71 protein-coding genes, 2 tRNA genes and 1 other RNA gene (1 of these 74 running past the window's edge) are annotated in these 88,057 nt (G+C 64.2%); 37 read left to right on the forward strand and 37 right to left on the reverse strand.

What is annotated here, in order from left to right:
• The 3 genes in view from BMW87_RS05955 to BMW87_RS05965 are tightly spaced (at most 9 nt apart) and all read right to left on the reverse strand, a layout consistent with a single transcriptional unit that may run on beyond the window.
• Positions 1-924, reverse strand: the 5' portion of a protein-coding gene (locus BMW87_RS05955; protein WP_093074933.1) for a fatty acid desaturase. The gene continues 18 nt to the left of window position 1, outside the view; only the first 924 of its 942 coding nucleotides appear in the window; its start codon is at positions 922-924; the stop codon falls past the left edge of the window.
• Complete coding sequence (locus BMW87_RS05960; protein ID WP_093074936.1) at positions 905-1,678, reverse strand: sterol desaturase family protein; 774 nt, start codon at positions 1,676-1,678, stop codon at positions 905-907. The genes BMW87_RS05955 and BMW87_RS05960 overlap by 20 nt, the downstream gene beginning before the upstream one ends.
• Before the next feature lie 9 nt (positions 1,679-1,687).
• Positions 1,688-3,262, reverse strand: coding sequence for a phospholipase D family protein (locus BMW87_RS05965; protein WP_093074939.1), 1,575 nt, complete (start codon positions 3,260-3,262; stop codon positions 1,688-1,690).
• Between the two features lie 141 nt (positions 3,263-3,403).
• Here BMW87_RS05965 and BMW87_RS05970 point away from each other — a divergent pair, with 141 nt between their 5' ends.
• Positions 3,404-3,949 carry a peroxiredoxin gene (locus BMW87_RS05970; protein ID WP_093074942.1) on the forward strand — a complete coding sequence of 182 codons (546 nt, stop codon included), beginning with the start codon at positions 3,404-3,406 and terminating at the stop codon, positions 3,947-3,949.
• A 40-nt stretch (positions 3,950-3,989) separates the two neighbouring features.
• Here BMW87_RS05970 and BMW87_RS05975 read toward each other — a convergent pair whose 3' ends face one another.
• The 3 genes from BMW87_RS05975 to BMW87_RS05985 form a co-directional block, all read right to left on the reverse strand.
• Positions 3,990-5,420 (reverse strand): HlyD family type I secretion periplasmic adaptor subunit, encoded by a 1,431-nt coding sequence (locus tag BMW87_RS05975; RefSeq protein WP_093074945.1) that lies wholly within the window; start codon positions 5,418-5,420, stop codon positions 3,990-3,992.
• On the reverse strand, positions 5,417-7,312 hold the full coding sequence (locus tag BMW87_RS05980; protein ID WP_218149739.1) for a peptidase domain-containing ABC transporter: 1,896 nt from the start codon (positions 7,310-7,312) through the stop codon (positions 5,417-5,419). The genes BMW87_RS05975 and BMW87_RS05980 overlap by 4 nt, the downstream gene beginning before the upstream one ends.
• 593 nt (positions 7,313-7,905) lie before the next feature.
• Complete coding sequence (locus tag BMW87_RS05985) at positions 7,906-9,417, reverse strand: DUF4214 domain-containing protein (RefSeq protein WP_093074951.1); 1,512 nt, start codon at positions 9,415-9,417, stop codon at positions 7,906-7,908.
• Positions 9,418-9,742: 325 nt separating this feature from the next.
• Between BMW87_RS05985 and BMW87_RS05990 the strand changes: the two genes are divergently transcribed.
• Entirely contained in the window at positions 9,743-11,176 is a 1,434-nt protein-coding gene (locus tag BMW87_RS05990) for an aldehyde dehydrogenase family protein (RefSeq protein WP_093074954.1), read from the forward strand.
• Between the two features lie 14 nt (positions 11,177-11,190).
• Here the strand turns inward: BMW87_RS05990 and BMW87_RS05995 are convergent, their stop codons facing one another.
• Both BMW87_RS05995 and BMW87_RS06000 read right to left on the reverse strand, forming a co-directional pair.
• Positions 11,191-12,111 carry a ZIP family metal transporter gene (locus BMW87_RS05995; RefSeq protein WP_177192726.1) on the reverse strand — a complete coding sequence of 307 codons (921 nt, stop codon included), beginning with the start codon at positions 12,109-12,111 and terminating at the stop codon, positions 11,191-11,193.
• An 11-nt stretch (positions 12,112-12,122) separates the two neighbouring features.
• Complete coding sequence (locus tag BMW87_RS06000) at positions 12,123-12,758, reverse strand: superoxide dismutase (protein ID WP_093074957.1); 636 nt, start codon at positions 12,756-12,758, stop codon at positions 12,123-12,125.
• Between the two features lie 194 nt (positions 12,759-12,952).
• Between BMW87_RS06000 and BMW87_RS35700 the strand changes: the two genes are divergently transcribed.
• From BMW87_RS35700 to glp, 5 genes are all read left to right on the forward strand, one after another.
• On the forward strand, positions 12,953-13,645 hold the full coding sequence (locus BMW87_RS35700; protein WP_305727922.1) for a hypothetical protein: 693 nt from the start codon (positions 12,953-12,955) through the stop codon (positions 13,643-13,645).
• Positions 13,646-13,707: 62 nt separating this feature from the next.
• Positions 13,708-14,985 carry a serine hydrolase domain-containing protein gene (locus BMW87_RS06010; RefSeq protein WP_093074961.1) on the forward strand — a complete coding sequence of 426 codons (1,278 nt, stop codon included), beginning with the start codon at positions 13,708-13,710 and terminating at the stop codon, positions 14,983-14,985.
• A gap of 59 nt (positions 14,986-15,044) precedes the next feature.
• Positions 15,045-16,196 (forward strand): GTP 3',8-cyclase MoaA, encoded by a 1,152-nt coding sequence (gene moaA, locus BMW87_RS06015; RefSeq protein WP_093074964.1) that lies wholly within the window; start codon positions 15,045-15,047, stop codon positions 16,194-16,196.
• A gap of 14 nt (positions 16,197-16,210) precedes the next feature.
• Positions 16,211-16,846, forward strand: coding sequence for a molybdenum cofactor guanylyltransferase MobA (mobA, locus tag BMW87_RS06020; protein ID WP_256216671.1), 636 nt, complete (start codon positions 16,211-16,213; stop codon positions 16,844-16,846).
• Positions 16,843-18,156, forward strand: a complete 1,314-nt coding sequence (gene glp, locus BMW87_RS06025; protein WP_093074970.1) for a molybdopterin molybdotransferase MoeA — start codon at positions 16,843-16,845, stop codon at positions 18,154-18,156. The genes mobA and glp overlap by 4 nt, the downstream gene beginning before the upstream one ends.
• A gap of 38 nt (positions 18,157-18,194) precedes the next feature.
• On the opposite strand, the gene rnhA is transcribed toward glp, so the two are convergent.
• Both rnhA and BMW87_RS06035 read right to left on the reverse strand, forming a co-directional pair.
• On the reverse strand, positions 18,195-18,644 hold the full coding sequence (rnhA, locus tag BMW87_RS06030; RefSeq protein WP_093054353.1) for a ribonuclease HI: 450 nt from the start codon (positions 18,642-18,644) through the stop codon (positions 18,195-18,197).
• A gap of 52 nt (positions 18,645-18,696) precedes the next feature.
• Positions 18,697-19,467 (reverse strand): class I SAM-dependent methyltransferase, encoded by a 771-nt coding sequence (locus tag BMW87_RS06035; RefSeq protein WP_256216672.1) that lies wholly within the window; start codon positions 19,465-19,467, stop codon positions 18,697-18,699.
• Here BMW87_RS06035 and gloB point away from each other — a divergent pair.
• Positions 19,466-20,254 carry a hydroxyacylglutathione hydrolase gene (gene gloB, locus BMW87_RS06040; protein WP_093074973.1) on the forward strand — a complete coding sequence of 263 codons (789 nt, stop codon included), beginning with the start codon at positions 19,466-19,468 and terminating at the stop codon, positions 20,252-20,254. The genes BMW87_RS06035 and gloB overlap by 2 nt on opposite strands.
• Positions 20,251-21,870, forward strand: coding sequence for a transglycosylase SLT domain-containing protein (locus tag BMW87_RS06045; RefSeq protein WP_093074976.1), 1,620 nt, complete (start codon positions 20,251-20,253; stop codon positions 21,868-21,870). Before gloB ends, BMW87_RS06045 begins: the two co-directional genes overlap by 4 nt.
• A 13-nt stretch (positions 21,871-21,883) precedes the next feature.
• Here BMW87_RS06045 and BMW87_RS06050 read toward each other — a convergent pair whose 3' ends face one another.
• The 7 genes from BMW87_RS06050 to dnaX form a co-directional block, all read right to left on the reverse strand.
• Complete coding sequence (locus BMW87_RS06050; RefSeq protein WP_093074979.1) at positions 21,884-23,065, reverse strand: low temperature requirement protein A; 1,182 nt, start codon at positions 23,063-23,065, stop codon at positions 21,884-21,886.
• 67 nt (positions 23,066-23,132) lie between these two features.
• On the reverse strand, positions 23,133-23,969 hold the full coding sequence (locus BMW87_RS06055; RefSeq protein WP_093054343.1) for an ABC transporter permease: 837 nt from the start codon (positions 23,967-23,969) through the stop codon (positions 23,133-23,135).
• On the reverse strand, positions 23,969-24,784 hold the full coding sequence (locus tag BMW87_RS06060; RefSeq protein WP_093054341.1) for an ABC transporter ATP-binding protein: 816 nt from the start codon (positions 24,782-24,784) through the stop codon (positions 23,969-23,971). The genes BMW87_RS06055 and BMW87_RS06060 overlap by 1 nt, the downstream gene beginning before the upstream one ends.
• Positions 24,785-24,829: 45 nt before the next feature.
• Entirely contained in the window at positions 24,830-25,870 is a 1,041-nt protein-coding gene (locus BMW87_RS06065) for an ABC transporter substrate-binding protein (RefSeq protein WP_093054339.1), read from the reverse strand.
• 205 nt (positions 25,871-26,075) lie between these two features.
• A complete protein-coding gene (recR, locus tag BMW87_RS06070) occupies positions 26,076-26,666 on the reverse strand; it encodes a recombination mediator RecR (RefSeq protein WP_093054337.1) in 591 nt (196 codons plus the stop codon).
• 17 nt (positions 26,667-26,683) lie between these two features.
• On the reverse strand, positions 26,684-27,016 hold the full coding sequence (locus BMW87_RS06075) for a YbaB/EbfC family nucleoid-associated protein (RefSeq protein ID WP_007836669.1): 333 nt from the start codon (positions 27,014-27,016) through the stop codon (positions 26,684-26,686).
• Between the two features lie 53 nt (positions 27,017-27,069).
• Positions 27,070-28,920, reverse strand: a complete 1,851-nt coding sequence (dnaX, locus tag BMW87_RS06080) for a DNA polymerase III subunit gamma/tau (protein ID WP_093074982.1) — start codon at positions 28,918-28,920, stop codon at positions 27,070-27,072.
• A gap of 176 nt (positions 28,921-29,096) precedes the next feature.
• On the opposite strand from dnaX, the gene ffs reads away from it, so the two are divergent.
• The 4 genes from ffs (at position 29,097) to BMW87_RS06100 (ending at position 32,765) form a co-directional block, all read left to right on the forward strand.
• Positions 29,097-29,193, forward strand: an RNA gene (ffs, locus tag BMW87_RS06085) — signal recognition particle sRNA small type.
• Between the two features lie 124 nt (positions 29,194-29,317).
• The gene (locus BMW87_RS06090; RefSeq protein WP_093074985.1) at positions 29,318-30,979 is read left to right on the forward strand and encodes a site-specific integrase; all 1,662 of its coding nucleotides are present in this window, start codon (positions 29,318-29,320) and stop codon (positions 30,977-30,979) included.
• Positions 30,980-31,292: 313 nt separating this feature from the next.
• A complete protein-coding gene (locus tag BMW87_RS06095; protein WP_093074988.1) occupies positions 31,293-31,640 on the forward strand; it encodes a hypothetical protein in 348 nt (115 codons plus the stop codon).
• Positions 31,641-31,862: 222 nt separating this feature from the next.
• Positions 31,863-32,765 carry a hypothetical protein gene (locus BMW87_RS06100; protein WP_093074991.1) on the forward strand — a complete coding sequence of 301 codons (903 nt, stop codon included), beginning with the start codon at positions 31,863-31,865 and terminating at the stop codon, positions 32,763-32,765.
• A gap of 26 nt (positions 32,766-32,791) precedes the next feature.
• Here the strand turns inward: BMW87_RS06100 and BMW87_RS35050 are convergent, their stop codons facing one another.
• Together BMW87_RS35050 and BMW87_RS06105 are read right to left on the reverse strand one after the other, a co-directional pair.
• Positions 32,792-33,010, reverse strand: coding sequence for a hypothetical protein (locus BMW87_RS35050; protein ID WP_177192727.1), 219 nt, complete (start codon positions 33,008-33,010; stop codon positions 32,792-32,794).
• Positions 33,007-33,255, reverse strand: coding sequence for a hypothetical protein (locus BMW87_RS06105; RefSeq protein WP_218149740.1), 249 nt, complete (start codon positions 33,253-33,255; stop codon positions 33,007-33,009). Before BMW87_RS06105 ends, BMW87_RS35050 begins: the two co-directional genes overlap by 4 nt.
• A 725-nt stretch (positions 33,256-33,980) precedes the next feature.
• Between BMW87_RS06105 and BMW87_RS06110 the strand changes: the two genes are divergently transcribed.
• The 5 genes from BMW87_RS06110 to BMW87_RS06130 all read left to right on the forward strand — a co-directional run bounded on the left by BMW87_RS06110 (position 33,981) and on the right by BMW87_RS06130 (position 44,352).
• Entirely contained in the window at positions 33,981-36,578 is a 2,598-nt protein-coding gene (locus BMW87_RS06110; RefSeq protein WP_093074994.1) for a hypothetical protein, read from the forward strand.
• The gene (locus BMW87_RS06115) at positions 36,575-36,859 is read left to right on the forward strand and encodes a hypothetical protein (RefSeq protein WP_093074997.1); all 285 of its coding nucleotides are present in this window, start codon (positions 36,575-36,577) and stop codon (positions 36,857-36,859) included. The genes BMW87_RS06110 and BMW87_RS06115 overlap by 4 nt, the downstream gene beginning before the upstream one ends.
• Before the next feature lie 13 nt (positions 36,860-36,872).
• The gene (locus tag BMW87_RS06120) at positions 36,873-38,795 is read left to right on the forward strand and encodes a hypothetical protein (protein ID WP_093075000.1); all 1,923 of its coding nucleotides are present in this window, start codon (positions 36,873-36,875) and stop codon (positions 38,793-38,795) included.
• A 775-nt stretch (positions 38,796-39,570) separates the two neighbouring features.
• Positions 39,571-44,052 carry an RHS repeat-associated core domain-containing protein gene (locus tag BMW87_RS06125; RefSeq protein ID WP_177192728.1) on the forward strand — a complete coding sequence of 1,494 codons (4,482 nt, stop codon included), beginning with the start codon at positions 39,571-39,573 and terminating at the stop codon, positions 44,050-44,052.
• A 6-nt stretch (positions 44,053-44,058) separates the two neighbouring features.
• Complete coding sequence (locus BMW87_RS06130) at positions 44,059-44,352, forward strand: YwqG family protein (RefSeq protein ID WP_093075006.1); 294 nt, start codon at positions 44,059-44,061, stop codon at positions 44,350-44,352.
• A gap of 809 nt (positions 44,353-45,161) precedes the next feature.
• Here BMW87_RS06130 and BMW87_RS06140 read toward each other — a convergent pair.
• The gene (locus BMW87_RS06140) at positions 45,162-45,344 is read right to left on the reverse strand and encodes a hypothetical protein (protein ID WP_143062563.1); all 183 of its coding nucleotides are present in this window, start codon (positions 45,342-45,344) and stop codon (positions 45,162-45,164) included.
• 161 nt (positions 45,345-45,505) lie between these two features.
• Between BMW87_RS06140 and BMW87_RS06145 the strand changes: the two genes are divergently transcribed.
• The 4 genes from BMW87_RS06145 (at position 45,506) to BMW87_RS34680 (ending at position 49,156) form a co-directional block, all read left to right on the forward strand.
• Positions 45,506-46,090: a recombinase family protein gene (locus tag BMW87_RS06145; RefSeq protein WP_093075015.1), complete on the forward strand. Its 585-nt coding sequence runs from the start codon at positions 45,506-45,508 to the stop codon at positions 46,088-46,090.
• A gap of 494 nt (positions 46,091-46,584) precedes the next feature.
• Positions 46,585-46,920, forward strand: coding sequence for a hypothetical protein (locus BMW87_RS06150; protein ID WP_093075018.1), 336 nt, complete (start codon positions 46,585-46,587; stop codon positions 46,918-46,920).
• 25 nt (positions 46,921-46,945) lie between these two features.
• The gene (locus tag BMW87_RS06155) at positions 46,946-47,782 is read left to right on the forward strand and encodes a hypothetical protein (RefSeq protein WP_093075021.1); all 837 of its coding nucleotides are present in this window, start codon (positions 46,946-46,948) and stop codon (positions 47,780-47,782) included.
• Positions 47,783-48,727: 945 nt separating this feature from the next.
• Positions 48,728-49,156, forward strand: a complete 429-nt coding sequence (locus tag BMW87_RS34680; RefSeq protein WP_143062564.1) for a hypothetical protein — start codon at positions 48,728-48,730, stop codon at positions 49,154-49,156.
• A 246-nt stretch (positions 49,157-49,402) separates the two neighbouring features.
• Here BMW87_RS34680 and BMW87_RS06160 read toward each other — a convergent pair whose 3' ends face one another.
• The gene (locus tag BMW87_RS06160) at positions 49,403-49,828 is read right to left on the reverse strand and encodes a hypothetical protein (protein ID WP_093075024.1); all 426 of its coding nucleotides are present in this window, start codon (positions 49,826-49,828) and stop codon (positions 49,403-49,405) included.
• A 123-nt stretch (positions 49,829-49,951) separates the two neighbouring features.
• Here BMW87_RS06160 and BMW87_RS06165 point away from each other — a divergent pair, with 123 nt between their 5' ends.
• Together BMW87_RS06165 and BMW87_RS06170 are read left to right on the forward strand one after the other, a co-directional pair.
• Positions 49,952-50,539: a DUF6988 family protein gene (locus BMW87_RS06165; RefSeq protein WP_143062565.1), complete on the forward strand. Its 588-nt coding sequence runs from the start codon at positions 49,952-49,954 to the stop codon at positions 50,537-50,539.
• A 104-nt stretch (positions 50,540-50,643) separates the two neighbouring features.
• The gene (locus BMW87_RS06170) at positions 50,644-50,892 is read left to right on the forward strand and encodes a hypothetical protein (RefSeq protein ID WP_143062566.1); all 249 of its coding nucleotides are present in this window, start codon (positions 50,644-50,646) and stop codon (positions 50,890-50,892) included.
• 321 nt (positions 50,893-51,213) lie between these two features.
• Here the strand turns inward: BMW87_RS06170 and BMW87_RS06175 are convergent, their stop codons facing one another.
• From BMW87_RS06175 to BMW87_RS06185, 3 genes are read right to left on the reverse strand one after another with little or no spacing between them, the layout of a single operon-like run.
• On the reverse strand, positions 51,214-52,452 hold the full coding sequence (locus tag BMW87_RS06175; RefSeq protein ID WP_093075034.1) for a TIGR03862 family flavoprotein: 1,239 nt from the start codon (positions 52,450-52,452) through the stop codon (positions 51,214-51,216).
• Positions 52,449-55,709, reverse strand: coding sequence for a UvrD-helicase domain-containing protein (locus BMW87_RS06180; RefSeq protein WP_093075037.1), 3,261 nt, complete (start codon positions 55,707-55,709; stop codon positions 52,449-52,451). Before BMW87_RS06180 ends, BMW87_RS06175 begins: the two co-directional genes overlap by 4 nt.
• Complete coding sequence (locus BMW87_RS06185; RefSeq protein ID WP_093075040.1) at positions 55,706-58,261, reverse strand: PD-(D/E)XK nuclease family protein; 2,556 nt, start codon at positions 58,259-58,261, stop codon at positions 55,706-55,708. The genes BMW87_RS06180 and BMW87_RS06185 overlap by 4 nt, the downstream gene beginning before the upstream one ends.
• A 157-nt stretch (positions 58,262-58,418) precedes the next feature.
• Between BMW87_RS06185 and trxA the strand changes: the two genes are divergently transcribed.
• Entirely contained in the window at positions 58,419-58,751 is a 333-nt protein-coding gene (gene trxA, locus BMW87_RS06190; RefSeq protein ID WP_042578306.1) for a thioredoxin TrxA, read from the forward strand.
• 185 nt (positions 58,752-58,936) lie between these two features.
• Positions 58,937-60,202, forward strand: a complete 1,266-nt coding sequence (gene rho, locus BMW87_RS06195) for a transcription termination factor Rho (RefSeq protein ID WP_013540932.1) — start codon at positions 58,937-58,939, stop codon at positions 60,200-60,202.
• A 54-nt stretch (positions 60,203-60,256) separates the two neighbouring features.
• Here the strand turns inward: rho and BMW87_RS06200 are convergent, their stop codons facing one another.
• Positions 60,257-61,324, reverse strand: coding sequence for an oxidoreductase (locus BMW87_RS06200; protein WP_093075043.1), 1,068 nt, complete (start codon positions 61,322-61,324; stop codon positions 60,257-60,259).
• A gap of 140 nt (positions 61,325-61,464) precedes the next feature.
• Here BMW87_RS06200 and BMW87_RS06205 point away from each other — a divergent pair, with 140 nt between their 5' ends.
• The 3 genes from BMW87_RS06205 to BMW87_RS06215 all read left to right on the forward strand — a co-directional run bounded on the left by BMW87_RS06205 (position 61,465) and on the right by BMW87_RS06215 (position 64,893).
• The gene (locus BMW87_RS06205) at positions 61,465-61,734 is read left to right on the forward strand and encodes a type B 50S ribosomal protein L31 (RefSeq protein ID WP_019653042.1); all 270 of its coding nucleotides are present in this window, start codon (positions 61,465-61,467) and stop codon (positions 61,732-61,734) included.
• 79 nt (positions 61,735-61,813) lie between these two features.
• Entirely contained in the window at positions 61,814-63,553 is a 1,740-nt protein-coding gene (locus BMW87_RS06210; RefSeq protein ID WP_093075046.1) for a hypothetical protein, read from the forward strand.
• Positions 63,550-64,893, forward strand: coding sequence for an MATE family efflux transporter (locus tag BMW87_RS06215; protein WP_093075050.1), 1,344 nt, complete (start codon positions 63,550-63,552; stop codon positions 64,891-64,893). The genes BMW87_RS06210 and BMW87_RS06215 overlap by 4 nt, the downstream gene beginning before the upstream one ends.
• A 7-nt stretch (positions 64,894-64,900) precedes the next feature.
• Here the strand turns inward: BMW87_RS06215 and phoR are convergent, their stop codons facing one another.
• The 7 genes from phoR to pstS are packed head-to-tail and all read right to left on the reverse strand — an operon-like array spanning position 64,901 to position 71,549.
• Positions 64,901-66,238 carry a phosphate regulon sensor histidine kinase PhoR gene (gene phoR / locus BMW87_RS06220; protein WP_177192729.1) on the reverse strand — a complete coding sequence of 446 codons (1,338 nt, stop codon included), beginning with the start codon at positions 66,236-66,238 and terminating at the stop codon, positions 64,901-64,903.
• A gap of 44 nt (positions 66,239-66,282) precedes the next feature.
• Positions 66,283-66,975, reverse strand: a complete 693-nt coding sequence (gene phoB / locus BMW87_RS06225; protein ID WP_007836652.1) for a phosphate regulon transcriptional regulator PhoB — start codon at positions 66,973-66,975, stop codon at positions 66,283-66,285.
• A 27-nt stretch (positions 66,976-67,002) separates the two neighbouring features.
• Positions 67,003-67,704 (reverse strand): phosphate signaling complex protein PhoU, encoded by a 702-nt coding sequence (gene phoU, locus BMW87_RS06230; protein ID WP_093054321.1) that lies wholly within the window; start codon positions 67,702-67,704, stop codon positions 67,003-67,005.
• Positions 67,705-67,720: 16 nt separating this feature from the next.
• Positions 67,721-68,500 (reverse strand): phosphate ABC transporter ATP-binding protein PstB, encoded by a 780-nt coding sequence (gene pstB / locus BMW87_RS06235; RefSeq protein WP_021007056.1) that lies wholly within the window; start codon positions 68,498-68,500, stop codon positions 67,721-67,723.
• A gap of 20 nt (positions 68,501-68,520) precedes the next feature.
• Positions 68,521-69,405 (reverse strand): phosphate ABC transporter permease PstA, encoded by an 885-nt coding sequence (gene pstA, locus BMW87_RS06240; protein ID WP_093075052.1) that lies wholly within the window; start codon positions 69,403-69,405, stop codon positions 68,521-68,523.
• Positions 69,402-70,484 (reverse strand): phosphate ABC transporter permease subunit PstC, encoded by a 1,083-nt coding sequence (gene pstC / locus BMW87_RS06245; protein ID WP_093075055.1) that lies wholly within the window; start codon positions 70,482-70,484, stop codon positions 69,402-69,404. The genes pstA and pstC overlap by 4 nt, the downstream gene beginning before the upstream one ends.
• Before the next feature lie 30 nt (positions 70,485-70,514).
• Positions 70,515-71,549 carry a phosphate ABC transporter substrate-binding protein PstS gene (gene pstS / locus BMW87_RS06250; protein ID WP_093054315.1) on the reverse strand — a complete coding sequence of 345 codons (1,035 nt, stop codon included), beginning with the start codon at positions 71,547-71,549 and terminating at the stop codon, positions 70,515-70,517.
• A gap of 260 nt (positions 71,550-71,809) precedes the next feature.
• Between pstS and BMW87_RS06255 the strand changes: the two genes are divergently transcribed.
• On the forward strand, positions 71,810-73,330 hold the full coding sequence (locus tag BMW87_RS06255; RefSeq protein WP_093075058.1) for a Ppx/GppA phosphatase family protein: 1,521 nt from the start codon (positions 71,810-71,812) through the stop codon (positions 73,328-73,330).
• Between the two features lie 21 nt (positions 73,331-73,351).
• On the opposite strand, the gene BMW87_RS06260 is transcribed toward BMW87_RS06255, so the two are convergent.
• Genes BMW87_RS06260 through BMW87_RS06270 form a run of 3 tightly spaced genes read right to left on the reverse strand, consistent with a single transcriptional unit; the run spans position 73,352 to position 77,038 of the window.
• The gene (locus tag BMW87_RS06260) at positions 73,352-73,813 is read right to left on the reverse strand and encodes a SixA phosphatase family protein (RefSeq protein WP_176928784.1); all 462 of its coding nucleotides are present in this window, start codon (positions 73,811-73,813) and stop codon (positions 73,352-73,354) included.
• Positions 73,814-73,832: 19 nt separating this feature from the next.
• Positions 73,833-76,154 carry a polyphosphate kinase 1 gene (gene ppk1 / locus BMW87_RS06265; RefSeq protein WP_093075061.1) on the reverse strand — a complete coding sequence of 774 codons (2,322 nt, stop codon included), beginning with the start codon at positions 76,152-76,154 and terminating at the stop codon, positions 73,833-73,835.
• Positions 76,151-77,038 carry a GNAT family N-acetyltransferase gene (locus BMW87_RS06270; protein WP_093075064.1) on the reverse strand — a complete coding sequence of 296 codons (888 nt, stop codon included), beginning with the start codon at positions 77,036-77,038 and terminating at the stop codon, positions 76,151-76,153. The genes ppk1 and BMW87_RS06270 overlap by 4 nt, the downstream gene beginning before the upstream one ends.
• A gap of 172 nt (positions 77,039-77,210) precedes the next feature.
• On the opposite strand from BMW87_RS06270, the gene BMW87_RS06275 reads away from it, so the two are divergent.
• The 6 genes from BMW87_RS06275 to BMW87_RS06300 all read left to right on the forward strand — a co-directional run bounded on the left by BMW87_RS06275 (position 77,211) and on the right by BMW87_RS06300 (position 81,810).
• Complete coding sequence (locus BMW87_RS06275; protein WP_093054306.1) at positions 77,211-78,893, forward strand: FAD-dependent oxidoreductase; 1,683 nt, start codon at positions 77,211-77,213, stop codon at positions 78,891-78,893.
• A gap of 45 nt (positions 78,894-78,938) precedes the next feature.
• Positions 78,939-79,211: a UBP-type zinc finger domain-containing protein gene (locus BMW87_RS06280; RefSeq protein ID WP_256216674.1), complete on the forward strand. Its 273-nt coding sequence runs from the start codon at positions 78,939-78,941 to the stop codon at positions 79,209-79,211.
• Positions 79,212-79,316: 105 nt separating this feature from the next.
• A complete protein-coding gene (locus BMW87_RS06285) occupies positions 79,317-80,021 on the forward strand; it encodes a glutathione binding-like protein (RefSeq protein WP_093054305.1) in 705 nt (234 codons plus the stop codon).
• A 51-nt stretch (positions 80,022-80,072) separates the two neighbouring features.
• Positions 80,073-80,149 (forward strand) — tRNA-Pro (locus BMW87_RS06290).
• A gap of 164 nt (positions 80,150-80,313) precedes the next feature.
• A tRNA-Arg gene (locus BMW87_RS06295) sits at positions 80,314-80,390 on the forward strand.
• A 181-nt stretch (positions 80,391-80,571) separates the two neighbouring features.
• Positions 80,572-81,810, forward strand: coding sequence for a tyrosine-type recombinase/integrase (locus BMW87_RS06300; RefSeq protein WP_093075067.1), 1,239 nt, complete (start codon positions 80,572-80,574; stop codon positions 81,808-81,810).
• A gap of 137 nt (positions 81,811-81,947) precedes the next feature.
• Here BMW87_RS06300 and BMW87_RS06305 read toward each other — a convergent pair whose 3' ends face one another.
• Positions 81,948-82,214 carry a helix-turn-helix transcriptional regulator gene (locus BMW87_RS06305; protein ID WP_093075070.1) on the reverse strand — a complete coding sequence of 89 codons (267 nt, stop codon included), beginning with the start codon at positions 82,212-82,214 and terminating at the stop codon, positions 81,948-81,950.
• Between the two features lie 543 nt (positions 82,215-82,757).
• Positions 82,758-84,278, reverse strand: a complete 1,521-nt coding sequence (locus BMW87_RS06310) for an IS3 family transposase (RefSeq protein ID WP_093075073.1) — start codon at positions 84,276-84,278, stop codon at positions 82,758-82,760.
• 470 nt (positions 84,279-84,748) lie between these two features.
• On the opposite strand from BMW87_RS06310, the gene BMW87_RS06315 reads away from it, so the two are divergent.
• The coding region (locus BMW87_RS06315) for a two-partner secretion domain-containing protein (protein ID WP_143062567.1) at positions 84,749-88,057 on the forward strand (3,309 nt) is incomplete at its 3' end.

An 88,057-nucleotide genomic window follows, 5' to 3' on the forward strand; every position in this document is an offset into this window, starting at 1 on the left:
GGGAGGCATCAGCGGGCGGCTGCGAAAACGCGGCCACACGGTCCCCAGCACGAACACGCGCACCATGTACGGCACCAGCCCGCCCTCGTTGAGCACAGGATCCACCCGCGCGCGGTAACGCGTGCGATGCAGATGCGTGAGCTCGGACCAATGGGCATGCGGGTTCTCGTGGTGTGCGGTGTGCAGGCCGATGTTGAACAGCAAGGGGTTCACCAGCCCCTCGAAATTGCGGGCGTAGTTCAGCTGGCTACCCGAGGTATCGCTCGGCGCCTCCTTGCGCACGGGTTTTCGGCCGTCGGCATGCGCGTGCTGCAGGTAGTTGGTCGCCAGCAGCCAGTGCAGGCCATGCAGCTGCGGCACGATCACAAACAGCAGGGCCTTGCGCCAATCGAGCGCCAGCAGCACCGTCCAGCTGACCAGCCACAGCACGTACTGCGCCATGCAGTAGCGCCATGCGCCGCGCCGATGCTTCCGCAGCCGCGCCAGCCACGCGAAGAACACCGGAATCAGCACCCACACGGCCTGGAACGGATGCAGCAGATAGCCCCGCAGATGATTGGTGTCGCCACCGAAGCGGTAGGTGCGCGCCACGTCCCTCGGCCCGTGCCGGTGGCGATGATGGTTGGCCACGTGCGCGGGCCAGAACACGAAGGTCGGGTGGCCCTGCAGCAGCGTGATCCAGAAATCCGTCAGCCGGTTCATGCGCCGCCCGCGCCACATGCGCAGGTGCACGTGGTTGTGATGGATCACGCCAACGCCGAGCGTCAGGAACAGCATCAGCCCATACAGCAGCGCGTTGAAACCGTGGAGCCATTGCCACGCTGCCAGCGCAGGCAAGGCGGCGAGGTAGGCAAGGCTCTGCCAGTCGCGCCAGTGGCGCAGCCCCGGCAGGCGACGGCTCGCGTCAGGCCGCGGTCGCGCCATGCTTCTTTCGGAAAGCCTGAAGTACCGGCTCGGCTGCATCGGCCGCAATGCGCGTCCTGAAGAGCCGATCCATGAACGTGAACTGGAAGCCGTAGTTGCCGTTGTGCACGGCATGGTGCAGATGGTGCCGGCGGCTTGCCGCGAACCAGTGGCTGTACGACACGCCCGTGAAGAAGTCGTAGTTCGAATGCCCGATGCAGTTGAAGAACAGGCTGAACACCGGCACCGCCGCCAGCGACCAGAAGCTGAAGTCGTGCACCACCATCGGCAGCAGGATCACGTTGCCGAGCATCAGCGCCTCGACGGGATGGAAGCTGTAGGTCGCCCAGGGCGTAGTCACGAACGAGCGGTGATGTGGCCCGTGAAAGCGCCGCAGCCAGCGCGTGTGCAGCAATCGGTGGTTGATCCAGAAATGCACGTCGTTCCAGAACGCGAGCACGAGGATCTCGACCGCGATCTGCCGCCACCCCGCATCGCCGTCGAGCCGCGCCCAGCCAAGCTGAAGCAGCCCCCACGGAAACACCATGCCCAGCCCGAAGATCAGCACCGACACGCCCGACTGCCCCAGCTCGCGCCGCAGTTGCCCCGGCTGCAGCGGCCGCGGATCGAGTTCGCGCCCGATGCCCAGCGCCGGCAACACGCGCTTCGTCAGCAGCCACGTGATGCCGCCGAAGCCGAGATAGATACCGCCGAAAAAAAGCACGCCCCACAGCATGACCTGCGGGGCGGACAACGAAGTGAAGGTCTGCGCCATCCCCCGAGGCTACAACAGCATCTCGGGAACGATCGGCGCTATGAGCATGTTGTAGAAGCGCTGGAAGAAGCTCGACTCCGGCTCCGAGGTCAGGATCACTTCTTTCTCGCCGTCGTTCGTCAGCCATTGCAGCGTGCCGGTGTCCTTGGCCAGCCGCAGCCGGTAGGAGTTCTGCAGCTTGCTGATGTTGATGACGCGCATCATCTCGCGCGCCAGCTGCGGGCTGTCGACCACCAGCCCCATCTCGGTGTTCTGGCTGGCCGAGCGCGGGTCGAGGTTCATCGAGCCGATGAAGATGCGTGTCTTGTCGATGGCCGCGGTCTTGGCATGCAACCGCCCGAGCGACTTGCCGAACATACCGAAGCGCTCGCCTGCGCTGGTGCGCTGCGGGCTCAGTTCGTACAGGTCGGCCCCGCCTTGCAGCAGCCGCTCGCGATAGCGCGCGTAGCCGGTGTGCACCAGCGGCTCGTCGTTGGCAGCCAGCGAATTGGTCAGCAGCGTGAGCTTGACCTTGCGCCGGGTCAGGTCCTCGAAGGCCTCCATGCCGCGCTCGCCCGGCACCAGGTACGGCGAGGTCATGTCGACCTCGGTCTTGGCGTCGAGCAGCAGCGCCCAGACCTTCATCGTCACGCTGGTGGAGATCGCCTCGTCGGCTGTCATGGTCGCGGGCTTGGTGGGCGGGTCGGCGATGGCACGGGCCTCGCCCCACAGCAGGCCCATGCGGCCGCCGTCGAGCTCTTCGGCGATGGGGCCGTAGCCGAGGATGTCGGACGGCGGCAGCACGATCTTCGGCGGTGGCGCGGCCATGCCCACCCAGCCGTCGAAGTCGGTGCCGGTCGGCTTGCGGCCGCCCTCGCCCGTCACGATGTCGGCAATGGGCCAGACCTGTTCGCTGTTCCAGTAGGCGTCGAAGATCGACTCGAGCTGCGGCACCACCTTGCCGACCACCAGCGCGTCCATGTCGATGAAGTTCTGCGCCTCGCTCAGCACGAAATACTCGTCGGCAATGTTGCGCCCGCCCACTACAGCCATCACGCCGTCCGCAATGAAGAGCTTGTTGTGCATGCGGTGGTTGAGCCGCGGAATCTCCCACGGCGACGCCGCAAAGCGCGAGAGGAAACCGTTGCGCCCGCAGCAGAACGGGTTGAACAGGCGCACGTCGACATTGGGCGTCTCGGACAGCGCCAGCAGCAGTTGCTGGCTCTTCACTGTGTACAGGTCGTCCACCAGCACCCTCACCTTCACGCCCCGGCCCGCGGCCTCGCGCAGCGTGCGCAACAGCAGGCGGCCAACGGCATCGTTCTCGAGCTGGTAGTACTGCACCACCAGCGAGCGCTGGGCCCGCTGGGCCAGCTGGATGCGCGCATCGAGCGAGTACACGCCCAGTGGCATCAGCCGGAAGCCCGAGTGCTCGTCGGGCGGCGTGGAGGCGGCGACGATCTTCGCCAGCGTGGTCGATGGGTCGGCCGAGGCGGCGAACTCGGCGGGCCGCTCCCGCGCCGGCGGCAGCGAGCCGCAGGCGCCGAGTGCCGCTATCAGGACGCCCGCGAGCGCGATGCGCAGAAACGAGAGCCAGGTGTTCATGATGGTTCGCCCATTGCTTGGTGCTTCCCGCCGTTTTTCGGTTGTTGTGTTCAATACGCCGGCCAGCCCGCGCCGGTTTCAAAGGCCCATTCAGGGGATGCTCAAGCCTAGAATTCGCTCCACATCGCTCGGAGTTACATCATGGCTCGTTCGCACCTCCATCGCATCGCATGGATGACGATTTTTGCAGCCCTTGCCCACCCTGCCTGGGCCGCCCTGGACATCGGCGACCCCGTGCCCAAGTTCACCGCCAACGCCGCCCTGGGCGGCAAGACCTTCCGCTACTCGCTGGCCGACGCGCTCGCCAAGGGACCGGTGGTGTTGTACTTCTTTCCTGCTGCCGATTCCAACGACTGCTCGATCGAGGCCCACGCCTTCGCCGAAGCCGTCGACCAGTTCGCCGCGCTGGGCGCCACCGTGATCGGCGTCTCGGCGGACGACATAGGTACCCTGTCGAAGTTCTCGGTCAAGTCGTGCCAGAGCCGATTTCCGGTGGCGTCGGACGAGAACAAGACCGTGATCCAGGGTTTCGACGCGCTGATGCAGACGCGGCCGGACTTCGCCAACCGCCTGTCGTACGTGATTTCGCCGGACGGCAAGGTCGCCTACTACTACCAGAACCTGAATCCGGACAAGCACGTGGAGCGCATGTTGAATGCCGTGAAGGCGCTGCCGAAGGCCAAGTAGCGGCTTGTCGCCCCCGAGAGCAGCCGCTATGGACTTCGCTCTACCGAACTCGAACGCCTTCGTTCCAGCCCTTTTCGAGCGGATTCAATACCAGCTGGATCAAGCGTCGTCTATCGGTCTGAATGTCAGCTTGCAAACTCATGCCCGACTGCAGCGCTTGAGGGCGTCCCTTGATCCAGATGCTCGCGTCGGGGCCAGCGAGCGCAATCTGCACGCGATAGGCAAGACCATTCGTTCGCTGTTCTGAACTACCACCATCGAAGTTGCGATTGCTAGAACCGGATTGACTGGTGCCCACTTGTTTATCAAGCGCCCGGGGATCCTGGAATTCGGCATCGGCGCTGATCCACTTCACCTTCCCCGCGACCGAACCGTATTGCGTGAAGGGAAAGCTGTCGAGCTTGACCTCGACCGTCTGCCCCAACTTCACGTACCCGATATCGTTGTTGCTGAGCAAGACTTCCGCAATCAGCGGAGTGTTTTCGGGAACGATCGTCAGGAGTGGCTGGTTGGCCGCAACCGCACTGCCGAGCGTGGCGATTCCTATGCTCTGGACCACCCCGGAAACCGGCGCACGCAGGGTCTTCAGGCCATTGAGTTGCTGGGCCTTCTCGAACTCGGCCTGAAGGCTCGCGCGCTCCCTGCTGGCTTGCTCCACCTCGCCAAGAATCTGCACCTTTCTTTCCTGCTCGACGGAGGTTTGGCGAAAACGCGCTTCTTGAAGGCCTGCGGCGAGTTGCGACAGCGTCTGAGTCTGTGCGGCCAGATCGTGCTCAAGGCCTACGACCTCCTGCTCCTGCTTGAGCCGCTCACCCTCGCTGAAAAACCCCTCCTTGACCAGCGCAAGGCTCTGTTGGTAGCGCTTCGTCGCCAATCCAAGGTTCAGGCGCAGCTTCGTATGAGTTGATTCCGCCGCCTTGAGCGCTTTCGTCTTCTCATCGACCGACGCCCTTGCTTCTGCGAGCTTCGCTTCGAAGGCAGCCTCGCGGGCCTGAATCGTCGCGAGCTGATCGGGCGTCAATACGGGCGCCGTTCGCACGACATCGGAACCGGGGACGAGCGACGACATGGGCAGGTGCTGCCCTTTCATCTCAACCATGAGCCTAGCCATCTGCTGCTGGTTCTGCTGCAGCCGTTGCTGACTGCTGGAGAGATCTGCCTGAGACAACGTGGGATCCAGCTCGATCAGGAGGTCTCCCTCCTTCACCCGCTGACCTTCCCGCACGTGGATCGCGCGCACGAGCGCCGGTTCGATCGTTTGCAGCACTTTCACTCGTCCATCAGGGATCAGGCGGCCAGGCGCTGTGGCGACAATCTCGATCTCGCCTATGCAAGCCCAGGCGATGGCACCGAACAGCAATACAGCCAACGTCCACATCAGACCACTGGCAAAAGGGGCTGGGGGTGTCTCCTCGATGCTGAGCGTCGGACTGTGAAACGCCTTCTCCCTGGAGGACAATACATCGCTCACAGGGGGGCCTCCGCCGAACTCCCGCGCCGTTCCGGCCGCGCAGAAGATTGACTCCTGCGCGTCACAGGCATCGGCTCCTGCTGTTGCATTGCCCAGAGCCTTGAAAACTCGCCTTTCTGCGCCACTAGGTCTTGCAGCGGGCCCTGCTCCACCACCCGTCCGCTGTCCAGCACGACGATGCGGCCGCAATGCCGCAATGTCGAAAGACGATGAGCGATCATGATCACCGTACGGCCTCTGCAGATCTGCGCCATGTTGGCCTGAATGGCCTGTTCGCTTTCGACGTCCAGCGCACTGGTGGCCTCGTCGAAGATCAGAATTCGCGGATCTCCCGTCAATGCACGCGCAATGGCGATGCGCTGGCGCTGGCCGCCCGAAAGAAGAGCGCCTCGTTCGCCAACCGGCGTTTGGTAGCCCTGCGGCAACGCCGTGATGAATTCGTGCGCTCCCGCTTGCTGCGCTGCGAAAACAATGCGATCGAAGGCCAACCCCGGGTGAGCCATAGCGATGTTCTCGGCAATCGTTCCGCTGAACAGGAAGCTATCCTGAAGAACCACGCCGATCTGGCGACGAAGTTGCTGTGGATCGGCCTGCGCAATGTCATGCCCATCGATCAGTATCCGCCCAGCCTCCAGGCCATACAGCCGCTGAATGAGTTTGGTCAGCGTCGACTTCCCGCATCCCGAGCGCCCCACGATGCCCACCACGTCCCCAGGCTCAAGGACCAGGCTGACATCTTGCAGGACAAGGGAAGCCTCCACCTGGTAGCGAAAGCAGACCGACTGCAGTTCCACGCGCCCCTTGAACAACGGCATTGCCTGCGCACTGGCGCTACTGGGCTCTGCTTGTGCGTTCATAAGGTCACCCATGCGATCAACCGAAAGCTTGACCTGCTGGAAGTTCTGCCAAAGACCGACGAGACGCGAAACGGGCTGCAGCACCTGCCCAGCAAGCATCTGGAATGCGATCAAGCCACCGACAGTGAGCTCGTTGTCCATCACGAGCGTAGTGCCTACCCAAAGCACAGCCAGCGTCAACATGCGCTGCACCGCCTGCGAAATGCTCTGCGCCGCGTTTCCCAGCTTGCTGACATCGAACCCCGCGGCAACCTGCCGGGCGGCAAGCAGATCCCACTTGCGTTGCCACATCGGCGCTAGCGCCAGGCTCTTCACCGTGTGAATGCCGTGGATGCTTTCGACCATGAAACTCCCAGCCTCGGCGCCGCGATCGAACTTGGTCTGCAGCGCTCGCGCAAAGATGGGCTGCGCCACCAACGTGACCAAAGCCAGGATCGGTAAGCCTACGAGCGTCACGACGGTAAGCTTGACGCTATAGAGGAGCATCACTGCGATGAAGATCCCGATGAACAGACCGTCGACGAGCGTCGTCAGCGCACCGCCGGTGAAGAATCCGCGAATGTTCTCCAGTTCCCGCGTACGGGCCAGCGTGTCGCCAGCCTGCCGCTGCTCAAAATAGCGGATAGGCAGGCTTAGCAGATGGCGAAAGAGGTCACTCGACAACCCCGCATCCAGGCGGGCAGATGTGTGAGCGAGCATATAGCCGCGCAGTGTGTTGGTGACCGCCTCGAACACGATCAGTCCCGCCATCCCAATGCCCAGCACATGAAGCGTTGACAGGCTTTTGTGCATCAAGACCTTGTCGATGATGACTTGGCTGAACAGTGGGGTGGTCAGCGCGACCAACTGAAGCAGGAACGCGCCAAGCAGCACCTGCCCGAGCGGCTTGCGATAGCGCCAAAGGATAGGTACGAACCAGCCCAACCCAAAACGCCTGTTCGAGCCCCCTTCGGACAACCCGAGGTGCAGCGGCTGATGGAACCGAAGGATCGAAAGCACGCCATCGCGCCCGTACTGCGACGCCAGCGCGGTCATGGAAACCCATTTGAACGTCGAGCTGTCAGGAACCCACAGGAGCAATTCCTGCGCGGGCTGCGGCGATGTGGTGGCACCAGGCTGCATTTCTGCGACTGAAGACCCAGGACGTACATCGCGGCGCGCCACAACTGTGACCAAGCCTCCGTCGGGAGCAACCACCAGACAAGGAATTGCCAGTGCACCTGCCCTGCTCCGCAATAGCCGAAGCCTCCACTTGTGCGGCTGGCGCAGGCCGACTTTTTGCCTTCTCGAGCGAAGTCCCAGGTGGTGCGCCGCACGCTGGAGGTCTTCAAACCCGACGAGGGAATCAGGTCGCCACCCCATGGCCTGTCCCAATGCCTGAACGCTCATCTCCAAGGAGAAGAATGCGATCACAGGCTGCAAGGCAGACAAGCCGTGACGCGCCGGAAATGACGCCTGCTCAGCGTGAGCCGTCAAATTCGGATCGACCGGCTTCCCCGAGGCCTCCCGTTGGCTCGTTCGCTCCTTTTCATTTGGCTCTTGATGCAAGACCGTCCAAGCTCTTTTCTCAATCAAGGTGAAGTGCGGTTCTTGCGACAAAGATCTCGCAAGAACCAGTCACTACAACGTCAAGCTGTCAGCTGAATGGTGGTCTGGGAAAGCTGCGCCAGCGTGGTGTGATGGAACGTGATGCTCTGGCTGCCATCCGAGAAAATCACGTTCTGGCCGTTCTGAGTCATGTGGCTCAAGACGTCCGCAGCGCTGCCGTAGCTATATCCAGTGAATCGCAGGATGTCGACATTCTCGAGTCCATAGACTTGATCGTTGCCAGGCTTGCCGAAATCGAACGCGAAGGTGTCCGCGCCGCGCCCCCCCATCAGGGTGTTGTTTCCGGTGCCGCCTTGCAACTCGTCGCTCCAACTGCCGAACCTGGTTGCCATGTAGCTGGCCTGGGCAGGTGCAGTGTTCGTGATGAACTCACCCGACCTCGAGAAGCCGACGACCACATCCGCGCGGCTCGCACCACGGTTCAGCGCATCGACCCAGCCTGCGAGGCCGCCCTGATCGGGCTCACGTCCCAACACATTCCGATAGAGAAGCGTTGCGAACTGGGTGTTGTCCAGCGATCCATAGATCTTCTGGAACTCCGAAGACTTCATGAACCCGTCCGCCACTGTCTGGATATTGGTTGCCTCTGTGTCCAGCAGGTTCACCCACCCGACAAAACCGCCGCTGTCCGGCTCACGGTTCAAGATCGCCTTGTAAAGGCGATAGACCTCGCCCTGATGATCAGCACTGAAACGCGATGTCATGAATGCATCGACATCGAGGGACGTGTTGTTCTTGAACTCGCCAGACTCCGAGAACCCGAGCAGAACCTCCGAACGCGACGCCCCCGCGTTGAGCGAACGGAGCCAGGAAGCGAGGCCACCGGCATCTGGTGCGCGCCCCAGAACGTTCTGGTACATGCGCGTGACGAACTGCGTGTTGTCCAGGCCTGCATAAGCTGTCTGAAATTCCGACGACTGCGCAAAAGCCGCCGCGACCGTCTTGAGGGTTGCGCCGCTCCTGATGGAGCCGGCCCATCCCTGCAGGCCGCCGACATCGGGCTCACGGGCAAAGGCTGCTTGATAAAGGCGGTAGACGCTACCGTGGATGTAGTTGCCGAAACCCGAGATGCCATCGCCACCGTCGATCGTGTCGTTGCCGTCACCGCCCAGCAACAGGTCGTTGCCCCAGCCGCCGGTAATCTTGTCGTCGCCGCCCAAGCCGGACAGCAACACCGAACTCGTGGCGCCGGCCGCCGTGAGGGTATCGTTGAAATTCGAACCTGCAACGGCATAGATCCGCGACAGGATGTCCTGATCTCCCCAACCATCAGTCGCAAGGCCCGTACGCAAATTCACGGTGACCCCCGCAGGATCGAGGCCGTAATTGGCAACGACGATCCCGGTGTTGTTACCGGTGATCATGTCCCTGCCAGGCCCACCCCAGATGATGTCGTCGCCTTCATCGCTGAAAAGAAGGTCGTCACCTGCCCCACCATCGATCAGATCGTTTCCGGCACCGCCATGAATGACGTCCCCCCCTTCCGTACCGACCAAGGTGTCGTTTCCGGTCGTGCCATTGAGTATCGCCACAGTGTTTCCTTTCGGTGCGCCGGTCCTAGCTACATCGCCCTCTGCTATTGATGCGACTGGCCGGCAATTTGGTTGTCATCGAAGATTAGATAGGCCAAAGGTTTGGCCGGTGGGTATCGTATCCGGTTGTATCACTTCGTTTGCGGCAGGCCCGACACCTGAACACGTACTTTTTCCACGAGTTTCTGGTTTTTTCGCTGCCCCTCGGCAAAAAATAGTACTTTTTAATTCACATCAATAGATTCTTAGCGTAGGCGACTGCGTATTAAGTCGGTAGTTGTCTCTCAGCCGTGGGTTGCGCGTGCTTCGCGCAAAATCCAGCCCCATGCAGCTCAACTACATCGCCAACGCGGACGTCCCGTCCTCCTCCGGCCGCACCCTGCCGGTCATCGATCCTTCCGACGGCCAGGCCTTCGACGAAATCCAGCGCAGCAATGCCGCCGACATCGACTCCGCCGTGCGCGCCGCGCGCGACTGCTTCGAGGGTGTGTGGCACAAGGTCAGCGCCGCCGACCGCAGCCGCCTGCTCTACAAGCTCTCGCAAAAGATCGCCGAGCACGTCGACGAACTGGCGCTGATCGAGCAGCGCGACTGCGGCAAGCCCGTCAAGCAGGCGCGTGCCGACGCGGTGGCGCTGGTGCGCTATTTCGAGTTCTACGCCGGCGCCTGCGACAAGCTGCACGGCGAGACCATCCCCTACCAGGACGGCTACAGCGTCTTCACCTGGCGCGAGCCGCACGGCGTTACCGGCCACATCATTCCGTGGAACTACCCGATGCAGATCTTCGGGCGCAGCGTGGGCGGCGCCCTGGCGGCGGGCAACGTGTGCGTGGTGAAGCCGGCCGAAGATGCCTGCCTCTCGCTGATCCGCGTGGCGCAGCTGGCAGCCGAGGTCGGCTTTCCGGCCGGCGCGCTCAACATCGTGACGGGCTACGGCCATGAAGTGGGCGACGCGCTCGCGCGGCACGAAGGCATCGACCACATCAGCTTCACCGGCAGCCCGAAGATCGGCACGCTGATCCAGCAGGTGGCAGCCGAGCGGCATTGCCCTGTCACGCTGGAGCTGGGCGGCAAGAGCCCGCAGATCATCTTTGCGGACGCCGACCTCGACGCGGCCATTCCCGTGGTCATCAACGCGATCGTGCAGAACGCCGGCCAGACCTGCTCGGCCGGCTCGCGGGTGCTGATCCAGCGCGGCATCTACGAGCCGCTGCTCGAGCGCCTGGGCCATGCCTTCGAAGCCCTGCGCGTCGGCCCCGCGGCCATGGACCTCGACGTGGGCCCGCTGATCCGCCAGACGCAGCAGCAGCGTGTGTGGGACTTCCTGAGCGACGCGCAGCATGCCGGCATCCCGATGGTGGCGCAGGGCATCGTGGTCGAGGAAGCGCCCGAGACCGGCTTCTACCAGGCGCCCACTCTGCTGCGCGACGTGCCGGTCGGGCATCGACTGGCGCAGGAAGAAGTGTTCGGCCCGGTGCTGGCCGCGATGTCCTTCACCGACGAAGACGAAGCGGTCGCGCTCGCCAATGCCACGCAGTTCGGCCTGGTGGCGGGCGTGTGGACCGCCGACGGTTCGCGCCAGTTCCGCATGGCCAAGCGCGTGCGCAGCGGCCAGGTGTTCATCAACAACTACGGCGCGGGTGGCGGTGTCGAGCTGCCTTTCGGCGGCGTGAAGTCTTCAGGCTACGGGCGCGAGAAGGGCTTCGAGGCCCTGTACGGTTTCACCACGCTGAAAACCGTCGCCGTCAAGCACGGCTGACCGCGCGGGGCTGGTCAACCCAGCGCGGTGTCCAGCAGCATCATCAGCACGAAGCCGATCATCAGCCCGCTCGTGGCAAAGGCTTCGTGCCCCTTGCGGTGCGACTCGGGAATGATCTCGTGGCTGATCACGAACAGCATCGCGCCTGCCGCAAAGCCAAGTCCCCAGGGCAGCAGCATCGCCGAATGGCCGACCACGGCCGCGCCCAGCACCGCACCCAGCGGCTCCACCAGCCCCGAGGCCATGCCGATCAGCACCGCGAACATGCGGCTGTAGCCGGCGGCCAGCAGCGCCACCGCGACCACCAGGCCCTCGGGCACGTCCTGGATTGCGATGCCGGTGGCCAGCGCGTCGGCGCGCAGCCCGTTGTTGGCCGCATAGCCCACGCCGATGGCCAGGCCTTCGGGCACGTTGTGCAGCGCGATCGCAAACACGAAGAGCCAGGTGCGGCGCAGCTGCCTGGCGGCCTGGCCTTCGCGGCCCTTGATGAAGTGTTCGTGCGGCAGCACGCGGTCCATCAGCATCAGCACGATGCCACCGAGCAGGATGGCGGAACCGATCACCCCTCCCGCCGCCCAGTTGCCGCCGCCGAACACACCCACGTTCTTTGCGGCCTCCAGGCCCGGGATGATCAGCGAGAAGGCGCTGGCCGCCAGCATCACGCCGGCGCCGAAGCCGAACAGAGTGTCCTGCAGCCGCTCCGGGAGCTTCTGCGAGAACAGCACCGGCAGCGTGCCGAGCGCGGTCGCCAGCGCGGCCACCGAGCCGCCTAGCAAGGCATTCCATACCAGCGGATCGCCGCGCACGAACTGCCAGAACTGCAACACGCCCACCAGCACCCCGGCCGCGACGATGGCGAAGCCGACCCACTCGCGCATCGGGCGGGCCTGCCTGGGTTGCCGTCCTGCCATCGCGCGCTGCTGCGGCTCGTTCATGGGCCTGCTCCTCAGCCGCCGGTCGCGGCGGCGTGACGCCGGCCCACCTCGGCCCAGTTCACGACGTTGTAGAAGGCCGCGATGTATTCGGGGCGGCGGTTCTGGTACTTGAGGTAGTAGGCGTGCTCCCATACGTCGAGCCCGAGGATCGGCGTGTTGCCAGAGCCGATACCGCGCATCAGCGGGCTGTCCTGGTTGCCGCTGCTCTCCACGGCGAGCTTGCCGCCGGGGCCTGCCGACAGCCACGCCCAGCCGCTGCCGAAGCGCGTGAGGGCGGTCTTGGTGAAGGCCTCCTTGAAGGCGTCGAAACCGCCCAGGTCGGTGTCGATGGCTTTCGCGAGCGCCCCAGTAGGCGTGCCGCCACCGCCCTGCCCGACTGGCGCCATCACGGTCCAGAACAGGCTGTGGTTGGCGTGCCCGCCGCCGTTGTTGCGCACCGGCGCGCGCAGCGCCTCGGGCAGCTGCTCGACGTTGGCGATCAGTTCTTCGACCGGCGTTCCCTCGTGCGGCGTGTCTTTCAGGGCCGCATTGAGGTTGTTCACATAGGTCTGGTGGTGCTTGCCGTGGTGGATTTCCATCGTCTGCGCGTCGATGTGCGGTTCGAGCGCATCGAAGGCATAGGGCAAGGCTGGCAGGGTGTACGGCACGTTCGAAAAGCTCCTTGGTTGGAAGAGCCCTTTGCGTTGTCGACGTGTTGCGTACTCAGACGCCTAAATGATAGGAATTCTCATTGTCCACGTCAAGACATCTGCGGCAGAGATGGCGCAAACCGGCCATTTCAGGAAGCTTTCGGCAACGATAGATACACTGCGCTGCGGCACGTTTCCCCGGGAGATTTCCAATGATGAAGCTCAAGAGCATCCTTCCCTTCGCCCTGCTCGCCTGCGCCGGCCTCGCCGCCGCGCAGACCGCCACGCCGCCGGCCGGCGACTACATCTACGAACGGGGCAGCGGCTCGCTGCGCGTCAAGCCCGACGGGCACTTCGACATCACCACCATCGGCGCCAACGCACACACCTGCGCACTCGACGGCACCATCGTGCGCGGCAAGGCCAAGCTCGACGACTCGGCGTGCGTGGTGAACTTCGCGGTCAACGCCGACAAGGTGCAGGTCACGACCAACGGCGCGGATCAATGCCGCGACAACTGCGGCGCGCGCGCCGGCTTCGAGGGCACCTACACCCGCCCCATCCCCGCCTGCACCGACAAGGCCGTGGCCAACTCGCGCAAGACCTTCAAGCGCCAGTACGACGCGAAGGACTACGCTGCCGCGCAGACCACCCTCGCTCCCGTACTGTCGGACTGCGACAAGACCCTCGACTGGATCACCAAGGCCTGGCTGCGCAACGACCTCGCGCTCACCCAGTTCAAGCTCAACGACCGCGCCGCCTGCCTCAAGACCCTGCAGCCGCTGGCCGAGGACGCCGACCGCACCGACGACGGCATCAAGGACAACTACCCGCCGGCCGACGCCGAGATCTTCCTGCCCGTGGTCCGCGCCACCCGCACGAACCTGAAGCTCTGCCGCGGATAGCCCGCAGCCGCCCACGAGAGGCGGCACAGGTTTTCCATTCACAACAAGACGGAGACAACACCATGAGATTCCTGAAGCGCAGCCTGCGCGCGGCCGTGCTCGGCCTGGCCCTTCCCCTGCTGGCGGCGGCGCAATCGCTGCCGACAGCCAGGCCCGAACAGGTCGGCCTCTCGACCGGGCGCCTGCAGATGCTCACCGACGTGCTCAAGGCCGACGTGGCCGCCGGCAAGATCCCGGGCGCGGTGCTGCTGGTGGCGCGCCAGGGCAAGGTCGCGTGGTTCGAGCCGGTCGGCAAGCTCGACCCTGTGGCCGGCACTCCAATGCCGCGCGACGGCATCTTCCGCATCTATTCGATGAGCAAGCCCATCACCACGGTGGCCGCGATGATGCTGGTGGAAGACGGCCGGCTGAAGCTCGACGACCCGATCTCGACGTACCTGCCCGAGTTCGCCACCATGACGGTGGGCGTCGAGAAGCCCGGCGCCGACGGCAAGCCGGTGCTCGACACCGTGCCCGCGCGCCGCCCGATCACCGTGCAGGACCTGATGCGCCACACATCGGGCCTGACCTACGGCTTCTTCGGCCCGGGCCTCGTGAAGCAAGCCTACAACGCCGCCGACCTGGGCGCCGGCGACCCGACGCTGGCCGAGTTCTCCCAGCGCCTCGCCAAGCTGCCGCTGGCCTACCAGCCCGGCACGACCTGGGAGTACAGCCAGTCGACCGACATCCTCGGCCGCGTGATCGAGGTGGTGTCGGGCCAGTCGCTCTACCAGTTCGAGAAAACCCGGCTGCTCGACCCGCTGGGCATGAAGGACACCAGCTACTACGTGCCAGAACCGGCGCGCCAGCCGCGCATTGCCGAGCCGCTGGCCAGCGACCGCAGCTTCGGCGTGGGCGCCGAGTTCAACGACCCGCGCGTCGTGCGCAAGTACGAATCGGGCGGCGGCGGACTGGTGTCGACAGCGAACGACTACGCGCGCTTCCTGCAGATGCTGCTCAACGGCGGCTCGCTCGACGGCAAGCGCTACCTCGGCCCGCGCACCATCGCGCTGATGACCGCCGACCACTCCAACGCGGGCGCCGGCATCGTGCCCGGCCCGCTCTACCTGCCGGGCCCGGGCTACGGCTTCGGCCTGGGCTTTGCCGTGCGCCGCAACGACGGCGAGGCGCCCTACCCGTCGGCCGACGGTGAATACAACTGGGGCGGCGCGGGCGGCACCTACATGTGGGTCGACCCGAAGAACGAGATGTTCGTCTTGCTCATGCTGCAGTCGCCAAAGTACAGAACACATTACAGAACATTGACCCGGGACATGATTTATGCGGCGGTGATCAAGTAGCCTCCGATTCACAGGCCCTTGGGGCCTGGCGCAAAATCGGAACCCCCTTCCACGAAGCCATGAAGAACAGCAGCAGCACCGTCATCCCGATCTCCACGATCAGCCGCGCACGCCCCGCCGTGGCCGTACCGGAGATTGCCGTGCCCGCCACGGGGTTGCTGCTCGACCGCCTGGGCCGGCCCATGACCGACCTGCGCATCAGCGTGACCGACCGCTGCAACTTCCGCTGCAGCTACTGCATGCCGAAGGATGTGTTCGACAAGGACTACAAGTACCTGCCGCACAGCGCGCTGCTGAGCTTCGAGGAAATGACGCGGCTGGCCCGCCTGTTCGCCGCCCACGGCGTGCGCAAGATCCGCCTGACCGGCGGCGAGCCGCTGCTACGCAAGAACATCGAAGGGCTCATCGAACAACTCGCCGAGATCCGCACACCCGCTGGCGAACCGCTGGCGCTGACGCTCACCACCAACGGCTCGCTGCTCGCGCGCAAGGCCGGCGCACTCAAGGCTGCCGGCCTGCAGCGCGTGACGGTGAGCCTCGACAGCCTCGACGACGCCGTCTTCCGCCGCATGAACGACGTCGACTTTCCGGTGGCCGACGTGCTCGCCGGCATCGACGCGGCAATCGCCGCTGGCCTCGGCCCCATCAAGGTCAACATGGTGGTCAAGCGCGGCGCCAACGATCAAGAAATCTTGCCGATGGCCCGCTACTTCCGTACGCACCACGGCGGCAAGGTGGTGCTGCGCTTCATCGAGTACATGGACGTGGGCGCCACCAACGGCTGGCGCATGGACGAGGTGCTGCCCTCGGCCGACGTCATCGCGCGCATCCATGCCGAATTTCCGCTGGTGCCGCTCGAAGCCGCCACGCCCGGCGAAACCGCCCAGCGCTGGGCCTATGCCGACGGCACCGGCGAAATCGGCGTGATCAGCAGCGTCACCCAGGCCTTCTGCCACGACTGCAGCCGCGCGCGCCTGTCGACCGAAGGCAAGCTCTACCTCTGCCTCTTCGCCAGCGCCGGCCACGACCTGCGCCCACTGCTGCGCGGCACCGCCAGCGACGACGACATCTCCTCGGCCATCGGCCACATCTGGCAGGGCCGCGCCGACCGCTACTCGGAGCTGCGCGCCCTGCACGGTCCGGACGACGACAGCGGCGATGCCGGCGACAAGGCCCCGCGCCGCGTCGAGATGAGCTACATCGGCGGATGACGCAGGCGGCCGCCATGCCCGCGCACGCCACCATCGCAACCGCCGACATCACGGGGCTGCTGCTGGCCGGCGGACGCGGCTCGCGCATGGGCGGTGTCGACAAGGGGCTGCAGCCTTTCAACGGCGAACCGCTGGCGCTGCATGCAATACGGCGGCTGGGGCCGCAGGTCGGCCGGCTGATGGTCAATGCCAATCGCAACCTCGCCGACTACGAAGCCTTCGGCGTACCAGTGTGGCCCGACAGCCTCGCGGACTATGCGGGGCCGCTCGCGGGCTTTCTGACCGGGCTGGAGCACTGCACCACGCCCTGGCTGCTGACCGTGCCTTGCGACACCCCCCTGTTCCCGACCGACCTGGCCGCCCGGCTCGCCGAAGCGGTCGTTGCCGGCAATGCGGAGATCGCCATCGCCACCGCGCCCGAAGCCGCCGAGGGCGACGTGGTGCTGCGCCCTCAACCCGTCTTCTGCCTGCTGCGCGCCGACCTGCGCGGCAGCCTGCAGCGCTACACCGAAGCCGGCGGCCGCAAGGTCCACGCATGGACCGCGCAGCACCGCACGGTGCACGTGCCCTTCGACCGCCCCGGCGACGCGCCCGACGCCTTTTTCAACGCCAACACCCTGGCCGAACTGCACGCACTCGAAAACCGATGAGCCGCATCGCAGACATCGCTTCCACCCTCACGGGCTATGACGACGCCGCCGACCTGAGCGTCGAGGCCGTCCACGCCTTCCTTTCGCAACTGACGGCCACGGCCGTCGTCACGCAGCGCGAAAGCGTTTCATTGCTCGACGCCCTTGGCCGCGTGCTGGCCGAAGACATCGTCTCGCCCGTCAGCGTGCCGCCGCACGACAACTCCGCCATGGACGGCTACGCCTTCGACGGCTCGGTGCTGCCCAAGGACGCCCCCATCGACGCCTCCATCACGCTGCGCGTGGCGGGCACGGCACTGGCCGGCGCGGCCTGGCGCGGCGCGCTGGGCGCGGGCGATGCGGTGCGCATCATGACCGGCGCGATGATGCCGGCGGGCCTCGACACCGTCATTCCGCAGGAGTTCTGCAAGGTCGACGGCGACCGCGTGTGCTTCCCGGCCAAGGTGCTGCGCCGCGGCGACAACCGCCGCTTCGCGGGCGAAGACCTGATGAAGGGCCAGCCCGCGCTGCACAAGGGCGAACGCCTCTCGCCCGCCGCGCTCGGCATGGTCGCGAGCCTCGGCCTGCCGGGCGTGCCCGCGCTGCGGCGGCTGCGGGTGGCCTGTTTTTCGACCGGCGACGAGATCCTGAGCCTCGGCGACGCGCCGCGCGAAGGCGCCGTGTACGACAGCAACCGCTACACCGTGATCGGCCTGCTCACGCGGTTGGGCTGCGAGGTGATCGACCTCGGCCTGGTGCGCGACGACCCGGCCACGCTCGCCGCCACGCTGCAGCGCGCCGCGCGCGAGGCCGATGCCATCGTCACCAGCGGCGGCGTCAGCGCGGGCGCGGCTGACCACACACGCGACGTGATGCAGCAGTTGGGCGACATGGCGTTCTGGCGCGTGGCCATGCGCCCGGGCCGTCCACTCGCTGTGGGGTTGATTCCGCGCGAGGCGTCACCGCAGTCAGCCGTGCTGTTCGGCCTGCCGGGCAATCCGGTGGCGGTGATGGTCACCTTCCTGGCCTTCGTGCGGCCGGCGCTGCTGCGCATGATGGGCTGCCATGAAGCAGCCGCCGCGCCGCCACCGCTGCTGCGCGCGCGCAGCACGAGCCCGATCCGCAAGAAGCCGGGCCGCACCGAATACCAGCGCGGCTTCGTGAAGAACGTGCGGGGCGCGTTGCCCGAAGTGTGCGTTGCGAGCCACCAGGGCTCCGGGGTGCTCAGCTCGATGGTCGAGGCCAACGGGCTCGTGGTGCTGCACCACGACCAGGGCAGCGTGGCGGCGGGCGACGAGGTGGACGTGATGATGTTCGACGGCGTGATCTAGCCGCCGGGAAAAGAAAGAGCGGCCAGCGGCCGCCCGACTCAGAGGCGCCCCAGCGCCTTGTCCACGCCCTTGTTGGCCAGCATGTCGGCGCGCTCGTTGCCCGGATCGCCCGAGTGGCCCTTGACCCAGCGCCATTCGATCTGGTGGCCGCCTTCGCTCACCAGCTTGTCGAGCCGCTGCCAGAGCTCGACGTTCTTTACCGGCTGCTTGCTCGCGGTGAGCCAGCCCTTGGCCTTCCAGCCACGGATCCATTCGGTGATGCCCTTGCGCACGTACTGGCTGTCGAGATACAGCAGCACCTTGCAGGGCCGCTTGAGCGCGGCCAGGCCTTCGATGACGGCTGTCAGTTCCATGCGGTTGTTGGTGGTGTTGAGTTCACCGCCGAACAGGTCTTTCTCGGTGGCGCCCGACTTGAGCCACGCGCCCCAGCCACCGGGGCCGGGATTGCCCTTGCACGCACCATCGGTGTAGATCACGACTTCGTTCAAACTGACTTTTCCTTCTCTTTCATTCGATCCTCTTCATTCGATTTCGATCGTTTCAATTCTTGTTCGGCTCGCTGCGATGCACCTTGCCGGCAATGGGCACGGGCGCGGTGGCGCGGGCGCCTGCGCGCCGCCAGTCGGCGCTCAGCAGGCGCATGCCGCGCACCCGCTTCACAGCGACCAAAAAATAGGCTGCGCCAAAGATCGGCCACCAGCGCTCGCCGGCGGCGTCCATCCAGCGCGAGCGCTCCAGCCAGGCCTCGCTGCGCACTGCCGGCCGGTAGATGCCGAAGCGGCCCGACTCCACCTCGAAGCTCAGCAGGCGCAGCCAGTCGCGCATGCGCCAGTAGCCGATGAACTCCCCGCCTTCGGGCAGGTAAAGATCGCCGATGCCCAGCCGGCGGTAGATGTGCGCGCGGCGCTGCCGCATGCCCCAGAGGCTGGCGGGGTTGAGCCCGCAGATCACCACGCGGCCTTCGGGCACCAGCACCCGCTCGACCTCGCGCAGGGTGGCGTGCGGGTCGGGGCTCAGTTCGAGCGCGTGCGGCATCACCACCAGGTCGAGGCTGTTGGCTGCAAAAGGCAGCGCCGCGAAGTCGGTCAGGAGCGTTGCCTTGCTGGCGCGGGCGGGGTCGTCCAGCGCCAGCCAGCGGTGCGGCATGCGGTTGGCGCGCAGCCCGTCGACCTCTGCCGCGCCCAGCTGCAGCGCGTGATAGCCGAACACATCGGCCACCGCCTGATCGAACTGGGCCTGCTCCCAAGCCAGAAGGTAGCGCCCCGGGGGGGTCGCGAACCAATCCTGCAAACCTATAATTTGACCGCTCATGACCCTTGTTCCGCTGCCCGCCTTCGCTGACAACTACATCTGGATGCTGCACGACGGGTCCCACGCCATCGTGGTGGATCCGGGCGATGCCCAACCGGTGTTCGACGCGCTGGCGCGCCACAAGCTGCAGCTGGCCGCGATTCTAGTCACGCACCACCACCCCGATCACACGGGGGGCGTGGCTGCGCTGCATACAGCCACCGGCGCCCCGGTCTGGGGGCCCGCACGCGAGCGCATTCCCGAGCCGTACACGCCGCTGGCGCAGGGCGACATCGCGGAAGTGCTCGGCCTGCGCTTCGAGGTCATCGACGTGCCGGGCCATACCGCCGGCCATATCGCCTACTTCCTCCCCGCCGCGCAAACCGCGCTCAACGACGCACCGCTGCTGTTCTGCGGCGACACGCTGTTCTCCGGTGGCTGCGGACGGCTGTTCGAGGGCACGCCTGCGCAAATGCTGGCCTCGCTCGATGCGCTCGCCGCTTTGCCCGGCGACACGCGCGTCTGCTGCGCTCACGAGTACACACTTTCTAACCTGCGTTTCGCCCAGGCGGTGGAACCGGCCAACGCCGAACTGAGTCACTACAACGCGCGCTGCGAAAGCCTGCGCGCGAAGGGGCAGTCCACGCTGCCGTCACAACTGGCGATCGAACGCCAGGTCAACCCCTTTCTTCGCAGCCGCGAAGCCACTGTCCTTAGAGCGGTGCGTGCCCACGCCGAGCTTGCTGCCGATGCAGCCGAAGCCGACGTGTTTGCCGCACTGCGCCAATGGAAAAACGACTTCCGATGAAATTTATCGCTGCCACCTGCCTTGCAGGTTCACTGGTGCTCGCGGGCTGCGCGGGCACGAACAACAACAGCTCCTCCCCCTCTTCTTCATCGTCACCCCAGGCCGGCGGCACCGGCTCCAAGGTCGCCGGCAGCGCGGCCCCCATCTACCCGCGCGACTCGCTCTCCCCCCTCCCCAGCGGCCAGGCCCATTCGCAGAGCGTGGTCACGCTCGCGCCGCCGGTCGACATGTGGGACCGCATCCGCCGCGGCTTCAAGATGCCCAACCTCGACAGCGACCTGGTGCGCGACCGCGAGCAGTGGTACGCCAGCCGGCCCGACTACATCCAGCGCATGACGGAGCGCTCGAACAAGTACATCTTCCACATCGTCGAGGAACTCGAGCGGCGCAACATGCCGACCGAACTCGCGCTGCTGCCCTACATCGAGAGCGCGTTCAACCCTCAGGCTATCTCCAGCGCGCGCGCCGCGGGCATGTGGCAGTTCATGCCGGCCACCGGTACCGATTTCGACCTGAAGCAGAACATCTTCCGTGACGACCGCCGCGACGTGGTGGCCTCCACCCGCGCCGCGCTCGACTACCTGCAGAAGCTCTACGGCATGTTCGGCGACTGGCAACTGGCCCTGGCCGCCTACAACTGGGGTGAAGGCAGCGTGAGCCGCGCCATCGCCAAGAACCAGCGCCTGGGCCTGCCCACCACCTACAGCGACCTCACCATGCCCGCCGAAACGCGCATGTACGTGCCCAAGCTGCAGGCCGTGAAGAACATCGTGGCGAACCCGCAGGCCTTCAACACCGAACTGCCGCTGATCGCCAACCACCCGTACTTCCAGACCGTCACGCTCACGCGCGACCTCGACGTGGAGCTCGCCGCCAAGCTGGCCGACGTTCGGCTCGACGACTTCCGCGCGCTCAACCCCGCAGCGCACAAACCCGTGCTGATCGCGGCCGGCACGCCGCAGATCCTGCTGCCGTGGGACAACGCGGCCGTGTTCCAGCGCAACTTCGATGCCTATTCGCAGGGCCAGTACGCCAGCTGGACCGCCTGGGTCGTGCCCAACACCATGACGGTGGCCGACGCAGCCCAGCGCTCGGGCATGAGCGAAGCCGACCTGCGCGCCATGAACAACGTGCCGCCGCGCATGCTCATCAAGGCCGGCTCGACGCTGATCGTGCCGCGCGGCGCCCGCGTGAAGGAAGACGTGGCGGCCGTGGTGGCCGACGGCGGCCACCTGAGCTTCCAGCCCGAGATCGTCACGCGCCGCACGACCGTCAAGGCCGGGCGCGCCGACAGCGTTGCCAGCATCGCGCGCCGCTACAACCTCAAGCCGGCCAACGTGGCCGAGTGGAACGACGTGAAGCCCAATCACGCGTTCAAGCGTGGCTACAGCGTGGTGGTGTATCTGCCCGTTCGCGCGACGGTTGCGACCCGCGCGGGCACCGGCATCCGGCCCGTGCAGACGTCGCATGTCACGGCCGCTCCCGCACGCCGTGGCGGTGCGTCCTCGAAGGCGGCCGCGCCGCGGGGCTCCAATGTGGCCAAGGTGCCCGCCAGCAGCAAGCAGCAGGTCGTGCGCGAGAAGCGCGGCGGCACGCCGGCAAAGAAGAAGCGCTAAGGCTGGTCGCGCTTCAGTGGGCCTTGGCGGCCCACGCCCTGCGGCGTACCACCGCCTCCAGCGCGGCCACGGCGATCATGATGACCGTGGTGAGCGTGCCCACCACCATCACCGTCATGTGCGACGCGAAGACCGCAAGCACCGCCAGCAGGCCCAGCCCATAGAGATGCGATTGCGGCAGGAAGCCGCGCACCACGCGCTTGAACAGCGCATTGCCGAACAGATAGAGCGCCGGTCCGCCGATCAGCGCACCGAGGTACTTGAGTTCGGCATGGTGCGAGCCCTCTCCGATCGTCAGCTCGTCCGCCACAGCGCAGACGATGATGCCCGCCACCAGAATGACGTGCGTGTAGTGGAACTTGGCGCCGACGCCGCCCGGGTCCGCTGCATGCTCGATGACGTGGGTCGCCTCCTTGGCGCTGGTGTCGAAATACATCCACCACATCGCCAGGCTGCCCGCGAAGCCCACGAGCAGCGCGAACAGATCGCTCCCGTGCCATTCGGGGTGGTGCCCGAAGGCGATGCCGGTGGCCAGCACCGACTCGCCCAGCGCGACGATCACGAACAGCTGGCAGCGCTCGGCGAGATGGCCGCCGTCGATGGTCCAGTCGCTGGTCAGCGAACGGCCCAGGCCCGGAAAGCGCAAGCCGATCATCGGTGCGATGTACTCGCACAGCACGCCGCCGAACCAGAGTGCGAGACGCGCCGGCCCGTCGACCAGGCCACCGGCAATCCAGAACACCCCGGCCACGCAGTTCCAGGCCAGCAGACGGCGGAAGTTGGGCGTGAGCGGATCGTTGGGGCCGATGGCGATCAGCATGCAGAGCGTGCGCCCCGCCTGGATGCCCACAAAGCACAGCGCGAACGCCAGTCCCCGCTCGGCAAAGGCCCCTGGCAGCGCCGAGGCCATCACCATCGCCAGCAGCATGATTGCGAACAGTACGCCGCGGATGCGCAGCGCGCTGGGGTTGAACCAGTTGGTGGTCCAGGCCGTGTACTGCCAGCCCAGCCAGACGGCGAACCACATGACCAGCGTCTGCAGCGCCCCCAATAGCGTGAGGTGGTCCAGCAGGTAGTGGGAAAGCTGCGTGACTGAAAACGCGTAGACCAGGTCGAAGAACAGCTCTTCGTTCGAAACCTTGGCGGCCTGGTCGCGCGAGCGCAAGGTCGTGGCCCGCTTGTGGTCGTGGCTCATTGTTCGTTTACCCCCGTGGATCGTTGCGGCACTCCTCAGCGCCGCGCAGGATCATCGCATGAGGGCTCTAGAGCTTTTCGGTCTCGCCGGTCTTCGGCTGCCACTTCATCAGGCGCTTTTCGATGAGCCCTACGATCCCGTCGAGCGCCAGCGCAAAGGCCGTGAGCACCACAATGCCGGCGAACACCGTGTTGACGTCGAAGGTGCCCTCCGCCTGCAGGATCAGATAACCCACGCCCCGCGCCGAGCCCAGGTACTCGCCCACCACCGCACCCACGAAGGCCAGGCCGACCGAAGTGTGCAGGCTGGAAAACACCCAGCTGGTCGCGCTCGGCAGGTACACCGTGCGCAGCAGCTGCCGCTGGTTGGCGCCCAGCATCTTCGCGTTGGCCAGCACCACCGGGCTCACCTCGCGCACGCCCTGGTAGACGTTGAAGAACACGATGAAGAACACCAGCGTGACCGCCAGCGCCACCTTGCTCCAGATGCCCAGCCCGAACCACAGCGCGAAGATGGGCGCGAGGATCACGCGCGGCATCGAATTGGCGGCCTTGATGTACGGGTCGAGGATCAGGCTCGCCGTGGGCGCGAGCGCCAGCCACAGCCCGCAGGCCAGGCCCAGCACTGTGCCGATGACGAAGGCCAGCACCGTCTCCAGCAGCGTGGTGCCCAGGTGCTGGTAGATGTCGGCATTGCCTTTCAGCCCTTCGGGAAAGAGCGCATTGGCCGGCAGTTCAAAAGGCAGGAACCAGCTCCAGATGCGGCCCGCCACCTGGATCGGCTCGCCGAGGAAGAAGGCGAACTGCTGGTTGCGCGAGGCGATGTGCCAAGCCACCAGGATCACCACCAGCAGCGCCAGCTGCCAGAAGCGCGCGTTGCGTTCATTGAGTCCGAGGCGCGGCATCAGGCGGCCTTCCTCAGTTGCTGCGCATAACCCTTGAGCACCTCGTCGCGCAACACCTCCCAGATCTGGGTGTGCAGCTCGACGAAGCGCGGCTGCGTGCGCACCTCGGCCACGTCGCGCGGCCTTGCAAGGTCGATGGCGAACTCGCCGATAGGGTGCGTCGCAGGGCCGGCCGACAGTACCACCACGCGGTCGCTCATCGCAATGGCCTCGTCGAGGTCGTGCGTGATGAACAGCACCGCCTTCTTCTTCGCGCTCCAGAGGTCGAGCACCTCGTTCTCCATCAGCTGGCGCGTCTGGACGTCGAGCGCACTGAAGGGTTCGTCCATGAGGATGATGTCGGGGTCGAGCACCAGCGTCTGCGCCAGCGCCACGCGCTTGCGCATGCCGCCGGAAAGCTGGTGCGGATAGCGGTCGCCGAAGCCCGAGAGCCCCACGCGCGAGAGCCAGGCCTCGGCCTGCTCGCGCGCCTCGGCATCGGGCACGCCGCGGTATTGCAGGCCCACCATCACGTTGTCGACGGCACTGCGCCAGGGCATCAGTGCCTCGGTCTGGAACATGTAGCCGGCGCGCGTGTTGATGCCCTCGAGCGTCTGGCCGAAGACCTTCACGGTGCCCGAAGAGGGCTCGAGCAGGCCCGCGCCCACGTTCAGCAGCGTCGACTTGCCGCAGCCTGTGGGTCCGACCACCGAGACGAACTCCCCTGCCCTGATGCGCAGCGTGGTGTCGGCCACCGCCGTGTAGCGCTGGCCCGGATCGTCCTTCGAATGGAAGGTGCAGCTGATGGAGAGAAGTTCGAGTGCGTAATCGGACATGGCGTAAAAAACCCGGCCGAGGCCGGGTCGCGGGGACGTTCGGAATCAGGCTTTGAACCTGTCTTTCGCGCGCCTAGCAAAATCGTTGGTGTAGGTTTTCGCGAGGTCGATCTTGTCGGCCTTCACGGTGGTATCGAAGCTTGCGATCGCGGTGAGCGCCGTCTTGGGGCCGTCGACCGGCACGAGGCCGTCGGTGGCGATCGATTCGCGCACCTTGTCGAACGACGCAAGATACAGCGCGCGGTCGCCGAGCAGATAAGTCTCGGGCACCGTCTTGATGATGTCGCCGGGCCCCGCCGTCTGCAGCCACTTCAGGCCGTGCACGATGGCATTCGCCAGCGCCTGGCAGGTGTTGGGATTCTTCTGGATGAACTCGCTCGACGCATACAGGCAGGCCGCCGGCATCGTGCCGCCGAACACCTGCAGCGTGCCCTTGAGCGTGCGCGTGTCGCTGATGATCTTCACGTCACCCTTCTGCTCCAGCATCGTCATCACCGGGTCGGTGTTGCTGATGGCGTCGATCTGGCCCGAGCGCAGCGCGGTGAGCGCGCCGGCCGCCACGCCCACGCCGATGAAGCTCACGTCACTGGCCTTGAGCCCGCCGCGCGAGAGCACGAGGTTGGCCACCATGTTGGTCGACGAGCCCGGCGCGGAGACGCCGATCTTCTTCCCCTTGAGATCCTGGATGCCGGTGTAGCCGGCCATGTTCTTGGTCGACACGCCCACCGCGATCTGCGGTGCACGGCCCTGCAGCACGAAGGCCTGGAAAAACTGGTTCTTGGCCTGCAGGTTGATGGTGTGTTCGTAAGCGCCCGAGCAGACATCAGCCGAGCCGCCGACCACCGCCTGCAGCGCACGCGCGCCGCCGGCGAAATCGGAAATCTCCACATCGAGCCCTTCGGCCTTGAAGTAGCCGAGCTGCTCCGAGATGGTGAGCGGCAGGTAGTAGAACGCCGCCTTGCCGCCGACCGCGATGGAGATCTTCGTCTTCTCCAGCTTCGCCTGCTGCGCAAAGACACGCGGCAACGCGATGGTTGCAGCGGCAATGGCGGCAGTAGCTGAAATGAGAGTGCGGCGATGAAGCATGAAACGTTGCCCGTTGGCTCTGTGACTCGTAAGAACTGAATCGAGCTTAGGGGCCGCACCACACGGCTGCATCGGGGTGATCCCGTGCGGGTTTTCACGTAAGCACGAAGGCCTCTCCGAGAAGCCTTCGCCAAGGCTTCATCACGCCGGAAAAAGTATTGCGATATCGAGCGGAAACGCGAGTGCCCAGACAACGCTGTGCGCGCTACCTGCGATCTACCAGGGCATGGGCGATGGTGCCGAGATCGACGTACTCGAGCTCGCTGCCTGCCGGCACGCCGCGTGCAAGGCGCGTCACGGTCAGGCCGTGCTGTTTCAGCGCTTCGCCGATCACGTGCGCGGTGGCCTCGCCCTCAGCGGTGAAGTTCGTGGCGAGGATGACCTCGCTCACCGTGCCGTCGCGCGCGCGGTCGAAGAGCTTCTGCAGGCCGATGTCCTTCGGCCCGATGCCGTCGAGCGGGCTGAGCTTGCCCATCAGCACGAAGTAATAGCCGCGGAACGCGCCGGTGCGTTCGAGCGCGGCCTGGTCGGCCGGCGTCTCGACCACGCAGAGCTTGCTCGCATCGCGCCGCGTGTCGAGGCAGACGTTGCAGACCGGCGCCTCGGTAAAGGTGTTGCAGCGCTCGCAATGCCGCACGTGGCCTGCGGCCTGCTGCAGTGCGCGTGCGAGCAGCTGTGCGCCCTCGCGGTCGTGCTGCAGCAGGTGGAATGCCATGCGCGAGGCCGACTTGACGCCGACACCGGGCAGGCGGCGCAGCGCATCGACCAAGGCGTCGAGCGAACTGGCGTCTGCCATTTATTGCGACCGCTCGCTCAGAACGGCAGCTTCATGCCTGGCGGCAGACCTGGCATGCCGGCCGTCAGCTTGCCCATCTTCTGCTCGCTGGTTTCCTCGGCCTTGCGCACGGCGGCGTTGAAGGCGGCAGCCACGAGGTCTTCGAGCATGTCCTTGTCGTCCGCCAGCAGGCTGGGGTCGATGGTGATGCGCTTGACGTCGTGCTTGCAGGTCATGACGACCTTGACGAGGCCGGCGCCGGATTCGCCTTCGACCTCGATGTGGGCCAGCTCTTCCTGGGCCTTCTTGAGGTTGTCCTGCATTGCCTGCGCCTGCTTCATGAGGCCGGCCAGTTGTCCTTTGTTGAACATCGTTGGTCCTGTGTCTGGTTGGAAAGTGGGTGAAGGATAAGAGAGACGGAAGCTCAGGCTGGTTTCAGCGTGCCAGGGACGATCTTCGCATCGAAGTCGCGCATCAGCGCCTGCACTTCGGGGTCGCTGAGGATGGCCTCTTCGGCCACGCGCTGCCGCTCGTCCGCGGCCTGTTTGTTGCGGCGCGCGGGGCTGTCGACCACGCTGCCGATCTCGATGGCGAGCTTGACGTCGTGGCCCAGGCTGCCCAGCGCAGCCGTCAGCTTTTCGCGGCTGGATGGCTGGTTGAGCGTTTCACGCTCGATGCGCAGAAGCCACTGATCGGTGTCGCGGCCCACCAGCTGCGATTGCAGTGCCAGTTCACGCGCCAAGGCGGCGATGGCCTCGGCCGCGATCAGTTGGGAGACCGTGGCGTACCAGAAATCGCCGTCTTCGCTGGTCGGAATGGGGGTGAATGTGCTGCGCGGCTCGTCGGCGCGTGGCGTGTCGCGGGCACTGGGCGGAGGCTGCACGCGGATGGGCACGCCGACAACCCGGGCGGGTGCTTCGGCGGCAGCGCCGGGGCGGGGTTCGGCCTGCCGGGGTTCGTCGACCACGGCGAGGCGATGGCCGGCGGGAACCGAGGCAGCGTGGGCAGGCGCTGGCGCGGGTGCAGCAGGCGATTCGACCGGGTGGCGAGCCACCGGCGCCGGGGCCGGAGCAGGTGGCACGGTGCGCGCCGGAGCTACCGGCGCCACGGCCGCAGCTTCATTCAGAGTTTTTTTTTCCGGGGAGGCCGTCGAAGCAACCGCGCTGGAAGGTTTGAAGGCCAATAGCCGCAACAGCACCATGGTCAGGGCGGCGTACTCGTCGGGGGCCAGGCCCAGCTCGCCGCGGCCATGCAGGCACAGGCTGTAGAGCAGCTGCGTCTCGTCGGCCGGCATCAGCGCGGCAAGGCGCGCGGTGTCTGCAGCGTCGGGGTCGGTGGCGGAATCGGCCGACTCCGCCCGCGAGGGCACGGCCTGCAGCACGGCCATGGCCTGCAGCACCGCCGTCATTTCCTCGAGCGTGGAAGCGGCGGACATACCGTCGACGCGCAGCGCCTCCGATGTCTCGACCACCGTCCTGCCATCGCCCTGCGCCAGCGCCTCGATCAGGCGGAACACATGGCCGCGATCGACGCTGCCGAGCATCTGACGCACGCCGGCCTCGACCAGCTCGCCGTTGCCGAATGCGATGGCCTGGTCGGTGAGCGAGAGCGCGTCGCGCATCGAGCCGCGCGCCGCGCGCGCCAGCAGGCGCAGCGCCTGCGGCTCGGCCGGGACATTCTCGGTCTGCAGCACGCTGGTGAGGTGCTCGAGCACCGTCTCGGGCGCCATCGGCCGCAGGTTGAACTGCAGGCAGCGCGACAGCACCGTGACCGGCACCTTCTGCGGATCGGTCGTGGCCAGCACGAACTTGAGGTACTCGGGCGGCTCCTCGAGCGTCTTCAGCATCGCGTTGAACGCGGTGTTCGTGAGCATGTGCACTTCGTCGATCATGAAGACCTTGAAGCGCCCCTGCACCGGCTTGTAGACGGCCTGTTCGAGCAGCGACTGCACCTCGTCCACGCCGCGGTTCGAGGCCGCGTCGAGCTCGGTGTAGTCCACGAAACGACCCGAGTCGATGTCGCGGCAGGCCTGGCACACGCCACACGGCGTGGCCGTGATGCCGCCCTGCCCGTCCGGCCCCTGGCAGTTGAGTGACTTCGCCAGAATCCGCGAGACCGTGGTCTTGCCGACACCCCGGGTGCCGGTGAAAAGATAGGCGTGATGCAGGCGCTGCGTGGTCAACGCGTTCTCGAGCGCCTGAACCACATGCCCCTGACCGACCATCTCACCGAAGGTTTTCGGACGGAACTTGCGAGCGAGCACGAGATAAGACATTGCGGGCATTCTAAAAGGCACGGCGCCGGCCCTCAGCCCTACCCCGCAATCAAAAAGGCCCGCCTTTTCGTGGGACACCGAGGAACCGGCTTCGCCGGGGCCTCAGGTGTCGCCCCCAGCAGGGGGAAGGAGAAGCGACACGAAGTGCGCGCATCCTGGGGGTTACAATGCGTGCTGACGGGCCTCCCTGCATGGTGAAGTGGCCAACCGGGTCAGGTGGGGAACCAAGCAGCCCTAACTGCGTAGTCAGTGCCAGGGGTAAGGCTCGTCAACTATCAACAGTGCCACAGTTCTCCCTCGGAGCCAGCATTCATGCGGCCTGCGGCGCGATAACTGTGGCACCCAGCTGTAGCACTCGGCCCGATGACAGATCGTAAATATCGTCATCGGAGAGCACATGGCATCGAAAATACCGGGTTTGTTTCAGCGTGGGGGAATGTGGTGGCTGCGCGTGATCGCGCCGCTAGACCTGCAGGCCCCCTTCTACGGCGGAAAACGCATAGCGTTCAACGGGTCTCTGGGCACCAGCGACCCACAGGTCGCGCGAGTCTCTGCAGCGGCTAAGCGGGCCGATCTGGAAGCCCAGTTTCTACGGCAGCGCCGAGAATTGTCCCCGCCCAAGCTGGCTTCTATCGCTCCCGAGGTCCGTAGTTTGATCGTGGGCACCCTGCTAGAAGCAGAGGCCTCAGAAGACGCAGCGCAACGCTTGCACAAAGATGCGACCACGAGGTTCTACAGCCCCGCTACCGCCGTGTATCAACTTGAGGACGGTTCGCTGCCCGCCCGTCCCGAAGCGCCTCCGGTAGGCTCGTTGAGGCCCCTGGCACCATCGACCGTCGCTGCCCGCGCTGCATTCAACTTGCGTCGGAGGGAGGTGGTCCGTGCGGCCCTCGCCAGCGGCAATCTCGAAGTGGTGATCCTCCTAGTGCAACCCATCGTGAAACGCCTGGGTCTCGCAATCGACTATGAGACGGCAGATGGTGTCCAACTCCTGCACGAGTGCTTGGCCGCCTATAGCAGCGCACGTGAAATCGCGGTGCAGCGGGATCAAGGCCTGGTCGTTCCAACGCCACCAAAGCCCGCCTCATCTCCCGAGACTGCGCAAATGACGCCAAATGCGTCAGGAATGGTCGAGGCCGCCGCGCACCTCAAGGACATCAAAGCGGACTGGCTCGCGATCAAAGCCCGCGCCCGCCCCGCCATCAAAATCACAGACCGCGCTCTGAATCTGCTGGCAGAGGCTGGCGTCGATGTGCCACTCTCCGAGCTGGACCGCACGCACGGCGCCAAGCTGCGGGCACACCTCGTCGCAACAGGCATCAAAGGCCAGTCCGTCAAAAACCTGATAGCCCCCCTTCAAGCCCTCTTGAATGTCGCAGTGGACGCCGGGAAGCTCAAGGCCAACCCCTGGGCCGGGCTGAAGATCGACACCAGCGATAGTACGACGCGCCTCCCCTGGCGTACGGAAGACCTGAAGAAGCTGGTAGAGACGAACAACGCGCGTTCTGACGCAGGCCGGTGGCTGCTGCCCCTTGGCCTTTACACGTCCGCCCGTATCGGTGAGCTTGCGCAATTGGAGCTCACTGACATCAAGCAAATTGACGGTGTGTGGTGTATCGAAGTCCACGACAGAAGGACCGAAGGCCACCAGAACCGCACGGTCAAGACCAAGGCCGGGGAGCGCTTGATCCCAATCCATCAGCACCTGATTGACCTAAGGTTCCTGGAGTTTGTAGAGTCCGCCAGGAAGGCCGGTGGGCGGTTCGTATTCCCTAAGTTCGTTCAGCGCGGTAAGCGCCGCCCAGGTGACCTCGCGGGCCTCGACTTCCTGAAGCTGCGCGAAGGCGCTGGCGTCGAGCTTGACGAGCGCTTCACCTTCCATTCGCTGCGCCATAACGGTCGGTCCATGCTGGCCGCCGCAGGCATCAATGAACAAATCATCGACAAGTTGGTCGGCCACGAAAGCGGCACCGTCCAAGGCCGGTACACGCACGCGGATACCGCCACGCTGGCCGCAGCGGTCGCTAAGCTGGATTGGACGACTCTGGGACTTCGGTAGCCCCTATTCCCCCACCGGCTCCTGAGCTTTCTTGATCCTCTCGCGGACCCATGCGGCCCCGCCAAGCCGCTTGCACTTCTCCCACTCTGCATCGGTCATCCGAATGGGACGCGACTTCATCAATTCACCGGCTGCATCAATGGGCTTGCGGCCCTGTCCACGGTCACTTGGAGGTCTTGAGTTCATCGCGTCATTCTAAGGAATACGGGGACTTCAATGTTGATTTTGCATCTGCAAAAACACTTGCGATCATTTTGATTTTGCACATACACTATCAACTCCAGAAACCCTCATTGAATGATTGGACTAGTCGATGCTGAACGCCTTCACCCCCGACCAGCAAAGCCAGATTGAAGCTCTCCGAGCCGCTATTGCTCGCCGCATCCAGCGCACCGTGACCCTCGATTTCGGCGAAGACGACCACGGCGGCCTTTGGGCCGCTCTAGGCGTCGAAACGCTACCGTACGGAAGCTGGGGGCAGCCTGGAATGCTGGTCTCCATCCTGGCAGGCGCGGGGGTCGATGGCGAGGCCGCAGTAGTGGCAGCAGACTTCAGCACCATCGCCAACGGCGTGAGCATGCAAGAGGCTGCCAAGGCGGCCACGTTTGCGGGCGTCCGCGCTTACCGCGAAAAGGCGTGCGGCGCTTTGCGCAGGCACTGAACCACGCGCGGCCTGCAACGGCCACGGTTACCACTGAGCCCTCGGAGGTCCCATGGATCACCAGGGCTTTGTTGTATTTGCACTGCACTGTGGGGACACAGGTCCGATGCGTCAAACGCCCCTCTGCACTCGGGAAAGCGGCGTAGCAACCATCGGATTCCGGATTTGGCCTTTTAACGGCACGCCCAGACACTGCCAGCCTTGTCACGAAACCCCAAATCCATGGCCCTCTACATACGCCCGGAGTCAAGCCTCTGGTACTACGAATTCTGCATCGCTGGTCGGCGATACCGTGGAAGCACGCGAACCGCAGACAAGGCAGTAGCGCAGGCCTACGAAGCCGGGCAACGGGACAAAATCACACAGGACGCCAAACAGGAAGCGGCAAACGCGAAGGACACGGTACAGGCCCTGCGCCTATGGGACGTAGCTCAGCACTGGCTCACGGATTCAGAATCGCGGTTGCAAGATCACAAGGGAAATCTTGGCCGTGTGCGGAAGCTGTTCGGGCGCGAGATGCGCTTAGTCGGCGAGACCTGGACAGAAGTGGATAGCCAGCGTTATGGGCTGAGCCGCGACACACAAGTCCGCGACGTGACCCCGAACCTCATGGCCGACCTTACCGCTGCGCGGAACAGCGAAGGCGCGAGCAAGGGCACTATAGAGCGCGAAATCTCATTGGTTAGGGTGCTGGTAGCCCATGCACCCTTGCTGCTTCCCAAGCCCGTCGAAAGCGCCCCGCTGACATCGCTGGAATTGGTCATCAAGGGGCGCCGTTCACTGAAGAAACTAGCGGGGCTTGCAGGGCCACGTGGTAGCAGGCGAACTCCTGCGGAACGCCGCGAGCTATGGCGGGACGTTGGCGTTGCACTTCTTCAAAGCCGTGCTCCACGGCCGACTGATCGAGCCTTCAATGAGTGGTGCCGTGTGGCGGGCTTTGATTTGGACAAACGAACGCGCGAGGCCGCCATGTGGTTTGCACAGAACTGGGACACGACTGAGCACCTCTCGCCAGAGGTTTGGCATCCGGTCATGCTGCGCAGTCGAATAAACGTGCACAGAGAAATGGCTGGGTCTGTGGAGGAAGGGGTACGGGGTTCTCTTCAGGTATCTAAGGTCGCCTAGAAATCTTGGAGATGCTGTGAGAGGCATCAGGTGTTCCGACCTGTTGCGACACAATTTCCAACTTCAGAACCGGCAGGCGCAGTCTCGTAGCTCTTGACGGCTTCTGCCATCGCCACGTTCGCAAGTTGCCAGCAGTCCTCGCCTTTGACCCCAAGCCGGCGAGCTTCCATCCAGACAGCGACCCAGACGGCCCGCGCCTGCTCTGTCGCGTCAGCAACAGGTACAGGCGGGACCGCTTCGATCATGGGAACAGCTTGCCTAGTGCGCTGAACACTGCGGCCCCGGCACCCACGAGACCTGCACCGATGAACAGGGGGTAGAGGAAGGTCTCGCGGGTCATCTTCGCAGCTTCGGCGTCGAGCTTGCTGCCCTCTGCCTTCAGCTTGTCCGTCTCCGCTTGGAGCTTGCGGCGCTCGTCGCCGTATTTCTCGGCTTCCATCATCAGCTTGGCAATTTCCGCGTCAACGCGGCGAGCAGTCTGAGTGTCCATGGGCGAAATGGTAGCGGGTTTGGGGCGGTCTGAATAACCCGACACAAGGTGATGACCGAGACGCTACTTGGCTAGTTTGCGAACGGCCACCATGAACTCAACAACGGATAGGCCCCTCGCCCTCTCGCGAGTAAATCGACTGAGAGTGAGACCCTAGCAGACTGTTAATTTTCTGCGCCCGAAGCCTACAAGGGTGCTCACGTTGGAGTCTCCGGAGTTCCTTGGCGGCTGCGTGGATGGTCCTCAGGACCATGGGTCCCGCAAGCAGACATCACCGAGGGCTGAGCCCCGCGCATGCAAAGCAACGGCCCATCACATGCCTCCCTTTTTTGTTCATTACAAAGCTGGCCCCGGCTGGCACATCTCATGTCCCAACACATTGACCAGTCCCCTGCTGCCAAGCAATGCAAGGGCACATGCGGTGGGGTCCTTCCGGTCTCATCGTTCTATCGTCGCGGCGCAGCAGAGCCCACCTATCGGCCAATCTGCAAAGCCTGCTGGAAGATGCTGAACGCTGCGGCCCATAAGCGTCGCCAAGACCAGCGCAATCGTCGCAAGGCCCTCCTCGGCCTCTCGAAGACCTCCACGCGCCCCGCGTGACCCCTGCGCCTCCGGGCGCTTTTTCTCGTTCATTACTGTTGGCCCGCCCCGAATTCGGCGCGGGCTTTTTCACGTCCCCACCAGTCGCGGCCCTCCTCGTGGACCCGCCACCCCCGAAAGAACCCATGAGCGGACAACAAGCACGCCAGTTCACCAACACCCCAAGATTCAGTCAGCCCGAAGTGAGCCCTGCGGCAACTGTGCGGACCAACCAGACCGACGCAATCGCGGCACAGGTCCAGGGACAAGGCTCAGCCCTCAGTGCCATGGGTTCGGCCCTCTCGGGGTTCTTCGGAACCGCCGCGAAAACCGCGCAGGAGATCGGCGAGATCGACCACCGCGAGCAGCTCGTGGAAATCGAACGCCAGAACAAGGCACGCGCCGAGCAGGGCCTAGCGGACCAAGCAATGGACCGGGAGCGCGACTCCGGGCTCGACAAGTACCAAGCCTACAAGGGTGCGTATGACACGGCTGTGGCCGATTCCACGGCCAACAAGCTGACCCAGGACCTCGCGGTGAAGCTGCGGGACCTGCCGAATGACGGGAGCGTGGACCCCCGCGCAGCCGCAACGGAGTTCCTGAAGTCCGAGATCGGTCCTGGCACAGGCGATCCCGCCATCGACGGGCGCATGGTCTGGGCTGCAAAGCAGAAGGCCGACGCCATGGTGGCGCAGAAGGCCGAGCACATCGCGCAGACGGTCGAGTCCAACATCGCGCAGACGATCACAAACGACGTGACCGGCAAGATGCTTTCGCAGAAGGGTGTGACCACCGGGCAGACCGATGCTTGGCACGGCCAGTTCCTGGCACTCACCAAAGGCAACATCCAGGCCGCAGACAAGATGTTTGAGAACGCTCTCGGAAGCGCCATCCAGAACGACGGACACGCGATGTCGGCCCTGGCGGCCCTGCGGGAGTCGGGCTATGCCCAGCGCAACCCAGACAGCTACCTGCGTCTGAGCGAGAAGGCGTTCCACCAGACGAACAAGGTCAAGTCATTCAAGGCCGGCGAAGAAGTTCAGTCCTTGAACGGCCAGTACAACGCCACCGCTGCGGAGTACCACAACGCCGGTCTCATCATGCCGACCCAGACGTTCCTGGAGTTCGTGAACCGCGCCAAGATCACCGACAGCAATCATGGTGTCGGCCAGGGCGCATTCCCGTGGATGACCTCCGGGGCCTTCCGCGAGAACATCAAGAAGCAGGCCGAGGTCAACACGATCCTGAACACGTTGAACGGCCTTCAGTCCACCGGAGACCTGCGTCAGTCCGTGAACGAGACCGGTGCCGAGATCGGCTCGGAGATCAAGAAGAACTACGTGCTCGCGTCGGCCCAGTGGATTCAACAGAACCAAGCCCGCTTCCCGAACCTCAACCGGACCAAGACCTCTCGTGGCCTCCCGCAGCCCCTGGCTGACGTGGCGTCCGCAAAGGAATACGGCCGGATGCTTTCGTCCCCCAAGGAGCAGAGTGCGTTCGCGTACAGCGTGGACGACACGACCAAGGGCATCATCTCGGCGGGCCTCATGGGCTCCGACGTGAACGAGACCATCAAGGCCGTGACGCTACTCAACGAGGTTGCCAACGGCCCCAACGCCGACCTCATGCTCAAGGGTCTGATCGGCGACAAGGAGCAAGCCCGGTTCGACGTGATCCGCCGCATGGCTGCTACGCGCGACATCGAAACCGCTGTGCGTGCCACCGTGTCCGACAAGGACGTGGAGCGCGAGATGGCGAACGAGCAGGAGACGGGGACAGTGAAGTTCTCCAAGCTCCTAAAGGACCCCGAGCGCAAGGAGACCGACATCGACAACGACATCCAGTCGCGTGCCGGTGAACGCATGAAGGAACGCATTGGTCGCGACGACTGGTTCGGCGAGCTGAACGCGAACATCTCCGGGAGTGCCCTGAAGACCCTGCACCTGAGCATCGCGGATCACCTCCGCGAGCAGGCCAGGACCCTGAGGGGCGGGACGAAACCGGACCTGAATGCGGCCATCGACTTTGCAACGAAGAAGCTGGCCCAGTCCTATGTCCCCCTGCCCGTCCAAGGCAACACCATGTCCCTCGTGCGTGACCCGTACGGTGGCCGTGGCCGATCCCCTGACAAGGAGATCGCGACCTACAACGGCGTCAAGGTCTACTCCGGTGCCCGCATGAACGTGGGTGGCAAGGAGGAGGACCCGCTGGAGACCTTCATGAAGATCGACCGCAAGGCGCTTCACAAGACGCTACCGACGTTCCTTGGCGGTAAACACGCACCTCTTAACTGGGAGCGATTCACGCTCCTTGGTACTCTCGGGCCCGACACGGACCCCGGGTCCGCTGAGTCCATCTACCTGCTACCCCCGGATGCCAAGAGCGGCCTGCACCCCGTCATGAAGCCGGGTGGCGAACCTCTGATGTTCCAGCTCGGCCAGCAGGCGACGTTCCGCAACGCCGACGGGAAGGCCGAGACCCTGACGATCCCCACAGATCGCAAGGAGGCTTCGGTCTTCCTGGCGCAACGCCTGCCCAAGGGCTTCTTCCCACTCGAAGGGGCCGGAGGTTACTTCCGGGTCCAGTACGGCTACCGCCTGAGAAACACCGAGGAGTCGCTCCTGGCAGACCTGAGCAACGCCCGAGCCGACGCCAAGGCCAACATCGAAAGCCCAACCCGCCCCGTGCAGTTTGAATCCACGCCCATTCGCCGCGAGCGGTGGAAAGCCTTGGAGAAGAAATGATCGCCGCAGACGCCCCTTCGACTACAACCAAAATGAACACCGCGTATCTACTTCACACCCTCCCGCACATTGTCCTGCTGAAGGCCGCACTCGACCACACCAAAACCGTGTTGGACGTGCCGGGCTGCTACACGCGGCGCGAGCCCCTATGTCCTCGGGCCTCGGACGCTTACAACTGCGCGTCGGCTGCGTACTTCGCCGCTATGGACGAGGCACACGCCGAACTGAAGATCATCGAGGCGTCCATTGCGGAGGCGTATGGACTTGATAGCCCCAAGTAACAGGCCCCCATCTATGCACAACGAGATTGCCGAGCACCCCCTGTCCAATCCCGACACCCGCGCTGTGTTCGTCACTGGCGCCCACGTCATCCTTCAGCAACTACTGACGCGCAAGGGAAATAGCTTGTCGGACAATCTGCTGCAAGCCCACCGCGATGCCATCCGCGCCAGCGCAGAGGTGATGCGTGGTGCCCATCCGGTCGGCCGCGTCTCAGTGAACCTGCCTTGCGGTGCGGGCAAGACGACCAGCATCACCGCCATCGTCTCCATGCTGCATCGCTTGAACCTGCTGGGCAGCGTGTCCGTCGCTGTCTGCTGTGCGAGCGTCGAAGGCTTGGCCGATGTTCACCGGAATCTGGAGGACGCCGGGGTTCCTTCGAACCTCATCGGCCTCTCGCACTCGCTGAAGCACGACCTCGAAAACCTGGACCCGCTTGCGCAGTCGCCGGGACATGCAAGCATGCCGAACGAACCCAAGGCCGCCGAGCGCCCCGTGATCCTGATGACCCAGCAGCGTCTACGCGGGAAGCATCGGGACGACTTCCTGACGTACCGAGGCTTCGAGCGCGACCTGGTTCTATGGGACGAGGCATGCATCGTGTCCAGCGCCGCCGTCGTGCCGTGGTACGACTTCACAGAAGCCCGGGGCGGCATCCACGAACTGCTGCAAGACCTTGCACCGAGTGGCCCCGCCCTGCACTTCTTGGACTTCGCACTGGCACGGCTGAAGGAGGAACTCCAAGCGCAAGAGACGGGCGCGTCCCCGACGGCCGTGGTTCTGACGGGCCACGATCTAGAAGCCGTTGGCGCCGATCTGGATGCCCTCGCCGCTCACGCGCGGACGGCGCTGCGCAAAGACATCACCGGTCACGTCGAGACGCTGAAGAACTTCCTGGCGATGGCGGCGAACGACATCCGCATCCTGTTTCACGGCAAAGGAGAAGGAACGGCGCAGGCCATCATCAGCTACACGCTGGACGTGCCGCCGTACCTGAGGCGGCTCGTGGTCTTCGATGGGTCCGCCACGGTGTCTGCGCTGTCCCTGTTGGACAAGGGCATACAGCCGCTCGGAATTCCCGAGGACCTGAAGGACTACAGCCGTGTCACGACGAAGCTGGCGAAGCTCGGCAGCGGCCACAAGACGCTGAAGGACGACATGGGTCCTCGGGGTCCCAGGCGCTACGCGGCGATGGCGGTGGAGGCCATCCGAGCCCACATGAACGAGCACTCGCTGATCGTGTGCCACAGGCGCAAGGACGCCGCGAACGCCATCGACTTCCCCAGGGAATTCCGGGAGACTTTGGAGGCCGCTGGGCTGCGTCCAGACGAGCCTCTGTCCATCCGGCAACCGGACGGCTCGACCGTCACGCGCCCGCGTGTTGAGGTGATCACCTGGGGTCGGCACAAGGCTGTGAACCACTATGTGCACTGCACGAACGTCGTGCTGCTGGGTGTCCAGCATCTGGCCGAGCGAGACCTCAGGGCCATGGCGGCAGCGCAGGCCGGCGACGTGACCTACACGCTGAAGCACACGGAGATGCTGGATGCGCTGGCGAGCGTCTGTGCCGGCGACATTTTCCAAGCGCTGGCCCGAGGCAGGATGCGTCTCATCGTGAACGAGCGCGAAGCGCCTGCAATGACGGCCTGGTTGTCCATGGATGCCAGGTCCAATTTCCGCACGCATCTGGACAAGGTGACCCCTGGGATGCGTTGGGAGGACTGGCATCCGGAAGGGACACCAGGACCTGCCAGGAAGACCCAGGCGGCTCAGGCAGTTGCGGAGAGGCTTAGGCTGTCCAAGGAGATCGCAGTGTCCTCCCGGAAGCTCTGGGCAGACCTGGAGTATTCGGAGGACGTGAAGAAGGACGCGAAGCCATTGATTCCAGCCCTCGCCCCTGGCTGGAAAGCGACCACGAGGGGCTGGGCACGGGCATGACTTAACGGGGGTGGTCGGTCTGGTGGTTCTCTTTAATAGATAGCCCCCGTTAACTGAGACAGTGATCTACATGCCGATCCGGGCCGAGAAGTCCAGGGCCACGAGCATCCGGCCCGAATGGCATGTATTCCTTGGGTGATACCTCTTGGAGATTCATCATCGAGGTCTATCCCTGCTGTACCTCAGTCGCTGCGCTCCTTCGCCCTGCTGGCGCAGACGACCTTGGTCTAGACCAAGAAGTGGAAGCGGTCTCATCACCTTGGGATGCATGGCGCCCGCGCCGCAATACCAATACCTCCTGGGGCATCGGCGCCAGTCGCCATGACCATGAGGACATGAATTTGGCCTGTCGCGGTCGCAGAACCTGTGGGTAGTCGCCCACCGACAACGGCCATCTCCGGGCTCTGCGTACTTTCATATTCATCTCGCGATCAGCTCACCTCGTGCCATCGATCTGTCGTTGTCTGCGTGTGGCCTTTCGGCTAACCTGAAACGACTTGTACGGAGCGCGCTGCACACTAGCGCGCGTCACCTGAGGGGGTGATCGACTGTTCAAAAAATACTGATCGTCATGGCCAGAGAAGAGTGGACCGGTGATGTTCAGACACGCAAACGAGAAGGTATGAGGGAGAGCGCGATGAGGGTTTTGAACGGGTTGCTGACATTGGTTCAGTACAGGTCGGATGGGCTTCACCGCGCAGCGAGAGTGGCTAGCCGTCATCTTCGAGGGTTGGTCCTCTCCATCGCGCTTGCACTCCTGGGGATCGGGCAAGCGATGGCTGTTTTGCCGGTGATAGTTGAGTACAGCGGCAATGCCAATGGAGAATATCCATCGTCAACGCCGCAAGAGGTCTGCGACAAGATGTTCTCGGCCTTCGAGGGCATATCTGGAACGCAGGTACTGCTTCCTGTACAGAGTTACTGGCTTTGCAGATTCGACTATGGCCCGGGTGGTTTTGCTCATTTCGACTCTGGGGTTGTCCGAAGAACGAAATGTCCAGACAACAGCGTTGCGGTGACCGGCGGTTGTGACTGCATCAAAGGTCACCAGGAAGATCCATCACACGCCATCTGCATCGCAACGCCTCCTCCTGAGCCCGCGCTCAGCACCGATGGAAGCCAGCAGTGCCTGCGAGGGGGTGTTGCTGGCTTGCAGACGCCCAATCCTATTCTTCCTGCGACGGCAGACAAATATCGCGCGGAAAGTGATTTTCAAGATGGCGGTACCACGCCGCTTTCGTTCGTACGGCTCTACCACAGCACCTGGGGTGCAGACCCTACGCGTGCCACTGGCCCCTTAGGCAAGCCTTGGACGCATAACCACGCCACAACATTGAAGGCGATGCCTGCAGGGGAGCCGACGACCGTAGTCATCACCGCATCCGAAGGCTTCCAACGCTCTTTCACCAGGAGTGTTGGTACACAGGCTTGGACTGCTACAGACAGTGCGGATGTTCTTGTGCAGATCGGCGGCGGTGCGTGGGTGTATCGTCGAACTGACAACGACAGTTCGCAGGCGTTTTCAGCTGACGGAAAACTGCAATCGGAAACGTCGCGCAATGGCTGGTCCACCATCTATGCGTACTATGCGAGCGGCCAGCTGGCAACCATCACGAACGCATTCGGCCGCACACTGACTCTGGGATACAACGCAGCGGGGCAACTTATTTCCGTCCTCACCCCCGATCAGCGCACCATCGACTACGCCTATGACACTTGGGGACGACTTGCCACCATCACCTACCCCGACGCCAAAACGCGTACCTTTCTCTATCAAGAAAGCTATTTTCCACAAGCGATGTCGGGCATCGTTGATGAAGCTGGGGTTCGTTTCGCTACCTTCTCTTATGACCCCAAAGGTCGAGCAACCACCAGCTATCTGGCGGGCGTTGCTGACTACTACTACGTCGAATACGAGTACTACTCGGCTGGCGTGTCCGTCACTGATCCACTGGGTACTCGTCGCTTCTACGCCTATGGCTCCGCGAAAGGAAAGCTTGCGGTAACGGCTAGCTCGTTGGCCTCGGGAACCGGAGAGATTGACGCCGCCTCACGAGTTCAAGACGCCAATGGCCTCATCACCTCTGAGACCGACTTCAAGGGCGTTGTCACCACCACAACCTGGGACACCGCTCGCCGCCTGCCCACCGTCGTGGTCCACGCCTCCGGCACACCTGAGGCGCAAACGGTGACCACCCAATGGCATGCGACCTTCGCGTTGCCGGTGCTGGTCACCGAGGCCGGCCGCACCACGGCCTACACCTATGACGTCGTTGGCAATGTCCTGAGTCGAACGGTCACCGACACCGCCACCAACAAGGCCCAACTCTGGCAGTGGACCTACAACGCGCAGCAGATGGTCGATACAGCGACAGAGCCCAACGGTGCAGTTACAAGCTACACCTACGATACCCGAGGCAACGTTCTCACATCGACGAATGCGCTGGGCCACGTCACCAGCTACACCTACGACCTCGCCAACCGCGTCGTCAGCTCGACTGCCCCCAACGGCCTAGTTACGACCTACACCTACGACGCCCGCGACCGCCTGCTGACCCAGACGATCGGAGGCCAGACCACCGCGCTCACCTACAAGCCCTACGGGACGGTCGAGACCGTCTCTCTGCCCACTGGCCTCACGCTGACCTACACCTACGACGCCGCCCACCGCCTGACCGGCTGGAGCAACAACCGAGGCGAGAGCGGCACCTACACCCTGGACGGCATGGGCAACCGCACCGCCGAGCAGATCAAGGACAGCGCCGGCAATGTGGCCTGGAGCGTGGCCCGTACAGTCAACAACATCAATCGCCTCTCCGGCAAGACAGAAGGCCCCAATCAGTCCAATACCTTCGGCTACGACGCCAACGGCGAACTGACCAGTTCGACCAACGGCCTGAACCAGAGCACCCAGTACGGCCTGGACAACCTGCGCCGCGTCAAGAGCGTGACCGACGCAGCCAGCGCCAGCGCCACCCTTAAGTACAACGCCCTGGACGCCGTCACCGAAGCCAAGGACTTCAAGGGCGTGGCCACCGCCTACACCCGCGATGCCCAAGGGAACGCAACGGCCGAGAGCAGCGCCGATGTCGGCACCGCCAGCACCCAGTACGACAACCTCGGCCTGCCCAGCCAGATCACCGACGCCCTCGGCCAGGCCACAACGATCACCCGCGATGCCCTGGGCCGGCCAACCGGCCTTGTCTTCGCCGACGGCAAGACCACCACCCTGCGCTACGACCTCACGGCCAACAGCAAGGGGTATCTGTCCGAGATCGTCGACCGCAGCGGCACCACCGAGTACACCCGCGACACCTTCGGCCGGGTCACCCTCAAGAAGCAGACCCTGGCCAACGGCAGCGTCCAGCAGGTCAGCTACGCCTACAACCCCAACGGCACGCTGGCGAGCATCGGCTACCCCAACGGCGGCGGCGTGCTCACGCACACCTACGACAGCACCGGCCGCCTCACAGGCCTGAGCCTGAACGGCAGCCCGCTGGTCAGCGGCATCGCCTGGAACCCGCTGGGCCAGCCCACGGCGTGGAGTTGGGCGTTCGCCAGCCCCTCCATCGCAGCCAGCCGCACCTACGACACCGCAGGCCGGCTGACCACCACCGAGTTCGGCAGCTACGCCTATGACGCAGCCGGGCGCATCACCAGCCTGACGCAGAACCTCAACCAGCCCGGCGACACCGACCCGACCCACAGCACCATCGCCAATGCCAACGTCACCTGGAGCGTGGGCTACAGCGCCGTGGGGCGCATCGTGAGCTTCAACGCCACAGGCAACACCGCCGGCTTCGGCTACGACGCCAACGGCAACCGCAGCAGCAGCACCCGCGCCATCGATGGCACGAGCACCAGTCGCACCTACACGGTGGGCACGACAAGCAACCAGCTCACGGGCTTCAGCCAGACCATCAACGGCGCGAGCAGCACGAGCGTCACCTACGGCTACAACGCCAACGGCGACCTCCTGACGGATGGCCTGCGCAGCTACACCTACGACGCCGAAGGCCGGCTGGCCGCGGCGACCACCGGTGCGACCGATGTCAGCCCGACCACGCGCTATGCGCACAACGCGCTGGGGCAGCGGGTGTTCAAGACGGAGCCGCTGTATCCGCCCAGCCAGGGTGATGAGGCCGACCCGGGCTTCATGCAGAGCCTGATCGCGTTCTTCACGAAGCTGTGGAGTCCATCGACAACGCAAGCGGAACAGCTGGGCTATGCCTATGTCTACGACGAGCAGGGCACCCTGCTCGCGGAGGTGGGCAGCGGCGGCACGGCCAGCGCGGGGCAAGCACAGTACATCTACCTGCCGACGGGCAATGGGCCGATGCCGATTGCGGCCGTCATCGATGGCAGCACCTATGCCGTGCACAGCGATCACCTGAACACGCCGCGCAAGCTCACCAATGCGGACGGGCAAGCGGTCTGGCAGTGGGGCTACAGCGCGTTCGGGGAAGACAGGCCGACGCTGGCGAAGAACCGGTTTGCGAATCTGGAGACGACGCCGAATCCGGGCACGACCAGTACCTCGGAGGTGAAGTTCAACCTGAGATATCCGGGACAGTACGCGGATGAGGAGTCGGGGTTGTTCTACAACTACTTCAGAAGCTATGACGCGAGGACGGGACGGTACAGCCAGTCTGATCCAATCGGGCTCGACGGAGGGTGGAGTCGCTTTGGGTATGTAGACGGAAGCCCGCTGGATGACAGTGATGCTTTGGGTTTGATGGGGGACGGCAAGCAGGTCTACCCTGAACCGACGGTCATGCCTATGGCTGGCGGTCGCCGATCTAGCGGCGATGGTCCGCAAATAGTGCCCATACCTTTGGCTGGAGGGGGAAGAGGCGGCGGCCCTCCTGGGGCAGTGCGGGGGAGCACGGGGCGCTCTGGCGGCGCAGCGAGTGTGCTTCCAAGAGGTGGCGCAATGCCTCCACCGTGTCCGCCTGGTGGTCTGCCAGCGCCTCGAAAGATGGTGGATCATCACCTGATGCCGCAACAATTCAGGAAGTTTTTCGAGGAACGAGGAATTGATATCGACGATCATACGATCAGCATCGGAGATCTCTCTCATTCCAGAGGCGTCCACGGTCGTGGGTTGGGCACTATGCCTGGTCGATGGAATCAGACGTGGCGTGACTGGATCAACGGGAACCCGAACGCGAAGGACGCAGACGTCTATCGGCAACTTGGTCGAATGATGGACGACTACAACCTGCAAGGGATTCCGATTCACCCCTATGGAAGATAGAGTGCTATGAGCGAAATACCTGCGTTCAAATTGGTTCCGGAGCCGCTGACCGAAGAAGCCAAGTCACTGGCTCCGTTCAAGTGGGCTGGCGACGATATCGGCAAGCGGCATCGACTGGGTGGGAAGCCCGACTTCATTCAGTCTTCGGAGATTCCGAAGTGCTCGTGTGGAAAGGAAATGACGTTCTATGCCCAGTTGGACTCGATCAACGACGACTATGTCATCGGCGATTGCGGCATGGTCTATGTCTTCATCTGCTTCGACTGTCTAGAGACGAAATCCATCCTTCAGTTTTACTGACAGTCTCAAAGCAATCGACAGTCCAAGTCGCCCCGTCAGAAACGGATGGCGCTCGACCAGCTTCTTGCCCTGTGCGAACGCACTGGATTTCTCGACCGTCTGTGCGGCGTTGTCGATGCTGTCGATCAACTGTCGGTGACGGCTGTCTCGCAGTCCCTAAGCACGGCTTGCACAGACCTTCGTCAACGGAAGGCCGTGCCCGACTTCTCAAGGCCCTATGGCTCTCTCCAAGCCCAGTAAGCGCACCAGCACTGAACAAAGCAACGACCGATGAGCAACCTAGGAATCGAGAACAAGAAAATCGAAGTCAACGCCACCATCAACTGCTACGCGTTCCCATGCGGGGACACGGAAGTCCTAGTGGACCCCGAGGACTCCGAAGTCCTGAATCGACTAATAGCTGAAGGCTGGCGCCTTGAACTACGGAAGGCCCCCAGGCGAAACACCCGCACGCCTACGCTGGTCCTTCGCGGCCATACTTCCATAGCCTTAGCTCGCGCGATCATGCGGGCGACCGAGAGCCAGCACGTGGTTCATAAGGCCGGTCCTGAAGGTATTGGTGACCCCTTGGACTGCCGGAAGTCTCGGCTAGAACTGAGGGATGCTGGCCGACGTATTGGGTGGGCCTCGAAGATCAACGGGACTGGCCCCTGCAACCGATAGATCAGACGGGCGTAAAGCCCGGCTCAAAAACTTCCCGAAAATTCGCGGCACCTCCTACGTCCGTCGCACGGAGCAAATCCCCCCATAGCCCCTCCCCTCGGTTCGTCCCCAGGACTCGCGGGGAACTTCAGGTGACCGGCCGACGCCTACCGTGCAACCAACGCCAGGGCAACCCCTAGCGCCACGGCGCACGGCATTGCCACCCAAGGGAACCACGGCGCATCGATCACCGAGAGACGCTCACGTTCAACATCTAGGCCGATGCGCATGGTCTCAGCGAGGATGCGTTGAATGCTCTCATCGACCTGATGCAGTTGTTCCTGTGTCATGGGCCGCATCGTAGTCGGCTTACCACCGTTTGCCGAGTGTGTCCGAAATCGAACAGATACGAACACCAGAAGCCTCGAAGGCATAGATAGTCCGTAAATAGGCTTGACGGACATTCGGACATGCAAGATGATTCGGACACCTATTCGTACATGGAGTCCTGATGTCTCGCGTCTTCCTTTATGCCCGCGTCTCAACCGCCGACCAGACCACGGACAACCAAGTCCGCGAGGTCGCTGCCGCTGGCTTCGCCGTCACGCCGCTGCGGACTATCTGCGAAACGGTCAGCGGAGCACAGGCCGCCATGGAGCGTCCAGGGTTCACAAAGCTGTTGGAACGCATGGAACCGGGGGACGTTCTGGTGGTAACGAAGCTGGACCGCCTAGGGCGGAATGCCATGGACGTCCGCTCAACGGTGGACACCCTCGCAGCCGCTGGCATCAAGGTGCATTGCCTCGCACTGGGTGGCGTAGACCTGACCTCCCCTGCTGGCCGCATGACCATGGGTGTCATCGCCGCTGTGGCGGAGTTTGAGCGGGACTTGATCGTTGAGCGGACTCAAGCGGGCCTGGAGCGTGCCAAAGCCGCTGGGGTTTCTCTGGGTCGCCCTACGACCTTTGCAGACGCCCAGGCCGAGCGCATCCGCGCCCGCTTGGCCGATGGCAAGACCACTGTGGCAGCGCTGGCCCGTGAGCTGGGCACCAGCCGCCAAACCATCATGCGCGTCCGGGATGCCGCAGCCGCCTGAGCCTCCGCGCATCACTAGGAAACCAAGGGACCTTCGGGTCCCTTTTTTATTGGCCACCTCCCCAAGGTCGCCTCACGCGCCCGTGCGCTCCTGCGAGCGTCCGCGCCGCAGTGGGTTATGCGAAAGACATGCAGACGCCCTCCTCCCCCTCAACATCCGAGCCTCGGGGCCTCCTTGGGCCTCCTGAGCCCGCCAGCGGCATCCCCGCGCAACTGACCTGACCTATGCCACGCCATCAACCCGCCATCATCCATGCCGACCGTCGATTGAACCGCCCGCACCCTGATGTGCTCCCCACGCATCGCCGATGCCCGCTGTGTCGCCGCGTGCTGCCTTTGACCCCCCTGGAGTTCTATGAAGACCGCAGCCGCTACCCATGGAACCAGAGCCGGTTCAGCTCCCGTTGCAAGTCCTGCGCGATCAGAGCAGACGCAAAGAGGGCAAAGGAGCGGCGGGAAAGCAAAAGTTCCCGAGCCCAGAAGCGGCTCCGCGCCTTGAAGGCCAACAGACTCAGCGCTGGGTATTTCTTTTCTGCGCAGTGGCTCGCAATGAAAGCTGAGTGGGACAAAGTTGCCGAGAAACGCAAAACCAGCATGGCGTGGTCAAAGCGCCAGTTCAACCGATTGCGTGGCCCCTACCGCGATCCAATCAAGGCTCTGATCCGGCAAAGGGTCGGGATGTACTTCGAACGTCGCATCCGGAATAGTAAGCGGGCTCAGCAGACGGATGAGCCCAACGGGATACTGGTGCCTGCTTTCGATCTGGAGGCAATCCGCACCCGGCATCGGGCAGAGCTAGCGCAGCGCGACGTCGATTCGTGTACGCGTTGAATCCGGTTTCCGGGAGAATCCACGGATGACTTGGCTTAACTTGCTCCCTTCGCTTGTGCTCCTAGCGCTCTGGTTATTAAAAAACCTTGTTGACACGCGACTTCAGAAAGGCGTTCAAAACGAGTACGACACAAAGCTTGCCGCGATGAATTCAGAGTTGCGAAAGGCTGAGGAGCGCTTTCGGGCAGACCTCAAATCCAAGGAGCTAGAGATTCAGGCCCTACAAAGTTCACTTTTAGCAGGGATCGCTTCGCGACGTGCGCTCACAGACAAGCGACAGATCGACGCGATAGACCAACTCTGGGAAGCAATGCATCGTCTAGGTTCTGCAAGAGTCGCCGCTCAGTGGATGGCTGCAATGAAGTTCGAACCTGTCATGAAGGAAGCAGCGCGAAATGAGCAATTCCGCAAGGTCTTTGAGGCGATCAAGTTGCCAGACGACGCTCTAGCGGAGGCGTTTGCCCTTGCCGCCAAAGCAAGACCTCACGTGTCTCCGTTGTCGTGGGCCTACTTCGCAGCATGGCAATCCGTCGTAGTGCATTCGGCCGCTCAACTCAAATTGATTCAAACAGGACTTGATCTTCCGAACCTGATGGACTCAACCCGAATGACGAACGCGGTGAAGCTTGCCCTGCCCCATCACGCGGCCTACATCGACAAGTACGGGTCAGGCGGGGGCTACCATTTGTTGGATGAGTTGGAGGACAAACTGCTCACGGAATTGCAAGTTAGTCTTGAGGGAAAAACACATGATGCTGCGAGCATGCAGCGCGCTCGACGAATCCTGGAAGAGGCCAATCGAGGCGCTTCAGTACCGCCTCCCGAGGTTCAAAGATTGGGGCAAGGCGTTCCGCCGCCCTAACCAAAGGCGCAGCGAGTGGAGCCGAAGAATACCGGGTTTTCATGGCATCCTAGCAACGCAACTTGAAGGGGATCAGCCGTCGCTGTTAGCCTCTGGAAGAACAGTCAACCAAACAACTGAGACATGCCCATCACTTGGAAGAAGTCACCGCGATTCACTCCCGCAGTGGTGCTAGCGAGGATAGGAAGAACGCGTACGCCCAACCCGAACGGGGAGGGCTCATCTTTTGCCGGTTGGGATTTGGGCCAGAGCTTACCGACGCTCCATTCAATGTTGAAGTTTCCGCCTGTGGCTCGCGACATGGACCAGCAACTACTGGTTCTTCACGGGGTAGCCCGTACATCAGGAGAGCTTTCCGCAGACAACTTTCTAGCTCAGATAAACAAGGAGCTTAGAAAGGTGCTTTCAACAAAGGAGTCGACGTACCACGTTCTTAGCTCGGTTTCACTGCGCAGTGCTGCCTCTGCGACACGCGTGACACTAGAAGATGTCACCCTAAAATTTCTTCCGGGTGCCTATCCCAAGAGATTCCTAAGCGCACGGCAAGCAGTACTGCAGGCCAAGGGGCCTCGATTTTCTGAAGAGCCCTCTACGTACAGCCGCGTTATCGCAACGGTTACCGCGAAGAATCCGTCATTGGCAATGAACCGCGCGCTCAGAGCTATTGACCTTGAACGTGCGTTCTGGTGTTTATCGTGCAACTCGGTTATGGAAATCTTCGGGGAAAGCTGGTCCCCTATCAATGCCATTCGGCTGGGCCCGGTCCACACTGTTCATGCTGCAGATGGCCGAAGTGCAGCTGACGACATTTGGTTTGAGCCCTATCACGTTCCTGCGAACACACACAACCCTAGAGAGCGAGAGGCAATCCGAAAGCGAGCGCGGTCATACTCGCAAAGATTGCGCAGGTGTTCTTACGGAGCCGCAATTGTTGAGGCTCTTCTCATGTTTGTTCGCGCTTTGGATGAGGCGAATCAAGCCACCGCGTTTACAAGGCTCTGGGCTGGCGTCGAGCGGCTCGCTTCGCCAGATCACGGCAACTACGAAGCGCTCGTTCGCCGGTGCGCGTTCCTTTGGAATGAGACACCCTTTCATGTGCAAACGCTCGAACATCTGCGGGAGTATCGGAATAGCTGCGTGCATAGTGCGGCGGATAGTGCATCCGCCAAGACGCATTGCTATCAGCTACAGCAATACTTCAAAGCGCTCGTGCACTTCCACCTGCGACATGGCCCCAAGTTCGCAACGCTTGGCGATGCAAACGCTTTTCTTGACTTACCCGCTGAGCCGGAACGCCTTGATCGACTTGCCTTGAACATTCAAAGGGCACGCCGATTCCGCGCCCCGGCTAGAACGGCCAAGCCGGACCAGTGACAAGCCTTTGATTTTTGATGCGGCTACTGCTAGATTCGTGCATCGCCGTGTGTACTGCGCCTGTGTACTGTTCACGCCAACAGGTTGGTTTTCCCAATGAAGAGCGGGTGATTCGCTGGGTTCGATTCCCTTCACCCGCTCCACGATCCCAATAAAATCAACAACTTACGTTGATTTTTCAGCACCACCCAACTACGCACTCCACTACAAGAATGACCAAGTGACACGGGGTTGAGCTATCCGACTTCAATGTCCAAAGCCAAACGGCTGCCTTAGCTCGCTGACAAACTTCGACGCGTGGCCATCCAGCACTCGGTAGTCATTCAGTCCTGGATAAAGCCCGAACGACCGCAATGCATGCAGGCGCTCAAGATCAATTTCGTTGAAATTGATCGCGTCAACCGGTGCGGGCTCAGCGTTCGCCCACGCTGCCGCAAGATGCTTTGCACCCTCAGCTGTTGCGAGCTGCATCGCCCTCGCAACCTCATCATCCGCTACCGGCGCTGAAAGACGCGACAAACGCTCGATGGATTCACGTCCTTGCTTTGCGTCTGGCCAGACAATGTAGGCGTCGATCATGTAGGGCTGCATGTGCTCTTTTCGCTCCGAAATGATGACCAAAGGTGGTGCACCGAACCTGCTCAGTGGCATGGCGTGGAGTGTGACTGACATGGATGGCTCCCAAGTTTTTGGAGTTCCATCATCGCACCACCCAGCAAAAGGGCCGCCGAAGCAGACTGTGCTGGGGTTGCTGCAGGCGCACAACGAGGCTGTGCATTTGGAGATAAGGTGATGATGTCTATTGATCAAGCTTTCCAGCGCTCTACCGAGCTTTCGGATTGGCTGTCTTCTGTTCTTCATGAACAGGGCACCGTCGAAGAAAGTCGGCGTGAGCGCATCGCATTGGTCTATGTCTCCCTCGCACTCGATCATCGCGAAGCATTCCGGTTGCTGCTTGAGCAAGGGGCGCGGGCAACCGCGATGGCCGTTACGCGGCCGATTCTTGAGGCGTATGTGCGCGGGCTTTGGGCGTTTCATCTGGCATCAGAGGATCAGATGAAAAACTTTCTAGAGGACCGCTATGACCCATCGGTGGAAAGAGTTTTTCAAGGACTGAAGAAATTGACACAACCCCACGGACAGGTGTTTGAAATCCTTCGCAATCACTATGGCACCCTTTGCGACTATGCGCATGGAGGTCCAAGGCAAGTCTCTCGCTGGTTGCGGACCGGCGAGGTTATGCCAAGGTACAGCGACGACCAGATGATCGAGGCGTTGCGCTTCGTTGATTTGGTGGGTGTACTGGCATCAATGGCAAGAGAAAGGATCATGGGGCATCCGACTGATGCTTTTGACGGCAAGGTGAATGAGTTGCTGACATAGGGTTGATTTGGGAAAAAACCTGCCGAAGCGGGCTAAGAGCAGAGTTAAGGCCATCTCAAAATTTTTCTGCGACCCGCTACGCTTATACATTTTGGGAATGGGCTATGAAGCTGGACAGTCCTGGAGCGCCGCACTCGGAACCCCTTGCGTCGGAAGAATGGACGATGGAGATGACGCAGGAGGCCAATCAGTACATCTCCATCGTTAAGCGCGACTCCACTCCGATGTGTCGTCTGTCGATTGTGGTAACGAACAAGTCTGAGGCCGAGGCCCGCACGGAACTCGCCGAAAAGGCGCGACGGTGGATTCGCGAATACCTAGAGCGCGACGCCCAACCGCCAAAGCGGGTCTGAAGGCACTTCAGCGGCCCAGCCCGTCCTGTCAAACACAATCGTTCGCCTTTGCACAGCCTGATCGCCTGATGATCGTGGAAACCTCGCGCACTACCGCCTTCGGGTTCGCGCCCTAAGCTACCATTGAAGCGTCATCGGTGCTGTAGCACTTGCCGACAAACCCGATGGTGCAACAGCCCAAATTTCTTTAACGAAATCAACGGCTTAGGCTCTATAAGGTAAGGCTCGTCAACCTCTTCAGCGGCTTCGTTTCATTCTGTGCGAAATGAAACGAGGCTTGCAAAAACTCTCAGCGACAGAAATTCCAACGGCGCGAGGCCTTCACAGGCCCAGCCGCTGGATCGCGCCGCGCGCCGCCGCGGCGCCACTGGCCATCGACGCCGTCAGCAAGTAGCCACCAGTTGGCGCTTCCCAATCGAGCATCTCCCCTGCCGCGAACACGCCGGGCAGTGCGTTCGCCATCAACTGCGCATCCAGCGCGTCGAAGCGCACGCCGCCTGCCGTGCTGATCGCCTCGTCGATCGGGCGCGTTGCGACGAGCTTCAAAGGCACGGCCTTGATCGTCGCCGCCAGTTGCGCCGCATCCTGCATCGCTTCGCGGCTCAATGCTTCGTGCAACACGCCGGCCTTGATGCCTTCTAGCCCGAGCCGGCTCTTGAGGTGGCTGCTGAGCGAGCGAGCGCCGCGCGGATGCGTCACTGCGGCCAGCACCTGCTCGGCGCTGCGGTCGGGCAGCAGGTCCAGCAGCAGCGTCGCACTTCCTTTTGCAGCGATCTCGTCGCGCAGCAGCGCCGATGCCGCATAGATCAGGCTGCCTTCGATACCCGTGGCCGTCGCAACGAACTCGCCCTTGCGTGCAAAGTGCCGCCCCTGGCTGTCGGTGAAAGAAATCGCGACCGATTTGAAGGGCTGCCCCGCAAAGCGGCTGGAGAAATGCTCGCTCCAGCCCGCACCGTCGAAGCCGGAGTTGGCGGGCAGCAGCGGCGCCACCTCCACGCCCTGCGCCTGCAGCCATGGCGCCCACGCGCCGTCGGAGCCGAGGCGCGCCCAGCTTGCGCCGCCCAATGCCAGCACCACGGCGTCGGCCTTCGCCGTGACCTCGCCAACCGGAGTGACGAATCGCAACGCCGCCGCGTCGAACGGCCCATCGCCCACCCAGCGATGCCGCATATGAAACTGCACACCCGCCGCACGCAGCCGATGCAGCCACGCACGCAGCAACGGCGCTGCCTTCATGTCGGTCGGAAACACACGCCCCGACGTGCCGACAAAGGTCTCGATTCCAAGGCCGTTCGCCCATTCGCGCACCTGCTGCGGCCCGAACTGCGCAAGCATCGGCTCCAGCTGCGCGCGGCGCTCGCCGAAGCGGCTCATGAACACATCGAAGGGCTCCGAATGCGTGAGATTCAGCCCGCCGCGGCCGGCCAGCAAAAACTTGCGGCCCACCGAAGGCATCGCGTCATAGACGTGCACTTGCGCACCGGAGGCGCTCAAGACTTCAGCCGCCATCAGGCCGGCAGGTCCGCCGCCGATGACGGCGACGGTAGGGGAAACAGTCATTCGAGATTTACCAGTTCGCCCTGCCCGGTGAGGAACGCGACGCGCACCGTGGCACCGGGATAGGCATGTTGCACTGCCGCGCGGTAGCGCTGCATCTGTGCGATCAGCGCGGCGTCCCGTTCGGGGCGCGCCGCGGATTTGTAGTCGAGGATCCACCAGGCGCCGCCGTCGCGCTCGCGCACCAGACGATCGATGCGCAAGGTTTCGCCTTCATGCACCAGCGTGACTTCGTTGCCATGCCAGTCGACCCTGCGATCGTCCCACACCCACGCCCCTTCGCCCGCGCGGATGCGCTGGGCCAGCGCGGCGGCACCGCGTGCCTGCTGGGCATCGAGCATGAATTCGCGGGCTGCGGCGCGCACGTGGGCCGCTGGCAGCGGCTCGCCCGGCACCGCCCATTCGAGCAACCGGTGCATGGCCTGGCCGAAAGCGGCGGCTCGCGCATCGATCGTGGTGTTGGCAGCCTTCTTTGCAGACGGTTGTTCGGTGGGTGCAGGCGCTACCGGCATGTGCTTCATCGAGAAGCTGGCGCCGCCGGTCTCGGTTGGAAGCGCGACCAGCGGCTCGTCGGCCTCGGTGGGCTCGCACAGGGGCTCCAGGCGCGTCCACCAGCTGCCTTCGTTGGCACGCGCCGGACGCACCGACGACAGCACCAGCCGCTCGCGTGCCCGGGTGGTGGCCACATAAAGGCCATTGAGTTCTTCGCGGTGGCGCGCGCGTTGCTCTTCTTCGAGCAGCGTTGCAGCGCAGGCCGGCGGCGTCTTCTCGCTTGCGAGGAACACGAAGCGCGTCGGCGCGCTGTCGCTGCCCCTCCATTCGACGAGCACGCCCATGGTCTGGGCGCGCGGTGGCGGCGCGTCGCAATCGAGCATGAGCACGGTGTCGGCTTCCAGCCCCTTCGCGCCGTGCACTGTCAGCAACTGCACCGCGTCGGGTGCAGCCACTGTCGGGGCACGCACGCCGCCCGCACGCAGCGCGCGCACCAGTGCATACGGCGTAGCGAAACGCGCGCCGTCAATGTCGAGCGACGCGGACAGCACGCCGCGCAGATTGGCCAGCGCGCTCTGGCGCATCGCCGCCGGAACCGCAGCGCCGAATTTCGCGAGCAAATCGCCGTCGTGAAAGATCGCGTCGAGCGCATCGTGGGGCGGCAGCGTCATCAGCCTGCGCTGCCATTTCTTGAGCTTCGGGCCCACTTCGATCAACGCTGGAGGCAGGCTCTCGTCCTTCTGGATCAACGCGAACCAGCTCACTGCACCGCGCTCGCGCTGGCGCAGCGCGAGTTGCACCAGCGCCTCGTCGTCGATGCCGAACACCGGCGACTTCAGCGCCCGCGCCAGCGAAAGATCGTGCGCGGGCGACACCAGCGCGTCGATCAGCGCAACCACGTCCTGCACTTCGGGCGCGTCGTGCAGGTCGTTTTTCTCGGGCTGCTGCACGGGGATGTGGCGCTGGCGCAGCGCGTCCTGCATGGCCGAGAGCCGGCTGCGCCTGCGCGCCAGCACCATGATCTGCCGCGGGGGCGTGCCGTCGGCGATGCGCTGCGCGACCCATTGCGCGGCCTGTTCGCATTCTTTCTGCAGCAGTTGCTCTTCGGGCAGCACGCGCGGCGTGACGAGGCTGTCGCGCCAGTGGAGCATGCCGTCGTCGGCCGGCGCTGCTTCGGCCGTATTGCCGAGCACATCACGTTCGATGGCCGGCAGCTTGAGCAGCTCGCCTTCGTCGCCGCGCTCGGTGGTGTGGGCGCGGTAGCCGTCGAACTCGCCGGCCTCCTGTGCGGCCAGCATCGCTGCGTTGACCAGCCCGACCACGGCTCGCGCATTGCGGTGGGTGTGGTCACAGTTCAGCAGCTCGCCGTCGAGCCCTTCGCGCACGAACTTCTTGGCAGCGATGAAAACCTGCGGTTCGGCGCGACGGAAGCGGTAGATGCTCTGCTTCGGGTCGCCCACGATGAACACGCGCGGCGCGCGGCCCTGAGCACCCGTGTACGCGCTGAGCCAGCCGTAGAGCGCTTGCCATTGCAGCGGATTGGTGTCCTGGAACTCGTCGATCAGCAGGTGCGCGATGCGCGCGTCGAGCCGCTCCTGCACCCATCCCGACAGGGCCGACTGGCCGAGCAGCAGTTGCGCGGCCTGCTCGACGTCGTTCATGTCGACCCAGCCGTGGGCGCGCTTCACATCGGCAAAGGCCGCGATCAGGATGCGCGTGAGCCGCGTCATGCGCTGCTGGTAGAGCCATGCGGCGTGTTGGGCCTGTGCGCCGCACAGCACCTGCAGCTCGACCTCGGCCTCTTGCGCGGCAGGGAATTTCTGCAGATTCTTGTTGAGGCGGTCCTCGGTCGCCACGAAGAAGTTCTTGCGCAGGTGCGCGAGCGCGGCCGCCAGCGAATCGCCGGAGGGTTCGCCCGTGCCGAACACGTCGATGATGGCTTCGGCCGCCTTCTGCGGCGTCTTGTTGCTCTCGCGGCCGAGCGCGGCGGCGCGGTCGAGCCAGCGCTGGCGAACCTGCTCGCCCCGCAAGGCCTCGGTCGGGTCAGCCAAGCCCTCGAGCGATGGATAGAACACGCTGAAATGCAGCACGGCGTTCTCTGCATCGGCCAGAGAGAACTCGACACGCTTCGACAGCGCCTCGCTCAAAGCCTTGGCCGTCTGCGAGCGGCCGTGCGTGGCGACGACGGCGTAGTAGTCGGCCAGCGCGTTCTTGTCGGCGGTCACGGCCTCGAAGAATGGCCGCCATGTGTGCCCGCGCGCCTCGGCGTCGTCTTCGAGCAGTTCGTAGTTCGAAGGCAGGCCCAATTCGCGCAGCACCGCCAGCGGCGCATTGCGCAGCAGGCCCGCGAACCAGGCGTGGAAGGTGCGGAACTGCACCGGCCGGCCGCCTTCGAGCAGGCGTCGGTAGAGGCCCTTCAGACGCGGCACGGCCGCCAGCGCGGCTGCAGGCTCGACGCCGCGCATCACGAGCTGGCTGACCAGCTCTTCCGGTGTTCGTTCGGCGAAGTCTTCGAGCCACTGGTCGAGCCGCTCGCGCATTTCGCCGGCCGCCTTCTTCGTGAAGGTGATGGCCAGGATCTCGTGCGGCTCGCAGGCGGATTCGCCCTCTTCGAGCAACGCACGCAGGATGCGCGACACCAGCATCCAGGTCTTGCCGGCGCCAGCACAGGCCTCGACGGCTACCGAGCGGCGCGGGTCGCATGCGACCGTGTAGAAGGCCTCGCGCGTGACGTGCCGGCCGTTGTGCTCGTAGGCTGCGCCGTTCATTTCGACGCCTCCCAGAAGTCCTTGCGGCAGAGGCCGCGGGCCGCGCAGTAGTCGCAGACAGCGCCCTCCCCCAGTGGCGGTAGCGCCGCACCCTGCGCGATGCGCGTGAAGTCATGGATGATGCCGGCCACCAATGCGTCCCTGGCTTCCACGACAGCAGGCTGCTCGACGGTCTGCGTGCCGGAGGATTTCTCGCCCACGTTGACGTAGGCCGCGCGCAAGGTGTCGTCGGCCACCAGTGCGGCGTAGAAGGCCAGCTGCGTGTCTTCGGTCGGATCTTTCACGCGCTCCTTGCTGACGGCTGCCGACTCGGTCTTGTAGTCGATCACGAAGGCTTGGCCGTCGGGCATGCGGTCGATGCGGTCGAGCCGGCCGATCAGCCGCAGGTTGCCCAGCGGCTGCTCTTTCCACGGCTCGGCTTCGGCGAAGACGGCTCCGGCCGCCTCGTGCCCGGTGAGCCAGCCGAGATAGCCATCGCGCACTGCGGGCCATGCCGCAGCGAAAGGCAGGAACTCGGCCTCGGAGAGGCTGAGCTCGTGCATCGACCGCCGGGCCGCCTCTTCGATGAGGGCGGTGCGTTCCTGCGCATCCTGCGTCGGGGTTGCGGCCAGCGCCTCTTGGAAATGGCCGAGCACGGCATGCAACCAGTTGCCGAAGTCGCGCTTGTCGATCTCGGCGTCGAGTTCGTCTGCGCTGCGCAGGCCCAGTTGCCGCAGCGCGAAAAAACGGTAGGGGCAGCGCCGCAGGTCTTCGTACACGCTGGTGGAGATGTTCTCCAGCGGCAGGAGCGCGCCCGAGGGGGTCGGATACTTTGTTGGCTGCACTGCCACCTCGCGCGGCGTGCGCGGGTCGGCCGAGGGCTGCAGCGCGTGGTCGAGCTGCAGCGCCTGCACGAGGGGGCTGGGCCGCACCGGCTCGCCGCTGGCATCAGATTGGCGCCAGATCAACTCGCACGACGGGTTGTGCAAGGCCGCAGCCCAGGCCGCACGCTGTGCAGCTTCGAGCGTTTCGCGCGACGGCAGGCCCAGTTCGAGGCGCTGCGCCGCGCTCCAGTTGCCGGGCGGCTCGGGCGATGCTGGCAGGCGGCGGTCGTCGCAGCCGGGAATGACCACCGCGCCGAACGCGCGGCCCAGCAGTTGGTATAGCGGCAGCACCACGACCTTCGGCGCCTGGTCGCCAGCGGGGGGCACGAAGCTCGCGTCTTCCAGCACGTCGCGGACCCAGGCGGTGAATTCGGCCAGCGTGTGACGGCCACCGGGAAATTCGTCGTCGTCGCCGTGCGCGCCGGCATCGAGCCACAGGGCGCCGATCACTTTGCCGCCGGCGAGGTCTTCGTCGAGCAACGCCCATTGGCCGCTGGCCTCCAGCAGTTCGCGCAGCGCGTGCAGCCATTCGGCCAAGGGGCGCGAGCGGGTCATGGGCGCTCGGCGCTCTTCGATGGCCTCGGTGAAGGACAGCAGCGTGGCGTCTTGTGGTTTCTCGCTGCGTGCCATGAATGCACACCACGCCGACCAGTCGCGCTGGCCTTCACGGCGCAGACGTGCTTCGAGCAGCTGTACGGTCGGTGCGTCACCGTCGACGCCGCTCTTGAGCCATTCGAGCACCTGGTCGCTGGCGGCGTCGTGGGCGCAGGCGCGCAGCGCGCTCATCAGCGTGGCGGCGGCGCGCGTGGTCGAGAGCTTCCAGCCGGTTTCGTCGTGCGTGACGACGCCTTGCGCGCTCAACTGGGCGCTGATGCGGCGCGTGAGGGCACGGTCGGTCGCGACCAGGGCGACCGGTGCGCGGTCTTCGGCGAGGTGGCGCAGCACGCAGGCGGCGGCGAGTTCTGCCTCGTCTTCGGGGTCGAGGGCGATATGCGAGGCACAGGGTTGCGCCAGCACACCGGAGGGCACTAGCGAGAGATGAAGGGCATGGTCGCCCCACAGCTTGCAGAGAGATTGCGTGAGCGGATCGGTCTGGAAGCCCTCGAGCACGATCAGCCCATCGACCTGCGCGCGGGTGCTGTCGCGCTGGAGCACGTCGGTTGCGTAGCCCGAGGTCGAGGTCCACGCGACGGCGATGCGGATCAGCGCGCTTTCTATGCGGAACCACTCCGATTCGCTGCCCGCCTCGGCCACGCTCGCCGCGTGCTGCGCCCATTCGCCGCCCCGCTCCTCGGGCGTCACGGCAGCGGCGAGGGGCGCCAGTTGATACGCCAGCTCGACGACGCGGCCGGCCAAGGCGAAGCGCTCGGCGTTGAAACCGGCCTGCGACAGCAGTGCCTGCGCCGTGACGAGATCGCGCGCCATGTCGTGCGCGATGTCGTAGCCGGTCGGCACGAAACCGCCCGCGCTGCGGGCCCAGTTGTGGGTGGTTTCGAAGCGCGGCACGAAGCCGGGGCTGCCGCATCGCGCCCACATGGCGCGCGCCACGCCCATCAGCTGCGCATAGGGCACCAGCACCACGGTGCGGGCGGCATGCAGCTGGCGCTCGGCGAGCGCGCGGACGATCCGCGCGACGACGCCGTCGGCGGAATCGCACCACAGGGCCTGGACAGGGTGGCCTTCGTTCATGTTCTATCGAGGGGTTGGAGAGCGCGTGGACGTGACACGCAAGGGCTTTGGCTATCGCCGCCATAGCGGCCCTGCAAGGCACGCCACCCCTTGGTTTCTGTCACAATGACCAGCACTTTAGCTGCACCGAAACTCTCTGCGCACAAGGATCCATCACATGGCCAGCGAACTCATCAAACACATCTCCGATTCCTCCTTCGAGGCCGACGTGCTCAAGTCCAGCCAGCCCGTGCTGGTCGACTACTGGGCCGAATGGTGCGGCCCCTGCAAGATGATCGCCCCCATCCTGGACGAAGTGTCGGCCACCTACGAAGGCAAGCTGCAGATCGCCAAGCTGAACGTGGACGAGAATCGCGACATCCCCGCCAAGTTCGGCATTCGCGGCATCCCCACGCTGATGCTGTTCAAGGACGGCCAGCTGGCCGCCACCAAGGTCGGCGCCATGAGCAAGGCGCAACTCACGGCCTTCATCGACCAGCAACTCGCTTAAGCGACATTTCAACCGGCCAGCGCGCAATGCGTTGGCCGGCGCGTTTTTCCTGTCATAATCTCCCACAGATCACCGGCCCTTTCATTCAGGCAACCGGTTCGAGTTCCCCGGTTGGTGAGGCAGTTCTCGCTTCACACCCAACCTCCCCCCGTTTTCCGTTCGATTACCCCGCGAGGGGTCATTCCATGCACTTAAACGAACTCAAGGCACTCCACGTGTCTGAAGTCCTCAAGCAGGCTGAAGCGCTTGAGATCGAAAACGTCGGCCGCATGCGCAAGCAGGAGCTGATGTTCGCGATCATCAAGAAGCGCGCAAAAGCCGGCGAGCAGGTCTTCGCCGACGGTGTGCTCGAAATACTGCCCGACGGCTTCGGCTTCCTGCGCAGCCCCGACACCAGCTTCACGGCCAGCACGGACGACATCTACATCTCGCCCAGCCAGGTGCGTCGCTTCAACCTGCACACCGGCGACATGATCGAAGGCGAAGTGCGCACGCCCAAGGACGGCGAGCGCTACTTCGCACTGACCAAGCTCGACAAGGTCAACGACGGTCCGCCGGAGCAGAACAAGCACAAGGTGATGTTCGAAAACCTGACGCCGCTGTTCCCCAAGGAGCAGATGAAGCTGGAACGCGACGGCGTCAAGGGCGAAGAGAACATCACGGGCCGCATCATCGACATCATCGCGCCCATCGGCAAAGGCCAGCGCGCCCTGCTCGTGGCGCCGCCCAAGAGCGGCAAGACGGTGATGATGCAGCATATCGCCCACGCGATCAGTGCCAACTACCCCGACGTTCACATGATGGTGCTGCTCGTCGACGAGCGCCCTGAAGAAGTGACCGAAATGCAGCGTACGGTGAAGGGTGAAGTCATTGCTTCGACCTTCGACGAGCCCGCTGCGCGCCATGTGCACGTCGCCGAAATGGTGATCGAGCGCGCCAAGCGCCTGGTCGAACTCAAGAAGGACGTGGTGATCCTGCTCGACTCGATCACCCGCCTGGCCCGCGCCTACAACAACGTCGTGCCCTCGTCGGGCAAGGTGCTGACGGGCGGTGTCGATTCCAACGCCCTGCAGCGCCCCAAGCGCTTCCTGGGCGCCGCGCGGAACGTGGAGGAAGGCGGCTCGCTGACCATCATCGGCACCGCGCTGATCGATACCGGCAGCCGCATGGACGAAGTGATCTTCGAAGAGTTCAAGGGCACCGGCAACTCCGAAATCCACCTCGACCGCCGCCTGTACGAAAAGCGCGTGTTCCCCTCGATCCAGCTCAATCGCAGCGGCACGCGCCGCGAAGAACTGCTGCTGGCTCCCGAGATCTTGCAGAAGACCCGCATCCTGCGTCAGCTCATGTACAACATGGACGAGATCGAGTCGATGGAGCTGATGCTCAAGAACATGAAGGCGACCAAGACCAATGTCGAGTTCTTCGACATGATGCGTCGCGGCGGCTGAGCATCACGCTCTCCCGCAAAAGCGCGTTGGCCCTAACGGGTCAACGCGCTTTTTTCATGGGCGCCCTGCATGCAGGGCGCGGCCTTCGAGGGCGCTCTGGCGGCCGAGGTCAAGCAGTTCCATCAGAGCGACAGCCTGCTCGGGCGGCACGGGGTTCGAGCCGCGGCCGAGGATGGCATCGCGCACTGCGACGTAGTAGTCGACATAGTTGCCGGCGCGGGTGGGAATGTTGCGCTTGCTGGATGCCCCATCACTGCCAATCAGCGTGAGCTCGCCATCGAGCGGATCTGCGCCCCACCCTTCGGCCGGCGGTCGCTGCCCGGCGCGCAGCGCATCTTCCTGCGTATCGACGCCGTGCTTGACGTAGCTGCCGCGCGTGCCGTGGACGATGTAGCGCGGTGCCGCATGCGCTGCCAACGTCGTCGAATGCAGCACCACGCGCAGCGGCGCGTGCGGCCCACTGTCGTACCGCAGCACGGCGTGAAAGTAGTCCTCGACCACGGCGCCATCGCGCAGGACCGCAGTGTCGAGTTGAACCGTGTCAGGCCGGCCGAACAGTTGCACCGCCTGGTCGACCAGATGAGCACCCAGGTCCACCCAAAGGCCCGAACCCGGCACGGCCTGCTCGCGCCAGCGCTCCTTTACCTCGGGCCGGAAGCGGTCGAAATGCGACTCCAGGTACACGGGGCGGCCCAGCTCACCGGACGCCAGAACATCCTTGAGGGTCAGGAAATCGGCATCGAAACGCCGGTTCTGGTAGACCGCAAGGACACGATTGTTGCGCTTAGACAACAATTCAAGCGCCCTCGCCTCGGCCACATCGAGCGTGAAAGGCTTGTCCACTACCACGTGCTTGCCGGCCTCCAGCGCCGCTCTGGCGACCGGATAGTGCTGGGCGTTGGGCGTTGCCACCACAACCAGGTCGATGTCGGAGCGGGCCACGAGCGTCGCTACGTCCGGCACCACGGCAACACCGGGCCAGTCGGCGTGCACCCTGTGCGGCTGCGAACTAGCCACAGCCGCCAATTCGAGCCCCGGAACGGCCGAAAGCACGGGCGCGTGGAAGGTCTGGCCGGCAAAACCATAGCCAACGAGGCCGACACGAAGAAGCGCAGAGGTCATGGGGGAGGCCCGGTTTGCTCGGAAATGGGGCAGTATGCGATAATCATGGGCTCCGCGAAAAGTGCGGCTGGGCAGCTTCGTCCGGCACGTGGCTCTCGCATCGACCGCGCATTGATTCCAACAGCGCAAAAGGAAAGACCATGGCAAAAGAAGGCATCCACCCGAATTACCGCGAAGTTCTGTTCGTCGACATGTCGAACGGCTTCAAGTTCGTGACCCGTTCGTGCGCGAACACCAAGGAAATGGGCAAGACCGACGACGGTCGCGAACTGCCGCTGTTCAAGCTCGATACCACGAGCGAATCGCACCCGTTCTACACCGGCACGCAGAAGTCGGTCGACAACATGGGCGGCCGCGTCGAGAAGTTCCGCAACCGCTTCGGCAAGACCACCGGCGCTGCTTCGAAGTAAGGCACGCGCTTTTGCGTCGAGGGCAGCCCGGTTTACCGCGCTGCCCTTTTTCTTTCTGAATCCTGCCTTTTTCCGCCACTTGAACCTGCCCACTCCCGCGATCGTTGCCCAGAGCGCCGTGCGCCGGCTGCCGCGCATCGCATTGCTTCTGCTGTGCGCGGCCTACCTGCTGCCGGGCCTGGTTGGCCGGGGTCCCTGGAAGAGCGCCGACATCACGGCCTTCGGCTACATGTCCGAACTGGCTCGCAGCACCGAAGGCATCGCACGCTGGTTCGATCCCATGCTGCTGGGCCTGCGCCCGGAAACACCCGCCCTGATCCCTTACTGGATCGGCGCCCTGGCCATCAAGATCGCCCCGTCGTGGCTGAACCCCGACCTGGCCGTGCGCGTTGCGTTCGCGTTCCTGCTCTGGGGCGCCTTCACCGCCACCTGGTACGCCGTGTACTACCTGGCCCGCACGGCGCGCGCCCAGCCCGTGGCTTTTGCCTTCGGCGGCGAGGCCCGGCCGACCGACTACGCACGCGCCATCGCCGACGGCGGCCTGCTGGCACTGATCGCCTGCCTCGGCCTGGCCCAGCTCGGCCACGAGACCACGCCCGCACTGGCGCAGCTGTTCTTCGCCTCGCACCTGTTCTATGGCGTGGCCGCACTGCCCTACCGCCGCACCGGCCCGGTGATCGCGCTGACCGTGGGCACCATCGGCATTACGCTGAGCGGCGCGCCCACCGTCGGGCTCGCGCTGGCCATCGGCAGCGCGCTGTACATCGCGTACGAACGCCGGCTCGCCGCGCAGTCCGAACGCGAAAACGCCGACAACAACGAAGACAACGGCCCCGGCTACACACGAGGCGCCCTCCTCACGATGATCGGCATCACGGTGCTGGCAGCGGTGCTGGTGTTCGGCCTGAAGCTGCCGACATGGAAGATCACCGTGGTCGGCGGTTCGCTGCTCGGTGACGTGCGCAGCCAGGCAAAGCTGCTGCTGTGGTTCACCTGGCCGGTCTGGCCACTCGCCATCTGGACGCTGTGGCGCTGGCGGCGCCAGCTCACGTCGCGCCACGTCGCACTGCCCTTCTGGTTCGCGCTGGTGCCGCTGGCCGCCACCTGGACTACCGACTACTCCGACCGTTCGCTGCTGCTGGCGCTGCCCGCCTTCGCCACGCTCGCCGCGTTCGCCCTGCCAACCTTCCGGCGCAGTGCTGCAGCTCTGATCGACTGGTTCAACGTGCTGTTCTTCAGCGGCCTCGCCGTGCTGGGCTGGATCTACTGGATCGCCATGCAGACCGGCGTTCCACCCAAGCCAGCCGCCAGCGTCACGCGACTGGTGCCCGGCTTCGTGCCCGAGTTCTCTCCCATTGCCGTGGCGCTCGCCGTGGCTGCGACCATCGCCTGGTGCTGGCTGGTGCGCTGGCGCACGGGGCGGCACCGCGCTGCGCTCTGGAAGACGCTGGTGCTGCCAGCCGGCGGCACGGCACTGTGCTGGATGCTGCTGATGACGCTGTGGCTTCCGCCCATCGACTACGCACGCAGCTTCGCGCCTCAAGTGCGCGCCGTGGCTGAACGCGTCGGCCAGCCGCGCTGCATCGCCGAGCTCGCGCTCAGCCGTCCGCACATTGCGGCGCTGCGCCACCACGGCAACTTCAACGTGCAGCCGCTGCTGCTGGGCACTGACTGCCCGTGGCTGCTCGCAAGCCCCGAAACCATCGAGCGCCTGCACACCATCATTCCCTTCGACCAGTGGCGCTTTGCCGGCACGCTGCGCCGCCCCAGCAGCGCGGCCGACGACCTCTTGCTCTACCAGAAGATCACGCCGCAGTGAGGAGCGAACGGGCTCTGATCGCGCGGCACGCGGGCACGGTGCTCGTGGGCCAGCTGGCCGTGATGGCTTTCGGCGTGACCGACACCATCATCGCGGGCCGCTACTCCGAGCACGCGCTGGCCGCCCTCTCGGTCGGCGCCGCCATCTTCGTCAGCGTATACGTCTCGCTGATGGGCGTGCTGCAAGCTCTGCTGCCGGTCTGGGCCGAACTACATGGCGGCGGCCGCGGCAGTGAAGTGGGCCGCTCGGTGCGGCAATCGCTATACCTCGCCGCGATTGCCGTTGTGGTCGGCATGACGATCCTGCTGCTGCCGGGCGCATCCCTGCGATGGACCCGGGTGCCGCCGGAAATGCGCGGCGAAGTCGAAGCCTATCTCGCGGTGCTGGCCTTTGCGCTGGCGCCGGCTCTGCTCTTCCGCCTGTTCAGCACGCTCAACCAGAGCCTGGGCAGACCCCAACTCGTGACGTGGCTGCAGTTGGGTTCGCTGGTCGTGAAGCTGCCATTGTCGATCTGGTTCACTTTCGGCGGCGCGGGCCTGCCGGCCATGGGCCTCGTGGGCTGCGGCTGGGCCACGCTGTGCGTGAACTGGGCGATGCTCGGCTGCGCCATCTGGCTGCTGCGCAACCGTCCGTTCTACCGCGACTACGGGCTCTGGAAGCGCCTTGAGGCGCCCGACTGGCAGCAGATCCGCAAGTTCGCGCGGCTCGGCGTGCCAGGCGGCCTGGCGGTACTGGTCGAAGTGACCTCGTTCACGCTGATGGCCCTGTTCATCGCTCGCCTCGGCACCACAGCCGCGGCGGCGCACCAGATCGCGTCGAACCTGCTGGCCGTGGCCTACATGACCCCACTGTCGCTGGCCATCGCGACCAGCGCGCGCGTGAGCTTCTGGCTCGGCGCCGGGGACGCAGCCAAGGCTCGCCACGCTTGCCGCCTGGGCTTCGAACTGACGGCGCTGTGTGCACTGTTCTATGCCACCGCCATGGCCGTGCTGCGCTACGAGCTCGCCAACGTGTATTCCGACAACCCGGCCGTGATCGCGATGGCGGGCGCGCTGTTGCTGGCCGTGGCCCTGTATCACTTCGCGGATGCGGTGCAGACCTTCTGCGTGTTCGTGCTGCGGTGCTACCGGGTCACGCTGGCACCGCTGGTGATCTATTGCGCGATGTTGTGGGGACTGGGCCTTGGCGGAAGCTATCTGCTCGCGTACCACGGTCTGGGCCCCTGGGCCGCCATGCAGTCGCCGCTGGCGTTCTGGATCATGAGCGCCGCCGCGCTGGCCCTGACGGCCCTGCTGTTCGGTGCACTGCTGCGCTGGACGATGCGCCAGCGCGCAAGATAAGCCGCGCCTACTTGACCAGCACGCGCGCTTCCCGCACGCGCGCTGCCGGAAACAACAGAGCAAAGCGGGAGCCCTTGCCCACCGTGCTTTCGATGCGCAGTTCGGCACCGTGCCGCTGGGCGATGTGCTTGACGATCGCCAGTCCCAGTCCCGTGCCGCCAGTCTCGCGCGAGCGGCTGCGGTCGATGCGGTAGAAGCGCTCGGTCAGCCGCGGAATGTGCTCGGCGGCGATGCCGGGGCCGGTGTCCTTCACGGCGTATTCGCCGCGCCCGTCGGGCAGCGTCCGCCAGCTCACGGCCACCTCGCCGCCGCCGGGCGTGTAGCGGATGGCGTTGCTCAGCAGGTTCGACATCGCGCTCTGCAGTTCGGTTGGCGCGCCCGACAGTTCCGACTCCGCGTCGACCGTGAACGACAGTCGATGCCCCTGTGGCGTCAGACGACCCGACAGCCCTCGCCCCTCGTCTTCGCACTGTGCGAGCAACGCACGAGTGCGGATCCACTGGTTGCCCGAAGGTGCCGCGCTGCCCTCCAGTCGCGACAGCGTCAGCAGGTCGTTCACCAGCGTCTCCATGCGGTGCGATTGCTGCCCCATCAGCGACAGATAGCGCGTGCGCTCTTCCGCATCGAGCGGCAGGTTCTGCAGCGTCTCGACGAAGCCCGCCAGCACCGTAAGCGGCGTGCGGATTTCATGCGACACGTTGGCCACGAAATCGCGCCGCATCGCCTCGGCCTGCTCCAGCGCCGTGATGTCACGCGTCAGCAGCATGCGGCGATTGCCGGCATAGGGATGCACCTGCACCGACAACCGCACCGGATGACCGCGCTGATGCCCATGGCCGAGTCCGGAGGCGTCGATGACCACGTCGCGGCTGTAATTCCAGGACGCGAGGTAGGCCACGAAGGCGGGATCGCGCACGAGGTTGGCGAGGTGCTGCGCCAGATCGCGTTCCGCGTCGATACCGAACTGGCTGGCCGCCGTCTGATTGCACCATTCGATGCGGCCCTGCTCGTCGAGCAGCACCACGCCATTGGGCGACGCCTGGATCGCGGCGAGGAATTCCTGCAGCCGGTCTTCGGCCTGCCGGGTCTGCTGCTCGCGGTCGCGCAGCAGCTTGCGGATGCGCTCGGACAACTCACCCCACACGCCGGACCCGCGCGACGGCAGGCCGGCGGCATCGTTGCGCAACACCCGCATCAGCCGCTCGGCGCGCCAAGCGTCAAGCCCCAGCCAGAGTACCGCACCCAGCCAGGCGCCCAGCCACCCGAACTTCCATCCAAAAATGACGATAGCACCCGCTCCTATTAAGAGGGACGCTATTAAAAATGTAGCAATTCGGAAAGGCATGGCGGGCGATTATCCGCGCCCGCGGCCAAAGGGTGCCACGGCGGTCAAACCGTGACTTGGGCGGTCAGGCGGTAGCCCGCTCCGCGGACGGTTTCGACCATCGGCGCAGCCGCACCCAGCGATTCGCGCAGGCGCTTGACGTGCACGTCGACCGTGCGCTCTTCGATGTAGACGTGGTCGCCCCATACCTTGTCGAGCAGCTGAGCACGGCTGTGCACACGCTCGGCATGCTGCATCAGATAGGCCAGCAGCTTGAACTCGGTCGGTCCGACCTTCAGGGCACCACCCTGCCAGGTCACGCGGTGCGTGGAGGTGTCGAGTGCGAGCTCGCCGATCTCGACGCGCTCCGTGACCACTTCCGGTGCCCTGCGGCGCAGCACCGCACGGATGCGGGCCAGCATTTCCTGGGTCGAGAACGGCTTGGTGATGTAGTCGTCGGCACCAGCATCGAGACCGGCGACCTTGTCGGGTTCGTCGCCGCGCGCGGTCAGCATCAGGATCGGGATGGCCTTGGTGCGCGGGTCCTTGCGCCACTGGCGCGCGAGCTGCAGGCCACTTTGGCCGGGCAGCATCCAGTCGAGCAGGATCAGATCCGGCAGGAAGGCATCGATCTCACGCTGGGCCGCAGCACCATCTTCCGACCAGATCGGCTCGAAGCCGTTGTGGCGCAGGTTGACGGCGATCAGCTCGGCGATCGAGGACTCGTCTTCGACGATAAGGACACGGGGTTTCTTCATGCTTTCTTGGGAGTCTTGCCGCTGTTGTTACTGCAGCGCGGACTCGATTTCCTGCATCGAAGTGTGCCGCACATCGGCGCCCTTGACGATGTAGATGATGAATTCGGCGATGTTCTTGGCGTGGTCGCCAATGCGTTCAATGGCCTTCGCCAGGAACAGCAGGTCCAGGCTGGCGGAGATCGTGCGCGGGTCTTCCATCATGTAGGTGACCAGCTTGCGCACGAAACCGTCGAACTCCTTGTCGATCAGGTCGTCGTCCTTGAGGATGGACAACGCTGCGGAGGTGTCGAGCCGCGCGAATGCGTCGAGCGCCTTGCGCAGCAGGCCCGAGGCCAGGTCGGCCGCGATACGCAGCTCGGTCGTGGGCAATTGCCGGGCCGAACCGCTCTCGATGATCGACTTGACCATGCGCGCAATCTTGTTGGCCTCGTCACCCACGCGCTCGAGGTTGGCGGTGGTCTTGCTGATGGCGATCAGCAGGCGCAGGTCGCGTGCCGTGGGCTGGCGGCGCGCAATGATCGAAGACAGCTCGCGGTCGATGTCGATTTCCATCGCGTTGACGCGCTGCTCGGTCTCCATCACGCGGTCGGCCGCTTCGACGTCGAACTGCAGCAGCGCGTACACGGCTTGGTGAATCTGCGACTCGACCATGCCGCCGAGCTCCATCACGCGCGACGAGACGCCGTTGAGTTCGCTGTCGAACTGGCTGGAAAGGTGTTTCTCGGTCATGTTGTCTCCTTTGACTTCAACCGAAGCGGCCGGTGATGTAGTCCTCGGTCTCCTTGCGCTGCGGCTTGAAGAACATCTGCTCGGTGGCGCCGAACTCGATCAGATCGCCGAGGTACATGTAGGCGGTGTAGTCGCTGCAGCGGGCGGCCTGCTGCATGTTATGCGTCACGATGACCACCGTGTACTCATTCTTGAGTTCGGCGATCAGCTCCTCGATCTTCGCGGTCGAGATCGGGTCGAGCGCCGAGCAGGGTTCGTCGAGCAGCAGCACTTCGGGCTTGATCGCGATGCCGCGCGCAATGCACAGGCGCTGCTGCTGGCCGCCGGAGAGGCCCGAGCCGCTTTGCTGCAGCTTGTCGCGCACTTCGGTCCACAGCGCGGCCTTCTTCAGGGCCCATTCAACGCGGTCGTCCATTTCACTGGCCGAGAGGTTCTCGAACAGCTTCACGCCAAAGGCGATGTTGTCGTAGATCGACATCGGGAACGGCGTGGGCTTCTGGAACACCATGCCGACCTTGGCGCGAATCAGTGCCACGTCTTGCTTCGAGGTGAGCAGGTTCTCGCCATCGAGGGCGATGGTGCCTTCGGCGCGCTGCTCCGGATAAAGCTCGAACATGCGGTTGAAGGTGCGCAGCAGGGTCGACTTGCCGCAGCCCGACGGGCCGATGAAGGCCGTGACCTTGTTCTCGGGAATCTCGAGGTTGATGCCCTTGAGCGCGTGGAACTTGCCGTAGTAGAAATTCAGGTCCTTGACCGAGATCTTCGAGCGCGACGGTTGTGCAACGGTATTTGGCATGTTGTCTTCTTCTGCTGGGTTCAGTGTTTGTTGCGCGTCAGGACCCGCGCCAGGATGTTGAGGGCGAGCACGGCGACGGTGATCAGGAACACGCCGGCCCATGCCAGCTGTTGCCAGTTCTCGTACGGGCTCATCGCGAACTTGAAGATCGTGACCGGCAGGCTGGCCATTGGCTGGCTCACGTCAGCGGTCCAGAACTGATTGTTCAGTGCGGTGAAGAGCAGTGGTGCGGTTTCGCCGGCGATGCGAGCCACGGCCAGCAGCACACCGGTGACCACGCCGGCGCGGGCAGCGCGCAGCGTGATGCTGAGGATGACCTTCCACTTCGGCGTGCCGAGCGCGTAGGCCGCTTCGCGCAGGCCAGGCGGCACCAGCTGCAGCATGTTCTCGGTGGTGCGGATCACGACCGGAATCACGATCAGCGCCAGTGCAATCGCACCGGCCAGACCCGAGAAGGTCTTGAAATAGGCCACCACCACGGCATACACGAACAGGCCGATCACGATCGACGGCGCCGACAACAGGATGTCGTTGACGAAGCGCGTGACCGAGGCGAGCCAGCCCTTGGGGTTGTATTCGGCCAGATAGATGCCGGCCATGATGCCGATGGGCGTACCCACGCAGGTGGCCAGCATCACCATCACGAACGAGCCGAAGATCGCATTCGCAATACCGCCCGCCTCGTTTGGCGGCGGCGTCATTTCGGTGAAGGTGGCGAGAGCGAGGCCGCCCACGCCCTGACGCAGCGTTTCCCAAAGGATCCAGACCAGCCAGAACACGCCGAAGGCCATCGCGGCGAGCGACAGCGTGAGCGCGATCTTGTTGACGCGGTTGCGCGAGGCAAACTTGGCCTGGCGCGTTTCGGCCAATGCCTTGGCCGCGAGAAGATTCTGGGCGGTGCTCACGATTTGGTTCCTTCGCTCTTCTTCATCTTGGCCAGCAGCATCTTGGAGAGCGACAGCACGACGAAGGTGATGAAGAACAGCACGAGGCCGAGGTACATCAGCGCGGCCTGATGCAGGCCCGCGCCGGCTTCGGCGAATTCGTTGGCGAGTGCCGAGGTGATGCTGTTGGCAGCCTCGAACACGGAAAGGGAGTTGAGCTGGTTCATGTTGCCGATCACGAACGTGACCGCCATCGTTTCACCCAGCGCCCGGCCGAGGCCGAGCATGATGCCGCCGATCACGCCGGCCTTGGTGTAAGGCAGCACGACCTTGGAAACGACTTCCCAGGTGGTGGAGCCGAGGCCGTAGGCCGACTCTTTAAGCAGCGGCGGCGTCACTTCGAACACGTCGCGCATCACCGAAGCGATGAACGGAATGATCATGATCGCGAGGATGATGCCGGCCGACAGGATACCGATACCCACTGGTGGGCCGGACACCAGCGCACCGAGGTACGGCACGCCGCTGAGCAGCTTCTGCAGCGGCTGCTGCACCCAGGTGGAAAGGATCGGGCCGAACACCAGCAGGCCCCACATGCCGTAGACGATGGAAGGCACCGCCGCCAGCAGTTCAATGGCCGTGCCCAGCGGGCGCTTGAGCCAGTTGGGCGAGAGTTCCGTCAGGAAAAGCGCAATACCGAAGCTCACCGGCACCGCGATCACCAGCGCGATGATCGAAGTGGCCAGCGTGCCGTAGATCATGACCAGGCCGCCGTACTCCTCCTTGACCGGATCCCACACGCTGCTCGTGAGAAAGCCGAGGCCGTACTTCGAAATGGCGGGCCAGGCGCCGACAACCAGCGACAACAGGATGCCGATGAGCATCGCGAGCGTCAGCAGCGCGGCGCCCTTGGCGGCCCAGCCGAACAGCCGGTCAGCCATCGGGCCGGAGCGCGGAGCCTTCACGGGCGGCGGGGGTGCAGTAGCACGACCGCGCTCGGCCGCGAGGTCGAGAGGGGTGGTGGCGGCGGGAAAGGTGGATGACACTGGTCGCTCCGGCAAAGACGAAAGCGGCGCGTCCTGGAGCGAAGAATTGCTCATGGGCGCGCCGTCCTGGACTGATGGGTAGAGTTACTTGAACGCGACGGCCTTGCCCGACGCATCCTTCACATCACCCCATGCCTTGGCGATGGTGGCCTTCACGGCGTCAGGCATCGGCACATAGTCGAGATCGTCGGCCGTCTTGTCGCCGCTCTTGTAGGCCCAGTCGAAGAACTTGAGCACGGTAGTCGCGTTGGCGGGCTTGTCCTGCACCTTGTGCATCAGGATGAAGGTGGCGCCGGTGATGGGCCATGCGTCCTTGCCGGCCTGGTTGGTCAGCACCTGGTAGAAGCTCTTGCTCCATTCAGCACCAGCGGCGGCGGCCTTGAATGCCGAGTCGTCGGGCGACACGAAGGTGCCGGCGGCGTTCTGCAGCTGGGCGTACGTCATCTTGTTCTGCTTCACGTAGGCGTACTCGACGTAGCCGATCGAGTTGGGCAGGCGGTTCACGAAAGCGGCGACGCCTTCATTGCCCTTGCCGCCCGCGCCGGTGGGCCAGTTCACGGCCGTGCCTTCGCCGACCTTGGTCTTCCACTCGGCGTTGACCTTGCTCAGGTAGTTGGTGAACAGGAAGCTGGTGCCCGAACCGTCGGCACGGCGAACCGGGGCGATGGCGGCGTCAGGCAGGGCCAGCGAACCGTTCAGTGCCTTGATGGCGGGGTCGTTCCACTTGGTGATCTTGCCGAGGTAGATGTCGCCCAGAACCTGACCGTTGAGTTTCAGCTCGCCGGGCTTGATGCCCTGGATGTTGACCACGGGGATCACGCCACCGATGACGGTGGGGAACTGCATCAGGCCCTTGGCCTGCAGTTCGTCGTCCTTCAGGGGAGCGTCCGAAGCGCCGAAGTCGACGGTCTTGGCTTCGATCTGCTTGATGCCGGCGCCCGAGCCAACCGACTGGTAGTTGATCTTGACGCCGGTGGCCTTGTTGAAGTCAGAGGCCCACTTGGCGTACAGCGGTGCCGGGAAGCTGGCGCCAGCGCCGGTCACGTCTTGTGCAAAGGCGGGAATGGAGAACACCGCGGCCACCAGGCCGGCTGTTGCAAATTTGAACGTCGTTTTCATGAAGCTTCCTTTAGAAGTAAGAAGTAGTCCCTTTTTCGGGCTTGGACGGACTCTAGGAAGCTTGTGTGACATCGGTGTGACACCCCTCTGTCGAGGGAAAATGCCTTTATTCCTCCGGTGGTTCGTGTGACGCTGTCACATAACCGTCATGCGCCGCGCCTAGCCTTCCAAACCTCGCCATTGCGCGATCCGAGAGGTGGCGCGCCCTGTCACGGCGCTACGATCAAACACAAAGACACCGCCTTCTTCTTCAGAACCACATGCAAAACGGCACCCGCCTCGCAGCAGTCGACCTGGGCTCGAACAGCTTCAGGCTCGAAATCGGACAGGTCGACCACGGCCAGATCCACCGCACCGAATATCTCAAGGAGACGGTTCGCCAGGGCAACGGCCTGGACAGCGCACGCAACCTCACGGCCGAGGCCATGCAGCGCGGCTGGGACGCGCTCGCGCGTTTCGGCGAACGCCTGGCCGGCTTCAAACGCTCGCAGGTTCGGGCTGTGGCCACGCAAACGCTGCGCGAAGCGCGCAACCGCGAAGAATTCCTGTTGCGCGCACGCACCATTCTGGGCTTCGGCATCGACGTGATCCCGGGCCGGGAGGAGGCCCGCCTGATCTATCAGGGCGTGGCGCACATGCTGCCGCACACCGACGCCTCCGACAGCGAGCGCCGGCTGGTGGTCGACATCGGCGGGCGCTCAACCGAAATGATCATCGGCCACGCCCTCGAGGCCGACCGCATGGAGTCGTACCGGGTCGGCAGCGTCGCCTGGTCGATGAAGCACTTCGGCGAAGGCCTGTTCACCGCCAGCGCCTTTCGCGCGGCCGAAGTGGCTGCCAAGGCCGTGCTCGACGACGCCCTCGCCACTTACACCCGCGACCAGTGGGACGTGGCCTACGGCGCGTCCGGCACCATCGGCGCCGTCGGCGATGTGCTGGCCGCGGCGGGTGGCGAGCCCGGCCTCGTCACGCGCGAAGGCCTCGACTGGCTGCTCGACCGCCTGCTCAAGGCCGGCAGCGCCGACAAGCTGCGCATCGACGGCATGCGGGAAGACCGCAAGGCCGTCATCGGCGGCGGTGTGAGCGTGCTACGCGCGGTGTTCGACCTGCTCGGCATCCAGGAAATGAAAGTCGCCCAGGGCGCCCTGCGCCACGGCGTGCTCTATGAATTGCTGGAACGCGACGAAAGCGTGGCCGACATGCGCACCGCCACGGTGGCGCGGCTGGCCAATCGCTTCACCGTCGACACGACCCAGGCCAAGCGAGTGGGCGAAACGGCCGCCGCACTGTTCGTGCAGCTCTCCCCCGCCGCGCGCGGCGGCAGTACATCAAGCCGGGCTGGCCGGGCCTTGCGCAAGCTGGGCTGGGCGGCGCAGTTGCACGAGATCGGCACGCTGATCTCACACAGCGACTATCACAAGCACGGCGCCTACATCCTCGACAACACCGACGCGCCCGGCTTTGCGGTGAACGAGATGCACGCGCTCGGCCAGTTGGTGCTGGGCCAGCGCGGCAAGCTGCGCAAGCTCGAAGCATCGCTGGACGATGAGACCTTCGTGATGCAGTTGCTGTCACTTCGGCTCGCGGTGATCCTGTGCCACGCGCGCCGCGACCCTGATCCGCAGGCGCTGCACCTCGCGGCGCTGGGCGCACGGGCCTTCACCATTGTTTGTGCCCCGGACTGGGCCGAGGCGTTTCCGCAATCGGCGCACCTCCTGCGCGAAGAAGTGCTGGCCTGGCAGAAGATCAGCAGTTGGCGCGTCGAGCTCAGCGGCTGCTGAGCCAGCCGCCCCATTAGTTAGTTAGAGCAGTTCCGGCGACTGCACCGTCACAACGACGGTCTGCACATCGCCGTCGCGCTCGCGCGTGCGAATCCACCACAGTGCTCCCTTGCGAACCGGGCAGCTGTCCTGCTTGAGGCCCAGCAGCAGGGAGATAGCCTGCCCCACCGATGGCTGGTGGCCGATCATCAGCACCACCGACTTGCCGTTGGGCCAGCCGGCTGCACCAAGCAGCGCCTCTGCCGTTGTGTCGGGCGCGAGCTCTGAGCGCAGCTTGTATTTGCGACCCAGCGCCAGCGCAGTCTGTTCGCAGCGCCGCGCGGGGCTGCAGATGATGCGCGTGCCGTCCGGCAACTGACGATCCAGCCAAGTGGCCATCCGCTTGGCCTGCTTTTCGCCGCGTGCGGTGAGGGAGCGCTGCATGTCGTCGCAACCCTCGGTCCAGTCCTCGGCTTCGGCGTGACGCCAGAAGATCAAGTCCATGGTCATCGTCTTTCGATCTTCAGTTGCTGGATGCATCTCTGAGATGCCCTCTGGATGCGTAGCGGTTCATGAGCGCGGCCTGCGCACCGTGGGCCTCGACGACGGGCGATGCGCCAGCCTCGCCCGAATGCGTATCGTGATCGACGCGCGTGTAGATGCCGTCCGCGCCCAGATCCCAGGCGTCGCGCCCGTCGTGCAGGTAGGCCACCAGGCACTCGTCGATCAGCCGCTGGCGCAGTCCCGGGTCCGTTACAGGCCACGCCAGCTCGATGCGCCGCATCATGTTCCGGTTCATCCAGTCGGCGCTCGACAGGTACAGCGATTCGTCCTCGCCATTGCGGAAATAGAAGACCCGCGAATGCTCCAGGAAGCGACCGATCACCGAGCGCACGCGGATGTTGTCGGTGAGCCCCGGCACCTGCGCGGGCAGCGTGCATGCGCCGCGCACGATCAGATCGATCTTCACGCCCTTCTGCCCCGCACGGACCAGCGAGGCGATGATCTCGTCGTCGGTCAGCGCGTTCATCTTGGCGACGATGCGCGTCGACTGGCCGGCCGCTGCGGCCAGGCCCAGCGCATCGATCTGCGCCACGATGTTCTTGTGCAGGTCGAACGGCGCCAGCCACATGCGGTTGAGCTTGGGCAAGCGGCTCTGGCTCGCCAGATGCACGAACACGGCTTCCATGTCGGCCGTCAGCATCGGATCGGCCGTAAGGTGGCTGATGTCGGTGTAGAGCCTGGCAGTGCGCGGGTTGTAGTTGCCCGTGGACAGATGGCCGTAGCGGCGCAATTGCTTGCCCTCGCGCCGCGTCACCAGCAGCATCTTGGCGTGGGTCTTCAGGCCGACCACGCCGTACACCACCTGCGCGCCGATCGATTCGAGCATTTCAGCCCAGTTGATGTTGGCCTCTTCGTCGAAGCGAGCCTTCAGCTCCACCACTACCGTGACTTCCTTGCCGCGGCGCACGGCTTCGCGCAGCAGATCCATCATTTCCGAATCGGCGCCCGTGCGGTAGATGGTCTGCTTGATCGCCAGCACCTGCGGGTCGAGCACCGCTTCGCGCAGGAAGGCCAGCACGCCCTCGAAGCTTTCGAAGGGCTGGTGAATCAGCACATCGCCGCGCTGCAGCCGCTCGAAGAACGACTGCCCGGGCGACAGAGCAACGGGGTAGGAAGCCGGATACGGCGGAAAGCGCAGTTGCGGCTCGTCGAGCAGGTCGGCCAGTTGCGTGAGCCGGGCCAGGTTGACCGGGCCATGCACGCGGTACAGCGCCTCGGGCGGCAGGTTGAACTGCGCCAGCAGGAAACTCGCAAGAGACTCGGCGCAGCTCGCCGACACCTCCAGCCGCACGGCCTGGCCATAGTGCCTGTGCTGCAGCCCCTGGCGCAACGCGGTGCGCAGATTCTTGACGTCTTCCTCGTCCACCGCAAGGTCGGAATGCCGGGTAACGCGGAACTGCGAGAAATCGCCCACCTCGCGCCCGGGGAACATGCTCGCGAGATGCGCGCGCACCACGCTAGACAGTGCCACGAACAGCGTCTTGCCATCCGACACCTTGGCCGGCATCTTGATCAGACGTGGCAGAACTCGCGGCAGCTTGACGATCTGGATCGGGTTTTCGCGGCCGAAGGCGTCCTTGCCACCCAGTCTCACGATGAAGTTGAGCGACTTGTTGGCCACCTGCGGGAACGGATGCGCCGGGTCGAGCCCGACCGGAATCAGCAGCGGGCGCACTTCGCGCTCGAAATACTCGCTGACCCACTTGCGCTGCGCCGGATTGCGCTCGCCATGCGAAATGATGCGGATGCCGTGCGTCGCAAAAGTTGGCATCAGCTCGTCGTTGTACAGCGCGTACTGGCGCGCCACGAGCTTGTGGGCCGCCTCGGCCAGCCGTTCGAACGACTCGACCGTGTAAGTGCCCTTGTGGTCCCCAGCGCTGCCCGCGATCAGGTGCGGCGCGGCGCGGACCTCGAAGAATTCATCGAGGTTCGACGAAACGATGCACAGATAGCGCAACCGCTCGATCAGCGGCACCTCTTTGCGATGCGCCCAGTCGAGCACACGCTCGTTGAACGAAAGAATGCTGTGGTCGCGGTCCAGCAATGTGAACGTTGGTGCCGCAACGTCAAGCGACGGATCTGCGGAGGCGGGTGACATGGGCACTGATTCTGGAGCAAGCGGCACAGGAGAACACGTAGGCTGAAATATGACAGTGTCAGCCCCTCTTGTGACAGTTCCATGACTATCCCGTGACGCCTCTGAGCCAGCCGCGTGCTGGCTGGCAGCGCCAAGCGTAGAAGCGGGCGGCCCGGTTTCGGGCCGGTCGGCCGCCGGCTTCATGCGCCCAGGAAGTGCTTGCGGTAGCGCGCCGGCAGATCGTCGATGCGCATCAGCATCGGCAGGTCGGCGGCGTTGAAATCCGGATCCCAGGCGGGCGCGCCGAGCACCTTCGCACCCAGGCGCAGGTAGCCCTTGATGAGCGCCGGCGGCTCCACGTCGAGCGTGCTGTCGAGCCGCTCGACCGGCAACGGCAGGCGGGGCTGCACCTGATACTGGATTGGTGCCATGTGCTTGGCCGACACCTGGCGCCAGATGCTGGCCGCGGCGTCACCGTTCGTGACACCGTTGTGTGACATCGGAATGCTCGCGCAACCAATCATCGTGTCCAGTTTGTTGCGGTGCATGAAGCCCGCCAGCGCGCCCCAGAGTGCGAGGATCACGCCGCCCTGGCGGTGGTCGGGATGCACGCAGCTGCGGCCCAGCTCGACCATGCGCTCGCGCAGGTCGCGCAGGCGGGTGAGGTCGAATTCAGTATCGCTGTAGGTGCTGCCGACGCGGCGGGCCTGGGCAGGCGTGAGTACGCGATAGGTGCCGATGACCTGCTGGGTCAGTTCGTCGCGCACGAGCAGGTGCTCGCAGAAGTCGTCGAACAGGTCGATGTCGTGGCCGGCCAGCGGCGACGAAACCCGGGCGCCCATTTCGCCGACGAACACGTCGTAGCGAAGGCGTTGGGCAGCGCGCACGTCGTCAAGGTGGCGGGCCCAGCCCACGGTGATGCCTTGCTTGGACTCGACGGCCGGCGGCAGGATGACAGCGGGCGCCTGGGGCACCGATGTGCGGGCAGCAGCAACAACGGTAGACACACCGGTTGCAGGAGCGGGCCACAAGGCCGCGCGCAGCCCGATCTGCGAAAGCGGAAACGTCGGGTTGGGCAGTTCTTTCATGGGGAACCCTTTCTGCCGAGGGAGTCTCCGCACCTGCGATGAAGCGGGCATGTCAGGAACATTGCAGGCACGTGACGTTGTTACAGCCCAAAGCCGCCTGTGAAACGCCTGCAAACCGCTTGGCGCCGCTTCGTCGTCTAATGCGGTGGATTCGCGAAATGGAGCTCCACCTATGGCCACCACCAACGCAACCGGCACCGACAGCAGCCGCCTTCACCAGACTTTCCCCGTCCTCAGTGACACTGAGATTGCGCGCATTGCACGCTTTGGCAGTGTTCAGCAATTCGCACGCGGCACCAGACTATTTACCGCAGGCGAAACCGGCCCCGGCATGTTCGTGCTGCTGAAAGGCGTTGTCGCCGTCACGCAACGCGACGGCCTTGGTCATGTGGTGCCGATCGTGCGGCAAGGGCCAGGTGAATTCCTGGCCGAAGTCGGCCAGCTGAGCGGCCGCCCTGCCCTGGTCGACGGCCATGCCGACGAAGACGTCGAGGCGCTGCTCGTATCGCCCGCGCAACTGCGTGCGCTGCTGGTGGCCGAAGCCGACTTGGGCGAGCGCATCACCCGCGCGCTGATCTTGCGGCGCGTGGCGCTGATCGAGTCCGGCGCCAGCGGCCCGGTGCTGATCGGCCAGCCCCAGTCACCCGACATGGCACGGCTGGAAAACTTCCTTCGCCGCAACGGCTATCCATATCACCTGGTCGACGCCGCCGAAGACCCCGACGCGGCCGCGCTGCTCGCGCAGTACGGCGCCAGCAAACTGCTGGCCGTGTGCCCTGACGGCTCGGTGCTGGTCAACCCGGCCGACGAGGCGCTGGCGCGCTGCCTCGGCATGGTCGACACCGCCGAGCGCAACGAACTGTTCGACGTGGCCGTTGTCGGCGCCGGGCCGGCCGGCCTGGCGACCGCTGTTTACGCGGCCTCGGAAGGCCTGCGCGTGATCGTGCTCGACTGCCGCGCCTTCGGCGGCCAGGCCGGCGCCAGCGCGCGCATCGAGAACTACCTGGGCTTTCCGACCGGCATCTCGGGGCAGGCGCTGGCGGGGCGCGCGTTCGTGCAGGCGCAGAAGTTCGGTGTCGAGATGCTGATTCCGGCCAAGGTCGTGTCGCTCGACTGCTCGCGCGACAACCCACTTGAAAGCCTTGCCATTGCGCTGGCCGACGGCCGCACGATCCATGCGCGCACGGTGGTCATCGCCAGCGGCGCACGCTACCGCCGCCCCGATGTTCCTCGCCTCGCCGAATTCGAAGGCCGCGGCGTCTGGTACTGGGCCTCGGCCATCGAGGCAAAGATCTGCTCTCAGCAAGAAGTGGCGCTGGTCGGCGGCGGCAACTCGGCCGGCCAAGCTGCGGTGTTCCTATCGCGCCACGCGGCCAAGGTCAACGTGCTGGTGCGCGGGCCGTCGCTGGCGGCCAGCATGTCGCGCTACCTGATCGACCGCATCGAGGCCACGCCGAACATCTCGTTGCAGCCTCACACCGAGCTCGTACGCCTGCATGGCGGCTCCGACGAAGGCCTCACCGGCGCGACATGGCGTTGTCACACCTCGGGCAACGAACATGACTGCGCGGCGCGCAACATCTTCCTGTTCGTCGGCGCAGAGCCTGAGACTTCGTGGCTCGACGGCTGCGGCGTGGCGGTCGACAAGCACGGCTTCGTGCTGACAGGTGCCGCCGCCAGCAGCGGCTTTCCGGCGCGGCCGTCCACGGCGCTCGAATCGAGCGTATCGGGCGTGTTCGCCGTGGGCGACGTGCGCTCGGGCTCGGTCAAGCGTGTGGGCGGCGCCATCGGTGAGGGCGCGGCCGCGGTCGCGCTGATTCATCAGCACCTGTCACAAGCCTCGGCCGTCGCCTGAAGCGCGCCCCCAATCAATCCACCGTCAAGACAAAGGAGCCCGACGTTGCCCATCAAACCCTGCGACCACGTGCCCGCCGAGATCGCGCAGCCCCATGACCAGCACGGCCAACGCGGCTGCGAAGACTGCCTGAAGACCGGCGACACCTGGGTCCACCTTCGCCTGTGCGTGCACTGCGGCCATGTGGGCTGCTGCGATTCGTCGAAGAACCGTCACGCAACAAGGCATTCGCACGCTGAAGGCCACCCCGTCATCCAGTCGCTGGAACCCGGCGAAGACTGGATGTGGTGCAACGCACACGAGAAGCAGGTCGGCTGAGATCCCGTCTGACAGATTGCGAATGAATTCCCGCGCCTGCACGCGTTTGAACTCGCACGTATAAGCTGCCGGGCTCGCATCAAATCCACAGGAGTGCCAGACAACATGCCTGCATCGCCCATCGAGGTCTATTCGTGGCCCACGCCGAACGGCCACAAGATTCACATCATGCTGGAGGAGTGCGGCCTGCCCTACCACGCGCACCCCGTGAACATCGGCAAGGGCGACCAGTTCGCGCCCGACTTCCTGCAGATCAGCCCGAACAACAAGATCCCCGCCATCACCGACCCCGACGGTCCGGACGGCAAGCCGATCTCGCTCTTCGAATCAGGCGCCATCCTCGTCTACCTCGCGGGCAAGACCGGCAAGTTTCTGCCTACCGGCGACCGTGAACGCTACGACGTGCTGCAGTGGCTCATGTTCCAGATGGGGGGCGTCGGCCCGATGCTCGGCCAGGCGCACCACTTCCGCCTGTACGCGCCCGAGAAGGTCGCCTATGCGATCGACCGCTACAGCAACGAGGCCAAGCGCCTCTACGGCGTGATCGACAAGCAGTTGTCGAAGAACAAGTTCATTGCCGGCAAGAGCTATTCGATTGCCGACATCGCCATCTTCCCGTGGCTGCGCAGTTGGGAAAACCAGGGCATCACCCTCACCGACTTCCCGCACCTGAAGGAATGGTTCGATGGCATCGCAGCGCGTCCAGCCGTGCAGCGCGGCGTGAAGGTGCTGGCTGACCTGCGCAAGCCGATCACCGGCGATAAAGAACGCGAAATTCTCTTCGGCAAGACGCAGTACGAGAAACGCTGACTGAGAAACTTCGGGGATCGGCCAATATCCGGGCTAGAATAGAAGGCTTGTCGGGGTGTAGCGCAGCCTGGTAGCGCATCTGGTTTGGGACCAGAGGGTCGAAGGTTCGAATCCTTTCGCCCCGACCATAAAAATGAAATGCACACAGTCACCAGCGGGCTGTGTGCATTTTTCGTTTTGGATCGTGGAGTGCAGCGAGCCAAGGTGTGGAACTCGGTAGAATCCGCCGCTGCTGCTTAAGAAAAAAAGCTCCTAAGTCATTGATTTTCTTGGCTTCTCTCCAGCCTGAAATCTGCCCGTAGCTCAGTTGGATAGAGCACCTGCCTTCTAAGCAGGTTGTCGGGGGTTCGATCCCCTCCGGGCAGGCCAATTTCCAGTCCCGAACCTCTCCAAATCGTCCTGAAACCCGCTCTCCTTCGAGGAGAAGCGGGTTTTTCTTTGCTCCACAATAGATCGCGGCATAGCATGTCTTGTCGGTACTTTGTCGGTACTTCTGCAGGTATTTGCCCTGCTGCCGAAACCAGGTACCGACAGCAAGGAGAAAAACCCAATGCTGACAGACACTTTCGTGAGGCAAGTGAAGCACAAGGGCACCAAGATCGGCGAGCGCTACGCGGACGGTGGCGGCATGTACCTGCGCGTCAAGGCCGCAGGTAAATACTGGCGCATGGACTATCGCTTCAGCGGCAAGGCCAAGACGCTGGCCTTGGGCGTCTACCCCGCGGTGTCGCTTGCGAAGGCCCGGCAGCGGCGCGACAAGGCCCGCGAGCTGCTTGCAGACAACGTCGATCCCGGCCTCGCGAAGCGCGCAGAGAAGTTGTCCCGAGCAGTGGAAGCAGCCAACACGTTCGAAGCGTTGGCGCGGGAATTCCACGCCACCAAGGCCAGCAGCTGGAGCGCGTCCTATTCGGAGCGCTGGCTGCGCATCATGGACAAGGACCTGTTCCCCTACATCGGCAAGCTGCCGATCGCCTCGATCCAGGCCAAGGATCTTCTGCACGCGCTCAAGCGCACCGAGGGCCGGGGCGTCATCGAGACGGCCCACACCCTGCGCCAGTGCGCCGGACAGGTGTTCCGCTACGGTGTGCAGACGGGCCGGTGCGCGAGCAATCCGGCGCCCGACCTGCACGGGGCGCTCCGGCCCGTGCTCACCAAGAGCATGGCCGCTGTCCTGGAGCCCCAGAAAGTGGGCGAACTGATGCGCGCCATCTACGGCTACAGCGGGCAGCCGATCACCCGCGCCGCCCTCCTCCTGTCCGCCCTGCTCTTCCAGCGCCCGGGCAACATCCGTGCGATGGAATGGGCCTGGATCGACCTCGAAAAGGCAATGCTGACCATCCCGGCGCAGGACATGAAGCGCAGGCTCCATGAAAAGCTCAACGGCCGTCCCCACTTCGTGCCGCTGGCGAAGCAGGCACTGCAGACACTGGAGGAAATTGATCCATTGACCGGACATGGCCGATACGTGTTCCCCAGCATCCGCACGGGAGAACGCCCCATGAGCGAGAACACCGTGAACGCGGCGTTGCGAAGGCTCGGCTACACCAACGACGAAATGACCGCCCACGGCTTTCGTGCAATGGCCCGCACGGTCATGGCGGAGCAACTGCACGGCATTTCGCCCGATGTCATCGAAGCACAGCTTGCCCATGGCAAGAGCGGGCCGCTGGGTGCAGCCTACGACCGCGCGGAGTTCATGGACAAGCGAAAGGACATGATGCAGCGCTGGGCGGACTACCTGGGCCAACTTGCCGCAAGCGCGCAGATCCTGGCGCTCAAGGCAGCCTAGTCGCGCCTCGGCAAGACGTTCATCTCTCACAAACGACGTCGAGGCCTCGGGAGCGATACGCCGATGCCTTGATGCAGGCGATTTGAGCGACTGCACCCTTCACGCGCAGCGCGCGGCACCGGATCGCGTCCGTACATTCAACTCACTCGACGCGTGTGCGTGAGTGCGGCATTCACGTAACCCTCCGGATCATCGATCCAGCGCTGAATCGCCGCACGCGGCCAACCACAAGCGCGCCCGCCCAGGTGCACGGGAGGAGGGAACTTGCCTCCGGCAATCCTTCGATACACGGTGGTGCGACTCAGTGCGGTGATACGCACCACATCGGCCATGCGAAAGAACGCAGGACCTGTCACTGTCGAAGGATCAACGTCGCGGCGATTGGCATGGGGTTCGATATGCATGACAAATCCTCGAAGTGGAGCCGTGCTTTCAAGTCGCGGTTGTGCGTTTCGACGGTGCATTTCCTCGCCTGAAGAGCCCGGAGAGAAGCAGAACTGGTGCCCAAGCCAGAGCGCAGCGCCACACTGCGTCTAGTTCGACAATCGCTGTCCAACCCAGCGGAAGTCCCTCTCCCAGAATCGTCTTCCGCATGGATTCGCGTTGAGCGTGCGACGAATCATGACTTCAGACAACTGGCAGTTGTAATAGGTCCGCGGAAACTTGCGGCGGAGCCCTCAGTCTGCGTGCCATTTGACGCACTGGCCCGGGCGATCGCAGCAGAGACGAAAATGTTCGTTCAGACCAACCACCTTACGGCCATTCATCGCACCGGGCGATCATGCGCGAGCCCTGCGGAATCAGTAGATGACGGCCCGTGGCGGTGTCGTGGACGCGCCACCGGTTTAAGTCCGTGGTTTCTCTGCGGTGCAACTCGCGCAAGCCTTGCGATGGGCCCGGCTGTTGATTGCCGTCGAAAAGGGGATGCGGCGTAAATCTTGGACTGGTTATGCAGCGATCCCAAGAGCCCTGCGGTACTCGACGGGGCTGCGGGCGCCCAGCGAGATCTTGATGCGTTGCTCGTTGTACCAGCGGATGTAAGCGTCCAGGGCCTGAGTGAACTGCTCCATGGTCGTGGCCTGCCAGTCGCGGGCGTAGAACCACTCCGTCTTCAGTCGTCCGAAGAAGCCTTCACAGGCCGCATTGTCTGGCGAGTAGCCCTTGCGTGACATCGAACGTACCAGCTTGGCCTGGGCGATGCGTGACAGCCATCCTGGCCAACGATAGTGGGCGCCGCGGTCGGAGTGAACAACAGGTCGTGCGCCTGTGTTTCCCACTGAAGCGATTGCTGCGTCCAGCATCGTGTTGACGAGCTCTGCATCGGGTCGTGTGCCGATGGACCAGCTCACCACCATCCCATCGAAGCAATCGACTATGGGCGAGAGGTAGACCTTGCCAGCGGGCAGTTGGAACTCCGAGATGTCGGTGAGCCACTTCTGGTTCGGCGCCGTGGCGCTAAAGTCGCGGTTCAGCAGGTTCTCCGGTGCCGGGCTGATCTCGCCCATGTAAGAACCATAGCGTCGACGTCGTGGCACTGCAGCCACCAGGCTCTCCTGCTTCATCAGGCGTCGAACCACCTTCTCCGAGACGCACAAGCACTGCCTGACCAATGAGGCCTGGATCCGGCGGTAGCCGTAGCAGCAGTAGTTGCGCTCGAAGATATCAGTGATGGTGCGACGCACCTCAACGTACTTCTCACCGGCACTGAGGCGGGCCCGATGATAGAAGTACGAACTGCGAGCCAAGGCCACCGAGGCAAGCAGCTCGGCCAGCGAGTAGGCATGGCGCAGGGCATCAACCAGCTGTGTCTTCTCCCGATTGGTCAGGAGATGCAGGCCGATGCCCTGGTCTTTTTTTAGCAGTTCGTTCGCCTTCTTCAACAGTTCCTGTTCCAGCTGCAGCCGGCGAACTTCGCTGCGCAGCGTCTCGAGCTGCAGTTCCAGCTCGGCTCGGTCCGAGCCTGCCGAAAGATCTTTCGCGCGCTTCATCGATGCAAGAGCCTCTGGCCCAAGTAGTTCATTGCGCCAGTTGTACAGGGTCTCACGGCACACACCGCAATCGTCAGCGATGGCCTGTGCGCTCCCCTGACGTGTACACAATGCAAGCACGGCCGCGTGCTTCTGCTCATTCGACGATGCGCCAAGCACGCGTGGCCGAGCGCGGGGATTGAGCTCTTGAATCCAGGCGTGAAGAGAGGCTCGGCCGGGGTAGCCCAGTGCCTTGATGGTGAAGGCGACACATCGACCATGCGTCAGGTAGTGCTCAACGGCCCGTGCCTTCTGTTCCTCGGTGAACTTCGGTGCGCGAACCAGGACGGGCTTCAGGTCCCGATCCTGCTCGTACTCTCGGAGCCAGCCCTTGAGCGAATTCTTGGTGGGGTAACCCAGCTGGCGAATGGTGGCCGCGACTCGCTTGTCCAGCTTGATGTACAGCTGCACTGCGCGCATTCGATCTTCGTATGAATACATGAACTACCTCTAAGGTAGTCCAAGATTTCATCCGCACCCCCCTAGGGTCAGAGATCAGCGGAATTCAACAACCTGCGCGACGCTCTCTAGCGATGTCCTCACAGCCGGACACCAGATCAACGACTTGCTGCCACACCGCTGGCGGCCAGTGCTGTGCACGCATGACTTCTACGCCATCAGGTCAGGTGGTCTGGACGCTGACCACGAAAGATCGACCACATTCCCGAAATGGTTCGCGTAGACAAGTAGGCAATCGACGCCTCTCCGCTGCCATCTTGGCAAATATGAATACCTAAGAATTAATTCAAAGAATTCCTGACATTTGCCGGCCCGTTATTCGTGATCTTGTACGCAGGGCCGACATGTGGCGTCCCTCCGTTTAGGCCTTTTGCCCCCTGATAATCGAACTCAGATGCTTTTTGATACAAAAGCATCGAAAGTCTTCAAAAAATTCTCAGGGAGTCTCGGGCATGAATCGCCATTTGCATCGCATCGTCTTCAATGCCGCCAGAGGCATGCGGATGGTGGTTCAGGAAACAGCCTCGTCCACCGGTAAGGGATCCAGCAAGGCGACGACGGTGGCTGGCAGTGCACTGGCCGGTGCGGCCGCCCTTGCGCCCGTACTGATCGGTGCTGCATTGGCGGGCATGCTCGCGACGACATCGACGCATGCGCAGATCGTCGGCGCGCCGAATGTCCCTGGCAACCTGCGCCCTACCGTGCTGGTGGCGCCCAACGGCGTGCCCTACGTCAACATCCAGACGCCTTCGGCGGCTGGGATCTCGCGCAACGTCTACAACCAGTTCAATGTCGGCACCAACGGCGCGATCCTGAACAACAGCCGGGTCAATGTGCAGTCCCAGCTCGGGGGGTACATACAAGCCAACCCCAGTCTGGCCACGGGTCCCGCACGGATCATCCTCAACGAAGTGAACGGCGGCAATCCGAGCCAGCTTCGCGGCTACCTGGAAGTCGCGGGACAGCGCGCCGAGATCATCATCGCCAACCCGACCGGCATCAGCGTCGACGGCGGCGGCTTCATCAATGCCTCGCGGGCCACGCTTACTACGGGGACGCCGCAGTTCAATGCCATTGGTGGTCTCGATAGCTTCCTCGTGCGCGGCGGCACTGTCACCGTCGACGGTGCCGGCCTTGACGCAAGAACCACGGACTACGCAGCAATCCTCGCACGTGCCGTGCAACTCAATGCGGCAATCTACGCCACCGACCTCAAGGTGGTCACAGGTGCGAACCAGATCAGTGCCGATCACACGCAGATTACTCCCACGACGGGCACGGGCGCTGCACCGACCTTTGCGCTCGATACCTCTGCTTTGGGAGGCATGTACGCAAACAAGATCACGATGATCGGGACCGAGGCGGGCCTCGGGGTACGGAATGCAGGCAACATCGGCGCGAGCGCCGGAAGTCTGGTCGTCACAGCCTCTGGTCGGCTTGAGAACACCGGCACGCTGGAAGGCCAGAGCGTACAGCTCGCAAGCACGGGCAGCGACATCGTCAACCAGGGGACGATCCGCCAGACCAGCATGGCGCCACTGTCGTTGACTGCACCGACCGTCTCCAATGCGAACGGTGGATGGATCGGCCCCGAGCCTGCACCGGCTCCGACGGCCAGCACTGGAAGCGGCAGCACCGGCACAGGTACCACGCCAAGCTCGGGCTCGACCGGCACCACCGCATCGACCGGCGGCACGACAACCGCTGGCACTTCAACACCTGCTGTCGCACCGATTGAACCGGGCAGCATTACCGCCGCAGGCGCGATAAAGAACGACGGCGGGAAGGTTTACGCTGGCGGCCAGATCACCGTGCAGACCGCGAACCTGGTCAACAACGGGGGAACCCTGAGCGTCACGAGCATGTCGCTCAACCAGCCGAGCTTCCAAAATACAGGGGGCACGCTGAACATCTCTGGCGACTTCACGGCCAACCTCGGCACCTTCAACAACAACGCGGGGACCCTGCACGCTGGCAGCCTCGACATCACTACGTCCAGCGATTTCTCGAATCAAGACGGCGTGCTGACCAGCGACAGCAATGCGAATCTCACGGTCGGCGGCGCGGCCAATAACCTGCGGGGCACCATCTCAGCGACCGGCGCACTGACAGCCAACGTCGCCGGCGCGATCCAGAACACCTCGGGCACGCTGACCTCGAACCAGAACCTCACGGTCGCAGGTCAGTCCCTGAACAACAGCCAGGGGACCATCTCTTCGGCCAGCGGCAATGTCCAGTTCACCGTCGGGCAGCAGTTCCTGAACACCAATGGGCATATCGCCAGCGGTGGGACTCTCGCGATCCAGACCGGCAGCCTCGACGGTAGCAAGGGCAGTCTTCAAAGCACCGGAGACATGAACGTCACGGCCACGCAGGCCCTGACCTCCACAGGCACCAACGTCGCGGGCGGCAACGCCACGCTCAAGGGTGCTTCCGTCGACCTCTCCGGCAGCCAGGCCGGCGCATCCAACATCGCGATCACGGCCACCGAAGGCAACGTGACCACCAGCGGCGCCACCGTCGCCTCCCCTGGCACTCTCGCCATCACCGCCAACGCGCAGCCCGGCCAGACTCTGATCAACAGCGCCGGCCAACTCAACGCCGCCCAGTTGCAGATCAATGTCTCGAACATCGCCAACACCAACGGCGGCGAGATCGTGCAGACCGGCACCAGTGCCACCGTCCTCGCCGTCAGCGGCAGCATCGACAACTCGAACAGCCACATTGCCACGAACGGCCAGGACCTGACACTCCAGGCCGCGTCCATCACGAACACCAGCGGCAAGATCGATCACGCCGGCACCGGCACGTTGACCATTGCGGGCGGCAGCTTCAACGGCGCGAACGGCAAGATCACCGGCAACGGTGCATTGGCCGTCAATCTCACGGGCGCGTTCAACCAGGACGGCGGCACGACTTACGCCCAACAGATCAACCTGTCAGCCGGCTCCCTGAGCAACCAGAACGGTGGCAGCATCGTGCAGGCCGGCACCGGCACCACGACGCTCAATGTCGGCGGCGCTCTTTCCAACAATGCAGGCACCATCGCCAGCAATGGCGTCATCACCGCCAACGCGGGCTCCATGGCCAATCAGGGCGGCAAGCTCCAGGCAGCGGGCAATTCCGACCTGGGCCTCACCGTCACCGGTCTGCTCGACAACTCCGCAGCAGGCCAGATTCTGGCGGGCGGCAATGCCACCGTTCAGGCAGGCAGTCTCAAGAACGACGCTGGCAACCTGACGGCCGTCGGCAACCTCCATGCAACCGTCTTGGGTGCAGCCACGAACGCAGGCGGCACGCTGGCCGCCAACGGCAATACCACGGTCACCGCCGCCAGCCTGGACAACAGCGCGGGGACGACCGCAGCCGTCAACGGCAATCTGGCTGTCACGACCACGGGCACCACGACCAACACTGGCGGCACCTTGCAAGCCGGTGGCACGACTACGCTGAGCAATGGTGGCCTGAGCAGTGCCGGCGGCAAGGTCTTCGGCAACAGCCTGTCCATCGACACGCATGGCAACGCCCTTGACAACAGCGCCAAGGGAACGATAGCCGCGACCACCACCGTCGACGTGAAGTCCGGTGCGCTGAACAACGACACCGGCCTCGTGCAAAGCGGTGGCGTCATGGCCATCGACACGAACGGCCAGGCACTCACCAACACCAACGCATCGGGCTACACCAACGGCCAAGGCGGCATCACAAGTGCCGACATGCTGACACTCAGTGCAGGCGCTGTGAACAGCAGCGCGGGCTTC

The organism is Variovorax sp. OV084, assembly GCF_900111625.1.
Lineage (GTDB): Bacteria > Pseudomonadota > Gammaproteobacteria > Burkholderiales > Burkholderiaceae_C > Variovorax.

What these genes read in the sequence shown, in the direction of transcription:
- phoU (WP_093054321.1), bottom strand. Translation starts at nt 67,704, where the DNA reads ATGACCGAGAAACACCTTTCCAGCCAGTTCGACAGCGAACTCAACGGC.
- BMW87_RS35050 (WP_177192727.1), bottom strand. Translation starts at nt 33,010, where the DNA reads ATGATCGAAGCGGTCCCGCCTGTACCTGTTGCTGACGCGACAGAGCAG.
- BMW87_RS05960 (WP_093074936.1), bottom strand. Translation starts at nt 1,678, where the DNA reads ATGGCGCAGACCTTCACTTCGTTGTCCGCCCCGCAGGTCATGCTGTGG.
- BMW87_RS06205 (WP_019653042.1), top strand. Translation starts at nt 61,465, where the DNA reads ATGGCAAAAGAAGGCATCCACCCGAATTACCGCGAAGTTCTGTTCGTC.
- BMW87_RS06180 (WP_093075037.1), bottom strand. Translation starts at nt 55,709, where the DNA reads ATGAACGGCGCAGCCTACGAGCACAACGGCCGGCACGTCACGCGCGAG.
- BMW87_RS05965 (WP_093074939.1), bottom strand. Translation starts at nt 3,262, where the DNA reads ATGAACACCTGGCTCTCGTTTCTGCGCATCGCGCTCGCGGGCGTCCTG.
- mobA (WP_256216671.1), top strand. Translation starts at nt 16,211, where the DNA reads ATGCCCGCGCACGCCACCATCGCAACCGCCGACATCACGGGGCTGCTG.
- BMW87_RS06275 (WP_093054306.1), top strand. Translation starts at nt 77,211, where the DNA reads ATGGCCACCACCAACGCAACCGGCACCGACAGCAGCCGCCTTCACCAG.
- phoB (WP_007836652.1), bottom strand. Translation starts at nt 66,975, where the DNA reads ATGAAGAAACCCCGTGTCCTTATCGTCGAAGACGAGTCCTCGATCGCC.
- BMW87_RS06105 (WP_218149740.1), bottom strand. Translation starts at nt 33,255, where the DNA reads ATGGACACTCAGACTGCTCGCCGCGTTGACGCGGAAATTGCCAAGCTG.
- recR (WP_093054337.1), bottom strand. Translation starts at nt 26,666, where the DNA reads ATGGCAGACGCCAGTTCGCTCGACGCCTTGGTCGATGCGCTGCGCCGC.
- BMW87_RS06140 (WP_143062563.1), bottom strand. Translation starts at nt 45,344, where the DNA reads ATGACACAGGAACAACTGCATCAGGTCGATGAGAGCATTCAACGCATC.
- BMW87_RS05995 (WP_177192726.1), bottom strand. Translation starts at nt 12,111, where the DNA reads ATGAACGAGCCGCAGCAGCGCGCGATGGCAGGACGGCAACCCAGGCAG.
- BMW87_RS06305 (WP_093075070.1), bottom strand. Translation starts at nt 82,214, where the DNA reads ATGCATATCGAACCCCATGCCAATCGCCGCGACGTTGATCCTTCGACA.
- rho (WP_013540932.1), top strand. Translation starts at nt 58,937, where the DNA reads ATGCACTTAAACGAACTCAAGGCACTCCACGTGTCTGAAGTCCTCAAG.
- pstB (WP_021007056.1), bottom strand. Translation starts at nt 68,500, where the DNA reads ATGCCAAATACCGTTGCACAACCGTCGCGCTCGAAGATCTCGGTCAAG.
- gloB (WP_093074973.1), top strand. Translation starts at nt 19,466, where the DNA reads ATGACCCTTGTTCCGCTGCCCGCCTTCGCTGACAACTACATCTGGATG.
- BMW87_RS06260 (WP_176928784.1), bottom strand. Translation starts at nt 73,813, where the DNA reads ATGGACTTGATCTTCTGGCGTCACGCCGAAGCCGAGGACTGGACCGAG.
- BMW87_RS06100 (WP_093074991.1), top strand. Translation starts at nt 31,863, where the DNA reads ATGGCCCTCTACATACGCCCGGAGTCAAGCCTCTGGTACTACGAATTC.
- BMW87_RS06010 (WP_093074961.1), top strand. Translation starts at nt 13,708, where the DNA reads ATGAGATTCCTGAAGCGCAGCCTGCGCGCGGCCGTGCTCGGCCTGGCC.
- BMW87_RS06310 (WP_093075073.1), bottom strand. Translation starts at nt 84,278, where the DNA reads ATGTATTCATACGAAGATCGAATGCGCGCAGTGCAGCTGTACATCAAG.
- BMW87_RS06145 (WP_093075015.1), top strand. Translation starts at nt 45,506, where the DNA reads ATGTCTCGCGTCTTCCTTTATGCCCGCGTCTCAACCGCCGACCAGACC.
- ppk1 (WP_093075061.1), bottom strand. Translation starts at nt 76,154, where the DNA reads ATGAAGCCGGCGGCCGACCGGCCCGAAACCGGGCCGCCCGCTTCTACG.
- BMW87_RS05980 (WP_218149739.1), bottom strand. Translation starts at nt 7,312, where the DNA reads ATGACCGCGCTGGCGTCGCAGTACGGGCGCGATGGCGTGCTTTCGATC.
- BMW87_RS06060 (WP_093054341.1), bottom strand. Translation starts at nt 24,784, where the DNA reads ATGTCCGATTACGCACTCGAACTTCTCTCCATCAGCTGCACCTTCCAT.
- BMW87_RS06285 (WP_093054305.1), top strand. Translation starts at nt 79,317, where the DNA reads ATGCCTGCATCGCCCATCGAGGTCTATTCGTGGCCCACGCCGAACGGC.
- BMW87_RS06255 (WP_093075058.1), top strand. Translation starts at nt 71,810, where the DNA reads ATGCAAAACGGCACCCGCCTCGCAGCAGTCGACCTGGGCTCGAACAGC.
- glp (WP_093074970.1), top strand. Translation starts at nt 16,843, where the DNA reads ATGAGCCGCATCGCAGACATCGCTTCCACCCTCACGGGCTATGACGAC.
- BMW87_RS06300 (WP_093075067.1), top strand. Translation starts at nt 80,572, where the DNA reads ATGCTGACAGACACTTTCGTGAGGCAAGTGAAGCACAAGGGCACCAAG.
- BMW87_RS06160 (WP_093075024.1), bottom strand. Translation starts at nt 49,828, where the DNA reads ATGTCAGTCACACTCCACGCCATGCCACTGAGCAGGTTCGGTGCACCA.
- BMW87_RS06170 (WP_143062566.1), top strand. Translation starts at nt 50,644, where the DNA reads ATGAAGCTGGACAGTCCTGGAGCGCCGCACTCGGAACCCCTTGCGTCG.
- BMW87_RS06200 (WP_093075043.1), bottom strand. Translation starts at nt 61,324, where the DNA reads ATGACCTCTGCGCTTCTTCGTGTCGGCCTCGTTGGCTATGGTTTTGCC.
- trxA (WP_042578306.1), top strand. Translation starts at nt 58,419, where the DNA reads ATGGCCAGCGAACTCATCAAACACATCTCCGATTCCTCCTTCGAGGCC.
- pstC (WP_093075055.1), bottom strand. Translation starts at nt 70,484, where the DNA reads ATGAGCAATTCTTCGCTCCAGGACGCGCCGCTTTCGTCTTTGCCGGAG.
- pstS (WP_093054315.1), bottom strand. Translation starts at nt 71,549, where the DNA reads ATGAAAACGACGTTCAAATTTGCAACAGCCGGCCTGGTGGCCGCGGTG.
- BMW87_RS06110 (WP_093074994.1), top strand. Translation starts at nt 33,981, where the DNA reads ATGAGCGGACAACAAGCACGCCAGTTCACCAACACCCCAAGATTCAGT.
- dnaX (WP_093074982.1), bottom strand. Translation starts at nt 28,920, where the DNA reads ATGTCTTATCTCGTGCTCGCTCGCAAGTTCCGTCCGAAAACCTTCGGT.
- BMW87_RS06130 (WP_093075006.1), top strand. Translation starts at nt 44,059, where the DNA reads ATGAGCGAAATACCTGCGTTCAAATTGGTTCCGGAGCCGCTGACCGAA.
- BMW87_RS06075 (WP_007836669.1), bottom strand. Translation starts at nt 27,016, where the DNA reads ATGTTCAACAAAGGACAACTGGCCGGCCTCATGAAGCAGGCGCAGGCA.
- BMW87_RS06090 (WP_093074985.1), top strand. Translation starts at nt 29,318, where the DNA reads ATGGCATCGAAAATACCGGGTTTGTTTCAGCGTGGGGGAATGTGGTGG.
- BMW87_RS35700 (WP_305727922.1), top strand. Translation starts at nt 12,953, where the DNA reads ATGATGAAGCTCAAGAGCATCCTTCCCTTCGCCCTGCTCGCCTGCGCC.
- BMW87_RS06175 (WP_093075034.1), bottom strand. Translation starts at nt 52,452, where the DNA reads ATGACTGTTTCCCCTACCGTCGCCGTCATCGGCGGCGGACCTGCCGGC.
- BMW87_RS06050 (WP_093074979.1), bottom strand. Translation starts at nt 23,065, where the DNA reads ATGAGCCACGACCACAAGCGGGCCACGACCTTGCGCTCGCGCGACCAG.
- BMW87_RS06165 (WP_143062565.1), top strand. Translation starts at nt 49,952, where the DNA reads ATGTCTATTGATCAAGCTTTCCAGCGCTCTACCGAGCTTTCGGATTGG.
- BMW87_RS06065 (WP_093054339.1), bottom strand. Translation starts at nt 25,870, where the DNA reads ATGCTTCATCGCCGCACTCTCATTTCAGCTACTGCCGCCATTGCCGCT.
- BMW87_RS06115 (WP_093074997.1), top strand. Translation starts at nt 36,575, where the DNA reads ATGATCGCCGCAGACGCCCCTTCGACTACAACCAAAATGAACACCGCG.
- BMW87_RS06045 (WP_093074976.1), top strand. Translation starts at nt 20,251, where the DNA reads ATGAAATTTATCGCTGCCACCTGCCTTGCAGGTTCACTGGTGCTCGCG.
- BMW87_RS06185 (WP_093075040.1), bottom strand. Translation starts at nt 58,261, where the DNA reads ATGAACGAAGGCCACCCTGTCCAGGCCCTGTGGTGCGATTCCGCCGAC.
- BMW87_RS06035 (WP_256216672.1), bottom strand. Translation starts at nt 19,467, where the DNA reads ATGAGCGGTCAAATTATAGGTTTGCAGGATTGGTTCGCGACCCCCCCG.
- BMW87_RS05970 (WP_093074942.1), top strand. Translation starts at nt 3,404, where the DNA reads ATGGCTCGTTCGCACCTCCATCGCATCGCATGGATGACGATTTTTGCA.
- BMW87_RS06270 (WP_093075064.1), bottom strand. Translation starts at nt 77,038, where the DNA reads ATGAAAGAACTGCCCAACCCGACGTTTCCGCTTTCGCAGATCGGGCTG.
- BMW87_RS06155 (WP_093075021.1), top strand. Translation starts at nt 46,946, where the DNA reads ATGACTTGGCTTAACTTGCTCCCTTCGCTTGTGCTCCTAGCGCTCTGG.
- BMW87_RS05990 (WP_093074954.1), top strand. Translation starts at nt 9,743, where the DNA reads ATGCAGCTCAACTACATCGCCAACGCGGACGTCCCGTCCTCCTCCGGC.
- BMW87_RS06095 (WP_093074988.1), top strand. Translation starts at nt 31,293, where the DNA reads ATGCTGAACGCCTTCACCCCCGACCAGCAAAGCCAGATTGAAGCTCTC.
- moaA (WP_093074964.1), top strand. Translation starts at nt 15,045, where the DNA reads ATGAAGAACAGCAGCAGCACCGTCATCCCGATCTCCACGATCAGCCGC.
- BMW87_RS06055 (WP_093054343.1), bottom strand. Translation starts at nt 23,969, where the DNA reads ATGCCGCGCCTCGGACTCAATGAACGCAACGCGCGCTTCTGGCAGCTG.
- BMW87_RS34680 (WP_143062564.1), top strand. Translation starts at nt 48,728, where the DNA reads ATGTTTGTTCGCGCTTTGGATGAGGCGAATCAAGCCACCGCGTTTACA.
- BMW87_RS06125 (WP_177192728.1), top strand. Translation starts at nt 39,571, where the DNA reads ATGGCTGTTTTGCCGGTGATAGTTGAGTACAGCGGCAATGCCAATGGA.
- phoR (WP_177192729.1), bottom strand. Translation starts at nt 66,238, where the DNA reads ATGCCTTTCCGAATTGCTACATTTTTAATAGCGTCCCTCTTAATAGGA.
- BMW87_RS06120 (WP_093075000.1), top strand. Translation starts at nt 36,873, where the DNA reads ATGCACAACGAGATTGCCGAGCACCCCCTGTCCAATCCCGACACCCGC.